We start from the raw sequence: 111627 nt of genomic DNA, 5'->3' as shown, positions 1-111627 counted from the left end.
CCGCTCATGCTCGAATCCAGCCCGACGACGGAAGCATGATGTGGCGCGACGGCACGCGCTGGGGGACGGCGGCCGAGATCGCTGCCGCCCTCAACCCCGACATCATCGAGGTTGAGGAACCCGCGGACAGCACTTGTCACTGAGATCGATCCTGATTGTGGTTGGCGAGAACGATCCACGGGACGTCGCCCTGGCCGACGTCGGCGAGCGTCGCACCGAGGGGACTGCAGCCGGGCCACCTCCGCCGTCAGCGCGGCACGGCAGCAGGTCGAGATGGACCCGTTTCCACACGGTCTTCACGTCGGGCGTGCGGAGGAACTTCCGATTCACGCCACCGGCCACCACGCCTGCCCCGCGGGAGCGTCCTTGACGAACACGATCCCGTCGGTGCCGGCCAGGTGGGCCGGGTCCAGCGGGGCGTAGCCGAACCAGGGGGACACGCGGGCAGCGGGCGTCATGTCGCCGAGGGCGACGGCCAGTCGCCGGGCGTCGACGACGTATCGGTCCTCGGGCAGCGCGTACAGGAGCCCCTCGATGGTGTCGGGCGGTGGGGCGTCCACGCCTCGATGGTGGATCGTGCCGAGGGTCGTGGCCAGGAAGGCGTACTCCTCGCCCAACTGGGCGCTGACGATCGCCCCGGCGCTCCACCACTGCACCGGCAGGCCGCCCATCCGTATGGTGCTCTTGTCCCGCTGGAGATGCCCGTTGTTGGCGTGCGCCAGCGCCGGGCCCCGCTCGGCGATGGCGAGCAGGTTGGCGGCCATCATCGAAGCCCGCACGCCCAGCAGCCGCGCCATGCGGCTCGGTGACGTGTCGGCCATGCAGAAGTGGTACCGCAGCAGCCCGGTGGCGGTACGGCCGTACATGCGTGCCCGGTCCCAGTCGTCCCGCGAGGACGCCGCGATCAGGTGTGGCGTCTGCGTGTCGAGCAGAGCCACCAGGTCGTCGGCGAGCAGCCGCAGCTGGCTGGCCTCGGGCGTCCGCCCCACGGACCGGGACGGGTCCATCATCGCGGCGGGATCGGTCCACCGGTCGTCGGCGCCGAGCAGGCGGTCGAGCGTTTCCGCGGTGCAGGGAAGCAGGTCGGCGTCAACCCAGGCAGTGAGGTAGGCGTGGAGTGCGGTGAGGGCCTGCCGAGGGCTCGCGGCGCCGGTGATCTCCAGCGGGCCGTCGAAACCGGCGAAGCGCACCCGCTCGGACGCGGGCCGTCCGTCGTTGTACGCGCGCATCCAGCTCACCAGCTCGCGGTTGGCCCTGGACGCGCCGAACCCGTGGCTGAAGCCGCGCTCCATGACCTCGTCGAGGGTGCCCGTGCCCGCGGTGACGTAGTCGTCCACGACCAGGCCCATCAGGCAGTCGCTCTCGACCGCGATCGTCTGGTAGCCCTCTCGCTCGACGAGTTGGCGGAAGAGTTCGTTTCGTACGTCGAGCAGCACGTCCTCGCCGTGGGTGGGCTCGCCCAGGGCGAGCAGCCGCGGCAGAGCCGGAAGCAGCCCCACGACGGAGGCAGCGTCCACGACATGAGCGGTGTCTTCGATACCGGTAGCCATGCCCTCAACGGTATCGTTGAACCGACGGTTGAAAGTTATGCGCGATATCGGCAGGACAGTGAGGCAAAACCTTCAAAACGGTGGACAGTTGAGGCCGGTTGACCTGGCGCGCCGGCACGGTCTGTCCACACAGGCGGTCAGGAACTACGAGGCGGCCGGCATCCTTCCGGGCGCCGAACGCACCCCGCACGGCTACCGCACCTACACGCCGCTGCACGCGAACGCCCTGCGCGCGTTCCTCGCCCTCGTGCCCGGGCACGGCCACCAGAAGGCCGCGTCGATCATGCAGGCGATCAACCGCGACGCGACTGAGGAGGCGCTGCGGCTCATCGACGAAAGTCACGCCCAGCTTCTCGACGACCGCCACACCCTCCAGGCCGTCGAAGCCGCGCTTCACGACCTCGGTCCCGTACCGCAGGAACGCGGCGACACGTTCGTCGGCCCTCTGGCGAGAAGGCTCGGCATCCGCCCGGCCACCCTGCGTAAATGGGAACGCGCCGGCCTGGTCCAACCGCGCCGCGACCCGCAGACGGGCTACCGGGTCTACGGCGCGGCCGACGTGCGCGACGCCCTCCTCGTCCACCAGCTCAGACGAGGCGGCTACCTGCTGGAACAGATCGCCCCGCTGATCGTCCAAGTCCGCTCCGCCGGAGGCGTCGCACCCCTTGAATCGATGCTGCGTGACTGGCATGCCCGCCTCTCGGCCCGCAGCCGCGCCATGCTCACCGGTGCCGCCGCACTGGACGCCTACCTCGGCTGCCGATCGGACGCCCAGAGACAGGCCGGTTGACGCCGCGGTCAACCATCCGCGCGCCGACGGTGTCGACGTCGGGGGCGAGGACACCGCCCTGTCTCTGCCCGTTCGTGCGGCAGCACATCGACCAGAGTCGCGGACAGTGCATCGGCAGGTGTCCCGGGTTCGGCCGCCGCTGCGCCCGGGGTTCGATCGGGATCCGTGGGCGCTACCGCAGTTGGTCGCGGCGGCGGGTCAGGTAGGCGGTCTCGGCGGTGTTGCCCGCCAGCTCGATGGCTTTGTCGTAGGCCGCGCGCGACTGCTGACTGCGGCCCAGCCGGCGCAGCAGGTCGGCGCGGGTGGCGTGGTAGGCGTGATATCCGGCCAACCTGTGCTCAAGGCGGTCGACGGCCGCCAGTGCCACCTCCGGGCCGTCGAGCTCGGCGACCGCGATGGCCCGGTTGAGGGCGATGATCGGCGAGGGGTCGAGGCGGACGAGCTGGTCGTAGAGGGCGAGGACCTGTGACCAGTCGGTGTCGCGTACGTCGCGGGCGGAGGTGTGCACGGCGTTGATCGCCGCGAGGATCTGGTAGCGGCCCGGAGCCACCCCGGCGGCCAGGCGCTCGCGCACCAGCCGATGACCCTCGGCGATCAGCGCCTTGTCCCAGGCGCCACGGTCCTGCTCGTCGAGGGCGACCAGTTCGCCGCTGGCCGAGACCCGGGCGGTGCGGCGGGCCTCGATCAGGAGCATCAGCGCCAGCAGCCCGGCCACCTCACCGTCCTCGGGCAGGAGGGCACGGATCAGGCGGGTGAGCCGGATCGCCTCGGCGGTCAGGTCGTGCCGTACGGGGTCGGTGTCGGAGCCGGTCGCCAGGTAGCCCTCGTTGAAGACGAGAAAGAGGACGGCGAGCACGCCGGTGACGCGGGCCGGGAGATCCTCGGCGGACGGCATCCGATAGGGGATGCGCGCCGCCTTGATCTTGGCCTTCGCGCGGGTGATCCGCTGCCCCATGGCACTCTCGGCCACCAGGAAGGCGCGGGCGATCTCGGGCACGGTCAGACCGCCGACCATGCGCAGCGTAAGCGCCAGGCGGGATTCCATCGCCAGCGCCGGGTGACAGCAGGTGAAGATCAGCCTCAGCCGGTCGTCGTCGATGGCGCCGAGAGGCTCGGGTGGGGTGTTGTCGTACACCATCTGAGCCTCCTTGTGTTTGTCGTCGCGCTTGGTCTCGCGCCGGATCCGGTCGATGGCCTTGCGAACGGCGGTGGTGGTCAGCCAGGCGCCGGGGTTGGGCGGCACGCCGTCGGCCGGCCACCGCTCCACGGCGGTCGTGAACGCCTCGGCCGCTGCCTCCTCGGCGATGTCGAGGTCACCGAAGCGCCTGGTCAGAGCGGCGACCACCCGGGCCCACTCGTCGTGGTGGGCCCGGGTGATCGCCTCCTCGACGTCGCTCACCGGAACGGCCGCACCTCGATCTTCCGATCGCAGACCTTCGACGCCTCGGCGGCGAGCTTGAGCGCCACATCCAGATCGGGGGCCTCCCACACCCAGAGGCCGGCGAGGTACTCCTTCGACTCCACGAAAGGCCCGTCGCTGAACACCGCCTGCTCGCCCCGGTTGTCGATGACCGTGGCCGCGTCGGTGTCCGCGAGTCCGCCCGCGAAAACCCAGTAGCCCTCGGCGATCAGTCGTTCGTTGAACGCGCTGATGGCAGGCCGCCTGTCCGTGCTGCCGGGATTGCTCTTGTCATCGATCACGGAAACCAGGTACTGCATGAAGATCATCTCCTGTGGTGTGTCGAGAAAGCGCGGTTCGGTGGTCAGGGACTTCAGGCCGTTGCATACCGCGGGCGCCCGGCCGGGCGGTAGACCTGGATCGTCACGCCCTTCGGGTCGACCCGCGACTCGATCAGGTCGAGCGCAAGATCCGGACCGGTGTCCGGGAACAGTCTCGCGCCCTGGCCGAGGATCACCGGGATCACGATCAGAGTCATCTCGTCGACCAGATCGTTCGCCAGCAGCCACCGGGTCAGGGCGCCACTGCCGTGCACCTGCAGCTCACCCCCGGCCTTGGCCTTCAGCTCACTGACGGCCGCCGCGAGGTCACCGCGGAGAACGGTCGTGTCCTCCCAGCGCGGCGCGGTGAGCGTGGTCGAGGCAACGTACTTGGGGGCCTCGTTCAAGGCCACGCCGATGGGATGTGCGCGCATCTGGTCGATCGAGCCCCAGGAGCCGGCGAACAACTCGTAGGTGCGCCGGCCGAACAGGAACGCCTCGGCGCGCTGGTAGGTCTGCGTGATGAACGTCCTGGTCTCGTCGTCACCCGCCCCCCGGGCCCATCCGCCGCGCTCGAAGCCGTTCCTGCGATCGTCCGACGCGGCGCCGTTTCCCTGCATCACTCCATCGAGGGTGACCTGGGTCATGGTCGTCAGCTTCATGATCGCGATCCCTCTACCTCGGGGCTGCCCCCTTGCGGGCGGCCTCACCCCTGCTACGAACACCACCGCCCCGATCCGACACCGCCACCCGAATTTCTTTGCAGAACCTTCCAGGGCAGCGGTCGTCAGCGATCCGACAGCGCGACAGTTCCGCGGCGACCGCGCTCCACTTCCGCAAGCGCACCCAGTATCAGCGCCGCTCCGGGTGGGCGCGTCCGAGCGCACCCGCCCTGCCCCACCGTCCGGGGATGTCGAGCAGCTCGATCCGGCCCATGCCCGAGGGCACGGCCGGTCGGGCCACCAGGTGCTCGCCGCGTGGCTCCATGCCGAGCATGGTCCGCAGCAGCAACAGGGGAGTGCCGGTCGACCACGCCTGCGGGCTGCACGCCGTGGGATACAGCACGGGATATCTGGTCAACGTCCGCTCGTAGCCGCCGAACGCCTCGGGCAGCCGCCCGTCGAAGTGTTCCGCGGCGTCGATGATCCCCTCGGCGATGCGCCCGGCCTCCTGGTGGAATCCGTAGCGCCGCAGCCCCCAGGCGATGAACGAGTTGTCGAACGGCCACACCGTGCCGACGTGGTAGCCGATCGGGTTGTAGCGCCCCTCGGCGGCGCCGAGCGTCCGCACCCCCCACCCCGAGAACAGTTGCGGGCCGAGCAGGTGCTCGGCGATCTTCGGCGCCCGGGACTCCTCGACGATGCCGCTCCACAGCAGGTGGCCGATGTTCGAGGAGAGGGCGTCGACCTGGCGGCCGTCGCCGTCGAGGGCGAGGGCGTAGTACTCGCCGTCGGCGACCCAGAAGTCACGGTTGAAGCGTTCCTTGAGCTCCGCGGCCTCCCGTTCCAGGCGGTCGGCGTACGCGGGGTCGCCCCAGAACTCGCGGGCCAGCCGCGCGCCGCGGATCTTGGCGTCGTACGCGTAGCCCTGCAGCTCACAGGTCGCCCGGGGCAGGCCGGGCAGCCGCCCGTCCCGGAACGAGATCGAGTCCCAGGAATCCTTCCAGCACTGGTTCTCCAGCCCGGTCCGCTCGTTGCGGCGCTGGTACCAGACGTAGCCGTCGCCCATGATGTCGCCGTACTCGTCGATCCAGTGCAGGGCGGCTCTCCCGGCACGTTCGAGAAACCGGACCAGGGCGGCGTCGCCGGTCCAGCGCTCGTACTCGTCGAGCAGGATGAGGTAGAGAGGAGTCGAGTCGGCGCTACCGTAGTACGGCGAGTGCGGCTGCTCCTCGAATCCGGTCGTCTCCCCGTACCGCATCTCGTGGAGAATCTTCCCGGGCTCCTCCTCGCGGAAGTCGTCCAGGACGGCCCCCTGCCGCAGGCCGAGCATGCGTAGCGTCGTGGCGGCGAGGTCGGGCACGAACGGTAGCGCCTGGATGCTGGTGAGGATGCTGTCCCGGCCGAAGATCGTCATGAACCACGGCAGGCCGGCGGCGGGAATGGCATGTTCGCCGGCACCAAGCGGCGCGAAACGCAGCGCGGAGAGGTCAGCCAGGCTGCGCCGGTAGGTCATCGCCAACGTGGGGGAGTCGCAGGTGAGGCGGGGTGCCTCCGCGAGCCAGCCGTCCAGGTCCTGCCGTATCTGCGCTCGGGCTCGACCGGGTCTGCCCTCCAGGCTCTCCCGAAGGTCGCGCCCGCCCAGGCCCAGCGCCTGCACGTGCAGGTCGGTGATCCACTGACCGTGCGGTTCGAGTCGAACGTGGTATGTCAGCCCCTGCTCGTCGACCCGGGCCGGCTCGGTGGACGAGACCAGGGTCTCCCGGCAGAACGCCTCCCGCCGATAGCCGAGACGTAGGCACCCGCCATCGGTATGGGTGTAGTACGTCCCTCTCTTGTTCCGCACGTCCTTGATCTCGAAGAGGTCGGCGAAGTCGCTGTCGACGTCGATCCGGATCCGCAGCTCGACGGGCTTGGACTCATGGTTGATCACCGTCAGCCGTTCGGTGAAGCTTCCGCCGATGGAGCGGTCGCGAATGGCCGAGACAGCGCTGTCGACGAGCGGAGTGGGGAGGACCGGGACGACGACCATGCGGCTCTCGAAGAATGCGACCTCCTCGACGGTGAGCGCGTTGACCCGTTCGTCGTTGATGGACAGGATCCATTTCGACAGGAATCGGGTGTCGAACGAGAAGAAACCGGTCGGGAAGGTGGGGGACGCGTCGATGTCGCCCGTCTCCTCGCTGACCACGAACGTGTTGCCGTCCAGCAGCCGGACGAGGCCGTCGCTCATGCCGCACGTCTCCGCTCGCGGCCGAACTCCCGAGGGTGACGGGCTCCGGGTGCCGCCGGTATGAGCCGAGAGGTGACGCGGAACAGCCGGACATCACCCTCGGTTCTGATTTCGTTGCGCAACCACGCCGGGTACAACTGTGACTGGCCGGTTATGATCCGGTCGAAGGTGGCACGGCTGGTGTGGATGACACAGTCGGCCTCACCCCCATCCCGAGAGACGCGGACATCGCCCCGTTCGATCACCATGAACCAGCGGTCGACGCCCTTCTCGTGCGTGAGGTCGAACCGGATGGTCGCGGCGATTTCCTCCAGGGAGGTTTCGTGGCCCCGACGGGCGAGCGCTTGGAAGAAGCTCGTGGTGGGATTCGACACGTCCGCCTCCCCTCCCTCCGATGCGTGCCGAGCCAGGATGAGCCGCGTACCCACCCTGCCCGGGAGCGAGGCGCTGCCGCATCACCCGGATCGGGTGAATTTCCCGCGCCGCGCGCGGCCGCAGTCCAGGTTTCATCCGTTCCGGGTGAGGTCGGCCCACCCTGGCGCGAATGACGCTGCGCATGGTCCGGGGATTTCTACGGGGGTGGTGCCATGTCGGAGGCGACCAGGAAGTTCTTCGAGACGCTCGAACGACACGGCCACGAACGCCTGCTGAAGAAGACGAACGGCACCATACGCTTCGACATCGAGCGCGACCACGAAGTCGACCACTGGTTCGTGGAGATCCGCGGCGGCACCGTCAAGGTGTCACAGCAGAACCGCGCCGCCGACACCGCCATCCGCTCCGACGACGCCTTCTTCGACCGGATGGCGCGCGGCGAAGCCAAACCGCTCCCGGCGTGGCTGAGGAACGACATCACGTTCGAAGGGCAGTTCCGGCTCATCCTCCTGCTGGAGCGGCTCTTCGCGCCGCCGCCCGGCGGGCGCCATCCGCGGGCCGTCGTCGGCGACCGGGGGAGGCGGGAATGAGGACCGATCTCGTCAGAATCCTGGACGGCAACATCTTCGTGTTGAGCGACGGCAGTGGCGACATAATGGCGACGCCCGGCGTCCCGGCCGGCTACTTCTCGTTCGACACCCGGTTCCTGTCGCTGTGGCGGCTGACCATCAACGACGAACAGGTGAGCACGCTGGCGATGGACGACCCGTCGTACTTCGAAGTGCGGTTCTTCCTCGTTCCGGGGGCTCCCACGCACTACGTGGACGCCAAGGTCTCGGTGATCCGGGAACGGACGGTGGCCGGCAGCTTCCAGGAGCGGTTGACGGTGCTCAACCATTCCGAGGAGTGGGCCGAGTTCACCGTCCGGGTGGACGCCGGCGCCGACTTCAGTTCGCTGCACATGGTCGAACGAGAACACACGCCGTCCGGCCGGCTCTACCAACGCGTCGAGGACGGACGCCTGCACCTCGGCTATGAGCGGGAGAAGTATCACCGCGAGACCCAGATATCCACGACCGAGCCGGCGCAGGTCGACGAACAGGGGCTGACCTACCACATCCGGATCGAACCCCACGGGCAGTGGGTCACCACGTTGCACGTCCGGGGGCTGGTGCTGCGCCCCGACGGTCACGACATGCGAGAACGCCTCTCTCCCCGTTGCCGGCAACGCGACACGGCAGGGCTCCAGGAGGACCTGCGACAGTGGCTCGACAGGGCTCCGCAGCTCAGCTGCGACTGGAAGCCACTGGAGCGGACGTACCGGCGCGCCCTGGTCGACCTTGCCGCTCTGCGGTTCTCGCCGCTGACGCTGCCGACCGAGCCGCTGCCCGCGGCGGGCCTGCCGTGGGACGCCACCCTCACCGGTCGCGACCCCATTCTCACCAGTTTGCAGGTCCTGCCGTTCATGCCGGATCTGGCCGTCAACACCCTGCGGATGCTCGGCCTCGACCAGGGCAGCGTCCTCGACGACTTCCGGGACGAGGAGCCGGGCAAGATCCTGCGCGAGTTCCGCTACGGCGAGATGGTCGCGTTCGAGGAACGCCCGCAGGGGCCGTACTTCGGTGCCGCCGACAGCACCCCCCTCTACGTCATCCTGCTCGACGAGTACGAGCGGTGGACCGGCGACGCCGCGGTGGTGCGCGAATTCGAGGACGAGGCGCGCGCGGCGCTGCACTGGATCGACGAGTACGGCGACATCATGGGCGACGGCTACGTCTGGTACCAGCGCCGCAACGAGCGGACCGGGCTGGAGAACCAGTGCTGGAAGGAAACCAAGAACTCGATCTCGTTCCGGGACGGGCGGCTGCCCGGCCTGCCCCGGGCGACCTGTGAGCTGCAGGGCTACGCGTACGACGCCAAGATCCGCGGCGCGCGGCTGGCCCGCGAGTTCTGGGACGACCCCGCGTACGCCGACCGCCTGGAACGGGAAGCCGCGGAGCTCAAGGAACGCTTCAACCGTGACTTCTGGGTCGCCGACGGCGAGTACTACGCCCTCGCCCTCGACGGCGACGGCCGCCAGGTCGACGCCCTCTCCTCGAACATCGGCCACCTGCTGTGGAGCGGCATCGTCGAGGAGTCCCGGGCGCCGAAGATCGCCGAGCACCTGCTCGGCTCCCGCCTGTTCTCCGGGTGGGGCGTGCGCACCCTCGCCCAGGGGGAGGGACGTTACAACCCGCTCGGCTACCACGTCGGCACGGTGTGGCCGTTCGACAACTCGTTCATCGCCTGGGGGCTGCGGCGCTACGGATTCCACCAGGAGGCCGGCCGCATCGCCGAGGGAATCATCGACGCGTCCCGGTATTTCCAGTGGCGCCTTCCGGAGGCCTTCGGCGGCTACGACCGCGAGTTGACCCGGCACCCCGTGCAGTATCCGGCGGCGAACAGCCCACAGGCCCTGGCCACCGGGGCGCCCCTGCTGCTGGTGCGCACGCTGCTCGGCCTCGAGCCGTACGGCGATGACCTGGTGGTCGTGCCGGCGCTGCCCGAACGGTTCGGTCGGATCGAACTGCTCGACATTCCCGGGCGGTGGGGCCGCGTCGACGCCATCGGCAGCGTGCGATCCCCGGCGCCGAACGCGGTCGGCAACTGAGCCGGGCGACGTCGCCCACGGGGGCGGTGGGCCGGGAGCGGTCAGGCGCGCGCGCCGCCGAAGCCGAGCAGGACGGCGAGGCCCAGGGCGCTGCGCGGGGCGTACGGCACCCGCCACAGGCCGCCGTGCGCCGCGGCGTACGCCTCGGCCTGCCACGGGTGCGGCAGCGACGGGCCGGCGGTGCGCAGGGCGTGCACCAGCAGCGCGGCCATCAACGTGTTGCTGGTCGCCGGCTCGAACACCTCGATGCCGAAGCGGTGCGCGCCCGCGTACGCGGCGGCCAGCGCGCGGTTGCGCAGCACCGAGCGGGTGCGGGTGGGCGGCGCGACCGTGAACGACACGGTCGACCCGGCGTCGCGGGCCACCGTCGCCCGCCACCGTTGCAGCCGCTTGGCGAGGGCGTAGTTGGGACCCTGTTGGGGGACGAGGCTGTCGTTGACGCCGGGGTCGGCGTCGGGCGGGTAGTTGCGGTGCAGGAGCCTGCCGCCGGAGGCGACCCGCAGCGAGCGGCGGAGGATCCCGCGGGCCGCGTAGCCCCGTTCGGCGTGGCGTACCGCGTCGCCGGGGACGGCGAAGACGTCGGTGGGGGTGGCCAGGAAGGCGAGCGCCACGTCGTCGCGGCGGTCCTGCAGCCGCAGCGTGAGCGCGTCGACAGCCGTGGCGACCCGGACGTTGGTCGCGCCGTCGGCGTAGACGTAGTTGCCGAGCACGAGCCGGCCGTCGACGCCGAGCAGCCAGTCGGCCACCTGCGGGAGGTTGTGCAGCAGGTCGGCGCCGGCGCGCTCGGCCAGCGTCTCGTCGTCGGGGCCGGTGCCGGCGGGCACGGGCAGGTGGAGCCGGCCGCCGTAGCGGCGCGTCGTGTGCAGCAGCCGCCGCCAGATCTCCGGTCGCGGCAGGTCGACGGCGACCACGTCGCCGCCCCAGCGCAGCACGGACGGCAGCGGGCCCATCTCGGCGCCGGCGCCGAGCACCACGATGCGCTGGTCGCGCAGGTCGAGCCAGTCGGGGTTCGCCAGGACGGCGCGTACGGCCTCGGCGCAGGACGGCTCGACGACGCCGGCGGTGACCCAGGCGTCGAGCCGGCGGCGCAGGTCGTCGCCGCGCAGCCGCTGGCCCCGGTACGGCAGGGACAGCTCGCGCTCGACCTCGCCGGTGCCGGCGACGGTCGCGGTGTGCGGCGGCGCGACGTCGGTGGAGGTGGTGAACACGTCGCCGAGGCCGATCTCGGTGCCGTCGGCGCGGACCACGGTCATCCGGCGGTGCAGCGAGGCGAGCCCGTCCCGGGCGATGGTGACCGCGGCGTCGCGGGAGAGCAGCCCGGCCTCGACGAGCCGCCGGAAGTGCCCGAGGTATCCGTGCCGCCAGTTCGTCTCGTGTTCGGCCGAGCGCGCGCCGACGGGGTCGACGGCACGCAGCGCGTCGGCGACGACGGCCCGCCCGAGCGCGGAGGTGCTGCGCCCCGCGTCGGTCTTCGGGAACACCACCCCGGTCGGACCCTCCACGGGCACCACCCTTCCGCACCGGCCCGTCGGGCCGCCCTCGGTCGTCGGGTGCCACTCTGCCGTACCCGGCGGCGCGGCGCAGAGCGGGCCGTTCGGTGTGACGCGGCCCGACGCGGACGGCGGGGCCCCGCGCTCGCGCGACCGTTGACGGGTCGGCGACGTCGGCCCGCCGATCCGCTCCCGAGGTGTGCCGGCCGGTCGCGCGGACGACACAATGCCCCTTTGACATCCTCCCCCGCCTAAAGGCGGGGGATTCCCACCCTCACGGGTTGGGGTTCCTGGTTCACCGCAGACCGCACGAAAGGTTGCCCCTCGTGTCTGACGTCCGCTCCGCAGGCGTTTTGCGTCTCGACCAGCCCGGCCGCGACAGCGATGTTCTTTGCGGCGTTGACGTCCCGGTCATGCCGGGTGCCGCAACCCGGACACGCCCAGTGGCGTGTGCCGAGGGAAAGCTGGGCGAGCAGGTGCCCGCACGCCGAGCAGGTCTTCGACGACGGGTACCAGCGATCCACGACGGCGAGGGTGCGGCCGTCGCGGTGCGCCTTGTAGGTGAGCAGAGCGCGGAACTCGGCCCAGCCGGTACGCGAGATGGCTTTGGCGAGGGACCGGTTGCGGACCATGTTCGCCACCGCCAGATCCTCTATCGCGATGGCGGCGAACCGGCGCGCCAGGGTGGTGGACTGCTGGTGGAGGAAGTCCCGGCGGGCGTCGCGTACCCGCGAATGCGCGCGCGCCACCCTTTGCCTGGCCTTGGCGCGGTTGGCCGAGCCCTTCTGCCGGCGGGCCATCATCCGCTGATACCGCTTGAGTCGGCGTTCCCGACGCTCCATGTGCCTCGGGTGGGGGATGCGTTCGCCGGTGGACAGCACCGCGAAGTCGCTCAGGCCGAGGTCCACGCCCACCACCCCGTCCGTCGGTTGGGGTGCGGCGGGTGTGTCGATGTCGACGGCGAAGGTCACGAACCAGCGGCCGTCCGGGTCACGCGTCACCGTCACCATCGTTGGATCCAACCCGGTCACATCCACGTCGGGCCACGACCACACGAACCGCAGCACACCGGGCGTCTTCCCCAACGACAGGTTGCCGTCACGAAGGCGGAACGCCGACCGGGTGTAGGAGGCGGACTGGCGGCCGTGCCGCGACTTGTAACGCGGATACCGGGCCCGCTTGGCGAAGAACGCCGTCATCGCGGCGTGCTGATGCCGCAAGGTCTGCTGCAACGGCACCGACGACACCTCACCCAGAAACACCAGATCGGGCTGCCTCTTCATCTCCGTCAACGCACGATCCGTCTCCGCGTAGGAAGTGGATCTCCGCTCGGTGTGCCACCGGGCATGACGGGCAGCGAGAGTGCGGTTCCAGACGACACGTACACACCCGAACGTGCGGTTCAGCACCGCCGCCTGCTCCGGCGTCGGGTACGCCCGACACCTGTACGCCGTCCGCACAGAACCAGTCATACCAGAAAGGACAGTCATGGCTGACAACGCATCCGCCATTCCTCCCCGCCCTGAAGGACCGGGCGTCCTGGCGGTGATCCGGTGACGATGCCGTTTCCCTCGCCGACCGTTCCGGCCGCCAACCGCACCGAGGTGTTCCTGCGCTACCTCGACTACTTCCGGGAGAGTGTGCTGGCCAAGGTGTCCGCGCTGCCGGAGGAGGAGCTGCGCCGCAGCCGGCTGGCGTCGGGCTGGACCCCGCTGGAGTTGGTCAAACACCTCCGCTATGTGGAGCTGCGTTGGATCGAGTGGGGGTTCCAGGGTCGCGACGTCGCGCGGCCGTGGGGCGACCGGCGGGGCGACGCGTGGCACGTGGCGCCGGAGGAGAGCCGCGCCGACCTGATGGCCGCGCTGCGCGCGCAGGGCGCACACACCACGGCGGTGGTGACGGGCAGCGATCTGGCGGCGGTCGGCGCGCCGGGCCCGCGGTGGGACGGCGCCGATCCCGCGACGCTGGAACGGGTGCTGTTCCACCTGGTCCAGGAGTACGCCCGCCACCTCGGGCATCTGGACATCGTCGCCGAGCTCGCCGGCGGCCCGACCAGTGAGTGACCCGGCCTCGGGCGGGGCGACTCCCACGGTCGCGGGCCGGCCCGCGTGTGTCGGAGCCGGCCGGTGTCGAGGCAGGCGGGGAGCCGGGCCTGGTCAGGTCAGGGCAGGTCGGTCAGGATCCTGCGCTTCTGCGCGGCGAACTCGTCCTCGGTCAGCGCCCCGGCCAGGTGCAGCTGGTGCAGTTTGGCCAGCCGGTCCAGGGGGTCGGCACCGAGGTCACCCGTGGTGTCCAGCGCGTCGCCCAGCACGAAGCGGCGCCGGTCGGCGGGGTCGTAGCGTACGGCGAAGCGCTGGCCTCGGCGCGGCGCGTCCAGGCGGGAGACGATCAGGGCCGTTTCGCCCGTGAACGAGGCGGAGCCGTCCGACGGACTGATGCGCAGAGTCAGCCGTACCCGTGGGTTGTCGTTGACCGTCATCCCGGTGTCCCGCACGTCGGTGACGGTGCCGACCGCCTCGGCGCCCTCGGCGGCCAGGCGCGCCGCCGTGCCGCGCCGGCGCAGTACGAACGGCAGGACGGCGAGCGGCACCAGGATCATCGTGCCGAAGATGCCGGCGAGCAGGAACGGCATTCCCCGCTCGGTGGCGGGCAGTTCCGCGGCGGCCCAGAGCGCCGCGCCGGTGAGCGCCAGGAAGAGGCCGGGGAGCGCCAGGCCGGCTCCGGCGATCACCGCGATGACGACCCCGATGATCCCACCGAACAGGGCACCCAGGTATCCCGGCGCCTGCGGCGGGCACGGCGGCTGACCGACGTCGCCGCAGGTGCCGATCAGCAGCAGGCCGTGGATGGCCCAGGCGACGGCGACGCAGCCGGCGGCGCCCACGACGTGGGCGATGATCTTCCGGATCGACATGGCCGCATGGTAGACGCCGGCCACGTGCCCCCGGCCGCCTCCCGGGGGATGGGTCAGGTCCGGGTCGGTACGTGCAGGCGGCCGTCGACGATCTCGGCGACCTCGTCGACGCGGTCGAGGTGGCCCAGGTCGTGGGTGACCAGGACGGTGGCGGTGCCGCGCTGCCGGGTGAGTTCGGTGATCAGGTCGACGATCGCCGCGCCGCGCTCGTGGTCCAGCGCGCTGGTGGGCTCGTCGACGAGAAGCACCGCCGGGTCGTTCATCAGGGCGCGGGCGATGTTGACCCGCTGGCGTTGCCCGCCGGAGAGCTGGTGCGGACGGCGGTCGGCCTGACCGGTCAGTCCCACCGCGGCCAGCAGGCGGGCGGCGCGGTCGCGGCCGGCGCGGTGGGAGCCGCCGGAGAGGTGGGCGATCACCGCCAACTGTTCGGCGGCGGTCAGCGAGGCGATGAGGTTGGGCTGCTGGAAGACGATCCCGACCTTCGCGCGTCGCAGGGCGGTCGTCTGCCGCCGGCTGAGGCCGGTGGTGTCGGTGCCGGCGATGACGACCCGGCCCGAGTCGGGGGTGATCAGGGTGGCGGCCACCGCCAGCAGGCTGGACTTGCCGGACCCGGACGGGCCGATGACGGCGGTGGTGGTGCCGGCGGGCACGCTCAGGCTGACGCGGTCGAGCGCGGTCAGCCGGGCGTCCCCGTCGGGGTAGGTCAGCGTGACGTCGGACAGGTCGAGGCTCATCGGGCGCTCCCCAGGGCGGTCAGCGGGTCGACGGAGGTGATGCGGCGTACGGAGAGGGCGGCGCCGGCCGTGCCGAGCGCGATCGTCACGGTGGCCGGCAGCAGGACGGATCCGGCGGTCAGCGCGAACGGCACGGCGCCGGCCGCCGCGGCGCCGATCGCCACGGCCAGCCCGGTGCCGACGGTCGTGCCGGCGAGCAGCAGCGCCAGGGCCTGCCCGAGGGCGTCGCGCAGCAGGTGGCCGGTGGTGGCGCCGAGCGCCTTCAGCACGGCGATGTCGGGGGCGCGCTGGATGGTCCACACGGTGAAGAACGCGCCGATGACCAGGGCGGAGATCACGAACAGCATGCCGCGCATGAGCTGGAGCGAGCCGTTCTCGGCGGTGTGCGAGCCGATCGCGGACAGCGCCGCCGAGCGGGTCACGGTGCGGGTGTCCAGCTCCCGGTCGGCGGCGGCCAGGTCGGCGTCGCGGGCGGTGGTCAGCGCGATGACGGTGGCGGAGTCGTCGGCCGCGCCGGGCGCCAGCCGCTGCCAGTCGGCCAGGTCGGTCCAGATGACCGGGGTGTGGCTGTGGGAGGCGTCGCCGGCCACCGCCGCGACGGTCAGCCGCCGACCGCCGGCGAGCACGTCCTGGCCCGGTCGGACGGCCAGGGCCTCGGCCGCGCCTTCGGACAGCACGGCCTGCCCGGCGGCGACGGCGCCGGGGGCCAGGTGCGAGTCGGACGCGACGCCGAACGCGGACAGCGCGGCGGTGCGGTCGCCGGCGCTGACCCTGGTGGTGGTGATGCCGAGGGGGGCGGCGCTGCGCACCCCTGGGACGTCCCGCCAGCGCAGCCACTGCTGCCGGGTGACGGTCGACTCGGTGAAGGAGAGCTTCTGCCCGTCGGCCGGGGCGGAGAACACCAGGTGGTCGGCGGGCAGGTCGGTGATCGCCGAGGTGCTGTCCCGGCCCAGCCCGGCGGTCAGGCCGGACAGCAGGACGACCAGCAGCGTCATCAGCGTCACGACCGTTCCCATCAGGGCGAACCGGCCCTTGGCGAACCGCAGATCTCTCCACGCGACGAACACGAGCGCAGCAACCTTCCGTTGGTGGGCGGGGCCGCGGCGGCGGCCCGGCACCAACCCTCGCCCGCCGCACGCCGGCCGGCATCGCGCCGCGGATCGGGTCCTCGGCGTCGAAGTGCGCACGTCAGGATCAACCCTTTGGTTGATGGCGGCGGCCGTGCGCGCCCTAGCCTGGAGTCATCGTGAACCCGGAATCCCTCGCCCGACCGCTGCGGGTGCTGCGCGTCTGCCTGCACCTGCTGGTCGGGGGTCTGCTCGTGGTGGTCGCCGCACGCGCCCTGGTGGGGGCGGCGCCGCACCGCGCCGCCGTGCTCGCCGCGTCGGCGTCGCTGGCCGTCGGCTACGCCGTCGGTGCCGCCTTGCCGCCGGTGCGCCGGTCCCGTCGTGCGGCGGCGGCGTGGCTGGCGGCGCTGACCGCCGGGTGGCTGGTGCTGCTCGGTCTGACCCCGGACGGGGTGTGGCTCGCGTTCCCCCTGTTCCTGCTGCACCTGCACCTGCTGCCGGTCCGGTGGGGGATCGTCGCGGTGGTGGTGACGACCGTGGCGGCGGTCGGCGGCGTGGTCGGGCACCAGGGGGGCGTCACGCCGGGCGCGGTGCTCGGTCCGGTCCTCGGCGCCGCCGTGTCCGTCGGCACGGTGCTGGGCTACCAGGCGCTGTACCGCGAGAGCGAACACCGCCGGCGGTTGATCGAGCAGCTGACCGCCACCCGTACCGAGCTGGCCGCCGCCGAGCACGCCGCCGGCGTCCTGGCCGAACGTGAACGCCTGGCCCGCGAGATCCACGACACCCTCGCGCAGGGGCTGTCCAGCATCCAGCTGCTGCTGCGGGCCGCCCAGCGGGCCCTGCCCGAGCGGGTGGACGTCGCCGGCGACCACGTCGAGCAGGCCCGCCGGACGGCGCAGGACAACCTGGTGGAGGCCCGTCGGTTCGTGCGCGCCCTGGCTCCGCCCGGTCTCGACGGCGGCTCGCTGCCGGCGGCGCTGCGGCGGCTGTGCGCCACGACCGCCGCCCGGTCGGGGCTGGCGGTGCACTGTGACCTGGACGGGCCGGCGGTGCGCCTGCCGACCCCGCACGAGGTGGCCCTGCTGCGCATCGCCCAGTCCGCGTTGGCCAACACCGTACGCCACGCCGGGGCCACCCGGGTCGAGGTGGCGCTGCGACACCGGGACGACGGCGTCGTCCTGGCCGTGGCCGACGACGGCCGCGGCTTCGACCCCGGCGCCGTCGCCGGTCGCGGTGACGGCGGGTTCGGGCTGGCGGCGATGCGGGCGCGGGCCGAGGAACTGGGTGGCACGCTGACCGTGGAGTCGACGCCCGGCCGGGGCACCACGCTGACCGTCGCCTTCGCCCATCCCGCCGACGGGGCGGCGGGCGCATGAGCGATCCGATCCGGCTGCTGCTGGCCGACGACCACCCCGTCGTCCGGGCCGGCCTGCGCGCCGTCCTCGCCACCGAGCCCGACCTCGAGGTGGTCGCCGAGGCCGCCACCGCCGAGCAGGCCGTCGCGCTCGCCGAACGGGACCGGGTGGACGTGGTGCTGATGGACCTGCAGTTCGGCGCGGGCATGCACGGCGCCGAGGCCACCGCCGCCATCACCGGCCGCGCGGGCAGCCCGGTCGTGCTGGTGCTGACCACGTACGACACCGACGCCGACATCCTCGCGGCGGTCGAGGCCGGCGCGTCGGGGTACCTGCTCAAGGACGCCCCGCCCGAGGAACTCGCCGCAGCGGTGCGCGCCGCCGCGGCCGGGAGGTCGGCCCTCGCGCCGGCGGTCGCCCACCGGCTGATCGACCGGATGCGCGCCCCGGGCACCGCGCTGAGCCGCCGCGAGACCGAGGTCCTCCAGCTCGTCGCCGACGGGCTGTCCAACCAGCAGATCAGCAGCCGGCTGCACGTCAGCCAGGCCACCGTCAAGACGCACCTGGTGCACGTCTACGGCAAGCTCGGGGTCGACTCCCGCACCGCCGCCGTCGCCGCCGCCCGGGCCCGCGGGTTGATCCGCCGCTGACCGGGCGGCGACGGCGAGAGCTGGAGCCGCCGTGCGACCGGATGGGAACGAACCGTGACCGGTCAGCGCGCGGCGACCGCGAGGCCGTCGCGCGGCACCGACGTGAGTCGTCGTACGCCGGGCACGGCGGCGGTGCCGGCGCAGGCAACGAGGACCAGCGCGCCCGCCGTGAGCAGCGGCACCGAGTCGCCCCAGGCGCGCGCCGCGATCGGCGCGAGGGCGTAGCCCAGCGGCATCGCGCCGAGGGAGACCAGCCAGTCGTACGAGGTGACGCGGGCGAGGACGTGGGGCGGGAACTGCCCCTGCACGACGGTCTCCCACACGGGGTTGAGGTAGCCGAGGGCGGCCAGCGCGACGCCGTAGGCGACGACGACCAGCGGGGCGGGCGCGGCGACGGCGAGCAGGGCCAGCGGCGCGGCGTAGCTGGCGAGGCCGAGATTGGCCACCAGCACCGGGCGGCGGGGGCGGATCCGGGCGGCGAGCAGCGAGCCGGCGAGCATGCCGACCGCACCGGCCTGGAGCATCAGCACCCAGACGCCCTCGCCGCCGAGGCGTCCCACGGCGACCGCCGGGCCGAGGGTGGTCAGGACGGCGGCGGCGCCGTTCCAGACGCCGTGGCCGAGCAGGCTGGTCCAGAACCAGTCGCGGCGGCGGACCTCCTGCCAGCCGTGGGTCAGGTCGGCCAGGACGCTGCGTTTCGGCATGGGGACGTGGCGGACCCGGAGGACCGCGAGCAGCAGCGCGCTGAGCGCGAACGTCGCGGCGTCGAGGACGAACGCCCAGCCGGGGCCGGCGGCCCAGATCAGCGCGCCCGCGAGGGCGGGCCCGGCGAGGCGGCTGGCGTTGGCGGTGACGCCCATCAGCGCGTTGGCCTGTTGCCGTTGCGTGGCGTCGACGGTGCCGGCGACCAGGGGTGAGGCGGTGGGCAGGGCGAACGCGCCGGCGGCGCCGCCGACCGCGGCGGCCACCGCGATCACGCCGAGCGACGCCTGGCCGAGGAGTTGGAGGCCGACGGCGAGTTGCGCGACGCAGCGTACGAGGTCGGCGACGATCGCGACGCGGCGGGCGTCGAGCCGGTCGGCGAGCACGCCGCCGAGGGGCAGCAGGAGCAGGCGGGGCACCATCGCGCAGGCCAGCACGAGGGCGAGGGCGCCGGTGGAGCCGGTCGCGCGGAGCACGGCCAGGGCGAGGGCGGCGGGCACGACGGCGTCGCCGACGGCGGAGACGGTGCGGCCGAGGAAGAGCAGCCGGAACGGGCGTACGCGGAGAGGATGCACCGCGACAAGATACTTCGACATCGAATCTTTCGACAACGAATATTTCGGTGTCGGCATATGGTGGGTTCCATGACCGACCGCGACCGCGTCGACCGCCACGTCGAGCGCTGGCTGCCGATCCTGCCGACCCTCGACCCCGACATCGAAGGCGTGGTGAGCCGGATGCAGTTCCTCACCCGGCATCTGCGCGAGGTCAAGGAGCGGACCCTCGTCGACCTGGACCTGCAGGGCCACGAGTACGACACCCTGCACGCCCTGGCCGGCCGAGGAGGCCGGGCCGCGCCGTCGGAACTCGCGCGTGACCTGGCGATGGCGCCCGCCTCCGTCACCGCCCGCGTCGACGCGCTGGTCCGGCGCGGCTTCGTGCACCGGATCCCGTCCACGACCGACCGGCGGCGCGTCGACGTGGAGCTGACCGAGGCGGGTCGGGCCGCCTGGCGCGGCGCCATGGACGTCCGGGGCGCCGAGGAGGACCGCCTGCTGGCCGCTCTCGCCCCGGACGAGCGACGACTGCTGTCCGACCTGCTGCGCCGGGTCGTGCTGCGCGCCGAGGGGTCGGGCGGCTGACCGCCGGGGCGGAAAAATGCCGTGGCGGCGGGCGTAGTGCGGCTGGCAGGGTGGCCGGCATGACACAGGCTCTGGCGGGGGCGCTCGCCGACGACGTACGACGGCGGGTCTTCGCGGCGATCGTCCTGGGCGACGCGGCCGCCCCGGCGGTGGCCGAGCGCACCGGGCTGCCGGCCCGGCAGGTGGTCACCGCGGTCCGGCGGCTCGTCGACGCGGGCCTGCTGGCCGACGGCGACGGCGAGTTGCGGGTGGACGCCGACCGGCTGCGAGCGGCCGCCCGCACGCCCGCGCCGCCTCGGCCGGCGGGCGAGCCCCCGGCGGAGCGGGTGCTGCGCACGTTCCTGCGCGACGGCGTCCTGGTCGGGCTGCCGGCGCAGCGCGGCCGGCGGCGGGTGCTGCTGGCGCACGTGGCGACGTCCTTCGAGCCGGGGGTGCGCTACCCGGAGCGGGCGGTGGACGACGTGCTGCGGCGGTGGTGTGAGGGCGGCGGTTCCGACCACGTGACGCTGCGGCGGTACCTGGTCGACGAGCAGTTGCTGGCCCGGGAGCAGGGCGTCTACTGGCGCATCGGCGGCTGATCGGCTCGACTCCCCTGGTGGATCGGCGCGCGGAAATCCCGTTGCCCCGCCGGTGATGATCGACGGGTGACGACGACAGACTGGGTGGTCGCCCCGGCGCACCCCGACCACCCCGACGCGACGGCCCTGCTTGAGGACTACTACGAGGAGATGGTTCGCCGCTACCACGGCCGCCCGGTCCGCCCGGGCGAGGTCGCGGCGGCGATGGCCGACGAACCGAGCGGCGACCTCACCGAACCCACCGGGTTCCTCCTCGTCGCCCACCGCGACGGCCGTCCGGCCGCGTGCGCCGGCCTGCGGTTCCGACCCGACTGGGCGGAGCTGACCCGGGTGTACGTGCGCCCCGCGCACCGGGGCCACGGTGGCGGCGCGTTCCTGCTCGCCGCCGTGGAGGAGCGGGCCCGCGCGGCCGGCGTCGCCCGGATCCGGCTGGACACCCGCAGCGACCTCGTCGAGGCCCGCGCCCTGTACGCCCGGCACGGCTACCGGGAGATCCCGGCGTACAACGACGACGTCTACGCCGAGCACTGGTTCGAGAAGGTCCTCCAGTTGACTACGGCCGCGCCGCGCGCTAAATAGAGAGGTGGGAAGTTGAGTCACCAAGGCTCAACTTGAGAACCTTCGGCCAGGAGAACCGAGGAGGCACGACGATGCTGATGCGCACCGACCCGTTCCGCGAGATCGACCGGATCACCGAGCAGTTCTTCGGCACCGCCGCGCGCCCCGCGGTCATGCCGCTGGACGCCTACCGCGACGGGGACTGGTTCTACGCGGCGTTCGACCTGCCCGGCGTCGACCCGGACAGCATCGACTGCACGGTGGAGCGCAACGTGCTGACCGTCCGCGCGGAGCGACGCCGGCCCACCGGCGACAGCGTCGAACTCGTCGCCGCCGAACGCCCGATGGGCACCTTCACCCGGCGGCTGTTCCTCGGCGACACCCTCGACACCGACAAGCTCGAGGCCGGCTACGACAACGGCGTGCTGACCCTGCGGATCCCGGTGGCCGAGCGGGCCAAGCCCCGCCGCGTCACCATCACCGCGACGGCCAACGGCAACGGCCGCAAGCAGATCAAGGCCTGAGCGACCCGGCGGGGGCGGGACCGGCCGGTGCGGCCGTCCCGCCCCCGATCACGTCCCGGGACCGGCCGGGCGGCACGCCGCGCGGGGATACAGCGCGGCCAGGGCGTGCGCGGTGGCGGTGAGCCGCTCGCGCAGCTCGGCCGGCGCGAGCACCTCCACCTGCGCGCCGAGCTTGAGCAGCTCCACGTGGCCGTGCTTCACCGACTCGATCGGTACCGTCGTGTGCACCCAGCCGGCCGGGTCCGGCTCGGAGGCGGCCGCCCGCGCCGCGCGGCTCATCGCCGGCGGCAGGACGTACGCCGCCAGCTCCAGCGCGGCCGTCGTCATCCGCACCCGGGCCTCGTCCCGGTACACGCCGCGCTCGTACCGGTCGGCGTGTTCCTGCCAGCAGCGGGCCAGGTCGAAGCCGTCCGGGCGGTCGAACCGTTCGTCGAGGACGGTCAGGTCCAGCACCGCCGCGACCCGGTAGGTGCGCACCTGCCCGCCCGCGTCGGCCACGAGATACCAGCGGCCGGCCTTGAGCACCACGCCCAGCGGGGCCAGCGTCCGGGTCACCTCCCGCGGGGCCTTCCACCGCTGGTAGCGCACCTCGACGCGCCGGTCCTCCCACACCGCCCGGGCCAGCTCGGCCAGGTGCGGGGTGGGTTCGGGTTCCCGGAACCAGGTGGGGGCGTCGAGGTGGAACCGCTGCCGGATCCGCCCGCCCCGGTCGGCCAGCTCCGCCGGCAGCGCGGCGCGCAGCTTCAGCTCGGCGGCGGCGAGCACCGACCCGAGGCCCAGCTCGGCGGCGGGGCCGGGCATGCCGGCCAGGAACAGCGCCTCCGCCTCGCTGGCGGTGAGCCCGGTGAGCCGGGTGCGGTAACCGTCGACCAGCCGGTAACCGCCGGCCGGGCCGCGATCGGCGTAGACCGGCACCCCGGCCGCGCCGAGCGACTCCACGTCCCGGTAGACGGTGCGCACCGACACCTCCAGGGCCTCGGCAAGCTCCGGGGCGGTCATCCGGCCCCGGGTCTGCAGGAGCAGCAGCAGGGCGACCAGCCGACTCGCGCGCACCGACCGACCGTACCGCCCGTCGGCGGCGGTAAACCGGTCGCGGGGACCGTCGAGTCGTGCCAGAATCGGCGGCGTCCGCAGCCGGACTTCGAGGAGGCGACCGGACGATGTGATCCCGCAGGACGCGGCAGGGCAGCGCCCCGCCGCCGCCGGTACCGGCCGTCCGCCCGCCCGGGGTATCGACGGCCCCGCCCGTCACCCTGCGGAGGATCACCCGTGTTGAAGGTCGTGTCCGTCAGCAAGCACTACGACGCCGAGCCGCTGTTCAGCGACGTCGAACTCGTCCTGAACGCCGGTGACCGGGTCGGTCTCGTCGGCCCGAACGGGGTGGGCAAGTCGACCCTGCTGCGGGTGCTCACCGGGGAGGAGCCGCCGTCCGGCGGGCACGTCGCCCTGGCGCCCGGCACCCGGGTCGGCTACTTCGCCCAACAGGTCCCCGACCCGGCCGCCACCGTGGGACGGTTCCTCGCCGCCGGGCTCGGCGAGCTGCACCCCCTGGCGCAGCGGCTGCGCGAGCTGGAACGACGGATGGCCGACGGCGACACCGCCGTGCTGGCCGAGTACGGCGACGCACAGGAGCGGTGGGCGGCGCTGGACGGCTGGCGGGCGCAGGCCCGGCTGACCGAGGTCCGCCAACGCCTCGACGTCGACCACCTGCACGACGACACCCCGCTGCACCGGGTCAGCGGCGGCGAGCAGGCCCGGCTCACCCTCGCCCGGGTGCTGCTGCACGCCCCCGACCTGCTGGTGCTGGACGAGCCCACCAACCACCTCGACGCCGACGGCATCGCCTGGCTCGGCGACTGGCTGGCGGCCTTCCCCGGCGCGGTGCTGGTGGTCAGCCACGACCGGGCGTTCCTGGACCGCACGGTGACCCGGATCGTCGAACTGGACGGCATCCACGACGAACCGCAGAACTACACCGGCGGCTACACCGACTACCGGGCGGAAAAGATCCGCCGCTGGCAGCGGCTGCTGCTGGACTACGAGGCCCAGCAGAAGGACCACCGGCGTTGGCTGGCCGACATCGCCCGCACCAAGGAGCAGGCCCGCGGGGTGGAGGAGACGGTGCGCAGCGGCCTCGGCGCCGACCAGCAGCGCCGCTACGCAAAGAAGGTGGCGAAGAAGGCCAAGGCCCGGGAGCGGCGGCTGCGCCGGCAGATGGACTCGATCCGCTGGCTCGCCGAGCCGCGTACCCGGCCGCCGCTGACGCTGGCGTTTCCGCAGGAGGCCGCCGGCGAGCGGGAGGTGCTGCGGGCGCGGGGCCTGACGCTGCGGGCCGGCGGCAGGGTGCTGCTCGACGGCGTCGACCTGACCGTCCACGCCGGCGACCGGATCCTGCTCACCGGCGCGAACGGCGCCGGCAAGACCACCCTGCTGCGGGCCCTCGCGGCGGAGCACGACCCCGCCGGGGGCGAGGTCACCGCCGCCGAGCAGGTCGCCGTGCTGCCGCAGACCCACGACGCGCTGCGCACCGACGTCACCGTCCGCGACTTCTTCCGCTCCCGCGTGCCGGTGTACGTCGACGACGCCGAGCGGCTGCTCGACGCGCACCTGTTCGGGCCGGACCAGTGGGACGCGCCGCTGCGGGTGCTCTCCGCCGGCGAGCTGCGCCGGCTGCTGCTCGCGGTGCTGGTGAACAGCCCGGCCCGGGTGCTGCTGCTCGACGAGCCGACGAACTTCCTCGACTTCGACGCCCTCGACGTCGTGGAGGAGGCGCTGCGGCAGTTCCGGGGCACCCTGGTGATGGCCAGCCACGACGCCTGGTTCGCCGAGGCGGTCGGTTTCCGCAGGCGTTGGCGGATGGTCGAGCGGCGGGTCGTCGAGGAGCCGGCGGTGGCGCCGATCGCGTAGGGCGCGCCTCCTCCCGTTTGCCAGCCGATGCTGAGAACCTTTTTCACATGCTGTCCCCGAACGCCCCGGCACGGTCCCACCAGTCGCCCCCGCCGGCCCTGCCTGGCGGGTCCACCGACTTCACCGAGGCGTGGCTGCGCAACCGGCGGCTGTCCGAGCACACCCGTGACGCGTACCGGCGGGACGTGGCCGGGTGGCTCGCCTGGTGCGCCGCCCGCGAGCTGGACCCGCTGCACGCGAACTTCCTGCACGTCAACGAGTACGCCCGGGCGCTGGAGGCGACGCTGGGCGCGCGCAGCGGCAAGCCGCTCACCCCGGCCACGGTCGCCCGCCGGCTCTCGGCCCTGTCGAGCTGGTACGACTTCCTGGTCAAGCTGCGGGCCGTGGACGCCAACCCGGTCGCCGGCGCCGACCGGCCCCGCATCGACCGGGATCACTCGGCCACGGTCGGGCTCAGCCCGGAGGAGGTGGACGCGTTGCTCGCCGCCGCCGAGGCCGACACCGGGCCGACCGCCGCCCGCAACCGGGCCGCGATCGCGCTGCTGGCCGACCTCGGGCTGCGCGTCGGGGAGCTGGTCTCGCTCGACCTGACCGACCTCGGCGCCGAGCGGGGCCACCGCAGCGTCCGGTTCGTCGGCAAGGGTGGCAAGTCCCGCCGCCGCGCCCTGACCCCCGGCACCGCGTACGCGGTCGACGCGTACCTGGCCCAGCGGGCCGCCGCCCAGGGCGTGGCGGTGCCCGAGCTGACCGGCCCGCTGCTGGTCACCGCCACCGGGGCCCGGCTGGACCGGCACGCCGTGTTCCGGCTGGTGCGCCGGCTGGCCCGGGCGGCGGGCATCCCGGCCTGGGCGAAGCTGTCGCCGCACTCGCTGCGGCACGCGTTCGCCACCACCGCCCGGGCCGAGGGCGTCCCGCTGGAGGATGTGCAGGACGCCATGGGTCACGCCGACCCGCGCACCACCCGCCGCTACGACCGGGACCGGCACAACCTCGACCGCGACCCGGCATACGCGATCTGGGCGGCCCGGGCCCGCCGCCGCGGCTGACCCTGCGGGGCGCCCCTGGGGGCCACGCGGCGGCGGCGTTTCTCCGCCGCGCCGGCCCTCAGGGATTCCTGCGGCGGCCGCCCCGCCGGCGGCCGGGTCAGCCCTGTGGGCGGGGGCAGATGCAGAACGGCTGCCCGGCCGGGTCGGTCAGCACCACCCACCGGTCGCCGCCGGGCTGGAAGTCCGGCTTCGTGGCGCCGGCGGCGACGAACTCCTTCTCGGCCTGCGCGAGGTCGTCGACGTACAGGTCGAGGTGGTAGCGCTTGCCGGCGTCCTCGTCCGGCCAGGACGGCGGCCGGTACCCCTCGACCAGGCCGAAGCCCACGGCCACGCCCCCGGCGGTGACCATCGCGTACTCCGGCTGGCTGTGGGTGATCTCCCCACCGAGGACGCGCTGCCAGAACGCGGCGTGGGCGGCGGGGTCGGGGCTGTCGAGGTTGACCATGGCGAGGTCGGCGGTGACTGTCATGCCCGGCAGTCTGCCGCGCGTACCTGACACCCACTGTCAGGTATACGGTCTCGACGGGGCCGACTTTTCCTGCGGGCGGACCCGCCGGTTCTCTACGGTCGACAGGTGGGCGCTGAGCAGCCGTGGAGCCGGCCGGCCCGGCGGCGCCGCCCGATGCGCACCGGGCTGGTGTTCGCGGGCGCGGCCGTGCTGCTGTGCTGCGTGGGGGTGGCCGGGCTGGGCGCCTGGAACGTGCAGGTGGTCACGCAGGCCAGCGGCCCGGTGCGGGAGACCGCCGACGGGTTCCTACGCTCGGTCGCCGCCGGCGACACCGACGGCGCGTACGACCGGCTCTGCGCCGACGCGCGCACCCGGTGGAGCCCGATCGGGTTCACCAGTTGGCTGCGCACGCCGCCGGTCGTCAACGGCTACGAGATCCTCGACGTGTCGGTGGCGACGCGCGGCGGCCGCCCGCAGGGCACGGTGACGGTGCGGCTGACCCGGGACAGCGGGCTGACCGAGGAGCGAAAACTGTCGGTGGTGCGGGAGGACGGCGACTGGCGGGTGTGCGGCGACCCGTACTGACGCCTCAGCGGCGCGGGCCGAGTTCCCCGGCCCGGTAGTGCCGCCGGCAGAGCACCTGGTAACGCACCTCGGCGCTGTCCACCGTGTCCCCGATCACGACCTGTTCGCCCTCGCGGACGACCCGCCCGCCGACCACCCGGGCGTTGAGCAGCCCTTCCCGGCCGCACCAGCAGAGCACCTCGACCTGGATGCGGGCGACCTCGTCGGCGAGTTCGAACAGCCGCTGCGCGGCCGGGAACAGGCAGGACCGGAAGTCGGTGGCCAGCCCGAACGCGTACACGTCGACGTCGTAGCTGTCGACCAGCTCGGCCATCTGCTCGATGTGCTCCAGGTTGTAGAAGGACGCCTCGTCGCAGATGAGGTAGTCGACGCGGACCCCCTCGGCCCACGTGTCGCGCACGAGCGCACGCAGGTCGAGGTCGTCGGTGACCTCGACGGCCTCGTGGGCCAGCCCGATGCGGGTGGTGACCTGTGGGCCCAACGAGCGGTCGATACGGGTGGTGACCAGGCCGCGGCGGCCCTGCCGGGCGTGGTTGTGGTTCATCTGCAGGGCCATCGTGGACTTGCCGCAGTCCATCGGCCCCCAGAAGAACTTCAACGCCGCGGCGTGCAGCGGACGGCCGTCCACGCCCCGCGCCGCGGCGCACCCGGTGGGGGAGTCGTCGGGGCCCAGCGGCGGGCGCGCCAGACAGGTCGGGGCGGCGGCGTGGTCGGTCACGGTCGGGCAGCCTAGCCGATAGACGCCCCCCGATCCGGCCGGCGCGGTCGGCGCTGTCTCAGAGCACCCGGGGCGGGGTGTTGCCGGCGGCGACGATCGCCCGGCGGATCGGCACGGCCAGCAGCAGCAGGAACCCGACGACGAAGAAGATCAGCAGGGAGACCAGGCCCACCCGGTACGAGGAGGTCAGCTGGAACACCAGGCCGAAGGCCAACGGGCCGAGCCAGCTGGTGCCCTTGTCGCTGATCTCGTAGAAGCCGTAGTACTCGCCCTCCTTGCCGGCGGGGATGAGCTGGCTGAACAGCGACCGGCTCAGCGCCTGGCTGCCGCCGAGCACCAGGCCGATGGCCGCGCCGAGGACCATGAACGGCAGCGGCGCCTCGGCGGGCAGCCGGAACGCGGCGAGGATCACCCCGGTCCACAGCACCAGGCTGATCAGGACGGTCTTCCAGGCGCCGATGCGCTTGGCGAGGGCGCCGAGCAGCAGCGCGCCGCCGAAGGCGAGGAACTGCACCAGCAGGATGGTCACGATCAGGGTGCTCTGCCCGAGCTTCAGCTCCTCGGTGCCGTACTGGCTGGCCAGGGCGATGACGGTCTGGATGCCGTCGTTGTAGACCAGGAACGCGAGCAGGAAGAACAGCGTCAGCGGGTACGCCTTGATCTCCCGCAGGGTGCGGCCGAGCTGCCGGAACCCGTCGGTGAGCGGGTTGCCGCCGCGCAGCGCGGCGGCGGTGGGGTGCTCCCGCAGCCAGCGCAGCGGCACCAGGGTGAACACCGCCCACCACAGCCCGGCGGACACGATCGACCAGCGGGCCAGGTCGAGGGTGCGCTGGTGGTTGCCCTCCTCGCCGAGCATGCTGACCGCGACCAGGTTGAGCGCCAGCAGCAGGCCGCCGCCGAGGTAGCCCAGCGCCCAGCCGCGGCTGGAGATGCCGTCGCGGTCGTCAGGGCCGCCGAGCTGCGGCAGGAACGAGTTGTAGACCACGACACCGGCGCCGAAGGCGATGTTGGCGACGAGGAACAGCAGCCCGCCGAGCAGGTACCGGTCGCCGGTGACGAAGAGCATGCCGACGGTGGCGCCGGCGCCGGTGAAGGCCGCCGCGGCGAGCAGCCGCTTCTTGTGCGCCGACCGGTCGGCGACGGCGCCGATGACGGGCAGCACGAACACGGTGAGGAACACCGACAGCGACACCAGGTACGGGAAGTACGAGCCGGCGGCGACCTTGATGCCCAGCGGGTACACGTACCCGGAGCAGGTGTCGGCGCCGAGTTCGCAGCCGGCGGCCAGTTCGGTGACGGTGGTCAGGAACGGGCCGAGGAACACGGTGATCACCGTGGTGGAGAAGGCGGACATCGCCCAGTCGTAGAAGTACCAGCCGGTGCGTTCGCGGCGGGTGCTCCCAAAGGCGGGGGCGGCACCGGCCGTGGGGGTGGTGGTCTCGGCCATCGGGGTCCTTCGACGCTCAGGCGGCCCAGTGGCCGCGGCTGCGGTAGACGTCGCGCAGCACGCCGACGTGATCGGTCATGATGCCATCCACTCCAAGATCAAGTAACTCGTGCATCTCGGCAGGTTCGTCGATCGTCCAGACGTGCACCTGCAAACCGAGTCGGTGGGCGTAGCGCAGGAACCGGCGGTCCACCACGCGCACCCGCCCGTACCGCACCGGCACCTGGGCGGCGACGACCGTCGGCGGCGGCCGCAGCGCCCGGCCGGTCAGCGACGCCATCCGCAGCCGGGCCACCCCGCGCATGCCGAGGCTGGTGGCGACCCTGCCCTCGGTGCGGGCCCGCAGCCGGGCCAGCCGGGCGTCGCTGAACGAGGCGAGCAGCACCCGGTCGTCGGCGTTGGCGCGCGCGACGGTGGCCACGGTCGGGTCGACACCGCCGTCAGCCTTGACGTCGATGTTGAACCGCACCTCGGGCCAGGCGTCGAGGACCTCGTCGAGGCGGGGCACCACGGCGGCGCCGCCGACGCGTACCGAGGCCAGGTCCGCCCAGCGCAGGTCGGCGATGCGCCCCGACTCGCCGGTGACCCGCGTCAGGGTGGCGTCGTGGAAGACCACCGCCACGCCGTCGGCGGTGCCGTGCACGTCGGTCTCCACGTACCGGTAGCCGAGCCCGATCGCGCGGGCGAACGCCGCGGCGGTGTTCTCGTCGCCCTCGGCCGCGCCGCCGCGGTGGGCGAAGGCCAGCGGCGCGGGGGCGTCGAGGTAGGGGTGACGCGTCAGCACGCGACGCAGTATGCCGGTCCCGGGTTGCCGCGTGGCGACCAGCCCGTGACCGTCGATGGTCGCCGCGGACCGTTCCTGGATGGCCGCTGCCGACCCGCGGCCGCCCCAGCCACTGCGTCACGGGATGTGACACCCACTGTCTCCTCCGCCGTAGCGGGGAGTCAGGCCCACCGAGGACGGTGCGGACGGGCCGCCGTCAGGCCCTGAGGTAGGTGAGGACAGCGAGCACCCGTCGGTGCTTGGCGTCGTCAGGCGGCAGGCCGAGCTTGGCGAAGACATTGCCGATGTGCTTTTCCACGGTGCTGGCGGAGACCACCAACTGCTCGGCGATGGCCGTGTTGGAATGGCCCTCGGCCATCAGCGCCAGGAGCTGCCGTTCCCGCGTGGTCAGCGACCCCAGGGCGTTGTCCCGGCGCTGCCCGGCCAGCAACTGCGCAACGATTTGCGGGTCGAGCACCGTCGCGCCCCGGGCGACCCGATCCAGGGCGTCCAGAAACTCCTCGACCCTGGCGACCCGGTTCTTCAGCAGGTACCCGACCGCACCGGAGCCGTCCGCGAGCAGATCGCCGGCGTAGGACGCCTCCACGTACTGGCTGAGCACCAGCATGGGGGCGCCGGGCAGCTGCGAGCGGACCGTGATCGCCGCGCGCAAGCCCTCGTCCGTGTAGGTCGGCGGCATCCGCACATCGACAATCGACACGTCCGGGCGGTGTCTGAGCACTGCCTCGACGAGGGCCGGGCCATCACCGACCGCGGCCACCACCTGGTGACCGTCCTCGGCGAGCAGGCGGACCAGGCCCTCGCGTAGCAGTACCGCGTCGTCGGCCAGGACGATACGCAGCGGACCGCGGGCCGCGCGCTCCGGTGGTGGTTCGGGTGGGTTCAGCAGCACGGCAGCTCCGCGGTGATCGTCGTCGGGCCGCCGCGGGGACTGGCGACCCGTAGCCGGCCGCCGGCCGCGTGCAGCCGGTCTTCCAGCCCCCGCAGCCCGTGTCCCTTGTCCAGCGCGGCACCGCCCACTCCGTCGTCCGTCACCCAGACCCGCAGCATCCCCTCACTGTGGCGCAGTCCGACCACACACCGGCTGGCGTGGCTGTGCTTGGCCACGTTGGTCAGGGCCTCGGCGACCATGAAGTACGCGGCCGTCTCGACGGCAGCGTCCAGCCGGCGGTTCAGGGGGTCGGCATCAAGCTCGACGGGCACGGTCGAGCGCGCGGCCAGGGCGGTGAGCGCCGCGCGCAGGCCGCGGTCGACGAGGATCGGCGGGGCGATGCCACGCGACAGGGCCCGTAGTTCGTCCAGCGCCTCCTCGGTCTGGATGATCGCGTCGGCGAGCGCCGCGCGGACGGCCTCCGGCCTGCTGTCGAAGTGGTGCTGGGCGCGGCCCAGTTCCATCGCCAGGCGGACCAGCCGCTGCTGGGGCCCGTCGTGGATGTCGCGTTCGAGCCGGCGAAGCGCGATCGCCTCGGCCGTCACCGCGTCGATGGTCCGCGCGCGAACGGTGTCCCGGTCCTGCTCCGGTCCGCTGATCCTGCCCCGCGACGCGGACGTGTCTCCGCTGAGTCTGCGCCGCAACGCGGACGCGCCAGACAGCAGCGTCTGCCCCAGCCCGGCCTGGGCGGCGACGCACGCCCGGGTCCCCAGCGGCAGGGTGAACAGCAGCAGCAGGCCGACCGCGGTCCCGAAGGCGAGCCGCTCGGCCGGCGACGTCAGCCCCAGACTCAAGGCGATGTGGGACTGGGCGCTGCCCACGGTCAGGGTCATGGGCCGCATCGGCCCGGCGGACGAGTATTGGCCGCGCAGGGCGGACGTGCCGGCACCGAGGCCGACGAACCACCACAGCACCGTCACCACCGAGGTGACCACAGCGACAGGGAGCGCCACCACCGCGTGCGCCACGCCGAGCCACATCCCCGGGCGGGACGCGACGACTGTCTCCTTCGGTCCCCGCCGCTTGCCCACCCTCTTCACCTCGGCGGCTCGGGCACGCACCTTGGCGATCCGCCACCGTTCCACGTCGGCGAACCACCGCACCGGCGCCAGAGCGCCGTCCACGACCGGCGATCCGCCCGGCAACAGCAGACCGACCGCTCCGAGACACAGACCGGCGAGCACCAGCAGCAGGCCGGCCGCGGCGGTCACCGGCGCGGTGAGCAGGTACAGCGACTCCACGATCGTGCGACGCCCCGTGCGGAAGACGAACCTGACGCCCCACCGCCAGCGGAACCAGATCCACCCGCGGCTCACCACCGCTCGGCCCTGGGTCGACCACGGCGACGAATTCCACGCCCGGCCCGCTGGACCGTGTTCATGCCCCATCGTTCCCTGTCCTGGCACAGCGGTTCTGACATCGTGGTTCTGGCGTGGCGGTGCAGACATCACGGCAGGTGGGCACCCAGGTCCCGGCCGGGAGCGCGTCCATCGTATACGCGCACGGTAAGCCGAAGGTCAGCCTGGGCGACAGCATCTGCGCGACCGGCCCGACCGCGGTCAGCGAGTTCCTCGTCGCGCTGGGCGGTACGTGCCGACGCACGCGCTGGCGGATCGCCACCGTGCGCGCGGCCGCCGGAACGGAAGCGCGCGGGTCGACGGTGGAAGCCGAAGGAGAGACCCCCGCCCGCCCCAAGGCCAGCCGCCCTGCCCTTGAAGGTGGGGCAGGCCCCACCTTCAAGTGTCCGGCGTACCCCGGTGACCGGGCGACCGCCGGTGCGAAATGGTGATCGGGAACGGCAACCGCATCACAACCCACCAGCGCGCACGAACAATCGAGCCGAAGGAAGTTCCTTGCTCAGTCCCGCAGTCCCGTCGCGATCCGCAGGTGTCTCCGGTCGCGCACTCGCTATGCTCGTCGCCCTCGCCGTGGCCCTCGTCGCCGCCTTCGTCGTCGCCCCGCCCACGCTGGCGGCGAGCAGGTCGGGTGGCGGCTTCGTCTACAAGCGCGACCTCACCGAAGCCCTCCGTGAGGCATTCGTCAGCTATTGGAATTCCGGCGACCGGGCTTTCTCCCCGGCCTTGGCGGGGGTTGTCGACTACTGGTTCCGCTACCACGTGGCCAAGGCCGTGATCGCTGCGATCTTGCTGATCGTGCTCGTGGCGCTCGGCGTCCTTGTCTGGAAGGCGTTCCTGAGGGCTGGCGGTCTCGGGGCGGGAGGGAGGGCCGCGCTCGCGTCGGCCGGCGTTCTCGTCACGATGCTCGCGCTGTTCTCGTTGGCGGCGGTGATGGCCAACGTCCAGGGTGCGGCAGCGCCCTTCGCCTCGCTGTTGCCGATGCTGGCGGTCGACAAGACCGACGGAGAGCTCGCCGATACGCTCGACCAGGTCAGGCAGCGACTGGCTGGCTCCAGGGGTGCGGGTGACCACACTCCGCCCGCCCTCGACGTGATGGTCAGCGACTTCTCTCGATACCACGTGGCGATGGCCGTGGTTTCCGCGATCGTGGCGGTCGTCCTCATCGGCGTGAGCGTGGTGTCGTGGAGGAGGTTTGCGAGAACGGGGTCGTCCGACCGGCGAACGAGGCGCCTGTTGGGGGCGTTCGGTGTTCTCTCGGCGTTGTCGTCGCTGGTCGTGATCGTGGTCGTGGTGGCGAACACGACCACCGCGGCGGACCCGGCGCCGGCGCTCCTGGCCTTCTTCGAGGGCGGGTGGTGAACGGTTCGTCCGGCGGCGGCCGGGACGAGGCTCGGGCTCAGGCGGTGGGGCGGCGGCGGTGGGAGCGGCTGGTGTCGAGCGGGCGGCCGGGGTCGACGTGGCGGGGCCGGTCGGGTTCGTCGGGCCGCAGCGGGACGAGGCCGTCGGTGATGGCGTCGATGATCTGGTCGGTGGCGCGCCGGGCCGCGGCGGGCGTGCCGGGGGCGATGTCGCCCAGGTCCACCGGGTCGCCGAAGTGCACCCGGACCACGGGGCGCCGCCACATCGCCCGGGCGACGCCGCGCAGCAGCCCCTTCGGGGCGCGGTAGGGCAGCACCTCGTGCGATCCCCACTGGGCGATCGGGATCACCGGCGCGGCGCAGGCCAGGGCGAGGCGGGCGGTGCCGGTCTTGCCGCGTTCGGGCCACATGCCGGGGTCCAGGCCGATGCGGCCCTCCGGGTAGACCAGGATCACCGAACCCTCGGCGACGGCCGCGGCGGCGGCGTCGAGGGCCTGGTGTACGGCGCTGGTGCCCCGGTCGACGCGGATGTGCCCGGCGCGACGCATCGCGGCGCCGATGACGGGGGTGCGGAACAGCCCGGCGGTGGCCATGATCCGGGGGGCGACGCCCCGGGCGCGGCAGGCGGCGGCGAGGACGACCGGGTCGAACGGGCTGATGTGGTTGGCGGCCAGGATCAGCGGGCCTCGGCGCAGTGCCTCGGGCACGTCCCCGCTGACCTCCAGCCGGGCCACGAGCGCGACGACGGTGCGGGCGAGCAGCTGTGCGGCGCGCCAGATCAGCGGGGGCTGCCACGTCGGGCGGGCGGTGTCCATCAGCCGGCAATGGTCGCACGCGCGGACGGGCGGCCGGGCGGGGGGCGTCGGTTCGGCGCCGGCGGCGTGGTGATCGCCGGGCCGTTCGGCAGAGGTGATCAGGGTCATTGGTCCCGGAGCGGTTAGGGACCCCCGCCCCTGCCCATTCGTCTACGACGGGAAGTAGTATTTACTACGTCTCGTAGTATGCACAGCTGGGGGTTTCTGGTGGACGCGTTGGACGTCGCCCGCTGGCAGTTCGGTGTCACCACCGTCTACCACTTTCTCTTCGTGCCGCTGACCATCGGCCTGTCCGTGCTGGTGGCGATCCTGCAGACGATGTGGCACCGCACCGGCGACGAGAAGTACCTGAAGCTCACGAAGTTCTACGGCAAGCTCTTCCTGATCAACTTCGCCATGGGCGTGGTCACGGGCATCGTGCAGGAGTTCCAGTTCGGCATGAACTGGAGCGACTACTCCCGCTTCGTCGGCGACATCTTCGGCGCGCCGCTCGCCATCGAGGCGCTGGTCGCGTTCTTCCTGGAGTCGACCTTCATCGGCCTGTGGATCTTCGGCTGGGACCGGCTGCCCAAGCGGCTGCACCTGGCCGCCATCTGGGCCGCCGCGATCGGCAGCAACCTGAGCGCGTACTTCATCCTCGCGGCGAACTCGTTCATGCAGAACCCGGTCGGCTACCGGATCAACCCCGACACCGGCCGCGCCGAACTGACCGACTTCGTGGCGGTGCTGACCAACAAGGTCGCCCTGATCACCTTCCCGCACACCATCGCCGGCGCGTTCCTGGTGGCCGGCTCGCTGCTGGTCGCCGTCGCCATGTGGCACCTGGTGCGCAACCGCGACTCCGCCGACACCCCGGCCTACCGGTTCGCCGCGAAGTTCGGCTCCTGGGTCACCCTGGTCTCGGCCGCCGCCGTCGCCATCACCGGCGACATCCAGGGCAAGATCATGACCGAGGTCCAGCCGATGAAGATGGCCGCCGCCGAGGGCCTCTACACCACCGAGTCGCCGGCGTCGTTCAGCGTCCTGACCGTCGGCAGCCTCGACGGCAGCCGCGAGCTGTTCGCCCTGAAGATCCCGCACCTGCTGTCGTACCTGAGCACCGGCGACCCGAACGGCACCGTGCACGGCATCAACGACCTCCAGGCCCAGTACGCCGCCCAGTACGGCGCCGGCAGCTACACCCCGATCATCCCGGTCACCTACTGGAGCTTCCGCTTCATGATCGCGTTCGGGATGGCCGCCGCCGCGATCGCCCTGCTGGTGCTCTGGAGCCAGCGCAAGGGCCGCACGCCCACCAGCAAGTGGCTGCTGCGCGCCGGCCTGGTCATGCCGCTGCTGCCCCTCGCGGCGAACTCCTTCGGCTGGATCTTCACCGAGATGGGCCGGCAGCCGTGGATCGTGTTCGGCGAGATGCTCACCCGCGACGGCGTGTCCCGCAGCGTGTCGCTGACCGAGGTGCTCACCTCGTTCACCGCCTTCACCCTCATCTACGCCACCCTCGCCGTGGTCGAGGTCAAGCTGCTGCTGCGCTACGCCAGGGCCGGCGTGCCCGACCTGACCCCGGATCCCGAGATCGACGACAGCCACGACGACGCCGAGCGCCCGCTCGCCTTCGCCTACTGATCACCGGAGCCCACCGTGGAACTCACCACCATCTGGTTTCTGCTCGTCGCGGTTCTGTTCACCGGGTACTTCATCCTGGAGGGCTTCGACTTCGGCGTCGGCATGCTGCTGCCCGTGCTCGGCCGCAACGACCGGGAACGCCGCGTCCTGATCAACACCATCGGCCCGGTCTGGGACGGCAACGAGGTGTGGCTGATCACCGCCGGCGGCGCGATGTTCGCCGCCTTCCCCGAGTGGTACGCCACCCTGTTCTCCGGCTTCTACCTGCCGCTGCTGCTGATCCTGCTGGCCCTGATCGCCCGCGGCGTCGCCTTCGAGTACCGCCACAAGCGCCCCGAGGCGTCCTGGAAGCGCCGCTGGGACACGGCGATCTTCGTCGGCTCGCTGGTGCCGGCGGTGCTGTGGGGCGTGGCGTTCGCCAACATCCTGCGCGGCGTGCCGCTGGACGCCGACCACGAGTACGTCGGCGGCCTGCTCGACCTGCTCCACCCGTACGCCCTGCTCGGCGGCGCGACCACCGCGGCGCTGTTCCTCACCCACGGCGCGGTGTTCATCGCGCTCAAGACCGTGGGCGAGGTCCGCGAACGCGCCGGCGCGCTCGCGGTGCGCCTGGGCGTGGCCACCGCCGTGCTCGCGGTGGCGTTCCTGACCTGGACCCTGACCATCCGCTCCAGCGCGGCCGCCGTCGTGCTCGCCGTCGGCGCGGCCCTCGCCCTGCTCGGCGGTCTCGCCGCCGCCCGGGTACGCCGGGAGGGCTGGGCGTTCACCGGCACCGCCGTGGCGATCGGCCTGGCCGTGGCGACGCTGTTCGCGGCGCTGTTCCCGAACGTGCTGCCGTCCACCCTGGACGCCGCCGGGACGCTGACCGCCACCAACGCCGCGTCCACCCCCTACACCCTGAAGATCATGACCTGGGTGGCGGTGGTGTTCACCCCGATCGTGCTCGCCTACCAGGGGTGGACGTACTGGGTGTTCCGCAAGCGCATCGGGGTGGCCCACATCCCGCAGCACTGACCGCCGCTGACCGCCGCCGGCCCGCCCCGACCACCGGGGCGGGCCGGCGCGGCTAGGGTGAGGCGGTGACCGCCGCACCCTGGACCGACCTGCTCGGCACCGAGACGCCGGTCGTCGGCGCCCCGCTGGCCGGCGGCGCCACCACCCCCGCCCTCGTGCGGGCCGTCACCGTAGCCGGCGGGTTCGGGTTCCTCGCCGCCGGCTACAAGACCCCCGACGCGGTCGCCGCCGAGCTGGCCGACCTCGACGCCACCGGCACGCCGTGCGGGGTGAACCTGTTCGTGCCCGGCCCCCGCGACATCGACGAGGCCACCTTCCGCCGGTACGCGCGGGAGATCGCCGCCGAGGGCGCACCGTACGGCCTCGACCTGGCCGGCGCGCCGCTGGTGCACGACGACGACCACTGGGCCGACAAGGTCGACCTGCTGGTGCGGCATCCGGTGCCGGTCGTCAGCTTCACGTTCGGGCTGCCGGACGCCGCGGCCGTGACCGCGCTGCGCCGCGCCGGCAGCCGCCTGCTGGTGACCGTGACGTCGGTGGCCGAGGCGCTCGCCGCCCGCGACCTCGGCGTCGACGGGCTGGTCGCGCAGGGCACCGAGGCCGGCGGGCACAGCGGCACCCACACCCCGCACCGGCCGGCCCCGCCGACCTCCACGGCGCCCCTGGCGGGGGAGGTGGCCGCCGCCACCGGCCTGCCCGTGGTGGCCGCCGGGGGCGTCGCCGGCCCCGATGACGTCCGCGACCTGGTGGCCGCCGGCGCCACCGCCGTGGCCGTCGGGACGGTGCTGCTGCGCACCGACGAGAGCGGGGCCAGCCGTACCCACCGCGATGCCCTGGCCGACCCGGCCCGCACCAGCACCGTGCTCACCCGCGCCTTCACCGGCCGGCCGGCGCGCGGGCTGCGCAACGCCTTCGTCGACCGGTACGAGCCCGTCGCGCCGCTCGGCTATCCGGAACTGCACCACCTGACCCGGGGCATGCGCGCGGCGGCGGCCGCGGCCGGGCACGCGGACCGGGTGCACCTGTGGGCCGGCACCGGCTACCGGCACGCCACCACCGGCCCGGCGGCCGCCGTGGTCGAACGGCTGACCGCGACGCTCTGACCGCGCGACCGGCGAAACGTCGGCGGGGCGGACGGCGCCACCGCCACCCGCCCCGCCGACGCCCACCGCTCAGCGCGCCTCGCGCAACTCCGCCAACCGCGCCTCGATCTCGGCCAGCTCCGCGCGCAGCTTCTCCGCCTGCTGTTCCGCCTCGGCACGCTCCGCCGCCATGATCTGCTCCACCGCCTCGTGCACCCCCGGCACGTCGACCAGCGCCACCATCTTCAGCGCCTCCGCCGGCTTGACCACGTACGGCTTCGCCAGGGACTTGCTGCCCTGCTGCGCCGCGACCGTCCACTCGCCGTCGGCGTACGCCAGCGTGACCGTCAGCCCCGCCGGGCCCTTCGGCTTCACCGCCTTCACAGGCCGCCGCGCCGGCTTCGCCTCCACCGTCTCCACCTTCGGCTCCTCCCGCTGCGCCGGCACCCGCGGCCGGTCCAACACGAACTCCGGCTCTGCCGCCGCCGGCTCCACCTCGGGCTCCGGCTGTGGCTCCGCCACCTTGCGACCCGCGCCCCGCGGCGCCACCGCCACGTCGGCGGGGGAGAAGGGCAACTCGTCACGACCGAACCGGACCACCACGAACTCGTCGGAGGTCGCCGGGTCGGTCAGCTCCACCACCTGCCCCACCTGCCCGGCGATCTGACCCGCCGACGCGGTGAACACCACCTTCGGTTTCCGCCCCGCCGCCAACGCCTCCCGGAAGGCGCGCACGTCCTCGTCGGACAACCCCTGGCCAGCGGCACCCATCAGCAACCCTCTTCCCTCGTACACCTGTTCAGACGCCTGCCTTGATACCAGCCGGCCCCGACACGCCCGAGATCAACCCCCCAGCGCCCGCAACGCCGCGTCGGCGTGCGCGTTCATGTTCAGCTCACTGTGGACCACCTCGATCACCCGCCGATCCGCGCCGATCACGAACGTCATCCGCCGCGTGCTCAACGCGCCCAACGGCAGCCGCCGCCGCACCCCGAACCGGTCCGCCACCACACCGTCCGGGTCGGACAGCAGCGGATAGTCCAACCCGTGCAACCGCGAGAACTCCGCCTGCCTCGCCACCGCATCCCGACTGATGCCCACCCGCTGCGCGCCCACCGCCGCGAACTCCGCCGCCAGGTCCCGGAAGTGGCAGCTCTCCGCCGTGCACCCCCGCGTCAGCGCCGCCGGGTAGAAGAACAGCACCACCGGACCGTTGGCCAGGAACTCCGACAGCCGCCGCGGCGTGCCCGTCTCGTCGAGCAGCGCGAAGTCCTCCACCACGTCCCCGACACCCACACCCGCCACCGCGCACCTCCACCGTCGTCATCCGGGTCGCGCCGAGCGTATGCGGCACCCGGGCCGCCCGCGCCAACCTCCACCTCCCCGCACCACATGTGACGTTCCCCTCCCGCACCGCACGCGCCGCTCACGGTACGGTCGGCCCAGCAGCCACGGCAGGGGAGAGGCGCATTGAATCCCGTCACCGTCATCACCGGGGGCAGCCGCGGCATCGGCGCGGCCACCGCCCGCCGACTGGCCCACGCCGGCCACCACGTCGCGTTCAGCTACCGCCGCGACCGCGCCGCCGCCGACACGGTGCTCGCCGACATCGACGCCAGCGGCGTACGCGGCCTCGCCGTGCCCGCCGACACCCGCGACCCCGACCAGGTCGCCGCCCTGTTCGACGCCGCCGCCGACCTCGGCCCGATCACCGGCCTGGTCAACAACGCCGGCGTCACCAGCCCCATCGGCGCCTTCGTCGACCTCGACCCGGCCGACCTGCGCCACGTCGTCGACGTCAACCTCGTCGGCTACGTCCTCTGCGCCCAGCAGGCCGCCCGCCGGATGGGCGCCGGCGCCGCCATCGTCAACGTCTCCTCCGTCGCCGCCAGCCTCGGCAGCCCCGGCGAATACGTCCACTACGCCGCCGTCAAGGCCGCCACCGACACCCTCACCATCGGCCTCGCCAAGGAACTCGCCCCCCGCGGCATCCGCGTCAACGCCGTGGCCCCGGGCATCATCCGCACCGACATCCACGCCCTGTCCGGCCAACCCGACCGACCCGACCGCGCCGCCGACCGCATCCCGCTCGGCCGCCCCGGCGAACCCGACGAGGTCGCCGGCGCCATCGCCTGGCTGCTCGGCCCCGACGCCACCTACACCACCGGCGCCGTCCTGCGCGTCGCCGGCGGCCTCTGACCCGCGCCACCATCGACGCCGTACGCCCCGACCCCGCCGACGCCGACCACGGCCGCACCCCCGACGCGGTCGTCGAGATCGGCACCGGCACCGCCGTGCTGCGCCCCCTCGTCCCACGGCTCGTGAACGGGCGCCTCCGGGCAGGGGATCGGCCACCCGACCGGTAGGAAAGTTTCACTCATTGCCCCGCCGACACAGATCATTTACCATCGACGCTCATCACTAGATTGAATGCCCCGGCAACCACGGGCCCGGACAGGGGAGACCCCGATGAGCGACGACCTGGAAACACGCCGCCTGCTCGACGCGCCCGCCCGGCGCCGCACCCTCCTCACCGCCCTGGGCACCGGCGTCGGCATCGGCGTCGTCGGCATGCCGAGCCCCGCCATGGCAGCGGCCGCCGGCTGGAGCAACCCCACCCTCGGCACCCTGACCTCCGGCTACAAGACCCCCAGCCGCCCCACCCACACCGGCTGGGACGTCGCCAACAACCAGGGCACCCCCGTCTACGCCACCGCCGACGGCACCGTCCGCGACATCAAGACCAACTCGTACCCGGGCGACACCACCAGCGGGCCCCTGCCCGGACGCACCGGCAACAGCGTCCACCTCAACCACGCCGACAGCTACTTCTCCTACTACGGCCACCTCCACCGCGTCCTGGTCAGCGCAGGCCAGCGGGTCAGCTGCGGACAACTGATCGGCCTCATGGGCAACACCGGCAACTCCTCCGGCCCACACCTGCACTTCGAGATCCACCGCCCTCGACTGACCTCCGTCGACCCCCGGGTCTTCCTCGCCAACCGCGGCATCACCCTCGGCGCGACAGCCCCCGTCGGCAGCACCGGCTACCCGAGCGTCAGCCAGGGCGCCTCCGGATGGGTGCCCCGCACCATCCAGTACCTCCTGCGGGCCCGCGGCATCTCCGTCGTCGTCGACGGCGTCTTCGGACCCGCCTGCGCCTCCGCCGTCAGGTCGTTCCAGACCAGCCGTGGCCTCTACGCCGACGGCATCGTCGGCCCGATCACCTGGACCGCCCTCATCCTGCCCCTGCGGGAAGGCAACTCCGGCGACCTCGTCCGCGGCCTCCAGACCGCCCTCAACGCCCGCGGCGCCAGCCTCCTCGTCGACGGTTCCTTCGGCTCGGTCACCGCCAACGCCGTACGCGCCTTCCAGAGCCGTAACGCCCTCGTCGCCGACGGCATCGTCGGCCCCGTCACGTGGAGCGTCCTCGTCTGACCCCGGACGCGACGGTCACAGGCCACCGCCGGCAGGGGAGCGGCAGCCCCGGTCGGCCCATGCCCCCACTCGTGGCACCAGCCGTCGCCCCCCGTCACCCCCGCCCGCCTGACCCGACATGCGCACGCCGATGGTCGAGCACGCGCCGGGTGACCGAGGACGCGAGCGGCGCAGACCGGACACGGAGTGCGACGAAGCGCTGGGCAACTCCGGTACGACGTGGCACGATCACGCACGTGACCAGCAGGACCACCACGGCACAGCACCTGCGCGACCTCGCGCGGCTGCGCCGCGTCCGCGACCGGATCGACCGGGAGTACGCGCAGCCGCTGGACGTCGAGGCGCTCGCCCGCGGCGCGAACATGTCCGCCGGGCACCTCAGCCGCCAGTTCCGGGCCGCCTACGGCGAGTCGCCGTACGCCTATCTCATGACGCGGCGCATCGAACGCGCCATGGCGCTGCTGCGTCGCGGCGACCTCAGCGTCACCGAGGTCTGCTTCGCGGTCGGCTGCTCCTCCCTGGGCACCTTCAGCACCCGCTTCACCGAGTTGGTCGGTGTGCCACCCAGCACCTACCGGGCCCGGGCAGCTCGCGCGACCGCGGAGATGCCGCCGTGCATCGCCAAACAGGTGACCAGACCGATCAGGAATCGAGAAGCACGGGTCGCGCGGCCGCAACTAGCCTGACCGCCATGGACATCACCATTCACTACGCCTTCCTCCCGCACACCGACGCGGACGCCGCCCTGGCCTTCTACCGCGACACCCTCGGCTTCGAGGTCCGCAACGACGTCGGATACGACGGGATGCGCTGGATCACGGTCGGTCCCGCCAACCAGCCCGGCACGTCCATCGTCCTGCACCCGCCGGCCGCCGACCCCGGCATCACCGACGACGAACGCCGCACCATCCTCGAACTGATCGCCAAGGGCAGCTACACCAGCATCACCCTGGCCACCAAGGACCTCGACGACGTCTTCGACCGGCTGCAGGCCAGCGGCGCCGACGTCGTCCAGGAGCCGACCGAGCAACCGTACGGCGTCCGCGACTGCGCCTTCCGCGATCCCACGGGCAACCTGATCCGCATCAACGAGGTGCGCTGACCCGCCCGATGACCCCGACCATGACCGCCGCCCCCCGCTCCCGCGCTCAGCGCCGTCACGACACCGAACATCGGCTCACCCACGACGTCGACGTCTGGGTGGCCAGTGCCTCGACCGACGGTGCCCCGTACCTGGTGCCGCTGTCCTTCGACTGGGACGGCGAAGCACTGCTGATGGCCACGCCGACCGACAGCCCCACCGGCAGAAACCTCGCCACCACCCGGGCCGTCCGGCTCGCGCTCGGCCACACCCGCGACGTGACCATGATCGAGGGGGAGGTCGAAGTCGTCGAGATCGACGCGCTGCCGCAGCAGCGGGGTGACCGGTTCGCCGCGCGCACCGGTTTCGACCCACGCACGCTGGCCACCCCGTACCGCTGGTTCCGCGTCCTCCCGCGCCGCATCCAGGCCTGGCGCGAGGTGAACGAGATGCCCGGCCGCGAGCTGATGCGCGACGGCCGCTGGTTGGCCTGACGCCGCGTGGCCGAGGCCACCGGAGCACCCCGGCCCGAACCGGCCTGGATACCGTGGCTCTCGCGCCGAGCGCGACCCCGGCCGGTGTCAGCCGGACGGACGTCGGGCTCCCGGCCGACACCACCGATCAGGTAGACAGGGACCGTTGCCGCGACCCCGCCGACGACGAAGGACCAGACATACTGCTCGGAGCTGACCAGATCGAGCCAGGCCACGCCGACGGAGACTCCGAAGGCAGCCCCGCCCCCACAGATGGAGAGACGATGAGCAGGGCCACGAGGACGGACACGCAAACGCCCGCGCCGCAGCTTGCCGACAGCCACGACCTGATCCGCGTGCACGGCGCGCGCGTGAACAACCTCAAGGACGTCAGCGTCGAGATCCCGAAACGCCGGCTCACGGTGTTCACCGGCGTCTCCGGCTCGGGCAAGAGCTCCCTGGTGTTCGACACGATCGCCGCGGAGTCGCAGCGGCTGATCAACGAGACCTACAGCGCCTTCGTGCAGGGCTTCATGCCGACACTGGCACGGCCCGAGGTCGACCGGCTCCAGGGGCTGACGACCGCGATCATCGTCGACCAGGAACGCATGGGATCCAACCCACGCTCCACCGTCGGCACCGCCACCGACGCCAACGCGATGCTGCGCATCCTGTTCAGCCGGCTCGCGCAGCCGCACATCGGCCCGCCCAACGCGTACTCCTTCAACGTCCCCTCGGTGAAGGCCAGCGGCGCGATCACCGTCGAGCGTGGCGCCGGCAAGACGAAGACCGAGAAGGCGACCTTCACCCGTCTCGGCGGCATGTGCCCGCGCTGCGAGGGCATGGGCTCGGTCAACGACATCGACGTGACCCAGCTGTACGACGACAGCAAGTCCCTCAACGAGGGCGCCATCACCGTTCCCGGCTACAGCATGGACGGCTGGTACGGCCGCATCTTCCGCGAGGGCGGCATGTTCGACCCCGACAAGCCGATCCACAAGTACACGAAGAAGGAGCTGCACGACCTTCTCCACAAGGAACCCACCAAGATCAAGGTTGAGGGGATCAACCTGACGTACGCGGGGCTGATCCCGCAGATCCAGAAAGCGTTCCTGGCCAAGGACGTCGACTCGCTGCAGCCACACATCCGCGCCTTCGTGGAGCGGGCGGTGACCTTCACGACCTGCCCCGAATGCGACGGCACCCGGCTCAGCAAGGAGGCCCAGTCGTCGAAGATCAAGGGGAAGAACATCGCCGACCTCTGCGCGATGCAGATCAGCGACCTGGCCGAATGGATCCGGGACCTCGACGAGCCGTCGGTCGCCCCACTGCTCACCGGGCTGCAACACCTCCTCGACTCGTTCACCGAGATCGGCCTGGGATACCTCTCGCTCGACCGGCCGGCCGGCACCCTGTCCGGGGGAGAGGCCCAACGCACCAAGATGATCCGGCACCTCGGCTCGTCGCTCACCGACGTCACCTACGTCTTCGACGAGCCCACCATCGGTCTGCACCCCCACGACATCCAGCGGATGAACGAGCTGCTGCTGCAGTTGCGCGACAAGGGCAACACCGTGCTGGTCGTGGAGCACAAGCCGGAAGTGATCGCGATCGCCGACCACGTCGTCGACCTGGGCCCCCGCGCCGGCACCGAGGGCGGCGAGCTGGTGTTCGAGGGCACCGTCGAGGGGCTGCGGGCCAGCGACACGCTCACCGGGCGCCACCTGGACGACCGGACCACCCTCAAGAAGTCGGTGCGTTCCTCCTCCGGCGCCCTGGAGATCCGCGGTGCGTCGACGCACAACCTCCAGGACGTGGACGTCGACATCCCGCTCGGGGTGCTCTGCGTACTCACGGGCGTCGCCGGCTCCGGCAAGAGCTCGCTGATCCACGGCTCAGCCGCCGGCCGCGACGGGGTGGTCGTGATCGACCAGGGCGCGATCCGCGGCTCCCGACGGAGCAACCCGGCGACGTACACCGGACTGCTCGAACCGATCCGCAAGGCGTTCGCGAAGGCCAACGGCGTGAAGCCCGCGCTGTTCAGCTCCAACTCCGAGGGCGCCTGCCCCACCTGCAACGGCGCCGGCGTCATCTACACCGACCTGGGCGTCATGGCCACCGTCGAGTCCACCTGCGAGGACTGCGAGGGCAAGCGGTTCCAGGCGTCGGTGCTGGAGTACACGCTGGGCGGCCGGAACATCGCCGAGGTCCTCGCGATGTCGGTGACCGAGGCCGAGGAGTTCTTCTCCGACGGCGCGGCGCGCACCCCGGCCGCGCACAAGATCCTCGACCGGCTCGCGGACGTCGGGCTCGGCTACCTCAGCCTCGGCCAGCCGCTCACCACGCTGTCCGGCGGCGAGCGGCAGCGGCTCAAGCTGGCCGCGCAGATGGCGGAGAAGGGGGACATCTACGTCCTCGACGAGCCGACCACCGGTCTGCACCTCGCCGACGTGGAGCATCTGCTCGGCCTGCTGGACCGGCTCGTCGACTCCGGCAAGTCGGTCATCGTCATCGAGCACCACCAGGCGGTCATGGCACACGCCGACTGGATCATCGATCTCGGTCCCGGCGCCGGCCACGACGGCGGCCGGATCGTCTTCGAGGGCACACCCGCCGACCTCGTCGCCGCCCGCGCCACGCTCACCGGCGAGCACCTCGCGGCCTACGTCGGCAGCTGACCCCGAGGGCCCTCGCGGAACGCCTGGGACGAGGTCACCCGAGCGGGTGACCTCGTCCCAGGCTCGATTCGATAATGCACATTATGTCAAGTTGCCTGGTGTCGGCCCCTCCCCGTCGCCTCCCGGCACAGGGCAACCTCACGGACGCGCGGCAGGGCGCCGGCCGAGGAAGGCGACGAGACGCTCGCCCGCGGTCGCGCCGGACGCGACCGGCACGGACGGGCCGAACCGCGGCTCGCGGGTCTGCTCGCCGATCAGCGCCACCGACAACGCGAGCAGCTCGCTGGCCAGCCCGGCGGGGATCTCGCGGCCCGTGCCGCAGGCGGTGACGACGTCCCACCCGTGTGCCGCGAACTCGATCGCGCCGCCACGCGCGGCGCCGCCCGCCCACGCGGCCTGCGCGGAGTGCGGGTCGCCCCGCACCGCCGTACGCACGACGTCGCGCAGGCGCTGGATGCGTTCCCGCGCGACGGCCACCGGATCGGCCTCGCCCGCTCTGGGTGACGCCGGCAGGATCAGCTCCCCCGTGGCGGCGAAGTCGGTGAGGGCGTCGGCGGAGTCGGCGAGATGCAGCACCAACGTCCGCAGATCCCAGCCGGCGCACGGGGTCGGCCGGTCGAGGTCGGCGTCGCCGACGGCCGACAGGGCGCCGAGCGCGTAGTCGACGGACCGCTGGAACAGCGCGACACTGTCGGCGAGCGAGGTCGGGGGTGATGCGGTCACGAGGTCTCCTTCGGCAGCGGGTGGCGGAGGTGGCGTGGCGCAGGGGTGGCCTCAGTCGTCCGTCGACATTTCCCAGGGGGCCGAGGAAAGGGCCTCCCCGGTTTCGAGCAGCGACTTGAGATTCGCGAGGATGGCGGGCCATCCCTGCGAGATCCCGGTGTGCATCTCCTGGTCGGCGAGATTCTCGTGGGTCACGGTGAGACGGACGAAGTCATCGTGCCGCTCGACGAGGAACGTGACGACCGACGGGCCTCCGGGCGGCTCGTCGCCGGGCGCCGCGAAGGTGATCACCAGGCGTGTCGGCGGCTCCGCCTCGACGACCCGACCGACGACGTCGACCTCACCTGAGCCGTCGGTGCGACGGTGCTCCCAGGTGGACCCCGGCTGCCAGTCGGAGACGTTGGCGTGCCCCCAGTAGGAGGCCGTCAGGTCCGCGTCCGTCAGGGCCCGCCACACCTGTTCGGCGCTGGCGCGGATGTACGTGACGTAGACGTAGGTCGGCGGGGCCGTCGCCGCGTCGGTCATGGCGTGCTCCTCTGCCTGGTTCCTGATGGCGCTGATGGCTTGCAGGCGGGGCTTCGCTCACCCCACCGGTTATGCAGGTGTACGCCTGCATAATCCATCCCCTTCCGCCGGCTGGTGCGGCGTGGCAACCGAGCTCCGGGCGGGGCGTAGCCCTGGCAGACGGTGCAGGGACGGCGGCGACCGGTGTCATCCCGGCGCCGACGGGAGGTCGGCGAGCCGTCGCAGGTGCGCCTCCACCAGGGCGACCCGCGCCGCCAACGGGGCTGGCGGGACGGCGACGATCTCGTGGCCGTGATCCCGGTAGACCTGCTCGTGGACGCGGCCGAACACCAGTGACTCGGCGTAGTCGATCCGGCGGGCGGCGGTGCGGGTCACGAAGCCGAGCGGCTCGACGAGGAACACCGGACGCTGGTAGGCGCCCTCCCGCAGCACCCGTTCCACCTCGGCGGCGAGCGTCGGCCCGACGGGGCGGCCCAGGTATCGCGCGAGGGCCAGGGTGCACAGCGGGGATCTGTCGTGGACCTGCACCGGCCCCTGCGACCCGGCCGCCTCCCGCCGTTCGCGTTGCAGGCGCGCCACCGCGTCGACGAAGCCGGCCGCGCGCCACGGTTCGGCGTCGCCGCGCGCCTGCCCCGCGGCGATGACGTCGGTGGCCGCCTCGGCGACGACGCTCCACCCCCGACGTCGCAGCGCGTCGGCGAGTGTCGTCTTCCCCGCCCCAGGTGCGCCGGTGAGCGCGTACCGTTGCACGTTCTCCCCTCTCCCGCCGTTGCCAGCGAACACGAAATTCATGCATAATAGTGCTTATGCATGACAAACCGGACGAATCGGTGTTGCGATTGATCGAGGAGTTCCTGACCGCCCGCGCCACCCGCAAGCCCTCCCCCCACACCCTCGGGGCGTACCGGCGGGACCTGCGCACCGTCGCCGCGCTGGCGGCCGAGCAGACCACCCCTCCCCTCCCCCTCGCCGAGTTGCCGCTGGCCGCCCTCACTCCCCGGGCCATGCGGGCGGCCTTCGCCCGCTTCGCCGCTCCCCGGGCGGCCGCCTCGGTGCACCGGGCCTGGTCGACCTGGAACAGCTTCTTCTCCTTCCTGGTCGCCGACGGGGTGGTCGCCGGCAACCCGATGCCGGCGGTCGGGCGGCCCCGTGCGCCACTCCCCCAGCCCAAGCCCCTGCGCGGGGCGGACACCCCCGAGCAGCTGCTGGCCTCGGTGGCGCGGCAGGAGGGCCGGCAGCGCGACCCGTGGCCGGAGCGGGACCTGGCGGTGCTGGCGTTGGCGCTGTGCGCGGGGCTGCGGCTGTCGGAACTGCTGGCGTTGCGGGTCGGTTCGCTGGCGGGTCGCCCGGGTGAGCGGCGCGTCGACGTCGCCGGCAAGGGTGGGCGTCCGCGCGTGGTGCCGGTCGAGCCGGAACTGGACCGGGTGCTGGTGGGCTACCTGGACAGTCGCGCCCGCCGGTTCGGGTCGCGGACGGTGCGGCCGGACGCGCCGCTGCTGGTGGACCGCCGGGGTGAGCCGCTGCGCCGGGGTGGCCTGCAGTATCTGGTGGAGTCGTGCTACCGGCGGGCCGGCATCACCGACCGGGTGCCGCGCGGGGCGCGGTTGCACGCGTTGCGGCACACGTTCGCGACGCGGTTGGCGGAGGACGGGGCGAGCGCGGCGGAGATCATGCGGCTGCTGGGGCACGCGTCGCTGGCGTCGTCGCAGACCTACATCGAGGTGACGGCCGGGCAGCAGCGCGAGGCGGTGCGGTCCAACCGTACCAACCGGGCGTTGGCGGCGTTGGCCCCGGCCGAGCGGGGGGCGTGGTCGTGAGGGCGGGTGCGGCGCGCGCGGTGGCGGCGGCGTGGGTGCGGGCGTACGCGGCGCGGGAGCCGGGTGTGGAGGGTGCGGTGCTCAGCGGGTCGGTGCTGGGAATGGCGGCCGACGAGGTGGTGCCGCCGTGGTCGGACGTGGACGTGCTGGTGGTGCGGTCGGAGCCGGCGGAGAAGTTGGGGAAGTTCCGCTGGGGTGGGGTGCTGCTGGAGGTCACGTTCGTGACGTGGGAGGACCTGGGGTCGCCGGAGGACGTGTTGGGCTCGTTCGTGTTCGCGGGGTGTTTCCGGGGTGACGGGGTGCTGCTGGATCCGACGGGGCGGCTGGCGTGGTTGCGGGCGCGGGTGTCGGCGGGGTTCGCCGACGCGGCGTGGGTGCGGCGGCGGTGTGCGGGGGTGCGGGCGCGGATCGAGGCGGGGTTGCGGGGCGTGGACGGCTCGGGGGCGTTGCACGAGCAGGTGACGGGGTGGTTGTTCCCGACGTCGTTGACGGCGGTGTTGCCGCTGGTGGCGGGGTTGGTGGAGCCGACGGTGCGGCGGCGGTACGTGGTGGCGCGGGAGGTGCTGGCGGCGTACGGCCTGGTGGACCGGTATGCGGCGGTGCTGGACCTGTTGGACGGTGGTGGGGTGTCGGCGGGTCGGGTGTCGGAGCATCTGGCGGGGTTGGCGCGCACGTTCGACGTGGCGGCGCAGGTGGCGCGGACGCCGTTCTTCTTCAGTGCGGACATCACGCCGGCGGCGCGGCCGGTGGCGGTGGACGGCAGTGCGGCGCTGGTGGCGGCGGGGAGGCACCGGGAGGCGATGTTCTGGATCGTGGCGACGTACGCGCGGTGTCATGCGGTGCTGGCGGTGGACGCGCCGGAGCGTGGGGTGGAGTTGGCGCCGTCGTTCGAGGCGGCGGTGGCGGATCTGGGGGTGTCGTCGGCGGCGGATCGTCGGCGGCGGGCGGACGAGGTGTTGGCGTTCCTGCCGGGGTGGTGGTCGACGGTGGAGCGGATCGTGGGGCGGTGAGCGCTTCGGCCCGGCCGTTGACGGCGTGGGCGATGGCGCGGCGGGGTCGGCGGATGGCGGGGGTCGGTCTCGTGGCGGCGGCGGGGTTGGTGGCCGCCGGTAGGCGTGTCCCGTGCCGGCGACGCCCCGCCGCGCGAGGGGCGTCGCCGGCACGGGGGTGGGGTCAGGCGTGGCCGGTGGCGCGGCGGGCGGCGTCGAGGGCGTTGCGGAAGAGCATGGCGACGGTGGTGGGGCCTACTCCCCCGACGCGGGGGGTGATGGCGCCGGCGACGTCGGCGCAGGTCTCGTCGACGTCGGGCAGCAGGCGGCGGCCTTCGTAGCGGACGCCGCCGCCGATGACGGTGGCGCCGGGGCGGACGTGTTCGGGCTGGATGATGCCGGGGACGCCGGCGGCGGCGATGAGGATGTCGGCGCGGCGGGTGTGGGTGGCCCAGTCGGGCACGCCGGTGTGGACGACGGTGACGGCGGCGTTGGCGGTGGGGCGTTTCTGGGTGAGCAGCAGGGCGAGGGGGCGGCCGAGGGTGGCGCCGCGGCCGAGGATGACGACGTCGCGGCCGGCGACGGGGATGTCGTGGAAGGCGAGCAGGGCTTCGATGCCGGCGGGGGTGCAGGGCAGCGGGCCGGGTAGGCCGAGGGCGAGTCGTCCCATGTTGAGCGGGTGCATGCCGTCGACGTCGAGGTCGGGGTCCATGGTCTGCAGGGCCCGGTCGTAGTCGAGGTGGGCGGGGATGGGGTGCTGGATGAGCAGGCCGTGGACGTCGGGTGCGGTGTTGAAGTCGGCGATGACGCGGTGCAGGTCGGCCTGGGTGGCGGTGGCGGGCAGGTGGACGTGGGGTGAGTCGAAGCCGAGTTCGGCGGCTTGGCGCTGTTTGATGCGGATGTAGCCGGCGCTGGCGTCGTCGTCGCCGACGAGGATGGTGGCGAGGCTGGGGGTGGTGCCGGCGGCGCGCAGGGCGGTGACGCCGGCGGCGACGTCGGTGAGGATGCGCTCGGCGACGGGGGCGCCGGGCAGGAGTCGGGCGGTGGGCATGCTGCTCCTTCAGGCGGAGGCCCAGGCGGTCGACCTCTGCTCGTGGAGCTCCCCGATGGTTGTTGCCATCCCCTGGCCGCCAGTCGCGTCGGGTTCAGCTTGCCACAGGTGCTTAGCCGAGGTCGACCAGGAGGGGGCGGTGGTCGGAGATGGCGGACAGGGGGGTGTGTACGGCGGTGACGGGTGGGAGTCGGTCGATGTCGTGGCGGTCGGCGAGGATGTGGTCGAGTTGCACGCGGGGTTGCCCGGCGGGGTAGGTGGGGCGGCGGCCGAGGGGGCGCCAGCCGGTGAGGAGTCGGGCGGGGCCGGCGGGGAGGTTGAGGTCGCCGAGGAGGATGCGGGGCGCGGGCAGGGTGCGGAGGGCGCGGACGGTCTGGCGGAGTTGGTGGGCGTTCCAGCCGGGGACGAAGGACAGGTGGGTGGCGGCGACGGTGACGGTGCCGTGGGGGGTGTCGAGGACGGCGGCGAGGACGACGCGGGGTTCGTCGTGCAGGAGGGTGAGTCCGCCGCCGGGTCCGGGGACGTAGACGGGTGAGCGTACGGGGGCGGGGCGCAGGCGGGTGACCTGCCAGCTGCGGACGCGGTGGCGGGTGACGAGGCCGACGCCGTAGCAGGGTTCGCCGTGTCCGTCGTCGTCGTGGCGCAGGGGGCGGAACTGTTCGCCGGGGGTGCCGACGACGGCGGCGGCGAAGCGGTGTTCGTCGGCGCCGAGGGCGCGGGCGGCGATGGCGGTGAGGTCGAGTTTGCCGCTGCGGCTCTGGTCGCGGTCGACTTCCTGGAGGGCGAGGACGTCGGCGTCGAGGGCGGTGACGGCGGCGGTGAGCCGGTCGGGGTCGACGAGGCCGTCGGTGAGGGACCGGCCGTGCAGCAGGTTGAAGGTGGCCAGGCGCACGTTTGCACCCTACGTGGCCGTGGGAGGGTTGCCGGGTGTTGAAGGTTCTCCTGTGTTCGATGGTGCTGTTCGTGGCGTTGGGCGCGGTGGGTGTGTGGTTGCGTCGGCGGCGGGGTCGGTGAGGCGGTGCGGGTCGGTGGGGGTTTGTGCTGGTGAGGCTGGCCACAGGTGGTCTCGTGGGGCGGCCGGTGGTGGGAAGAATGGCGGCCCGTGGAGCCTCTGTCGCTGACTACTCTGCTCGCTGCGGCCGCCATGGCCGGTTGGGTCGATGCCGTGGTGGGCGGTGGTGGGTTGTTGCTGTTGCCGGCGTTGATGGTGGCGGCGCCGGGGATGCCGGTGGCGTCGGCGTTGGGGACGAACAAGCTGGCGGCGATCGCGGGTACGGCGACGGCGGCGGTGACGTACGCGCGGCGTACGAAGATCGACTGGGCGGTGGCGGGGCCGTCGGCGGGGTTGGCGGTGTGTTGCGCCGGGTTGGGTGCGGCGTTGGCGGGGGCGGTGCCGGCGTCGGCGTACCGGCCGGTGGTGTTGGTGGTGCTGGTGTCGGTGGCGGTGTTCGTGGTGCTGCGTCCCCGGTTGGGGGTGGTGGCGCAGCCGGAGCGGCGTACGCGGCGGCGGGTGGCCGTGGTGGTGGCGGTGGCGGGTGTGGGGATCGCCCTGTACGACGGGTTGATCGGGCCGGGCACAGGGACGTTCCTGGTGTTGGCGTTCACCGCGTTGGTGGGCGCGGACTTCGTGCACGGTTCGGCGATGGCGAAGATCGTGAATGCGGGGACGAACCTGGGGGCGTTGGTGGTGTTCGCGGCGTCCGGGCACGTGTGGTGGTTGCTGGGGGCGGCGATGGCGGTGTGCAACATCGCCGGGGCCGCGCTCGGGGCGCGGATGGCGTTGCGGCGTGGCTCCGGCTTTGTGCGGATCGTGCTGTTGGTGGTGGTGTTGGCGCTGGTGGGCAAGCTCGGCTATGACCAGTGGGTGGCGTTGACCTGACGGCTTGCCGGCGTCGAGGCCGGCCTCGGTGTGTGATGGCTGTCCCGGGTGTGAGGCCGGCCGTCGGTGCCGCGGCCTGACGGCTTTCGCGGCGGCGACGGCCGGCCTCGGTGTCGGTCGGTTTGTTCGGTGCCGACGGGTGTCAGGCGTGCCGGACGATGTCGGTGTAGTCGAGGCGGGGCAGGCGCGGGAACCAGGCGTTCTCGCCGGGCCGGCCGATGTTGACCACGAGCAGGCTCTTCCAGGTGGAGTCGGTGAAGAACTCCCGGTCGACGCCGGCGGCGTCGAAGCCCCCCATGGGGCCGGCGGCGAGGCCGGCGGCGCGGACGGCGAGGAGGAAGTAGCCGATCTGCAGGGTGGCGTTGAAGCGGGCCATCTGCTCGCGGGCCTCAAGGTTGCCGGCGAGGTCGTCGCGCAGCTGCGGCAGGATCGGGAACACCTGCGGCAGGAACTCGTGGAAGTCGGTGTCGGCGGCGAGCACGGCGACCATGGGCGCGGTGCGGGTCTTGTCCTGGTTGCCCCCGTTCATGTGGGCGACCAGTCGGGTGCGGGCGTCGCCGGGGCCGACGAAGAGGATGCGCAGGGGCTGGGCGTTGACCGCGGTGGGCGGGAACTTGGCGAGTTCGACGATCGCCCGGAGCTGCTCCTCGGTGACCGGCTCGTCGGTGAAGGTGTTGGCGGTCCGGGCGTCGGTGAACAGCAGCGCCTGGGCCTCGGGGTCCAGGGTGATCAGGGGCGAGAACACATCGGTCATCGGGGTATCTCCATGCGACGGGACTGGATGGCTACGGTGACAGTAGCAGCTAGCTTTTTAGTAGTTCCATGTTCCGTCGGTCACCGCCGTATCCTGGGGCCATGACGGTCGAACGGGAGGTCGACGGCGCGCGCCGGGCGTGCCAGGGGGGCATCACCCGGGCCTTCGCGTTCCTCGGCAAGCGGTGGAACGGCATGCTCCTGGGCACCCTCGCCGACGGTCCGGCCGGGTTCGCCGAGCTGGCCCGCGCCCTGCCCGGGATCAGCGAGTCCGTCCTGTCCGACCGGCTGGGCGAGCTGGTCCGGGTCGGGCTGGTCAGCCGGACGGTGCGGCAGGGCCCGCCGCTGGGGGTGAGCTACGAGCTGACCGAGCGGGGCGCCGCGCTGGTGCCGGCCCTCGACGCGCTGGCCCGCTGGGCGGACGAGAACCTCCCGGCCACGCCACCCACGGGCTGCTGACCCGCGCCACCGCGCCGGCCCGGCCCACGCGGCTCGCGCGCGCCGGCGGTGGGCCCGCCGGCCACATGTGTGATCATCAGCGGATGCCGGTACGCGCCGAACACGACCGGGCCGTCCTCGCCGAGCTGCTGGGGCGCGACCCGGTGCTGCACGCCTACCAGTTGGGCGACCTGGACGACTTCTTCTGGCCGTACACCTCCTGGTTCCGCCGGGGCGAGGAGGTGGCGTTGCTGTACCACGGGGCCGACCCGCCCGCCCTGCTGGCGTTCGCGCCACCGCCGCGGGTCGCGCACATGGCGGCGCTGTTGCGGGAACTGGCGCCGGTGCTGCCGGCCCGGCTGTGGGCGCACCTGTCCCCCGGCCTGGAGGCGGCGCTGGCCGGGGCGTACCGGGTGGAGCCGTCCGGTCCGCATTACAAGATGGCGCTGACCGACCCGGCCCGGCTGGCCGCGACCCCGCCCGCCGGGGTGGTGCTGGGCGCCGCGGACCTGCCGGCGCTGCACCGGCTGTACGCGGACGCCTACCCCGGCAACTGGTTCGACCCGCGGATGCTGGACACCGGCCAGTACGTGGGCATCCGCGAGGGCGCCGAGGTGCTGGCCGTCGCCGGGGTGCACGTGTTCTCACCGGCGTACCGGGTGGCGGCGTTGGGCAACGTGACCACCCATCCCCGGGCCCGCGGGCGCGGGCTGGCCGCGGCGGCGGTGGCCGCGCTGTGCGGGCGGCTGCTGACCAGCGTCACGCACGTCACGCTGAACGTGAAGGCGGACAACGGGCCGGCCGTGCGGCTCTACGAGCGGCTGGGCTTCACCCGGGTCGCCGACTACGGGGAGTACGCGTTGACCGCCTGCGGGCGGTGACGGCGCTGAACCGGTGGCCGGGACCGTCGAGCCGTGCGTCCGGCGACCACGGGCCGCGCGGTCGGGCGTTCGCACCGGGTGGCGCGTGCGGCGCGACCGTCCGGCGGCCGGGCCCGGACGACCGGCCGAGGGCCGACGTGAGAACCCTTTCACCTGCATGTGCGGCCGTCGATCGGGGTCGGGAACCCGACGCTGAGCGGTGCTGGTGTCGGACCGGCGGGGGCCCGTCCCGGCCCTAGCGTCTCCCGGCAGAGGTCGCGTGCGACGCGCGGCGGAGCTGAAGGAGCAACGCATGGCAGCAGCAGCAGTGCCCTGGCGGCGAACACGGACGGTGAGCCTGCTCGCCGGCGTGACGGCGGTGGTGACCGCGCTGGCGACGCCCGCGGCGGCGGCGCCCGGGGTGAACCCGGTCCTCGTGGACCGCGACGCCGACCCCGGCACCTCGATCGGCGTCAGCAAGGTGGTGTCCACTCCGCCGATCCCGCCGAAGCCCGACGTGGTGCTGCTGGTCGACACGACCGGCAGCATGGGCGGGGCGATCGCCAACGTACGGACCAACCTGCAGCAGGTCATCACCGACGTGCGCGCGGCGCAGCCGTCGGCGCAGTTCGCGGTGGCCTCCTACCGGGACACCGGGGACGGCGTGGAGCTGTTCCGGGTGCGCCAGGACCTGACCGACGACGCGACGGCCCTGCAGAACGCGGTGAACGGGCTGGCCGCCGGCGGCGGCGGGGACACCCCGGAGGCGTGGGTGAACGCGCTGGTCGAGGTGTCCGAGGGGGCGATCGGCTACCGGTCGGGCAGCAGCCGGATCGTGGTGCTGGTGGGTGACGCGCCGAGCCACGACCCGAGCAACGGGCGCACCCTGGCCCAGGCGACGGCGGCGTTGCAGGCCGACGAGGCGCGGCTGCTGGCGGTCAACGTCAGCGGCGGCGGTGGCGGCCTGGACGCGACCGGGCAGGCCACGGCGGCGGTGTCGGCCACCGGCGGGCAACTGGTGGGCAGCTCCCCCGACACGGTCACCGCCGCGATCCTGGCGGGCCTGCGGGACCTGGACGTCACGGTCACCCCGACCGTGACGTCGTGCGACGCGGGCCTGTCGGTGGGCTTCGACGCGGCGTCGCGGACGCAGCAGTCGGGCACCGACGTGCCGTTCGCCGAGACGATCACGGTGGCGGCGGACGCCGCGCAGGGCGCCGAGCTGACCTGCACGGTGGACTTCCTGCTCAACGGCCTATCCGGCGGGCCGGCGTTCACGCAGCAGATCCGCGTGCGGGTCAACGACGTCACCCCGCCGACCGTGGTCGTCGACGACCGGACGGTGGAGGCGACCAGCCCGGCCGGCGCGGTCATCGACTACCCGGCGACGGCGACCGACAACGTCGACGGTCCGCTGACCCCGACGTGCGTGCCGCCGCCCGGCTCCACGTTCCCGCTGGGCGCGACGACGGTGACGTGCACGGCCACCGACGCGGCCGGCAACACCGGCAGCGACACCGCCGTGATGCGGGTGGTGGACACCACGCCGCCGGCGACGGCGTGCGTGCCGACGAACAACCCCAGCGGGGACAACATCCCCGGCTCGTACAACCCGGACGGGTTCTACGAGCTGACGTCGACGGACGTGGTGGACACGGCGGTGGAGGTGTTCATCGGTGACGCGGCGGACCCGAGCGTGCGGTTCGGGCCGTTCCCGGCCGGCACGAAGATCAAGCTGGTGCAGGCGCCGGGTGCGCAGTCGCGGGTGAAGGACGGCACCGGCGACATCGACTACAAGGTGACCCTGCGCGGCGACGCGCTGATCGTCGGCGTGGACGACGCGGGCAACGCCTCGTCGCCGGCGGTGTGCCTGGTGGCTCCCCCGCCGAAGTGACGGCCGCAGCGCGCGGGGGTGAGCCCCGCGGGTGACGTCCCGGCCGCCGGGCCCCGTCGGGGTCCGGCGGCCGTTCGCGTACGCGCCGAGGCCGGCCGGTCGCGGCGCCCGCGCCGGTTCACGGGCGGCGGGTCGCCGTGCCCCTGCGCCGGTTTGCGGGTGGCGGGGCGCGGCGGTTCAGCCGTGGCGGCTGGGCGAGTCGAAGCGGCCGGCGCGCATCTCGCGCAGCGCCCGGCGGCGGGTGTCCCCGCGCAGCGTGTCGACGTACAGGCGGCCGGCGAGGTGGTCGGTCTCGTGCTGCAGGGCCCGGGCGAGGAACCCGCTGCCGGAGATCGTCAGCTGCTCGCCGTGCTGGTCGAAGCCGTGGGCGGTGGCGTGCATCGCCCGGGGGGTCGGGAAGTAGAGACCGGGGATCGACAGGCAGCCCTCGTCGTCGTCCTGCAGTTCCTCCGACAGCTCCAGCGTCGGGTTGACCAGGTGGCCGCGGTGGCCGTCGGCGTCGTAGACGAACACCTGCGCGTTGACGCCGATCTGGGGCGCGGCGACGCCGGCGCGGCCGGGGGCGCCGAGCAGGGTGTCCATCAGGTCGGTGACCAGGGCGCGTAGTTCGGCGTCGAAGCTGGTCACCGGCTCGCTCGGGGTGCGCAGCACGGGGTCGCCGATGATCCTGATGGGCCGCATCGTCATGCCGGCAAGGTTATCCGTCGTCGCCGGAGGTGGCGGCGCCCGGGCGGGCCGCCACGAGCACCTCGACGCCGTCGAGGATGCGGGCCAGGCCGAACTCGAAGGCGCGGGCGGGGTCGCCGGCGGCCTGGTACTCCTGGCCGGCGGCGGTGCCGACGCGCGCCGCGAGGGGGTAGCGGCGCGGGTCGAGGGCCTTCTCCAGGTAGGGGGCGTGGGCCTGCCACCACTGTTGCTCGGTCATGCCGGTGTGCGCGGCGGCCTGGGCGGCCTCCACGGCGCTGCGCACGGCCCCGTGGACGTACCCGGAGACGAGGGTGATGACGGCGTCCATCTCCAGGTCGGTCAGGCCGATGCCGTCGACGGCGCGCAGCTCGTACTCGTAGCGGGCGATGACGTTGGGGCCGAGCGGGGGGCGGGTGGTGGCGACCTGGAGCAGCCAGGGGTGGCGCAGGTAGAGCGCCCAGGTCTCGCGGGCGATGTGTGCCAGGCGGCCGCGCCAGCCGCCGGGCACGTCGTCGGGGCGGGCGGTCTCGCCGTAGACGGTGTCGAGCATGACGTCGAGCAGTTCGCCCTTGCCGGGGACGTACGTGTAGAGGGACATGGTGCCGACGCCGAGGCGTTCGGCGACGCGGCGCATGGACAGGGCGGCCAGCCCGTCGGCGTCGGCGACCTCGATGGCGGCGCGGACGATCCGGTCCACCGACAGGTCGGGGCGGCCCTTGCGGCTGGCGCGCTCGCGGGTGCGCCAGAGCAGGGCGAGGCTGCGCGCCGGGTCGCCGGTGCCGCTGTACTCGGTCGTCATGCCGGAACTCTACCGTGCGCCGTACCGTATGGTGTACGGTACGGCGTACGACGACGAGGGGCGGGGGCGCGGATGCACCGGGACGGACCGGCCATCGAGGCCGAGGGACTACGCAAGCGCTACGGCGCCACCGAGGCCCTCGCCGGCCTCGACCTGACGGTGCCCGCCGGCACGGTCTGCGGGCTGCTCGGGCGCAACGGCGCGGGCAAGACCACCGCGGTGCGGGTGCTGAGCACCCTGCTGCGGCCCGACGCCGGCACGGCCCGGGTGGCCGGCGCCGACGTGCGGCGCCACCCCGACCGGGTCCGCGCCCGCATCGGGCTGGTCGGTCAGCACGCCGCCGTCGACGAGGTGCTCAGCGGCCGGCAGAACCTGCTGCTCTTCGGCCGGCTGCACCACCTCGGCGGCGCGCGGGCCCGTGCCCGGGCCACCGAGCTGCTCGCCCGCTTCGACCTGACCGACGCCGCCGACCGGCCCGCCGGCACGTACTCCGGCGGGATGCGCCGCCGCCTCGACCTCGCGGCCAGCCTGCTCCTCGACCCGCCGGTGCTCTTCCTCGACGAGCCCACCACCGGCCTCGACCCGCGCGCCCGGGCCCAGGTGTGGGACGCGGTGCGGGGCCTCGTCGCCGGCGGCACCACCGTGCTGCTGACCACCCAGTACCTCGAGGAGGCCGACCAGCTCGCCGACAGCGTCCGGGTCGTCGACGCCGGCCGGGTGATCGCCGACGGCACCCCGGACGAGCTGAAGGCCGCGCTCGGCGGCGACCGGATCGACGTGGTGCTGGCCCGCGCCGACGAGCTGGACCGGGCGGCGCGGGCCGTCGGCGCCGCCGTCGCGGCGAGGCCCGACGTCGACCCGGCGGCCCTGCGGGTCAGCGTGCCCGTCACCGGGCGCGTCGCCGCGCTGGCCGCCGTGCTGCGTGCGCTCGAGGACGCCGGCCTGACCGCCGCCGACATCGCCGTGCGCCGCCCCACCCTCGACGAGGTGTTCCTGAAGCTGACCGGCGACGACTCCCCCACCGCCCGCCCCGAGGAGAAGGTGACCGCGTGAACGCGACCGTCCACCCGCTGCCGCACCGCCTGCGCTGGGCCGTCGCCGACGGCGTCACGCTCACCGGCCGCGCGCTGGCGCACTGGGTCCGGCAACCCGCCCAGGCGATCGTCGGGCTGCTATTCCCCGTGCTGATGGTGCTGATGTTCGGCTACCTCTTCGGCGGCGCGATGAGCGTGCCCGGCGGCGGCGACTACCGCGAGTTCCTGCTGCCCGGCATGTTCGCCATGACGATGGCCTTCGGCATCGAGTCGACGTACGCGGCCGTGGCCACCGACACCGCCCGCGGCGTCACCGACCGGTTCCGTTCCCTGCCGATGGCGCCCTCCGCGGTGCTCACCGGTCGGGCCGCCGCCGACCTGCTGCACTCCGCCGCCGGCCTGGCCGTCATGCTGGCCTGCGGCGTCGCCGTCGGCTGGCAGTGGCGCGCCGGCGCGCCGGCGGCCCTGGCCGCCGTCGGGCTGCTCCTGCTGCTGCGCTTCGCGCTGATCTGGGTCGGCATCTACCTGGCGCTGGTGCTGCGCAAGCCCGAGTCGGTGGTGGTGCTGCAGATCCTGGTCTGGCCGGTCGGGTTCACCTCCAACGCGTTCGTCGCCCCCGACACCATGCCCGGCCCGCTCGCGGCGATCGCGCAGTGGAACCCGCTGTCCGCGACCGTCGCGGCCTGCCGGGAACTGTTCGGCAACCCCGGCTGGGGCGGCGAGTCGTTCGCCGCGCAGCACGCCGTCGGCCTCGCCGTCGCCTGGCCGCTGCTGCTGGTCGCCGTGTTCCTGCCCCTCGCGGTGGCCCGCTACCGCAGGCTCAGCCGGTGACCGGCGCCGCCACCACGGCGGTGCCGCTCACCCCCACCGAACGCGACCAGGCCGGCGACGACCTGCGCCGTGCCGAGGACCTGACCGCCGACCCGCACCCGGAAGGACGCCCGTGACGATCGGCTCCCACGCCGTCACGTTCACCCCCGCCGACCCGCCCCGCGCCGGGACGCTGCTCGTCTGGTCGCCCGACGGCCGTCCACCGCCCGACGGGCTCGGCGAACCCACCCGGGTGACCCTGGCGACGCCCCCGCACGGCCACCCCACCCCGGTGTCCGCGCGGCGGGCGTCGCTGGCGGCCGGCGTACCGCTGCTGCTCGCCGCGCCGGCCACGGACCCGGCGGCCGCGTTCTGGGCCGCCGCCACCCGGGAGGCCCTGCACCTGGCCGCCCGCGGCCTGCTGCTGCCCGCGGTCACCGCCGCCGGGCACGACACCTGGCGCGTCGGGCCGCTCACCGCCGACGACGAGGCCCGGCAGGCGCGGCTCGCCGCCGCGATGCCCGCCACCGCGCGCGCGACGCCGGTGCCCGGGCGCACCCCCACCTGGCTGCCCGACCCGGCGCGGCTGCTGCGCGACTTCCTCGACGCCGTCGCCGACACCCTGCCCCGCGCCGACGGCGCCTCCGGGGCGTGGGCCGCGCCGACGCCCACCCCCGTCGGGCGGCTGCGCGACTGGGCCGCCCGGGTCGCCGCCCACGCCGACGCGGCCGTACGGCTGTCGCTGCGCCTGGAACACCTCGACACCCCCGACGAACCGTGGCGGCTCGTGGCGCAGGTGCACCGTGCCGCCACGCCGGGGCTGCTCACCGACGCCGCCGCGCTGTGGCACGCCACGGTCCCCGGGTTCCCGCCCGGGTCCCGCGACGCCGCGCTGCTGGCCCTGCGACACGCCGCGCGGGTGTGGCCGCCCCTGGCCGGGCTGCTGGAGGCGGCCGTGCCGGACGCGTTGGCGCTGACCGACGCCCACGTCGTCGACCTGGCCGGCGGCGCGGCCGCCCGCCTCGCCGCCGACGGGATCGACGTGCACTGGCCGGCGGGGCTCGACCGCGACCTCACCGCCTCGGCCGTGCTGCGCTCCCCGACCCGCCGCGCCGGCGGGCCCGGGCTGCTCGCCGAGCCCGGCGACCTGTCGCTGCACTGGCGGCTGAGCCTGCACGGCGCGCCGCTCACCCCGGCCGAGCTGGCCCGGCTCGCCGACGCGCACCGGCCGGTGGTGCGGCTGCGCGAGCGGTGGGTGCTGGTGCCCCCGGAGCTGGCCCGCCGCGCCCGCGACCCGCACGCCGCGACGCTGGCCGCGATGCCCGCGCTGCGCGCCGCGCTGACCGGCGCCACGCACGTCGACGGCGAACGCGTCGACGTGACCACCGAGGGCTGGCTGGCCGACGCCGCGCGGCGCCTCGCCGACGGCGGGACCGCTGATCCGGTGCCCGCACCGGCCGGGCTGACCGCGACCCTGCGCGACTACCAGCGGCACGGGCTGCGCTGGCTGGCCCGGCTGACCGCGCTCGGCCTCGGCGGCTGCCTCGCCGACGACATGGGGCTGGGCAAGACCGTCACCCTCATCGCCCTGCACCTGCACCGGCAGGGCGACCCCGCCACCGCCGGCCCGACCCTGGTGCTGTGTCCCGCGTCGCTGCTCGGCAACTGGGAGCGGGAGATCCGGCGCTTCGCCCCCGACACCCCCGTACGCCGCTTCCACGGCCCCGACCGCCACCTCGACGACCTCGAGGGCGGGTTCGTCCTCACCACCTGGGCAACCCTGCGCCGCGACGCGACCCGGCTGGCCGCCCGGCGGTGGCCGCTGCTCGTCGCCGACGAGGCACAGCACGTGAAGAACCCGCACTCGGAGACCGCGACGGCGCTGCGCGCGATCCCCGCCGCCGCCCGGGTCGCCCTGACCGGCACGCCCGTGGAGAACGACCTGACCGACCTGTGGGCGATCCTGGACTGGACGACCCCCGGGCTGCTCGGCACCCTGAGCGAGTTCCGCGCCCGCTGGGTCAGGCCGGTGCAGACCGACCGCGACCCCGACGCCGGGCGGGACCTGGCCCGGCTCGTCGGGCCGTTCCTGCTGCGCCGCCGCAAGAGCGACCCCGGCGTCGCCCCGGAGCTGCCCGGCAAGACCGAGACCGACCTGCCCGTCGCGCTCACCGCCGAACAGGCAGCCCTCTACCAGGCGTGCGTCACCGAACTGCTCGACCTGATCGCCGGCACCGACGGCTTCGCCCGGCACGGGCTGGTGGTCAAGCTGCTCACCGCGCTGAAGCAGATCTGCAACCACCCCGCCCAGTACCTGCGCCAGACCGCGCCACCGCTGGCCGGCCGCTCCGGCAAACTCGACCTGCTCGACGAGCTGCTCGACACGATCCTGCCCGCCGGCTCCGCGGTGCTCGTGTTCACCCAGTACGTGGCGATGGCCCGGCTGCTGCACCGGCACCTGACCGACCGGGGCGTCGGCGCGCTGCTGCTGCACGGCGGGCTGCCCGTCGCCACCCGCGACGACCTGGTCCGCCGCTTCGACGCCGGCGAGGCCCCGGTGTTCCTGCTGTCGCTGCGCGCCGCCGGCACCGGGCTGAACCTCACCCGCGCCGACCACGTCGTGCACTACGACCGCTGGTGGAACCCGGCTGTGGAGGACCAGGCCACCGACCGGGCGTACCGGATCGGGCAGACCCGGCCCGTGCAGGTGCACCGGCTCATCGCCGAGGGCACCGTCGAGGACCGCATCGCCGCGCTGCTCGCCGGCAAGCGGGAACTCGCCGAGGCCGTCCTCGACGCCGGACCGGCCGCCCTGGCCGCGCTCAGCGACACCGAACTGGCCGAACTCGTCACCCTCGGAGGCGACCGATGACCCCGCGCGGCTTCACCGCGTTCCCGCCCGGCCGGGCCCGCCGGCCCCGCACCTGGTGGGGCTCGGCGTGGAACCGGGCGTGGGAGGCCGACGCCCTCGACGCCGCGCCGCTGCGCGCGGGACGCCGGCTGGCCGCCGCCGGGCACGTCGGCCCGATCACCGTCAGCCCCGGCCGGCTCGCCGCCGTCGTGCACGACGGCGACACCGAGCAGGCGTACGCCACGCGGGTGCGCATCACGCCGCTGGACGCCGACGACTGGGTCCTGTTGGCCGGCGAGGTGGCCGCCCGGGCCGGGCACCAGGCGGCGCTGCTGGCGGGGCAGCTGCCGCGCGACCTGGCGGACCTGGCCGGGGTGCGGCTGCTGCCCGGGCTGGGCGAGATCACCCCGGAGTGCGACTGCCCGGAGTGGGACCACCCGTGCCGGCACGCCGCCGCGCTGTGCCACCAGGTGTCCTGGCTGCTGGACGCCGACCCGGCGCTGCTGCTGCTGATCCGGGGCCGCGACGCCCGGCAACTGCTCGCCGCGACGCCGTCCCCCGGCTCCACCGTGCCGCGGCCGGAGGCGACGCCGCCCTCCGGGTCGCCCGGTCAGGCCCGTGTCGCGCCGGAGCCACCCGCCGGGCGTTCCGACGCGGCGGGGACGGCGGCCGTCGAGGCGTACGCCCGCCCGGCGCCGCCCCCGCCGCCGCCCCCGGGGTCGGTGGCGGCGCCGACGCTGCCGTTGCTGCCGCCCGGCCCGGACGTCGACGTCGACGCGTTGCGCCGACTCGTGGCGGTGGCCGCCGAGCGGGCGGCGGACATGCTGCGGCAGCGCTGACCGCCGGTTTCGGCCCGGGCGCCGTCGGCGGCGCGGAGGCTGCCGGCGTGCCCTCGTGGAACGGAGCCGGCGTGCGGCGCCGGTCAGCCCGGCGGCGGCAGCCCGGCGTCGGCGATGCGCTGGCGCATCGGCCGCCGGCGCACCGCGGCGAGCACCTCGTGCAGCAGGTCGGCCAGCGGCACCGGCAGCTCGGTGTCCAGTTCGCGCATCGCGGCGGTCGTCGCCGCCCACTCCGCCTCGATCACCGGCAGCAGCTCGCGGGCCCGGTCGGTCAGGTGCACGATGCGCTGCCGGGCGTCCGCCCCGGGGGTCAGCTCGACCAGGCCGGCGCGGGCCATCTGGGCGATGGTCTGGCTGGCCGCCGAGTGGGTGACCCCCACCCGGCGGGCCAGGTCGCGGATGGGCAGCGGCCCGTCGGCCACCAGCACCCGCAGCGGCGGCGAGAACCGGGGCCGGTAGTCGGCCAGGCCCCGCTCGGCGTACACCGCGGCGACGTCGCCGTCGAGCACGTCGAGGACGTGCCGCAGCAGCGTGCCCACGGCCTCCCGGTCCGGTGCGTCAGTCACCCCGCTAATGTAACAGCGCTGTTGTATCTGGACGAGGGAGGACGGACGATGACGCAGCGGTACCCCCTGACGGAGCCGTACGCGCACGGGATGCTCGACGTCGGCGACGACCAGCTCGTGTACTGGGAGACCTGCGGCAACCCCGACGGCAAGCCCGCGGTGGTGCTGCACGGCGGGCCCGGCTCCGGCTGCGGGCCCAACTGGCGGACCTTCTTCGACCCGGCCCGCTACCGGGTGACCCTGTTCGACCAGCGCGGCTGCGGACGCAGCCTCCCGCACGCCGCCGACCCCGCCGTGGACCTTTCCACCAACACCACCGGCCACCTGATCGCCGACGTCGAACGACTGCGCGAACACCTCGGGGTGGACCGCTGGCTGGTGCTCGGCGCGTCCTGGGGGTCCTGCCTCGGGCTGGCGTACGCCCAGCGGCACCCGGAGCGGGTCAGCGAGCTGGTGCTGTTCAGCGTCACCGCCGGCACCCGGCGGGAGATCGACTGGATCACCCGGGACATGGGGCGGGTCTTCCCCGCCGAGTGGGCCCGGTTCCGTGACGGCGTGCCGCCGGCCGACCGCGACGGCGACCTGGCCGACGCGTACGCCCGGCTGCTGGCCGACCCGGACCCGGTGGTGCGCGACCGGGCCGCCCGGGACTGGTGCGCCTGGGAGGACAGCCACGTCGCCACCGTCCCCGGTCACCGGCCCGACCCCCGCTACGCCGACCCGGTGTTCCGGATGGCGATGGTCCGGCTGGTCACCCACTACTGGCGGCACGCCTGCTTCCTGCCCGACGATCAGGTGCTGCGCGAGGTGGGGCGCCTGGCCGGCATCCCCGGGGTGCTGCTGCACGGCCGACTCGACATCAGCAGCCCGCCCGACATCCCGTGGCTGCTGGCGCAGTCCTGGCCCGACGCCCGCTTCGAGCTGCTGGAACGCGCCGGGCACGGCAGCAGGCACGGCATGGCCGAGCGGGTCGTGGCGGCGCTGGACGGCTTCGCCGACCGCCGCTGACGCCCCCGCGCCCCCGCTCGCCACTTCCGACTCGGCGATCCGGTGGGATGCCGGCGCGGCGAACCGCGCCAGCTGCGCGACCCACACCGCGACGAGTCGGACGGCGAGCACGGTTGAGCGCAGACCCCGTACGGTCGAAGGCGATCCGGCGGGAGTCCTGACTCCGGCCGGACCGCCTTCTTCCTGGGCCTGAGGGTCGCGCCCAGGTGCAGTCGGGTGGCGGCGCGCCCGCCCAGCCAAACGTCACCCGGCCGTATGCGCGAGGATGGCGGCGGCCAGTTCCTCGTGCACCTCCGGCGGCAGCGTGTGGCCCATGCCCGCCACGATCATCAGCCGCGCCCCCGGGATCTGCTCGGCGATGACCGCGCCGTGGCCCGGCTTGACCGGCTCGTGGCTGCCCTGGATGACCAGCGTGGGCGCCTTCACCTGGTGCAGCACGCCCACCGGCTCGAAGTCCGGCTTGGCCGCTGCGGCCAGCCGGTGGTTGGCCGCAGCTGACAGGTCGCGGCCCCGCTCGTGGATCCGTTCCTGCAGCCGACGCGCCGCGTCCTCGTCGAACGGCAGCCCGGTTCCGTGCAGCACGCGCTGCTCGGCGATCATGCCGTCGATCCGGGCGCGCCGGTCCGCCGGCGGCGGGGCGGCCATCAGCGCGCGGTAGAAGGCCACGAACTCCGGCGCCGGCTCGGACAGGCTCCCCTCGGGCTGCGGTTGCCCCATCAGAGCCCGCATGAGCACCTGACCTTCGCCGCCGCCGAGGGGTGAGGAGCCGATGACGGTCAGCGAGCGCACCCGCTCCGGCCGCTCCACCGCGACGAACTGGCCGAGCAGCCCGCCCGCCGAGTGGCCGACCAGGTGCGCGCTCTCCAGGCCGTGGGCGTCCAGCACGCGGTACACGTCGTTCTTGATGTCGTCCCACGTGTACGGCTCCGCCGCGAAGTCGACCGTGTCCGACATGCCGGTGTCACGGTGGTCGTACCGGATCACCCGGCGGCCGCCGGCGACAAGGCGGCCGACGAACTCGTCCGGCCACAGGATGCCCTGTGACATCGACCCCATGATCAGCAGGATCGGCGCATCCGTCACGGCGCCGAACTCTTCACTCCAGATGTTCACGTCATGCATGTCTCACAGCATGTCCGCCCCCGTTACTGGTGCCTTCTGTAGAACTACTAGTCGCGCCAGCTCCGTACGGGAGCCGATGCCCAACTTCGGATAGATCTTGTACAGGTGGTACTCGACCGTGCGCGGGCTCAGGAAGAGCTGGGCAGCGATCTGCTTGCTCGACAACCCGTCGGCGACCAGGCCCGCGATGCGCAGCTCCTGCGGCGTCAGGGCGTCGAGCGCCGCCGAGCGTGGGGCCTGCCCGCTCTCGCCCGCCGCTCGCAGCTCACCTTGTGCGCGCCTCGCCCACGGCCGCGCGCCCGCCCGCTCGAACGTCTCCCACGCCATCCGCAGATGCGCCCGCGCCTCGCCCGGCCGCTGCGCGCGGCGCAGGCGCTCACCGAGCAGCAGAGCCGTCCTGGCCGCCTCGAACGGGTTGGTGTGCAGCCGCAGCGCCTCGCCGAAGGCGTCCTCGGACGACTCGGCCAGGCCCCGGCAGCGGGCCAGCAGAGCGTGCGACTCGGGTGTCGTGGCGTGCGCCGACGACCGCTTGTACGCCTCCAGCGCTGCCCGCGCACCCGCGTCGTCCCCCGCGCCCACGGCGGCCTCCACGCGATCCGGCGCCGTCCGCCACACCACGGCGGGATGCCCGACGCCCGGTCCGGCCGCGGCGAGGGCCGTGAAACGGTCGTGCGCCGTCGCGTGGCGTCCCAGGCACAGGTCGAGTAGCGCCAGCGCGTACGCGGCGACCCCCGCCCGCAGACCCACCCGATGCGGTACGGCGATGGCCAGCGCCTCGCGGGCCTGCCGTTCGCAGGTCTCCTCCTCGCCCCGCAGCGCCGCCAGGACGGCCAGGTTCGCCAGGTGCGCGGCCACGGTGTTCTCATAGCCGGCCTCGCGGGCCAGTTCCAGGCCCTCCTCGGAAACGGCCTGGCTGCTCGCCAGCCGCCCCGCCATGCGCTCGGCCGTCGCCACGAACTCCAGCACGACCGGCAGCTGCCCGGTCATCCCCGACACCCTGGCCACCCGCCCGGCCCGGTCGGTCATCTCGGTCGCCAGGTCCGACTCGCCCAGTTGGCTGGCCGCGGCCGCCGCCCACAGGTACTCCGCCGCCTCCCCCCGCTCGCCGACCCGCGCCAGCGCCCGCCGCAACAGGCCCGGCCCGGCAGCGTCGCCGTCCAGCGTCAGGCCGATCCCGGCCACCGTGTCCCGCAGGAACCCCTCGGGATGCGCTGCCGCCCTCCGCCCGAACTCGATGATGGCCGTCGTGTCGCCGACGTACGAGGCGGCCTCCGCGGCATCGGCCAGCATGTCCAGGCTGTCGCCCGCAGCCAGGATCCGCACGGCCTCGGCGGCGTTGCCGGCGTTCAGCTCGAACCGGCCGCGGAGCTGGGCGATCTCCGCGGCGAGACCGGCATCCGCGCCGGCCAGGTCGCGGGCCTCGGCCAGCAGCGACTCCGCCTGCCCCGGACGGCCACCGAGCCAGGCCGCGACGGCGGCGTCCTTCAGTCGTGCGGCACGGGCGCGTGGCTCGGGGGTCAGCTCGGCGGCGCGGGCCAGGGCGGTGGCGGCGGTGCCGTACCCGCCGCGATCGCGCGCCCGCTGCGCGGCGGCCACCAGCTCGGCGGCGACCCGCTCGTCCTGGCCCAAGGCGGCGCCGGCCAGGTGCCAGGCGCGACGGTCCCCCTCGGTGAGATCCGCCAGGACGGCATGTACCCGGCGGATCTCCGCGGGGGTGGCCGCCTCGTACACCGCCGACCGGATGAGCGGGTGGCGGAACTGTACGCGCGTGCCCGAGAGCTCGGCCAGCCCGGACTCCTCCAGCTCGGCCAGCGCTGTCCGCCCCGTCCAGGCCCCCGTGTCGTCGTCCCCGCGCCGTGCCGTTCGCCCGGCGGACAACCGGTCGGTAGCGCGCAGCACCAGGTCGAGACCGGCCTCCACGGCGACGACCAGAGCGAACAGCTGGCGGAGGCGGACAACGCAGCCACCCGATCGCCGAACAGCCGGACACCACCGGGGAGCGGGTCAGGCAGCGGTTCGCGTCCGGCGAGCTGCGCGGGCGTCAGGTGGGCGGCGATCTCACCCAGGACGAGCGGGTTCGCGCCGGTCAGCGTGACGAGTTTCCGCGCCACACCCGGCGACACACCCCAGCGGGACTCCAGCATCTCGGCCGCTGCGTCCCCGGGCAGGCCACGCACGTCCACCGTCACGGGCACACCCTTGACCGGAGCGTCCCCACGCACGGCGAACAACATCGCGATCTTTCTGTCCCCAGCCGCCTGGCGGCGAACAGCAGTGCGTCGGCCGATGCCCGGTCGACCCACTGGAAGTCGTCGACCACGCAGATCAGCCCGTCCGGCGCGGCAGCTTCGGACAGCAGCGAGAGCACGCCCGCGCCCAGCAGGTACCGATCGCCAGCAGTGCCGGCGGCGAGGCCCAGCGCCGCGCGCACCGCGTCGCGCTGCGGTGCGGGCAGCGCCTCGAGCGAGCCGGTCACCGGCCACAGCACCTGGTGCAGCGCCGCGAACGCGAGGTCGGACTCGGCCTTGACGCCGGTGGCCCGCAGCACGCGCATCGCGCCGCCTCGCCCGGCCGCCGCGTCGAGCAGGGCCGTCTTGCCCACGCCGGCCTCGCCCCGCAACACCACCGCACCGCCGTAGCCGTCGTACGCCCGCGCGATCACCCCGTCGAGTACGCCGGTTTCCGCGGATCTGCCGTAGAGCACGATCGCCCACTGTAGGAGACCTGCCCGCCGCCCCGTCCGCACGGGGCGCGGCGCTCACCGCGCACAACATCCCCGGGACAAGGTCTTCAGCGAGGAGATCGACACCCGTGTACGGGTGCGCCACCGCGTCAGCGGCTACCAGCCAGCCCTGCTGGCCGGGGCGCGTAATCCAACTGTCTTGTATTCGTGTTCATGGCTCGTCCGGCAATCACGGTGAGTCACGCCGAGCATGGCGCCGGCGGCGAGATCTGCACCCACGATCATCGCCTGATAACGCGGCGGGCGATCTGGATGCCGTACTGACCGTGAGGGTGTCCAAACGACTGGCGCACCATGTCTGCGGCAGATGAGTGCGTTCACACTCACCGAACTCGGTCAGACTCTAGGAGGGAATCGTCGTCGCTCGGGCAGCCCAGGCATCGACGATGCGGTCCAGGGTGCGCCTGCCCCACCGGCTCATCGTCGGGTTGGAGTCGAGGTAGTACCAGACCAGCCCCATCGCCTGCTGGAACGCCCAAGCCATCCCGCGTCGCCACTGGACGTCGCCGCATCCGAGCTCGCGGCGGAGGATGCCGCGCTGGTGCTCGTCGAGGAGGTGCCAGGCCGCCACGAGGTCGAGCGCCGGGTCCGCCGGGCCGAAGCCGCCGCCGTCCAGGACGCCGACGAGACGGCCGTCTTCGACGAGGACGTTGGGCGGGATGAGGTCGCGGTGGCACATCGCGTCCTCGTCGACCTCGGGCAGCGTCCGAAGCTCCGCCCAGATCCGCCGCAGGAGGGGTACGTCGAGCAGGTCCTCGCTCTGCCGGAAGCATGTCTCGAGCCATTCGTCGTGGTCCGGGAGGTGCCCGCCGCGACCGACGCCGTCGAAGCGTCGCCCACGGGTGTCGGCGGCGCGCATCCCGGCGATGAGCTCGGCCAGGTCATGGGCGAACGCGTTCGACCCTGCGGAGTCCTCGACCGTCGCGTCGTGGCCGGACAGCCAGGTCTGCACGCTCCACGGCAGCGGATAGCCCGCGCCCGGCTCCCCGAGCGCCACCGGCTCCGGGGTGGGCACGGTGGCGGCGTCGGCCAGTTCACGCGCGGCCTCGGCCTCGGCCGCCAGCGACGCGCGGGCCTGCGCCGGGTCGTGACCGACCAGCGGGAAGCGGGCGGCCAGGTCGTCGCCGATCCGGAAGATCGCGTTCACGGTCCCAGGCGTGCGCAGCTCGGTGACCGGCAGTCCGCGCCACTGAGGGAACTGCACCTCGACCAGCTGGCGGACGGTCTGCGCGTCGACGTGGAGCTGGTCGGCGTGCATCGTCATGCCGCCATTCTCCTGTCGGCGACCGCGGGCGTCCTCCGACTTTCGCGCGGCAGGCTCGGCACCGTCGCCCGACCAGCCGCCAGTGCCCGGTCGAGACGACGTCCACCTTGTCGCCGCGGACCCGGATCGCGGAGTCGTCGTCGAGCAGGTAGAGCGGGAAGTCCACGCTCGCCGCAAGCCGGTCCGCCCATGCCTCGTCGCGGTTTGGGAAGGACGGGGAGTCGAGGTGAGGCTTGACGTACCAGTCGAACAGCACGTCCGCACATCGGCATGGTCGGGTGTTCGCTGCTGTGGTCGCTCGTGACGCGCCGCGACGCCCGGTCGGCGGCATGAGCGTGCGTCCAATCACGGCACTGTGGCAGGCATAGCGATGCAGGATCGAACGTAAACGCGATGCGGTCCAGGTATGACCACCGATGATCGGTAGGTGGAAGAGGTACGCGAGGCCGACGGTCTGCGTGGCCGTTTCGAGGGCAAGTTGCGCGACCTGCGCGGGCGGCGCCTGACGTCGGTCGACTACTGGGACGTTCACAGCTTCGGCCCGGAACCCGCGCCATGGGACTACGGCGACTGGCATCACGCCGTCATGGGCGTTCAGCTCGGCACCGACCTCGGCTCCGTGACCGTGACCTGGACCAACACGTTCTATCCCTATGGTGTCGAGGTCTTCCACGAGCCGATCGGACATCACCTCGTCCTCGGCGAATCCGGCCCGGAGCGGGTCGGCCCGGGCGTCGACGGCCAGAGTCCCTGGGCTCCACTTCTCGGATCGAGGGTTCGCGGCACGGCCTGCCGCTGGGAGCAGTTCCACATCGGGCCGAGCCGGCGGGCGGACGGCAGCATCGCCGCGCCGGCGCATTCGGTCGACGTGCCCGTCGCGTTGCGCTTGGACTTCGCCACAGGTTCGATCTGGTTCGTCGCTGCCATCCCGCAGCTGCCCGACCCGCAGGGCGTCTTCATCCTCGGCGACGAAATCATGGTGGTCTTCTCCGGCGAGAAGATGCGCGACATGGGCTTCGACGACCCCGCGTTCCTTGGTACATCCCAGTGACCAGCCCGACCAGTTCGGCCCCAACCGTGGCCGTAGGTGCACCTGATCAAGAGGTTCGGTAGGGTGCCGCCGCGCACGACCGGCGGCATGAGCGGACGTTGACCGCTGCTTGATCGGGTGGGCAAGCCGGCTGTCAGCAGACCGTGTGGCGCTACCGGCCTGCCGCTGGCTGCCATTCGTGCGTGACAGCGGCCAATACGATGGAGGAGTGACCGAGTCGAACCTGCGTCCTGCCAAGAAGCCGTGGTTGCCGCCCCGTTGGTTCATTCGGCTGTTCTGGTCGGCTCATCGGGGCGTGTTCCGGCGTTCCGGCGGCCGGGTCGGACTGTCGCGTCCACGCGGCAACCGGTACGGAATGCTGCGCCTGACCACCGTCGGGCGTCGTACCGGCCAGCAGCGCAGCGTCATCCTCGGGTACTTCGAGGACGGCGCGAATCTGGTCTCGCTGGCCATGAACGGGTGGGGGGGAACCCGAGCCGGCCTGGTGGCTCAATCTGCAGGCGCACCCGGACGCGACCGTTGACCTAGTCGACGGGCCGCGGCCGGTGCGTGGTCATGCGGCGACGGGCGACGAACGGTCGCGGCTATGGGCCCGCTGGCGTGAGATCGACAAGAACCTGGATGGATATGCTGCGCGGCGGTCATCCGAAACTGCGGTGGTGGTCCTGGTGCCCCGGCCCGGCACGTCTGAGGCGTCGCGGGGCACCTGATCGACTGGCTTTGCTGGATGGGCTGATCAATCACGTGTTCATGGACTGCGAATGTCGAGCCGAGGTCGACCGTAACGCCAGGTAGCGAGCTGATTGCGGCATGAGCGGATGTCTGCGGTGGTGATCGCGCCGAGGCACGTCGGGGACAGACCTCGCTCCGTCCTCAGCCCCCGTCTCGCAAGCGGTGCGTACGTCCCCGCTGGTCTAGGGTCCCTGGGGTGGTCATGAGCGCGCAGGACGTTGTGGGTGTGATCGAGTCGGACCCGGGAGCAATGGCAGTCCTTCGGGCTACGGCCGACCTTGGATTACCGGACTGGTGGATTGGTGCCGGCTTCGTACGTAACCGCGTCTGGGACGCGATCAGCAACCTACCGGTCTCGCCGGAGCGCGACGTGGATGTCGCCTACTTCGACCCGGAGAAGCTGGACCCACGTGAGGACGCACGCGCCGAAGCCCAAGCCAGGGTGGCCCTGCCTGGTGTGCCGTGGGAGATTCGTAATCAGGCACGGATGCATCTGCGCAATGGCGATGAGCCCTACACGTCCACCCTGGACGCGATATTTCGCTGGCCCGAAACGGCAACGTGCGTCGCGGTGACTCTACGGGGTGACTCTGTTCGCCTGGTGTCCTGCCATGGGCTGTCTGACCTTGTGGGAATGGTTGTCCGCCCCTCTCCAGCCTTCGACAACGCAGCGGGCCGCGCGAAGGTACGGCGCCGCGTGGAGGCCAAGGGATGGCTCGACCGATGGGCCGGACTGCGGCTGGAGATCTAGCGCTCACGCCAAGTGAAGAAGGGGTAGGCCCGACAGGACGTCCTCTTCTCGGCACGAGCGGTCGGTTGACTTGTCGGTCTCGCAGGTGCGGCCCCTGACGCCCGCTCGGCGGCAGATTCGTGCGTTCGTCATACCGGAAATCGCGAGGCGCGGGCGTCAGTTCAGGGAAGGGCGCGGTGACCTCGGCTGTCAGGACGTCGGGCAGGTTTGGTCCGCGAAGATGGTGAGGTAGATGCCGGCTGGGCTGGACACCGACCACTGCGGCGACGGCGAGCGGTCGGCGCTGCTGGGCCGCACGTCGACCCGCTGCGTCGGGTGGGAACGCACGATCAGGCGGCTGGGCACGTCCCGCACGCTGCGGCACCAGCTGAGGAAGCCCTCACCGTCGACGGACGGCCCCTGGTCGGGGATCTCCGCGTAGCGCCAGCCCGCGGCATCGGCCGCCGGGTCGTAGGTGCGTCGCAGCTCCGCGTTGCCCCAGTCCCGATCCGGTCGCCAGGACAGGGAGATCGAGGTGCTCGAGACGTCCTCCTTGTTGAGCCGCCGGCATCCCCGGCTGCGGGCCACGTCGCCCACCCGCTGCGCGCCATCCGGCGTCACCGCCAGGACCGGGTCGTCGGCGTACGCGTCGAGCAGCCCCTCCACGTCGGCCGGGAGGCTGCAACCCGGCACCGGCGAGCCGGCCTGGTCGTCCATCACGGCGCACCCACCAAGGGCGAGCGCTAGGAGTACGACGAACAAGGCGGTGGAGCGTCGTCTCATGGCCGCACGATAGTGGTCCCGGTCGCGTCCGGCTGCCCCGTCGTCGCCAGGATTTCGGCTGTACGTCCGGCCCTCAAGTGCTCTCGACCCCACCCGTGACGAGCGCTTCGCGGCGCGTCCGCGCGGGTTGCCTTCCTGTCGATTACGGTTCTGCTTCGTACGGGGCGAAAGAAGGACCAATGTTCGACGAGACTGCGCCGATTCCATCCGGACTACACCACGAACGATTCGTTGCGACGCCACTGACCACCGACACGGCTGCCTTGGATTACGCGTCGTACATGGCAAGCCCGGACATCATTCGCGCACACAGCGACGGCCGGTGGCCCGTCGAGGGGTTCACCCTCGAGGATGACCTGAAACTGGTCGCGAAGCACCAGGCTGATCACGAAAACCGCCGCGCGTTCACGTTTGTCCTCCTCGCCCCGTCTCTGCGCGATGCACTGGGCTGCTTGTACGTGAATCCACTCCGTGAGTACCTTCAACGCGCTGGGGCCGATCGCCGATTCCTCGACGCCGTACCGTCGGCTTCCGCGGTGGTCACTTTCTGGCTGCGCCAAGACCAGCAGGACACCGGTCTGGCAGACGTTGTGGTTGAGGCCGTGAACGACTGGTTGCTCACCGAGTGGCCCTTGGCGACGCACGTGTTTCGCGTCCTGCCCGATGAGCGGTCGTCGTGCACGGCCCTCGACCGACTGAACCTTCGGAAGACCCGCCTCTCCCTGCCGGGCGACACACGGCCCTACGTCTGGTACCAGCCTTCGGTGTAGGCGCCTCGGCGGCAGCATCCGGACATCGACAAATCAGTATGCCGCCGGCGGCACCTGGAACCGATACGCCAACCGCCATGACGCCGGCTAACGCAACAGCCCACGCTCATCGACGTGACGTATCGGGCTCCCTGTGAAGACGTCCGGGCGTGGCGGTGGGCATTCCGGAGAGTGAGAGTCCGCTCCGCTTGTCTCACGTACTGTGGCTTCGCATGACCGACTCCGAGAGCGGGATCACCGCAGCGCTGGTACACGATCTTCTAATGACCAGCATCCGGACCTTGCAGGGCTGGCCATCCGCGAGGTAGCGGGCGGCTGGGACAACCACATGTGGCGCCTTGGGGATCAGCTGGTCGTGCGCATGCCGCGCACGGAACGTACCCCGGATCTCCAGCGCAAGGAGCGCCGGTGGCTGCCCGTCCTGGCCCTGCGCCTTCCGCTCCCAATTCCGATCCTGTGCGGATCGGCGAACCGACCGCGCGCTTCCCGAGACCCTGGAGCATTATGACGTGGGTTCCCGGTGAGCCACTCGACTACACCTCGATCAGCCGCGACGACCACGCGGCCGACACTCTGGCGGGCTTCCTCAGGGCGCTCCATGTCGAGGCGCCCGCCGAGGCGCCGACCAGTTCGGACCGCGGCGCTCACCCCAAGAAGTGCACGGACGGCTTCGAAAAGTTCTTGCAAGCCATTGCCCCCGGTGGCATTGCCGCCGACATCAGGGCCGTCTGGGACGTCTGGGACGATGCCGTTGCCGCCCCCGAGTGGGAGGGCCCGCCGGTATGGCTGCACGGTGACCTCCACCCTGCGAATGTCGTCGTCTCGGACGGGACGCTCTCGGGCGTGATCGATTTTGGTGACATGTTCGCCGGCGATCCGGCGTGGGACCTCGCGGCCGCGTGGCTGCTCCTTCCTGCGGGCGCAGCCTCACGGTTCTTCGAGGTGTACGCGCACACCCAGCCGCTGCAACAACCGGCCTACCACCCGCCGCTGACGCCTCGGTGACCTCGTCAGGCACAACCCCAGCCACGGCAGGGTCCGTTCCGATCCTCCGCGAGGGCCGGGTGGACTCGCTCCTGTCTGGTGCACGCAGCGCCCGACGCCGGGTCAGCGGCCGGCGAGCGCGGCGCGCACGGGCCCGGTCTTGGCGGCGGCCTCGGCGACCTCGGCGTCGGGGTCGCTGCCCCAGGTGATGCCCCCACCCGCCCAGACGTGCACGCGGTCGGCGTCGACGGCGGCGGTGCGGATGGTCAACCCCAGGTCGATCCGCCCCGGGGCGACCCAGCCGAGGGCGCCCATGCTCGCGCCGCGCCCCACCGGTTCGAGGGCGGCGACGCGGTCCAGCGCGGCGAGCTTCGGCGCGCCGGTGACCGAGCCGCCCGGGCAGACCGCGCGCAGCAGGTCGGCCAGGCCGAGCCCGTCGGCGACCGCCGCCGAGACTGTCGACTCGGCCTGCCACAGGTCGCACCAGCGGCGTACGGCGAACAACTCGTCGACGCGCACGCTGCCGGTGCGAGCGACCCGCGCCAGGTCGTTGCGTTCCAGATCGACGATCATCACGTGCTCGGCGCGTTCCTTGGTCGAGGCGAGCAGCTCGGCGCGGCCGGCGGCGGTGGCGGGCCGGGTGCCCTTGATCGGTCGGGTGATCAGCCGCCCGCCGGTCAGCTCGACCAGGGTCTCCGGGCTCGCGCAGCCGATCGCCCAGCCCGCCCCGGCCAGGGTGCCGCCGTAGCGGGCGCCGGGCAGCGCGGCGAGCCGGCCCAGGGCGGGCAGGGGGTCCCCGGCGTACCGGGCGGCGGCGTGCCCGACGAGGTTGACCTGATAGACGTCGCCGCGGCCGATGGCGGCGCGGACCGCGATGACGGCGTCGGCGTGCCGCCGGGGGGTCCAGCTTTCCGCCCAGTCGCCCAGCCACCAGCGCGCGGCGGGCGCCGCGGCGGCCGGCGGGGCGGCCGGGCCGTGGCCGTAGACGACCACGGCGACCTCCGGCAGCGCGGGGGCGGGGTTGGCGGCGCCGGGCGGCCCGCCGGCGAGGACCGCGCCGGCGGCGGCGGAGACGTAGAGGGCGGCCCCGCAGACGCCGGCCGGGTCGTGGCCGGGGGCGGGGCGGGCCAGGTCGTGCAGCGGCAGGCCGTGCGCGGCCAGGAACTCCTGCGCCAGCGCGGCCGGGTCGCCGCCGTCGGCGGGCCGCCACTGCCAGCGGGCCCGCTCGACGAGCGTACGGCGGCAGGCGGCCGGCGCCGCCGGCACATCGCCTCCCGCCCGGAAAAGCGTGTCCACGCCGTCCGGCCTAATCTCCCTCATCCGTTCAGTGGATTTCCCGAAAACGACGCGCATACCTGCTCGATGCCGGCCACTTTCGCTTGGTACTGTGCGTCACTGGTCATGTGAACCATGACACAGTGCCCCCACAGTCCGGAGATCCCGATGTGCCAGCACCAACCCACCTGTCCCTCCGCCGACGCGACCGACCGGGAAGCCGCCCGCGTCCTCGCCTGCTTCCCTGAGCAGGGCTGGAGCCTGCTCTGCAACGGTGTCATCGTCTTCGAGGACACCGGCGAACTGCTCCCCGACGGCCGGACCATCGCCCCGCACCGCGGCCCGGCCCGACACGCCCTCGTCGCCTGACCCGCCACGCTCCGTCACGAAGTCTTGTGGCGTCGACCCAGGCTAGTCCCCCGGTCGGGACCGCCGCCGCCCAGGTCGACGCAACCGCCGGGGCGGCACCACGACCGCCCCGGCGCGCCGCGACCTCAGCTCTCGAACGCCTCCGGTGACGGGCAGGAACACACCAGGTTCCGGTCGCCGTACGCGCCGTCGATCCGCCGCACCGGCGGCCAGTACTTCCCGGCCCGGTCCACCCCGGCCGGGTACGCCCCCACCGACCGCGGGTACGCGTGCGGCCACTCGTCCCCGGACACCATCGCCGCCGTGTGCGGCGCGTTGGCGAGGGGGTTGTCGCCCGCCGGCCATTCCCCGGCGCCCACCTTGTCGATCTCCGCCCGGATGGCGATCATCGCGTCGCAGAACCGGTCCAGCTCGGCCAGGTCCTCGCTCTCCGTCGGCTCCACCATCAGCGTCCCCGCCACCGGGAACGACATCGTCGGCGCGTGGAAGCCGTAGTCGATCAGCCGCTTCGCCACGTCGTCCACGCTCACCCCGGTCGCCTTCGTCAGCGGCCGCAGGTCCAGGATGCACTCGTGCGCCACCAGGCCCTTGTTGCCGGCGTACAGCACCGGGAAGTGCCCGCGCAGCCGCGCCGCCACGTAGTTCGCCGCCAGCACCGCCACCCCGGTCGCCCGGGCCAGCCCCGCCGCGCCCATCATCCGCAGGTACGCCCACGGGATCGGCAGGATCCCCGCCGACCCGTACCGCGCCGCCGAGATGGCCGGCCGGCCGTCGTCGTGCGCGCCCAGCGGGTCGCCGGGCAGGAACGGCGCCAGGTGCGCCCGCACCGCCACCGGACCCACCCCGGGACCACCGCCGCCGTGCGGGATGCAGAACGTCTTGTGCAGGTTCAGGTGCGACACGTCCGCCCCGAACCGGCCCGGCTTGGCGAACCCGACCAGCGCGTTGAGGTTCGCCCCGTCCACGTACACCTGACCGCCGGCGTCGTGGACCTTCGCGCACAGCGACGCGATGCCCGTCTCGTACACCCCGTGCGTCGACGGGTACGTCACCATGATCGCGGCGAGGGCGTCGCGGTGCTTGTCGATCTTCGCGTCCAGGTCGACCAGGTCGACGTTGCCGCCGTCGTCGCAGCCCACCACGACGACCCGCATCCCGGCCATCACGGCGCTGGCCGCGTTCGTGCCGTGCGCCGACGACGGGATCAGGCACACGTCCCGGTGGCCCTCCCCCCGGCTGCGGTGCCAGGCCCGGATGGCCAGCAGGCCCGCCAGCTCACCCTGCGAGCCGGCGTTGGGCTGCACGCTGACCGCGTCGTAGCCGGTCACCTCCGCCAGCCACGCCTCCAGCTGGGCGATCATCTCCCGGTAGCCGGCGGTCTGCGCCTGCGGCGCGAACGGGTGGATGTGCGCGAACTCCGGCCAGCTCACCGGCTCCATCTCGGTGGTCGCGTTGAGCTTCATCGTGCACGACCCGAGCGGGATCATCCCCCGGTCCAGGGCGTAGTCGAAGTCCGACAGCCGCCGCAGGTAGCGCAGCATCGCCGTCTCGGAGTGGTGGCTGCGGAACACCGGGTGGGTCAGGAAGTCCGACGTGCGGGCCAGCGCCTCGGGCAGCCGCGAGTCGGTCTCCCCGTGGGCACGCGGCACCCCGAACGCGTCGCACACCGCGTCCAGGTGCGCGTGGGTGGTGGTCTCGTCGCAGGAGATCCCCACCCGGTCCGCGTCCACCAGCCGCAGGTTGACCCCCCGCTCGGCGGCCGCCGCGACGACCTGGGCGGCCCGGCCGGGCACGGTCGCGGTGACCGTGTCGAAGAACGCGACGTCGGTGACGCTCACCCCGCCGGTGCGCAGCGCGCCCGCCAACCGCGCCGCCATCCCGTGCGTACGCGCCGCGATCGCGCGCAGCCCGTCCGGGCCGTGGTACACGGCGTACATGCCGGCCATCACGGCGAGCAGCACCTGCGCGGTGCAGATGTTGCTGGTCGCCCTCTCCCGCCGGATGTGCTGCTCACGGGTCTGCAACGCCAGCCGGTACGCCGGGTTGCCGTCGGCGTCGCGGGACACCCCCACGAGGCGGCCGGGCAGCATCCGCTCCAGCCCCGCCCGCACGGCCAGGTAGCCGGCGTGCGGCCCACCGAAGCCCATCGGCACCCCGAACCGCTGGGTGGTGCCGGCGGCGATGTCGGCGCCGATCTCCCCCGGCGGGCGCAGCAGCGTCAGGGCCAGCAGGTCCGCCGCCACGGTGACCAGCGCGCCGGCGGCGTGCGCGGCCTCGACCAGGCCCGCGTGGTCGCGTACCGCCCCGGACGCCCCCGGGTACTGCAGGTGCAGACCGAAGAACTCCGCCGGCAGCTCGTCGCGCTCGACGTCGAGCACCCGCACGTCGATGCCGAGCGGCTCGGCCCGGCCGGTGATCACCGCGATGGTCTGCGGCAGGGTGTCGGCGTCGACGACGTACACCGGGCTCTTGCTCTTCGACGCGCGGCGGGCGAGGGTCATCGCCTCCGCCGCCGCGGTGCCCTCGTCGAGCATCGAGGCGTTCGCGGTGGCCAGCCCGGTCAGGTCCGTGACCATCGTCTGGAAGTTCAGCAGCGCCTCCAGCCGGCCCTGGCTGATCTCCGGCTGATACGGGGTGTACGCCGTATACCAGGCCGGGTTCTCCAGCACGTTGCGGCGGATCACCGCCGGGGTGTGCGTGCCGTGGTAGCCCAGGCCGATCATGGACACGGCCACGGTGTTGCGGGCGGCCAGAGCCCGCAGCTCCGCCAGGGCGTCGTGCTCCGTGGCCGGCTCCGGCAGGTCGAGGGTGCCGTGCCAGCGGATCACCTCGGGGATCGCGGCGTCCATCAGCTCGTCGATCGAGCCGTAGCCGACGGCCTCCAGCATCCGGCGCTCGTCGGCCGGATCCGGGCCGATGTGGCGGGCGGCGAACTGCTCTGCGGTCATGGGCGGCGCTCCCGTGGGGCGAGGTCGACAGGTCGGCCTCCCCCTCTGTCGCGCCCGCGCAGCGCTCCACAGTGCCTGCCCACGAGGTCCTTTTGCCTGAGAGGTTCCGGGGAGGATTTGCCCCTTCGGCGCCGCCCTTGGTGCTTCTGGGCGGTCTCTCCCACGTGGGTGGTACCGGCATGGTCAACGCTACCAGCGCCCACTTCCCCGACGGATGTCGTACCCCCGGGGCGCGATCACGGTGAGCTGTGGAGGTGTGACAGCTGTCCGCCGCCCCCAGCGTGTCCTACCGCCGGGCTTGAAGACGGACAGGATCGTCGCGGCCCAGAGCAGGGCGAGGAACAGCGCCATGGCGCCGACCAGCAGGATCCCGGTCTGGCCGGGCTCGGCGGCGGGGTCCCTGGTGCGCGCCGTCAGGTCGTCGATCCACGGGCCCTCGAACGTGGCGAGGACCGGAAGGCTGAGCGCGATGATCAGCTTGGCCAGGACCCGGCGGTGCGTGATCAGCCCCCAGGGCGTGCCGAGGGACACCACCGCGCCGGTGATGAGCGCCAGGAAGACGCTCGGGATCGCCAGGGCGACGTTGAACGTGTCCATGAGCACGTAGGCGCCATGCCGTACCTCGTGCCGGTCTGTGGTCACCCCCACGACGGACAGAACGAGCATCCCGAGGCAGACGCCCAGCCAACCCACGCCGATGCCGATGTGCAGCGTCAGCCACACCTTGCGAGACGTCCGCCCCAGCCGCGGGAAGCGCGGTCGCAGCCCGACCGTGATCATCGTCGACAGCAGCATGCCCAGCCACGGCACCTGGTGGGCGAGCAGGAACAGGAACTGCGCGGGGATGAAGAGCAGGTGGAAGACGATCAGGAGCCGCCGGACGCGCGCGGCGGTCGCCGCGCGGCGCAACGCGAACCAGCTCCCGAAGGAGAGCACCGCGGCAACCGCGTACCCGACCGTCCCGGCGGTCTGGAACAGGGGGTGGTGGGCGTCCTGCCGCAGCGCGACCAAGGCCCCCGCGACGAGCGCGAAGATCCCGAAGGTGACCTGCAGGTTCGTGGGGCTGACCCACCGGCCGAGCCGTTCGTGGATGAGCATGCGGCCAGCGTCGCCAACGGTGCCGTGCCGCCGCGTCGGCCGATCCGGGAAAGCCGGTCGATGGATCGGCGGTGTTTCGCCGGCGTGGCGTACAACTTTCTGCTGACGCGCACACCGGCGCCGGCGCCTAGCCTGTGAGCACGATGAATGCGTCCGACCCGCACCCGGAGACGCCCCGGTACCGCCGCCGCCCCCTGACCGATACGGCAGTGGCGCTCCTCGTCGCGGTGTTCACGGCGACCGGCGGGTTCGGCACCAACGACTTCTTCGGCCCGACGCTCGTCGGACTCGACGACCGCATCCCGCCGCCGTGGCTCGGCATCCCGCTCGCCGTGGGAGTGGGGCTACTGACCCGGTGGCGGTGCAGGCTGCCGGTGATCCTGCTGGCGGGATCACTGCTGGCGAACGCTCTCGTGTCGGCCCACGCGGCCGTCGTGGTCGCGCTGTACACCGTGGGTGTGCGCATCACGGCGTGGCCCAGGGCCGCCGCCGCCACGCTGGCGTCCACGGTCCTGGTGGGCGTGCCGATCTGGCGGTACGCCGGCGCCGACGGCGCGATTCCGATCAGCATGGCGGTGTGTGTCGCGCCGGTGCTCCTGGGCATGTATGTCGGCACCCGGCGCGAGCTGGTGCAACGCATCCGGGAGCGGGCGGAACGCATCGAACGTGAGCAGCAGCAGCGCATCGCCCGGGCCCGAAGCGACGAACGGGCCCACATCGCCCGTGACATGCACGACGTGGTCACCCACCGGGTCTCGTTGATGGTGCTGCAGGCCACGGCCCTCGAGGTCACCAACGGCGAGGACGCGGCCACCATCGGACAACAGATCGGGGCGACCGGGCGCGAGGCGCTCGCCGAACTCCGCGCCCTGGTGGCGGTCCTGCGCAACGACGACGACACCCCGCTCACCCCACAGCCGGGGCTGGCCGACCTGGACGCCCTGATCGAGGAGTCCCGGCGCATCGGCACCCCCGTGACTGTCGACGTGGCGAACCCGACCGGGCAGCGACCCCCGCTGCTCGTGGAACACACGGCCTACCGGTTCGTCCAGGAGGCGCTCACCAACGTGCACAAACACGCGCCGGGAGCACCGACCCGCGTCCGCATCCAGCAGACTGCGCACCTGCTGCGAGTGTCGGTCCGCAACGGCCGCGGGTGGCCGGTCACGGATGCGTCGCTGCCGGTCGGCGGCCACGGGTTGCTCGGGCTCGCCGAACGGGTGCGGCTCGTCGGCGGCGAGTTCACCGCGGGCCCCACCTCCGACGGCGGTTTCGAGGTGACCGCCGAGGTGCCGACCTGCCGAAGCGAGCGGCGATGACGACCGCCACCGCTGCGATCAGGACCCTGATCGTCGACGACGAGTGGATGGTGCGGTCGATGCTGCGCACCATCCTGGAGGCGGCACCCGACATCACGGTGACGGGCGAGGCGTCCGACGGCGTCGAGGCCGTCGACGTCGCACAGACGCTGCGGCCCGACGTCGTACTCATGGACATCCGGATGCCACGAGGCGACGGGCTGACCGCGACCGGGCGAATGGCACGGCTCGACCCGCCGCCGCACGTCGTGGTGCTCACCACGTTCGACCTCGACGAGTACGTGCATGCCGCGCTCCGCAACGGCGCCGTCGGGTTCCTGCTGAAGGACGCGTCGGCCGGCGACATGCTCGCCGCGGTGCGCAGTGCGGCGCGCGGTGACGCGATGATCTCCCCGCGCGTCACCCGCAGGCTGCTGCGGACGTTCGCCGGGCCGGCACCGCAGCGGCGCAGCGAGGCCGAGCGGCGGCTCACCGCGCTCACAGACAAGGAACGAGAGGTGTTGGTCGCCGTCGGCGGCGGTCTGTCGAACATCGAGATCGCCGCCACGCTCTACATGAGCGAGGCGACGGCGAAGACCCACGTCAGCCGGATCCTCGCGAAGCTGGGCCTCACCAACCGGGTGCAGGCGGCGATCCTCGCCCACCGAGCCGGCCTGCTCGACTGATCCTGGTGTCGCCCCCACACGACGCGTTCCCGCACCCGTCCCTCGCCGGGCACCGCGTCACCGCAGCGCCCTTCGCCGCCACCGGGGCACGCGCCGACTACCGCACGGCGGTCAGCCCGGTCGACACCACGCCCGCGCCGCCGTCACCGGCCGCCGGCACGCCCACCGTCCGGTCGGCCAGCGCCGGCAGCAACCGGCCCAGCGGCGCGTCGAGAGTCAACGCCGCGTACCCGTCGCCCCGCGTCGGCCCCTGGTTGACGATCACCACCGGGATGCCCAGCTTCGCCGCGCGCAGCACGAACCGGCGACCCGACATCACCGTCAACGACGACCCCAGCACCAGCAGCAGCCGCGCCCCCTGCACCATGTCGAAGCAGCGGGCCACCCGCGGCGCCGGCACCGTCTCACCGAAGAACACCACGTCGGGCTTGAGCACGCCGGTGCCGCAGAACGTACAGTCGACCGTCCGGAACCGCGCCACCTCGTCGTCGGCGAGATCCACGTCACCGTCCGGGTTGACCGCCGCGACCCGCGCGTCGAACCCCGGGTTCGCCTCCCGCAGCCGCCGGTCCAACTCCTCCCGGGACGTCTGGTTGCCGCACCCCAGGCACACCACCTCGTCGAGGCGACCGTGCAGCTCCACCACCCGCGGGCTGCCCGCCGCCGTGTGCAACCCGTCGACGTTCTGCGTGATCACCCCGTCGACCAGGCCGCCGCGCTGCAACCGGGCCACCGCCCGATGCCCGTCGTTCGGGGCCGCCCGCGCGATCACCCGCCACCCCAGGTGGCTGCGCGCCCAGTAACGCCGCCGCGCCTGCGCGTCCCGGGTGAACACCTGATAGGTCATCGGGGTGTGCCGGCGGGCCGCCCCGCTGGGCCCCCGGTAGTCCGGGATGCCCGACTCGGTCGACAGGCCCGCCCCGCTCAACACCACCACACCACCGCCCGCCACCAGGCCGGCCAGCGCGTCGATCGTCTCCGTCACCCGTCCATGCTGCCTCAGCGACCCGCGACCCGCCGAACACCCGCGACCCCGCCACCGAGTGCCGCGGCGGCGACTAGGTTGGCCGGTATGCGCGTCGTCATCGCCGGAGGCCACGGCAAGATCGCCCGACTGACCCACCGGGAACTCGCCGGACGCGGCGACACCGCCGTCGGCCTGATCCGCAACCCCGACCACGCCGCCGCGCTGACCGCCGCCGGCGCCCACCCCGTCGTCGCCGACCTCGAACACGTCGGCGTCGACGACCTCGCCGGCCACCTCGACGGCGCCGACGCGGTGGTCTTCGCCGCCGGCGCCGGCCCCGGCAGCGGCGCCGCCCGAAAGGACACCGTCGACCGGGCCGCCGCCGTGCTGCTCGCCGACGCCGCCGAACGCGCCGGCGTCCGCCGCTACGTGCAGGTCTCCTCCGTCGGCGTGGAAGGCGAGCCGCCCGCCGGCACCGACGAGGTGTTCACGGCGTACCTGCGGGCGAAGAAGGCCGCCGAGGACGACCTGACCCGCCGCGACCTCGACTGGACCGTGCTGCGACCCGGCCGGCTCACCGACGACCCACCCACCGGGCGGATCACCCTCGCCCGGCACGTGCCCCCGGGCGCGGTCACCCGCGCCGACGTCGCCCGCGTGCTGCTCGCCCTGCTCTACGAGCCCCGCACGACCGGGCTGATCCTCGAACTGGTCGGTGGGGAAACCCCGATCGCCGACGCCGTCGCCTCCGTCGCCGCCGGCTGACCGGCCGCCGCCGCCGCGGCGGCGGCCCCCGCTAGCCGCCCAGCACCGTCCGCAGCCGCGCGCTGGCCGCCCCGGCCGCGTGGGCGTCGGCCCGCAACTGCTCCGACTGCGCCGACAGGTGCTCCTGCCACTGGCTCAGCTGCTGCTGCGCCGTCGTCACCGCCGCCACCAGCGCCGCGTGCCGGCCCTCCAGCTCCCGCACCTGCCGCCGCAGGTCCTCACCCCGAGGCTCCCCCTGAGGGGACAGGGACCCCGCCCGGCGGTGCGCCTCGGCGAGGATCTCGTCGGCCTGCCGCCGGGCGTCGGCAATGATCTCCGCGCCCTCCGTGCTGGCCTCGCTGATCGTCCGGTTCGCCTCGTCCTGCGCCCGCACCGCCAACTCGACCACCACCGGGTCCGGGCCCTGCGGGGCGGTGCTGGGCAGCGCGCCGTGACGCAGCATCTCCACCTGCCGCACCAGCCCGTCGTTCTCCCGCCGCAGCCGATCCACCTCACCGTCGAGCAACGCCATCCGCCCGTCGAACGACCGGGCCAGGCCGGCGACCTCGTCGGCGGACAGCCACTGGCTGCCCCGGAAACGGCGCGCCTCCAGCGCACCCAACGCCCTGGTCAGCTCGCCGGCCGCCGCGGTGGAGACCCGGTCGTCATGATCGATGCTCATCGGACACCTGTCCAACTGAAGTCCTGCGGCGCGGCCGCGGCCGCGTTCGCGAGAGGTGGATAAAGAGACTGGTCGTAACTCTCGACCAGGATCCGCTGCGGCGGCACACCGGACACCGTCAGGGCGGTGATCGTCTCCCGAGTCATCTCCGGGCTGCCGCACACCAGCACCTCGGTGTCCCGCCACGGACCCAACCGCACCGCGGTCTGACCGGCCGTGCCCACCTCGCCCTGCCACTGCCAGCCGGTCTCCACCGTCGGCACGTACCGCAACCACCCGCCACCCACACCGGAACGCCACGACCCCGCCGCCGGCGTCGCCGCCAACTCCCGCAACGCCTGGTCGTCGTACAGGTCGTCGGGAGTCTTACCACCCACCACCAGCGTCGTCTCACGCCCCGGCCCCTGCTGCAACGCCTCCACCACCGCCCGCAACGGCGCCAACCCGGTGCCGCCCGCCACCAGCAGCAACGGCAACTGCGGCGACCGGTCGTACGACGACAACGCCGCCCCCACCGGCAACCCCAACAGCAACTGGTCGCCCTCGCGCAGCTTGCGCACCAGATGCGTGGAGAACCGGCCCGCGGCCCGCACGTGGAACTCGATCGTCCCGTCGGCACGCGGCGCGTTCGCCGGCGACAGATACCGCCACATACGCAACTGCGGCACCTGAACCGGCAGCGACTGCCCCGGCAGGTAGTCGCACAGGTAGTTCGGGCGGACCGTGAACACGCACACGTCGGCCCGACGCCGCTGCACCCACTGCACCTCCGCCTCCCAGTACGGCGGCGTCGACCGCTCCGCCTCCGCCGCACCGGTGAGCATCAACCGCGCCACCATCTCGTACGCCGCCGCCCACTCCGCGCGCAGCGCCGGCGTCCACCGTGGCCCGAGGAACCGTTCCAGCGTCGCCAGCAACGCCTGCCCGACCCAGATGTAGTGCCACTCCGCCAACAGCACCGGCCGACCCTGCTGGTCCTCGCCCCGGAACCGGCGGTGGTCGGCCCCCAGCCGCTGCGCGAACGCCGCCAACTCCCGCTCGTCGTCGACGTGGGTGATGATGTGCCCCAACGCCGCGAGCAGCTTGTCCTGCTGGTACTGCATGTTCGTCGGGAACATCGTGCGGACCTCGGGCGCGATCACGAACAACGTGGCGTAGAAGTACTTCGCCGCCTCCGGACCGGCCACGCAGAACTGCGCCCAACTCTGGCGTAACGCCGCGACGTCCATGCCTCAGCCCTCCTGCCGGCGCGCGGCGACATGACGCTCCCGCAGGGTCAACCCCACCAGGCCCGACGCCTCGTACGCGCGGTCGCCCTGCCACAGGTTCGGGTTCGGCACCCCGGTGTCGTAGTAGCGGTGGTGCACCGCGTGCAACGCCGCCCACCCCACGCTGCCGTTGAGCCACGACCAGTCCCCGTACACCGGCCGACCCGCCCGCTCCTCCTGCGCGCAGAACTTCATGAACAGCTCCGACTCGGTGTGCGGATCCGACACCCGCACACCCGCCAGCCGGAACGAGTGCAGCACCGCCTGGTTGATCACCAGCACGGCGTGCTCCCGCCACAACGTGTCCTCCCGGGAGGTGTCCAACCCCAGCCGCCGCGCCACCGGCAGCAACTGGTCGTACCGGTGCCCGTCGCCCATGTTCCGGGTGCCGATCTCGTCACTGAGGTAGTGACCGTTGAACGGGGCGCAGCTGTAGTCCACCCCACCGACCCGCAGGCGCATGTTGCTGATCACCGGCAGCGCATGCCAGCGCAGCCTCAACTCCTCGAACCACGGATACTGCGGATGCGTCAGGGCCACCTCGCGCACGACGTCCCGGGACACCTCCACCACCGTCGGATCCTCGTGCGCCGTCTCGATCACCCACGGCAGCAGGTCGAACCGGCCCGGCACCACCGGCGGACGCCACCCCAGACGCCGCGCCGCGTCCGTCATCGCCACCTGCGCCGGATCACCCCGCACCGACCCGTCGTCCAACCGATGACCGCAGTACCGGATCAACTGGTCGTTCCAGATCCGCGCCCGCGGCCCCACCCCCGGCCGGTCCGGCGCGAACACCGTCATCACCGACTGGATCCGCCCACCGTTGTCAGCCACCGAAAGGTGCTGCGCCAACTCCTGCGCGATCCCCGCCACCGTCGTCACGTCACGCCGGTCCCGGACCCTCAACCCGGCCCACCGGACCCGCCCCACGCAGCGCACCGACTGCCGCCACGCCACCTTCGCCCCGTACACCAACTCCTCGGAGGTGTGCTGGTACGTGCCGGTCAGCGCGATCTCCTGCCGCACCTGAGCGATTCGCGCGGCCACGCCCGGCAGCCGCCGCTCCGCGTAATAGAGGCGCAGAAACTCGACGGCCTCCGCCGCCACGTCCTCCACCGGCGGCGCCTGCGGCCGGGGAGCGTGCGGCACCGGGCAGCCCGACCCGTCGCCGTCCACGACACGCCCACCGGCATCCACCAACACCCCGGCGGCATGATAGTCAGTCTGCACGTTATTCAAATCCGATCGTCGGGCAGGCGCGGTCGTCGCCTTCTGCGTCGTCCCCTGGCACGGTTCACCGACCCGCCACCGCGCATGTCACGGACAGTGACATGCGCGCGGCAAGCCGCGCGCCGCACATAGGATTCCCGGCCAGGCAAAGACTGTCAACAGCCCGACTCACGCCGAAAACGTCCACAATCGACGTTTGCCCGCAAGCGCGCCACTCTGGACACCACCGAACGAGCACCCCGCCACCCGACCAGGGGCGGCACCCCCCACGCCCCTGACGCCGCGCTCAGCCCGCCCGACGTCGGGCCCGGCGCGCCGCCAACTCGTCACCCACCGGATCCCCCGCCGGCGCCGACGGCGGCACCGACGTCGCAGGCTCCGCCGGCAGATGCGACAGCGACCCCTGGATCTCCTTGAACGCCCCACCGATCGCGATGCCGAACACCCCCTGGCCGCCCTGCAACAGGTCGACCACCTCCTCCGGCGACCGGCACTCGTACACCGTCGTGCCGTCGGAGATCAACGTGATGCCCGCCAGATCCGCCACCCCACGGGACCGCAGCGCCTCGATCGCCTTCCGGATGTTCTGCAACGACACCCCGGCGTCCAGCAGCCGCTTCACCACCTTCAGGACCACCAGGTCCCGGAACGAATACAACCGCTGCGTGCCCGAACCCGACGCGTCCCGCACACTCGGCACCACCAGCCCGGTACGCGCCCAGTAATCCAACTGGCGGTAGCTGATCCCCACCGCGTGGCAGGCCGTCACACCTCGATAGCCAACGCTGTCGTCACCCTCAGTCGCCGACCCCGGCGACGCCACACCCGGCTCGTCCAGCTCCGTACCCGGATCGGGATCTCGCGGCTCGTGCATCCGGACAACCTCCCCGCCAGTGCGGTGACACGTCGTTTCCGGGACGTGCACCCCTCGACACGGCAACCCTATAGCCGCCTTCAGGGATTGCCCCGGAGGAACCGGCGCGACACGCCGCGCCACGACAACGAAGATCACCCACCACGCCGCAACGTCACCGAACGTGACGCCCCGAAAAGACGCGGGGACTCGGCGGACGTACCGTCCCCCTACGCCACGTGGGCCGAGACACTCAGCCGGCGAAGTCCTCCGGACGCACCTGCTCCAGGAACTCGCGGAACTTCTCCACCTCGTCCTCCTGCTCGTCGGGAATCACGATCCCCGCCTCGCTGAGGACCTCCTCGGCACAACGAATCGGCGCACCGACCCGCAACGCCAACGCGATGGAATCACTCGGCCGGGCCGACACCCGCACCCCGTCACCGATCAACAGATCGGCGTAGAAGACGTTCTCCTTCAACTCGGTGATCTCCACCGCCCGCAACGGCGCCTTCAACGCCGCCAACACGTCCCGCAGAAGATCGTGGGTCAGCGGCCGGGCCGGCTTGACCCCCTGCTGCTCATAAGCGATCGCCGTCGCCTCGACCGCGCCGATCCAGATCGGCAGATAACGGTCCCCCTCGACCTCCCTGAGCAGGACGATCGGCTGGTTGCTGGGCAGCTCCACCCGAACTCCGACCACGCTCAGCTCGCGCACCGCCGCCTCCGTGTCGTTGTCACCTACGCCGCACCGCGCCCTTCCCTGCACGGTACACGGACCGCGACACGGCCGTCCCATGCGCTACCCGCACCACGCCCGCGCCAGAAAGGGGTTACCCCGGCAAGCCTACGACACGCTTCCCGGGGCAGATCTTTCCCCACAGCCCCCGCCGGATCACCGACCCAACGTCGACCGCAACCCCACCCGCACCAGCGCCGCGTGCAACTGCTGCGACAACGCCACCAACTCCCGCGCCGTCTCCGCCGCCCGCGCCCGCGCCGCCGGATCACTCTGCCGCGCCAACGGCGCCACCAACTGCGCGAACAAACCGACCTCCCGATCCGCCGCCGTCCGGTAACCCCGCAGATGCCGCGGCTCCAACCCGTACGCCGCCAGACCCGCCACCGCCCGCGCGATGATCAACGCATCGTCGTCGTACCAACCCGGCGGATCCGACACCACCACACCGAGCCGCTCCAACTCACCCAGCGTCGACTCGTCGATCCCACTGCGCGCCACCAGATCCGCCCGGCCGAGCCGCACCTGCGGCGACCCGGCCGGCTCCTCCGGCACCCGCCCCGGCACCTCGCCACCCGGGCCCACCGCCACCAACGTCGGCCGCTGCCGACCCGGCGACTCCCCGGACGCGTCCCACTGCGCCAACTGATCACGGATCACCCGCAGAGGCAGATACTGGTCCCGCTGCGCGGTCAACACGAACCGCAACCGCGCCACATCGTCCCAGCTGTACTTCCGGTAACCCGCCGCCGTCCGCTGCGGCTCCACCAGGCCCTCGGCCTCGAGAAACCGCAGCTTCGAAATCGTCACGTCCGGAAAATCCACCCGCAGCTGACCCAGCACCTCGCCGATGCTCATCAACGGACGGGCGCGGGCCGCCTCGGGCGGCATGGAGGCCGCAGGCTCGTTCACCCCCGGCCGGCCTCCTCCTCCGGGCGCGGACCGGCGATGAACACCACCCGGAACTTACCGATCTGCACCTCGTCACCGTTGCTCAACGTGGCCGCCTCGACCCGCTCCCGGTTCACGTACGTGCCGTTCAGGCTGCCCACGTCCCGCACCGTGAACGTCCCACCATCACGGTGGAACTCGGCGTGCCGCCGCGACACCGTCACGTCGTCCAGGAAAATGTCACTGTCCGGATGCCGGCCACTCGTCGTCACATCGTGATCCAACAGGAACCGGGCACCCGCGTTCGGACCCCGGCGAACCACCAGCAGCGCCATTCCCGGCGGCAACGAACCGGACATCCGGCTCGGCACCACATCGGTGTCCGGCCCCTCCAGCACTTCGTCGAGCGAACCGAGATTGAGCGTCGAAGTGACGTCGAGCGGGGGGAACTCGTCGTCTGGGCGCGTCATTGGACCACCTCACGGATCTGTTCGGTCGGCGTCGGGTAATGGCGGGTCTGGCCGCCGGGCACTCGAACACCCGGCGGCTGGCTCCCCGTGCCCGGAAAGGCAATTCCGCGACGCTCAACTATTGGGTTCTCGGTCGACTGGGCGAGCCTAGCCAGCGCCGAAATGCAGGGCAACCGGACGCGCGGACACAGCCACCACGCCGGAGGGGACGCACTCAGCTCTCGGTGAGCTCACGATACGCGTCCGCGGACAGCAGCCCCTCGACCGCCGCCGGATCGTCCGGGGTGATCTCCACCAACCAACCCGCACCGTACGGGTCGGTGTTGATCACCTCAGGAGTGTCGCCGAGCGCCTCGTTGCGCGCCGCCACCGTACCGCTGAGCGGGGCGTAGATCTCCGACACACTCTTCGTCGACTCGATCTCACCCAACGACTCACCGGCCGCCACCACCGCACCCACGTCCGGCAGCTGGACATACACGATGTCACCCAGGGCGTCCTGCGCGAAGTGGGTGATGCCGACCCGCACCGGGCCGCCACCGTCACCCGCCACCCACTCGTGTTCGGCGGTATACCGCAGATCCTCAGGAATCACCAGACGCGTCCTTCACCATCGCGCACCGGACACCACCGGTGCGAGCCGCGCCGGTCAGGAGACCGGACGGGCGTGTTCCAGCTTGATCGGCGCGTGCAGCGCCGAAACCTCGGCAACCTCACGATCCTCAACGATCAACTTACCGCCGTCGCCCGTCACCGACGCCACCACCCCGCCGGGAATGTTCAACGCCGTACGCATCGTCGCCGGATCACCGATCACCGTGATCGTGAACGGACCCGTCAACCGACGCCCGTCCACCACCAACGACCCGTTCTCCCCATCCAGGAAGTACGTCGACGCGATGATCCGCACCGACGCCCGATCACCGCCCGAAATCTGCATCGCCTCCGCGCCGGCGCCCCGCAACTCCTGCACCGCGTCCAGCACCCGCGACGCCGAGATCGGCTTCTCACCGGCCTCGAACCGCACCGCCAGCCCCGGACCCGTCGCCGGCAACGTCCCCGCCAGGATGCCCAACTCGTCGGCCCGCCGCGTCGCCTCCTCCAACGCCGCCTGCCGCCCCTGCTCACCCGAACGCAACTGCCGCTGGCTCTCCTCCAGCGTCGCGATGTCCTGCCGCAGCCGGACCTCCCGCGAATTCAGGTCGTACAGGATCCGGACCAGGTCCTCCTGCCGCGTCGCCGCGACCGTCGGATCCGTCGACGTCGTCTTCAACTGCACCACCAGCGTGAACCCCAACAACGCCAGCAGCACCGCGATCATCACCCCGGCCGAACTCACCCGCCGCCGCGGCGACCCACCGCCCGCCGACGACGAATCCGGATCCTCCGACGACGGCGCGGCCTGCGGCGACGACCCGCCCGACCCCTCACCGGCAGCCCGACCCAGATCCACCGTCGCGCCCTCGTCGAACCGATCCGGCTCCGCCACCGGCGGCTCCGACCGCTCCGGCGCCAACGGGCTCAACTCATCCGGATCCGGCGCGTCCGGCCGCGGATCCGGCTCCCCCGCCGGACCCGACGGCCGCCCCGGCCCCGCAGGCTGCGGCCAACCCGTGCCCGTCTCCGTGTGCTCCTCGCTGCCCATCGCCACAACCTACGCCCGGAACAGGTGCCGACGGATCGCCGCCACGTTCCCGAAGATCCGCACCCCGAGCACGACCACCACACCCGTGGACAACTGACCACCCACCCCGAGCTGGTCACCCAGATACACGATCAGACCCGCCACCAGCACGTTCGAGATGAACGACACCACGAACTGCTTGTCGTCGAAGATCCGGTCGAGCTTCGCCCGCACCCCACCGAACACCGCGTCCAACGCCGCCACCACCGCGATCGGCAGATACGGCTGCAACCCCGCGGGAACCGTGGGGTCGAGCCAGACCCCGAGAACCACACCGGCGAACAACGCCAGCACCGCGATCATCGACCACCTCCGGAGGGGCTGGGAGACGTCCTCGAACCGGACGGCTGAGAACCGGCGGAACGATCCGCCCCCGACGGCGACGGACTCGCGCTCGCCGGAGGCTCCGCGTAGCGTAGCCGCGGCTCCGGAGCGGCCGGCAGGGTGAGGTCCTCCGCCTCCCGCACCGCGAACGACAACCCGGTGTCCTCCGCCACCTTCCGCATCGTCAACGCGCTGCGACTGTCCTCGTACCGGTCCCGCATCGACCTCGGCCCGATCGCCGACACCTCGTACGGCCCCGTCACCGGCCGGAAGTCCACCAGGATCGCCTGCCCCGCCGACCGGATCGTCGACATCGCCGTCAACCGCTGCCCGTTGATCGAGATCGCCTCCGCGCCGGCGGCCCACAGGTCGTTGGCGACCCCCTGCAGATCGCTGTAGATCACCCGGGACGGACCGACGTCCGCGCCGGTCACCGCGTCCGGATTCTGCGGCGCGTCCGCCAGCCGCACCACCACACCGTCACCGCGCACCCGCCCCAGGCCCGTGCCCGCCTCCAGGGTGCGCAGCCGCGCCGCCTGCGAGCCGCTCAGCGCCGCGGCCCGCTGCCGCGCCACCTCCGCCCGCAACTGGTCCGCCCGCTCCGACAACCCGTCGGTCTCGCTCTCCCGCTGCTTGATCTGCGCCACCAGACCAGACCGCGCCTGGCTGCGCCCCGGCTCGGCCTCCAGCGTCTGCCGGTACGCCACCGCGAACAGGAACCCCAGCGCCACCGCCACGACCAGGCTCACCGACCGCGCCGACCAGTGCCGCCACCCCGACGGCGGGGCCTGCCGCTCCCGGCGCCGGGCCGCCGCGTCGGCGTACCCCGGATCCAACGGGTTGCGGAACAGCTCGGTGAGGAAGTCCGGGGCGTACACCCGGTCGGACCGTCCCCGGCCCTCGCCCGGCGTCGTCGTCATGCCGACACTCCCTCGGCGCGCACGGCCCTGACCAGTCGGCTCGCCTGCACCACGTACATCACGCCGGCCACCCAGTAGAGCACCAGGCCCCACCAGGCCAGCCCCCAGCCGATCGGCCCGGCCACCGCCGCGGCGCCGGGAACCGCCACGGCAAGCAGCAGGACCGGGAAGGCGGCCAGCAACAGGAACGTCGCGGTCTTGCCGACGTAGTGCACCGGCGGCGGGCCGTACCCGTAGCGCCGCAGCACCGCCAGCGAACCCAACAGGAGCAGTTCCCGGGCCAGCAGCGCCACGGTGAACTGCCAGGGCACCACTCCCCGGGCGGTGAACCCGACCAGGGTGGCGAGGATGTAGAGCCGGTCGGCGGCCGGGTCGAGCAGCTCCCCCAGCCGGCTGACCTGGCGCATCCGGCGCGCCACCCACCCGTCCACCCAGTCCGTGGTGCCGCCGACGGCCAGCACCACGATCGCGGCCACGTCGGCGTGTGCGACGAGCAGGAGATAGAGGAAGAGCGGGACCCCCAGCAGCCGCACGAAGCTGATCAGGTTCGGCAGCGTCAGCACGCGGTTGCCCGCTGCCGGTGCGCTCGTGCCGGCGCTGGCCTCCGCGTGCTCCGAGCGAGCCGGCCGACGCGACACCGAACCTCCTTCGCCACACGCTCCGACCGCCCGGCCGAGGACGGGCACCGCGGAGGTCCGTGCGCGCTGTCGGGCCGGCTGACGCCGGCACCCCCTGCGATCCCGGTACGGGACCGCCGCCTGACTCGGCCCGCGATCGTGGTGATCGCGGGCCGGCTGACTGCGCTGCCACTATATCGGGCCCCTCGCCGCCTCCCCGGGCTCAGGCGTCCCGTTCGGTCGGTGCCGTCCGGGTGTCGACGGACCCGTCACCACCCCTAAGGCATCCTAGGATACTGGAGGAGACGGGCGGCAGTGCGGCGAGCGGGGACACACCAGGAAAGAAGGTCGTCAGGCCGTGCGGACCGAGGAGTCCGACTGCTCCGCCGTCGCGGCGGTGGCGGCCTGCTCGAACGCCCGCAGGGCCAGCAGCAGGTCGTGCTGCGCCCGACCCGGCATCCGGTCCAGCACCGCCTGCACCGCCCGCTGCCGACGCTCCTTCAACTCGCGCAGCAGCGTCTCGGCGGCGGCGGTCGGCACCAGCCGCACCTCCCGCCGATCCCGGGGATCGGCCACCCGACGCAGCAGGCCGGTGGCCTCCAGCCGGTCGCAGAGCCGGCTCGCCGAGGACGGCACGACGTCCAGCAGCTCGGCCAGGCCGTTGACGTTGGTCTCCGGCCGGCTGCTGATCAGCGACAGCACCCGCAACTGCGTCGGCGAGACGGCCATCTGGTGCCGCGACGCGGCGGAGTCGAGCACACCGACGAGCGCCTCGGCGGCGGCGTCGATCGCCGCGGCGAGATTCGGAGGTCGCTCCACGAGGTGTCCCCTGCGATCGTCCCGCTCGTGCCCGGCCGTTCCGGCGACGACCCTCACCCGTCGCCCCGGCCGCCCGTGCCACGCCAGTCCAGGCAGACCACGACCGCGTCGTCGCGGAGATCCGCGTCCGCATGCCAGGCGTGCAGTTCGCGCATCACCGTACCAACCGCCTCGGCCGGCGGTTGCAGCCGCGTGGCGCGCATCGCCCGCGCCATCGCCCGCTCGCCGTACGCTCCGCGGTCGCCGGGATCGGCGGCCCACACCCCGTCGCTGACCACGAAGATGCGGTCCCCGGGCGCCAGGTCGAACTCCTGGACGTCGTAGCGGGCCTCGGCGAACATGCCCAGCGGAAGCTGCTGCTCCAGCGTGATCGGCGTGACGGCGCCGCCGCGCATCCGCAGCAGGCGCGGGGAGCCCGCGTCCACCGCTTTGACCCGACCGGTCGCGGTATCCAGTTCCAGCAGCAGCGTGGCCACGTACCGGCGCCCGCGGTGCTGGTAGAAGACCGTGTCGGAGGCCAGCTCGGCCTGCTCGACGAGGCTGCCCCCGGAGCGCCGGGCGTTGCGCAGCGCGTTCACGGTCACCGCCGTGAGCAGCGCCGCCGCCAGGCCGATGCCGGCGCCGTTCAACACCGTCGCCGTGAGCCGGTCACCGTCCACCGACCAGTCGAAGTGGTCCCCGCCGACGGTGTACGCCGGTTCGAGCTGGCCGGCCAGCTCGAACGCGCCGTGGCTGACACTGCGTCCCGGCAACAGCTCCCACTGCATCTCGGCGGCCATGCTGAGCCGCTCCCGCCGACGCACCCGGCGGTACCGGTCGGTCTCCCGGTCCGCCGCCCGCAGCACGACGGCCAGCTCGCCGGCGATGTCCGCCACGCGGTCGACGGTGTCCGAGCCGAGCGGGGCCGGCAGCTCGACCAGGAGCACGCCGAGGCGCTCCCCCCACACCGACAGCGGCAGGTAGAGCCGGCACCGACCCTCGTCGTCGGCGTCCGTCACCGGCTGCTGGCTGCTGAAGCAGCGCTGCGCCATGCTGCGGCAGGCGAGGAAGCCCCCGTCGGGCAACTCCGGGTCGAGCACCGGCCACAGTCCGCTGATCCGGTAGTCGGCGATGAACACGTCCGTCCGGGACGCGCCGAAGCCGGCCCGGATGGCCCGGTCCGCCGCCTCCACCACCCGGTCGGGCGGCGCCGCACGCAACGCACGCGAGACCTGGCCCGGTGCCTCCACCATCGATCATCCTCCGGAAACACTTGCTGTAGGGCAAGCATCATACGGAGGTGCCGCCGGCAGCCCGTTGGCCGGGCGGTCGACGCCGGCGAGGACGCGGACCCGAGCCGGGCGGGCTGCCCGACGGCACGCTGCCGCCCCGCGCGGCCTCGCGGCGGCACGGACAGCGGACGGGCCGGTCAGCCGGCCGAGCGGACGGCGACCGCGCCGTGGAAGGCGTCGGGGACCTGCGCCGGCGGCCCGGCAGGACGCCACCGGGTGATCGGCACGATGCCGTCGGCGGTGGGCGTCCAGCGGCCGAGCAGCGGCGCGAACGCGGCCGGCGGGCGCATCCGGAACGCCGGGCCCATCATCGCCAGGGCCTGCGGGTAGCCGGCCAGCTCCTCGGTGTCGAAGTCGACCGCCAGCAGGCTGCCCGGCGCCGTCGCCTCGTAGAGCTCGTCGAGGGTGCGGGCCAGCGTCTCGTCGTCGAGGAACGCGGCCAGGCCGAGGAACACCACCCCGACCGGCCTCCTCCCCCACCCCGGCACGAACCGGTGCAGCTGGGCGCGGTCCACGGTGCCGATGTCCGTGGCGTCGCCGTAGCCGTAGCCGGCCCGGTCGCTGCCGGCCAGCAGGCGCTGGCCGAGGCGGATGGTGACCGGGTCGACGTCGGTGTAGAGCACGGTGGCGTCCGGGGCGACCTCGTGCACGTTGCCCATGGTGGGCACCCCCGCCCCGAAGACCAGGAAGCTGTCGACCCCCTCCGCGGCCATCGCCCGGACCGCCCGGCCCAGGAAGGCGCGCAGCTCCCGGAAGACCGGCGCGCACGGCCCGTACGCCTGCTCGAAGGCGTGGGCCGCCGCCACGTCGACCGGGAAGTGGTGCTCCCCGCCGAGCCAGAAATCGATCATTCGCGCGGTGCTCGGCTGGTCCGGCTCCACCATCGACGACACTCCCTCCCCGGCGGTCGTCGACAGCGTACCGACCGGTCGTCCTGGGCGGTATCGCCCCGCCGACCGGGCGCCGGCCGCGATACTGGCCGGGAACCGGCGGGAGGTGGGCGGTGAACTCGGCAAACAGCGCGGCGGTGGTCGTCGGCGTGGACGGCTCGGAGGCGGCGCTGCGCGCCGTACGGCTCGCGGCCGTCGAGGCGGCCCGCCGCAACCGGCCACTGCGGATCGTGCACGGGTTCATCTGGCCGCTGCTGCACGTGCCGGTGGACGCGCCCGCCGCCGGACCGCCCGGCGCCGGCCTGCGCCACCAGGCGGAGCAGCTCGTCGCCGCCGCGACCACCGAGGCCGAGGCGACGGTGCCCGGGCTGCGGATCTCCGGCGAGATCATCGACGGGGAGGCCGCCGCGGTGCTGCTCGGCGAGTCGCCGGCCGCCGCGATGATCGTGCTGGGCGACCGGGGGCTCGGCGGGTTCTCCGGCCTCGTGGTCGGCTCCGTCGCGGTGCAGGTCGCCTCGTACGCCGACTGCCCCGTGCTCGTCGCCCGGGGCACCGACCGTCCGGACGGGCCCATCGTGGTCGGGGTCGACGGCTCCGAGACGTCCCGGCTCGCCGTGGAGTTCGCCGTCGAGGAGGCGTCGGTCCGCGACGCCCCGCTGGTCGCGCTGCACGCCTACCGGCACCCGACGTCCACCGGGCCGGGCGACATGCAGCCACTGGTGTACGACGACACCGAGCTGCGCTCCGAGGAGGAACGCGTGGTGGCCGAGTCGCTGGCCGGGCTGACCGAGCGGTGGCCGGACGTGCCGGTCAGCCGGGAGACCGTGCGGGGCCGCCCCACCACCGTGCTCGCCGAGGCGTCCCGGCGGGCCCAACTGCTCGTGGTGGGCCGGCAGGGCCGTGGCGAACTGACCGGGCTGCTGCTCGGCTCGGTGAGCCAGTCCGTGCTGCACCACGCCGACTGCCCGGTCGCCATCCTCCACGCCCCCCGCTGAGCCGCCGGCGGGGTTGGCCCCGACGCAGGCGGGTAGACGACCGCGGTACGCCAACGGCGAGGACGACCGGAGGAGGCAGTGATGCCAGGACCACGGCCGGGCAGCAACGCGTACGACAAGCAGCGGGCACGCATCCGTGACGTGATCGACGATTCGGGACGACGGGTGTCGGACCGCAAGGCGAACGACGTGGCCAACCGGATCCTGCAGTCCGACCGCGGACAGCGGGGCGTCGTCCGGGGCGAACGGGTCTACGGCCCCAAGGGTGAACGCGAACCGGGCGACCCGAAGTGAGGGCGACACACCTAGCCGACGGGGCGATTGCCGGCGCGGTCGGCAGCGCCGCTCTGAACATGGTCAGCTACCTGGACATGGTGCTGCGGGCGCGGTCGGCGAGCAGCACCCCGGAGAGCACGGCCGGGCGGCTGGCCGACCTGGCGCACGTGGACCTGGGGCCCGAGGACCGGGCGGTGAACCGCCGCTCGGGCCTCGGGCCCCTGCTCGGTTACGGGATGGGCATCGCGGCGGGTGTCGCCTACGCCGTGCTCGCCCGGGGTCGCCGGATGCCGCTGCCGCTGGCGACCGGGGTGCTCGGCGGCGGCGTGATGACGATGTCCGACGGGTCGATGACGCTACTGGGCATCACCGACCCACGCCGGTGGGGCCGCACGGACTGGGTGTCCGACATCGTGCCGCACCTCGCGTACGGCATGGCGGCCGCAGCCACCTGGAACCGGCTGCGGCCGCCCGGGTCGGGCCGGGGTCGTTAGCCCCGGGCGCTCTCGTCGTCAGCGACGGGCTCCATCGCCGGGCCGTACGGGGAGACCTGCCCCCGGGGCACCGGCCGGCCCTGGTCACCGCCGGACGAGCCGCGGTTGCGCGGGTGGCCCGTCGGGGACGGCACCTTGCTGTACTGGCTGGTGGCGCCCTTGTCGTTGCGGCGCAGTTCCTCCTGCTGCGGGTTAACCACGGGTCTCTCCTTCCGGGGTTCGACCGTGTCCCACCACGGTTACCCGGCGCCGCGGGCGCCATGCCGGCCCGGGCGGCCGGTCGCAGGGCTGACCCGACCCCCAGCGGGTACACCCCGAGGATGGGCGACGAGCGGAAGGTGGCGCGGGTTCTGCTGGACCGACGGGGCGGCACGTACGCCGAGGAGGCGGGCATCCGGCTCGCCGACCGGCCCGCCCCGCTCTACCAGTTGCTGGTGCTCGCCACGCTGCTGAGCACCCGGATCCGGGCGTGCGTCGCGGTGGCGGCCGCCCGGGAGCTGTTCGCCGCGGGCTACCGCACCCCGCAGGCGATGGAGGCGGCGAGTTGGCAGGACCGCGTCGACGCGCTGGGCCGGGGCCACTACCGCCGCTACGACGAGCGGACCTCGACGATGCTCGGCACCGGCGCCCGGCTCTGCCTGGACCGGTGGCGGGGCGACCTGCGCCGGCTGCACCGCGAGGCCGACGGCGAGCCGGCCGCGCTGCGTCGACTGCTGACCGAGTTCCCCGGCATCGGCCCGACCGGCGCCGACATCTTCCTCCGCGAAGCACAGGTGGTCTGGCCGGAACTGCGCCCGTACGCCGACCGACGCACCCTGTCCGGCGCGCAGCGGCTCGGCCTGCCCCGCTCGCCGGACCGGCTCGCCGGGCTGGTCAAGCCGGCCGACTTCGGCAGGTTCGCCTCGGCGCTGGTGCGGGTGGCGCTCGGCGAGGAGTCCGCCGGCGAGGTCACCCGCGCCGCCGGGCGGTGAGGCCGGCTCACTTGGCCGGCTTGTCGCCCGGTTTCGTCAGGTTCCACACCAGCAGCGCCGCCAGCAGCGCGAGCACCACGAGCCCGCCGGACACGCCGCGGCCGTCCTCCTCGCTGCGGCCGGTGGTGCCGAAGTAGATCACCGCGAGCCCGGCCAGCACGGTGACGAACGTCCGCATCCCTCGGTCCTTCACGTATCGGACGGTACGGTCGCCGCAGGCCCGGCGGGGCCGGTCCGTCCGGGTTCACCCGACCGGGGCGGCCCTCGGTCAGGGCCCGGTGGCGAAGCCCCGCAGCCGGACCCGGCGGATCGTCCGCCCGGACACCTCCATCACCTCGACGGTCAACCCCGGCAGCTGCACCGTCTCCCCGGGCCCGGTCGGCAGGTGCCCCAGCTCGGCCAGCACCAGCCCGGCCACCGTCGTGTACTCCCGCGACGGCCGGAAGTGCAGCCGCACCCCCACGTCGGTCAGGTCGTGCAGCGGGAAGTCGCCGGGCAGCAGCAGCGAGCCGTCCGGTTCCCGGGTCACCCCGGTCACGTCCCGGTCGGTCTCGTCGTACAGCTCCCCCACCACCTCCGCCAGCAGGTCCTCCAGGGTGACCAGGCCGTCGACCCCGCCGTGCTCGTCGACGACCAGGGCGAGCTGCTGGTGGCACAGCCGCAGCCGGCGCAGCGCGTCGGACACCGGCAGGGTGCCGGGCAGCAGCAGCGGCGGGCGGGCCCGGTCGCCGACCGCCGCCGCGTCCGCCGCGACGAGGTCCCGGATGTGCACCACGCCGCGCACGTCGTCCAGGCCCCCGGGTCCGACGACGGGGGCGCGGGACCGGCCGGCCGCGGCGAGCCGGCGCAGCCCCTCGTCGGCGGGCAGGGTAGCCGGGAGCACCGTCACGTCCAGCCGGGGGACGAGGATCTCCCGCAGCGTCCGGCCGGCGATGTCGAACGCTCCGGTGAGGATCTCCCGCTGCTGCGCGGACAGGCCCCGCTGGCTGACCACGATCTCCCGCAACTCGTCCTCGGTCATCTCCGTACGGCCGGCCCGCGGGTCCCCGCCGGCGAGCCGCACCACCACGTCGGTGGCCTGGCTCAGCAGCCAGACCGCCGGGCGGGACACCCGGGCCAGCACGTCCAGCGGGCCGGCGCTGAGCAGCCCCCACCGCTCCGCGCGCTGCATCGCCAGCCGCTTCGGGGCCAACTCGCCGACGACCAGGGTGACGAAGGTGAGCAGCACGGTGACCAGGACGACGGCGGCGCCCCGCGCGGCCCCGCCGAGGAAGCCCAGCGGCCCCACCAGCGGCTCGGCCAGGGAGACCGCGGCAGCGGCGGAGGCGAGGAACCCGGCGAGGGTGATGCCGAGCTGGATGGTGGCCAGGTAGCGGTTGGGGTCGCGGACCAGCCGGGCCAGCCGCTCCCCCGAGCGGCTGCGCCGTCCCAGCTGCCGCACCTGCCCCTCGCGCAGCGTCACGAGCGCCATCTCGCTGCCCGACAGGGCCGCGTTGACGAGCACCAGCACGGCCACCAGCGCGAGCTGCCCGAGCTGTGCCCCCATGTCAGTCGACCTCCAGGTCGTCGAGGGAGATCTTGTGCGTCATCAGCCACCGCGCCAGCGCCGACATCCCGAACAGCCACAGCGGCGCCGACTCGGTGGTGCCGTTCGTCGCGAAGATCGCGAAGCGCAGGTCCGGGGCCCGGTACGCCTCGATCCGCCATTTGTGCTGCTTGTCCCGCCAGACCGCGGAAGGGTCCATGGCGCCACGCTAGGCGACCGTCGCCCCCGCCGGGGCGGCTTCAGGACCGGGCCGCGACCACGACCCGGGCGTCGTCGGGCAGCCGCCGGGTGGCGCCCCGGCGGTCCAGCAGCTCCAGCAGCGGCACGGCGACGCGGCGGGTGGTGTCCAACGCCTGCCGGGCGGCGCTGAGCGTGAACGGCTGCGGCAGCCCGGCCAACACCCGCACGGCCTCGTCGACCGCGCCGGGCAGCAGCACCACGTTCTCGGCGAGCCGCAGCAGCGCCCCGGCCCGTACCGCCGCACCGATCTCCCGGGGCCCCAGACCCAGGTCGGCCAGGTGCTCGGCCTCGGGGGCGCGGAACGGGCGGTCGGCATACTCGGCGCGGACCCGGGCGACGGCGCGGGCCACCGGCTCCGGCAGCGCGTCGGCGGCGGCCGCGGTGACCCGGCCGGCGTGCAGCCGCAGCGGCGGCCGGACCAGGGCCTCGACCAGCGCCCGGTCGGGCAGGTCGAGGCGTTGCCGCAGCAGCTCCACCGGCGCGCCCGGTTCGAGGGGGTGCTCCCGGGCGTGCCGGGCCACCTCCCCGGTCAGCCGGGCGCCGAGCTGCCGCCAGTGCTCCGGGTCGGCCAGCCAGTCGCCCGCGACGGGCCGCCCCGTGGCCTCGACGCCGGTGCGGACCAGGTCGGCGGCGCGGACCAGCCCCCGGCGGCGCAGCTCGCCGGCCAGGTCGGGCCGGCCGTCCACGGTCGCCAGCACGGCCGCGCGGGCGGCCGCCGCGCCCCGGCGGGTCAGCGGCGGCGGCGCGACGTCCAGCACGGTCACCCCGCCGGCCACGTGGTGCCGGCCCGGGTCGCGCAGCAGCGCCCGGTCGCCGACCAGCAGCGGCAGCGGCCTGGCCAGCCGCAGCCGGACGGTGTCCGCGCCCAGCGGCCGCACCCGGGCGGGCACCGCCGCCGCGCCGACGTGCAGGGTCAGGGTGGCGGGCAGCTCCGCGGCGGGGTCGCCGGCCAGCCGGACGTCCAGCAGGTCGGTGCGGTGGAACCGGCCCGGGGCGAGCAGAGCGTCGCCGCGGCCGACCCGGCCCCGGGGCGTGCCGCGCAGGTTCACCGCCACCCGGGCGACCGCGGCGACCTCCGACCGGGCCTCGCCGAGGCGGTGCAGGCCGCGCACCCGCACCGGCTCGCCGGTGGCGGCGAGTTCCAGCTCGTCGCCGACCCGTAGCCGGCCGGCGCCGAGGGTGCCGGTGACCACCGTGCCGGCGCCGCGCACGGTGAAGGCGCGGTCCACCCACAGCCGCACCGGGGCGTCCACCGCCGGGGCGGGCAGCCGGGCGGCGAGCCGGTCCAGGGCTGCGCGCAGCTCCGGCAGACCCGCGCCGGTCACCGCGCTGACCGCGACCGTGTCGACCGCGCCGAGGGAGGTGGCCGCCAGCTCGGCCCGGGCCCGGGCCGCCGCCGGCCCCGGATCCGCCAGGTCCGCGCGGGTCACCACCAGCAGGCCGTACGACACCCCGAGCGCGTGCAGCGCGGCCAGGTGCTCGGCCGACTGCGGCATCCAGCCCTCGTCGGCGGCGACCACGACCAGCGCGGCGGGCACCGGGCCGACACCGGCGAGCATGTTCGGCACGAAGCGCTCGTGCCCCGGCACGTCGACGAACGCGACCGTCCCGCCGGCGGGCAGCGTGGTCCAGGCGAAGCCGAGGTCGATGGTCATGCCCCGGCGGCGCTCCTCCGCCCACCGGTCGGGTTCCATCCCCGTCAGCACCCGGACCAGGGTCGACTTGCCGTGGTCGACGTGCCCGGCGGTGGCCACCACGAACACGCTCAGCCGTCCCCCGACACCCGCAGCACGGCGGCGTGGACGCCTGCGTCGGCGTCGGTGGGCACGCAGCGCAGGTCCAGCAGCAGCCGCCCGCGGACGACCCGGCCGAGCACGGGCGGGTCACCGACGCGCAGCGGCTCCGCGTACCGCTCGGGCAGGCTCAGCGCCCACGAGTCCAGCTCGACGCCGGGGGCCCCGCCGCCGCCGACGACCGCGCCGGCGGGCACCACCTCCGCCTTGCACCCGTCGGCGGCGAGGGCGTCGCGCAGCCGCTCGGTGCGTTCCCGCAGCGCGCCGGGGTCGGCGTGCACCGCGGCCCGGGTGGGCGTGACCGGGTCGGCGAGGGTGGCCGCGAGCGCGGCGAGGGTCAGCTTGTCCACCCGCAACGCCCGGGCGAGGGGGTGCCGGCGCAGCCGTTCGACCAGGTCGGCGGCGCCGAGCAGCAGGCCCGCCTGCGGCCCGCCGAGCAGCTTGTCGCCGCTGGCGGTGACCAGGGCCGCCCCGGCCCGCAGGGTGCCGGCCGCGTCGGGCTCGTCGGGCAGCAGCGGGTCGGGGGTGAGCAGCCCCGAGCCGATGTCGGCGACCACCGGCACGCCGAGGGAGGCCAGCCGCCGCACCGGCACCGCCGAGGTGAAGCCGGTGACCTGGAAGTTCGACGGGTGCACCTTCAGCACGAAGCCGGTACGCGGGCCGAGGGCGGCGGCGTAGTCGTCGAGGGTGGTGCGGTTGGTGGTGCCCACCTCGCGCAGCCGCGCGCCGGTGCTCTCCAGCAGTTCGGGCAGGCGGAACCCGTCGCCGATCTCCACCAGTTCGCCGCGGCTGACCACGATCTCGGCGTCGGCGGCGAGCGCGGTGGCGGCGAGCACCAGCGCGGCGGCGCCGTTGTTGACCACGTGCACCGCGCCGGCGGCGGGCACCGCGGCGGCGAGGGCGTCGAGGGCGTCGCGGCCGCGCCGGGCCCGCCGGCCGGTGCGCAGGTCCAGTTCGACGTCGGTGTGCCCGGCGGCGGCGGTGACCGCCGCGACGGCGGCGGGCGACAGCGCGGCCCGGCCCAGGTTGGTGTGCAGCACCACCCCGGTGGCGTTGAGCACGGCCCGGGGCGCGGGCGCCGGCAGGGCGGCCAGCGCGGCGTCGCGTACGGCCTCGGGGGTGATCTCGCCGCGGCGGGCCCGGTCCTGCGCCCGCCGGACGGCGGCCTTGACGCGGTCCCGCCCGAGGGTCTGCGCCGCGACGGCCAGCCGGGGGTCGGCGAGCAGCGAGTCGGTGCGCGGCATCCGCCGGCGCGGATCGGCCGCGACGTCCCCCATGTCCCCCTCTTCCGGCAGCTTGGCGGAGACGGACGGGAATCGAACCCGCCTGACCCGGGTCCCGGGCCACACCGGTTTTGAAGACCGGGAGGGGCACCAGCCGCCTGAACGCCTCCACGCAGCAGTGAACCACAGGCCGGGCGGGTGGGTGCGGTGGGGCGTCAGCCCTCGGCGGCGCGCCGCCGGTCGAGGCGTTCCCGCTGCGGCACCACCGTGTACTTCGGATCCTTCGCGGAGGCGACGCCGCCGTAGAAGATGCCGAACCGGGTGGCCACCGACGCGGCCAGCAGGGCCGTCCCGGACAGGGCGGAGACCGCCCGGCTGCGCCGGCCAAGCAGCGCGCCGGCCACCCCGGCCACGGTCAGGGCCCGCGCGGCGCGCAGCAGCCGGCCCGGCCGCCCGGTGCGGTAGGGCTCGCTGAGCAGCCCGAGCCGGGTCTCCACCCGGTGCGAGGCGAACAGTTCCAGGGCGGCGCCGGCCACCGCCATCCGGCGGGCGGGCCCGGCCTGCGCGGTCGGCGCGGCGATCAGTCCCACGCCCGCGCCGCTGGCCAGGGCGCTGCCCGCGAAGACGGTCGGCAGCTCCGGGTACGCCTCGTGCCAGGACGGCACGGCCGTGTCCGCCAGCAGCACGCCGGTGTACGTGGCCAACGCCGGCGCGGTCGCCGCGGCGGCCAGCCCGGCGGCGTGCCCCACCGGCGGCAGCAGCCGGCGGGCGAGCCCGAGCGGCCCCCGCTCGGGCAGCCATGCGGCGCCCTCGGCGACCGCCGCGATCCCGGCGGCCGGGCCGTACGCGGTGAGGATCCAGGTGCCCACGGACATCGGCGAGGTCGGCTTGGCCACCCGCAGCATGTGGTGGAACCGGGCCGGCCGCCCCAGGTCCTTGACCAGGAACACGGCGCTGGCGGTGACCGCGGCCAGCGAGGTGACGCGGCCGGCGCGGCGCAGCGCGGGCCGCCCGGTGAGCTGCCCGCCCGCCGCCAGCAACGACGAGCCGGCCGCGAGCCCGCCGGTGAACAGGTACGCCGCGATGTCCCACTTCCAGACGGGCGCCTTGAGGATCGGCCGGCCGTAGTACGACGTGAACTCGGCCTCGGGGACGGTCAACTCCTCGCCGCCGCGTCGGCCGCCGCCCCGCCGCCGGGTCCGCCCGGGCGGGCCGGCCGGCGTCGGCGCGAGCCCGGCCGCCGCGCCGGACCCGCCGGGTGCCGTCCCCGACGAGTTGGCAGCGATCTCGCCGGTGCCGGCAGGGGTGCCGGCGTCGAGGCGATCGCGGAAGCGACGGAACAGGTCGCCCACCGGGCGGTCCGGACTCAAGAGGAACCTCCGACGAACGCGGCGACGGCCGCCGCCGCCATGGCCAGGGCCGCCAGGCCGGCCCGCTTCCACATCCTCGGCAGGTCGCGGGTGGTGACCACCGGGTCCGGGGGCAGGCCGTACACCTCGGGCTCGTCGAGCAGCAGGAAGAACGCGCCGTCGCCGCCGACCCCGTCGCCGGGGTCGTGCCCGTAGAGCCGTGCCTCGGTCACGCCGCGCTCGTGCAGGGTCGCCACCCGGGCCGCGGCCCGCTCCCGCAACTCGTCGAGGGGACCGTACTGGATGGACTCCGTCGGGCACGCCTGGGCGCAGGCGGGGGTCCTGCCGGCGCCGATCCGGTCGTAGCACAGCGTGCACTTCCACGCCCGGCCGTCGCCCTTGCGCTGGTCGATGACGCCGTAGGGGCAGGCGGAGATGCAGTAGCCGCAGCCGTTGCAGATGTCCTCCTGTACGACCACCGTGCCGAACTCGGTGCGGAACAGCGCGCCGGTGGGGCAGACGTCCAGGCAGGCCGCGTGCGTGCAGTGCTTGCAGACGTCGGACATCATCAGCCAGCGGAAGTCGCTGCGCCCCTGCGCGCCGCCGGCCCGCCCCGGCGGCTGCGCCCCGGGCATGCCCAGGAACTCCGGCCCGGCGCTCCGACCGGCCGTCGCGGCGCCGGCGGACGCGGTCCCGGCGCCTGACGGCACGGTGCTGGCGGTCCCGGTGCCGGCGGGCGCGCCGGCGGCCATCCGCGCCGCCGCGTCCGGCGCGCCCGGCGGCACGCCGGGATCGGTGCCGGTCGGGTTGCCGGTGCCGGCGGCCACGGCCGCCGACGAGGCGCTGACCGACCCGCCCGTCGGGTTGCCGGCGAAGGGCGGGGTGCGGTGCCCGGCCGGGCGGGGCTGCTCGACGAACGCCACGTGCCGCCACGAGTTCGCGGTCAGCGCGCCGGTGTTGTCGTACGACATGCCGAGCAGGTCCAGCCCCGAACCGGGGACGTCGTTCCATTCCTTGCAGGCCACCTCGCACGCCTTGCAGCCGATGCAGACGCTGGTGTCGGTGAAGAAGCCCATCCGGGGCGGGGCGTCGACCCAGCCCGCGTCCGGGGCGGGATCGAGCGGCCCGGCGAGGCTGTTCGGGTCAGGAAGCATCACGGTCCTCCCCAGCGCCGTCGGCGAGGGCCGGCGCCCCGAGCGCCCCCGGGGTGAGCGTCGGGGCCGGCTGGCCGGGGACGATACCCGCCCGCCGCTGGTAGTCCGCCACCAGGTCCCGCAGGGCCGGCCCGGTCGGCCGCCGCCCCGGACGCACGTCGCAGGTGCCGACCTTGCTCTCCTGGATCAGCACGTTCGGGTCCAGGGTGATCCCGAACAGGTCGTTGGCCGAGTCGCCCGTCACCAGGCCCTCGAACCCGAAGTGGTACGGCAGCCACACCTGGTGGATCACCCGGCCGTCCACGCGCAGCGGCGTGAGCCGGTCGGTGACCAGCACCCTCGCCTCGATCACCGCCCGCCCGCTGACCAGGTGCGCCCAACCCAGATGCGCCAGGCCCCGCTCGGCCGCCACCTCCGGGGACACCTCCACGAACATCTCCGGTTGCAGCTCCGCCAGCGGCCGTACGGTGCGGCTCATCCCGCCCGCCGTGTGGTGCTCGGTGAGCCGGCTGACCGTGAACACGTACGGGAACACCTCGGCGTGCTCCTGCGGCGGGCTCGGGTTCACCGAGTTCACCGGGTGCGCGTACACCTTGCGGGTGGGGTTGGCCTGCTGCCGGTAGAGCGGGTTGCGCATCGGCGACTCGGCCGGCTCGTAGTGCGTCGGCAGCGGCCCGTCGAGCACCCCGCTGGGCGCGTACAGCCAGCCCTTCCCGTCGCCCTGCATCACGAACGGGTCGTCGCCGGCGATCCCCTCCGGTCCGGCCGCACCCTCCGGCGGCCGGTACGTCGGCGGCTTCGTCCGCTCGAAGTCCGGCACGTCGTAGCCGGTCCACTCCCCCGCCTCGGGGTCCCACCAGACGTAGCGCTTGCGCTCGCTCCACGGCCGGCCCTGCGGGTCGGCGGAGGCGCGGTTGTAGAGGGTGCGCCGGTTGGCCGGCCAGGCCCAGCCCCACTCGGCGGCCACCCAGTCCTGCTCGTGCCGGGGCTTGCGCCGGGCGGCCTGGTTGACGCCGTCGGCGTACACCCCGGAGTAGATCCAGCAGCCGACGGCGGTGGAGCCGTCGTCGCGGGCCTCGGCGAACGTGGACAGCGGGCGGCCGGTCGCCACCTCGTACCCGTTGATCTCGCGCAGCACCGCCTCGGCGCTCGGCTCGGCGTGCGGGCCGTGCGTGGGATAGTCCCAGGCCAGGTCGAGCAGCGCCCGGTCGCGCGGCAGGTCGGAGCCGGCCAGCTTCTCCCGCAGCCGACGCCCGAGGTGGTAGAAGAACCACAGCTCGGAGCGGGCGTCGCCCGGCGGGTCGACGGCCTTCTCCCGCCACTGCAGCAGCCGCTGGGTCTGGGTGAAGGTGCCCTCCTTCTCCACGTGCGAGGCGGCCGGCAGGAAGAACACCTCCGTCCGGCACTCGCTCGGCACGATCTCGCCCGTGGCGACCTCGGGACCGTTGCGCCAGAACGTGGCGCTTTCGATCATGAACAGGTCGCGGACCACCAACCAGTCCAGGTTCGCCATGCCCAGCCGCTGGGCCCGGCCGTGCGCCGAACCGACCGCCGGGTTCTGCCCGAGCAGGAAGTACCCCTTCACCTTCCCGTCGATCATGTTCAGCACCTGCTGGTACGTCCCGTGGTCGCCGGTCATCCGCGGCAGGTAGCCGTAGCAGAAGTCGTTCTCCGGCCTGGCCGCGTCCCCCCAGTACGCCTTCAGCAGGCTCGCCGCGTAGGCGCGGGCGTTGCCCCAGAAGCCCTTCTGGCCGGGATGGCGGATGCTGTCCACCCACTCGTCGAAGGTGGGGTGGTCGGCGTGGTGCGGCATCGGCAGGTAGCCGGGAAGCAGGTTGAACAGGGTCGGGATGTCGGTGGAGCCCTGGATGCTGGCGTGGCCGCGCAGGGCCAGGATCCCCCCGCCGGGGCGGCCCATGTTGCCCAGCAGCAGCTGGATGATCGCCCCGGTACGGATGTACTGCACGCCGACGCTGTGCTGCGTCCACCCCACCGAGTAGATCAGGACCCCGGTGCGCTCCCGGCCGGAGTTCTCCGTCCAGGCGCGGGCCAGTTCCAGGAACTTCTCCTGCGGGATGCCGCAGACCCGCTCGACCATCTCCGGGGTGTAGCGGGCGAAGTGCCGCCTGAGGATCTGGTAGACGCAGCGCGGGTGCTGCAACGTCTCGTCCCGCTCCACCCGGCCGCCCACCTGCGCGCCGTGCGACTCGTGGCGCAGCCCGGCCGCGGTGTCCCGCTCCTTCGCGGTGTGCCCGCTGCCCGAGTCGGTCTCGTGGCCGGCGTACTGCCAGGAGTCCTGGACGTAGCTGCCGGCCTCCGGGTCGAAGCCGGAGAAGAACCCGTCACCGTCCTCGGTGTCGACGAAGCGTTCGCTGACGATCGTCGCGGCGTTCGTGTAGGCCAGCACGTACTCCCGGAAGTCCAGCTCGTTCTCCAGGATGTACCGCACCACGCCGCCGAGCAGCGCGATGTCGGAGCCCGCGCGGATCGGCAGGTAGGTGTCAGCCAGGGCGCTGGTGCGGGTGAACCGCGGATCGACGTGGAACACCTTGGCGCCGCGCCGCTTGGCCTCCATCACCCACTGGAAGCCCACCGGGTGGGCCTCGGCCATGTTCGAGCCCTGGATGACGATGACGTCAGCGTTGGCGACGTCCTGCTGGAAATCCGTCGCGCCACCGCGACCGAAGCTGGCCCCCAGACCGGGGACGGTGGCGGAGTGTCAAATGCGCGCCTGGTTCTCGATCTGGAGCGCCCCCATCGCCGTGAACAGCTTCTTGATGAGGTAGTTCTCCTCGTTGTCCAGCGTCGCCCCGCCCAGGCTGGAGATCCCCAGCGTGCGGTTGAGCGGCCGGCCCTGGGGGTCGACGTCCTCCCACGTCTCGGCGCGGGCGGCGAGGATCCGGTCGGCGATCATGTCGACCGCGACGTCGAGATCCAGATCCTCCCACTCGGTGCCGTAGGGGCGCCGGTAGCGGACCTTCGTCTGCCGCAGCGGGCTGGTGACCAGGCTCTTGCTGGCCGAGCCCTTCGGGCAGAGACGGCCCCGGGAGATCGGGCTGTCCGGGTCGCCCTCGATCTGGGTGACCCGCTCGTCCTTGACGTACACCCGCTGCCCGCAGCCGACCGCGCAGTAGGGGCAGACCGAGCGGGCCATCCGGTCGGCGGTCTCGGTGCGCGCGGTCAGCCCGGCCGAGCGCGCCGACTGCGCGGCGGCGCCCCGCCCCAGCGGGTCGGTGCCGGTGAGCTGCCGGTAGACCGGCCAGCCCTCGATGAAGGTCCGCAGACCCATCCCGCGACACCCCTTTCCCGGCCCGAACACCGTCGACCCCTCGCACACTAGGCCAGCCCGCACCGCGCCGCGACCCGAGCCTCCGATCACCACCCGACGGTCACCGCCCGCGCTCGCGGCGTCGCCATTCGCGTACGCGGACAGCGCCGCCCCCGAGCCCGGTCGGCTCGGGGGCGGCGCGATGTCGTCGGTGGATACGCCGCTGGCCGGCGCCCGTGTCGGGTGCCGGCCAGCGATCCCCCTTGTGGTGGAAAGTCTGTCGCTCTGTTCGTCAGCTGTTCCAGTGCTCGGCGACCAGGTCGGCGGCCTGCCGCTCCCACTGGGCGTAGTGGTCGGGGTACGCCGACACCTGCACGGTCTGCGCCGCCTTGGTCAGCGGCATGTCCTGCCACCCGTCGACCTGCTTGAGGCCCTTCAGGAACGCCATGGTCGAGTACTCGGGGTCGGTGATCTGCTCGACCGTGCCCCAACCGCTCGACGGGCGCTGCTGGAACAGGCCCTGCGAGTCGTGGTCGTTGCGCTCACCCAGATGACCCAGGTTCTCCAGCTTCGACTCCTGCAACGCCGTCGCGATCGCCACCACGGCGGCCCGCTCGTCCATCCCGGCCTTCTTCGTCGCCGCGATGATCGCCTTCGTGTTCGCGACCTGCTCATCCGACAGGTCGATACGCGACTGCGCACCCTGCACACCATGCGGCACCAGCTTCGCCTTATCCACCGCCGGCTTGTCGGCCTGCACGGCGACGGCGGTGATCGGGGTGCCCGCCTCGACCGGGGCAGTGGTGGTGTGGTTCAGCGGACCGGCGGCCAGACCACCGGCAACAGCCAGACCAGCAATACCCAGAACGCTCTTACGCATGATCGTATTCATCGAATGCTCCATTCGGGGGTTGGCACCACACGCCGAGGGGGGTCAGCGAAGGGCGCAAGCACCGTCCGGCGCTCAACAAACCAGGGGGAAAGATCCGGCGCGTCACACCGGGAAGATCAGAACCAGCCGTCTAGCGGGGCGGGGGATGCCCTCACCGGCCGGGACCATGTGTAACGACCGGCGGCCCGTCATCATTCCGGGC

General features: G+C 73.3%; 114 protein-coding genes, 1 tRNA gene, 2 pseudogenes and 2 riboswitches (1 of these 119 only partly in view). Of the genes and pseudogenes, 50 read left to right on the top strand and 67 right to left on the bottom strand.

Annotation, left to right across the window (positions count from 1 at the left end; all coding sequences use genetic code 11):
- On the top strand, window positions 1-39 hold the 3' portion of the coding sequence (locus ACFY23_RS22485; RefSeq protein WP_350685127.1) for an endonuclease domain-containing protein. It extends 459 nt beyond the left edge of the window; the window shows 39 of its 498 coding nt (coding positions 460-498); the start codon falls outside the window, past its left edge; it ends in the stop codon at window positions 37-39.
- A 287-nt stretch (window positions 40-326) separates the two neighbouring features.
- Here the strand turns inward: ACFY23_RS22485 and ACFY23_RS22480 are convergent, their stop codons facing one another.
- Window positions 327-1550: an erythromycin esterase family protein gene (locus ACFY23_RS22480; protein ID WP_350685128.1), complete on the bottom strand. Its 1224-nt coding sequence runs from the start codon at window positions 1548-1550 to the stop codon at window positions 327-329.
- Between the two features lie 37 nt (window positions 1551-1587).
- On the opposite strand from ACFY23_RS22480, the gene ACFY23_RS22475 reads away from it, so the two are divergent.
- Window positions 1588-2340: a TioE family transcriptional regulator gene (locus tag ACFY23_RS22475; RefSeq protein ID WP_350685129.1), complete on the top strand. Its 753-nt coding sequence runs from the start codon at window positions 1588-1590 to the stop codon at window positions 2338-2340.
- 172 nt (window positions 2341-2512) lie between these two features.
- On the opposite strand, the gene ACFY23_RS22470 is transcribed toward ACFY23_RS22475, so the two are convergent.
- The 5 genes from ACFY23_RS22470 to ACFY23_RS22450 form a co-directional block, all read right to left on the bottom strand.
- Window positions 2513-3739, bottom strand: a complete 1227-nt coding sequence (locus tag ACFY23_RS22470) for a DUF6596 domain-containing protein (RefSeq protein WP_350685130.1) — start codon at window positions 3737-3739, stop codon at window positions 2513-2515.
- On the bottom strand, window positions 3736-4059 hold the full coding sequence (locus ACFY23_RS22465) for a YciI family protein (RefSeq protein WP_350685132.1): 324 nt from the start codon (window positions 4057-4059) through the stop codon (window positions 3736-3738). The genes ACFY23_RS22470 and ACFY23_RS22465 overlap by 4 nt, the downstream gene beginning before the upstream one ends.
- A gap of 53 nt (window positions 4060-4112) precedes the next feature.
- Window positions 4113-4721, bottom strand: a complete 609-nt coding sequence (locus ACFY23_RS22460; protein ID WP_350685131.1) for a dihydrofolate reductase family protein — start codon at window positions 4719-4721, stop codon at window positions 4113-4115.
- Between the two features lie 190 nt (window positions 4722-4911).
- Window positions 4912-6951, bottom strand: a complete 2040-nt coding sequence (locus ACFY23_RS22455; protein WP_387037593.1) for a glycogen debranching N-terminal domain-containing protein — start codon at window positions 6949-6951, stop codon at window positions 4912-4914.
- Window positions 6948-7325 (bottom strand): SCP2 sterol-binding domain-containing protein, encoded by a 378-nt coding sequence (locus tag ACFY23_RS22450; RefSeq protein ID WP_350687275.1) that lies wholly within the window; start codon window positions 7323-7325, stop codon window positions 6948-6950. The genes ACFY23_RS22455 and ACFY23_RS22450 overlap by 4 nt, the downstream gene beginning before the upstream one ends.
- 213 nt (window positions 7326-7538) lie before the next feature.
- Between ACFY23_RS22450 and ACFY23_RS22445 the strand changes: the two genes are divergently transcribed.
- A complete protein-coding gene (locus tag ACFY23_RS22445) occupies window positions 7539-7916 on the top strand; it encodes an SCP2 sterol-binding domain-containing protein (protein ID WP_350687277.1) in 378 nt (125 codons plus the stop codon).
- On the top strand, window positions 7913-9976 hold the full coding sequence (locus tag ACFY23_RS22440; RefSeq protein ID WP_387037589.1) for a glycogen debranching N-terminal domain-containing protein: 2064 nt from the start codon (window positions 7913-7915) through the stop codon (window positions 9974-9976). The genes ACFY23_RS22445 and ACFY23_RS22440 overlap by 4 nt, the downstream gene beginning before the upstream one ends.
- Window positions 9977-10017: 41 nt before the next feature.
- Here the strand turns inward: ACFY23_RS22440 and ACFY23_RS22435 are convergent, their stop codons facing one another.
- Both ACFY23_RS22435 and ACFY23_RS22430 read right to left on the bottom strand, forming a co-directional pair.
- Complete coding sequence (locus ACFY23_RS22435) at window positions 10018-11478, bottom strand: hypothetical protein (RefSeq protein ID WP_350687439.1); 1461 nt, start codon at window positions 11476-11478, stop codon at window positions 10018-10020.
- A 239-nt stretch (window positions 11479-11717) separates the two neighbouring features.
- Complete coding sequence (locus tag ACFY23_RS22430; RefSeq protein ID WP_350819539.1) at window positions 11718-12977, bottom strand: transposase; 1260 nt, start codon at window positions 12975-12977, stop codon at window positions 11718-11720.
- Window positions 12978-13025: 48 nt separating this feature from the next.
- Between ACFY23_RS22430 and ACFY23_RS22425 the strand changes: the two genes are divergently transcribed.
- Window positions 13026-13529, top strand: a complete 504-nt coding sequence (locus ACFY23_RS22425) for a DinB family protein (RefSeq protein ID WP_350684201.1) — start codon at window positions 13026-13028, stop codon at window positions 13527-13529.
- Between the two features lie 98 nt (window positions 13530-13627).
- Here ACFY23_RS22425 and ACFY23_RS22420 read toward each other — a convergent pair whose 3' ends face one another.
- The 3 genes from ACFY23_RS22420 to ACFY23_RS22410 are packed head-to-tail and all read right to left on the bottom strand — an operon-like array spanning window position 13628 to window position 16181.
- A complete protein-coding gene (locus ACFY23_RS22420; RefSeq protein WP_350684199.1) occupies window positions 13628-14380 on the bottom strand; it encodes an SHOCT domain-containing protein in 753 nt (250 codons plus the stop codon).
- Window positions 14381-14433: 53 nt separating this feature from the next.
- A complete protein-coding gene (locus ACFY23_RS22415) occupies window positions 14434-15114 on the bottom strand; it encodes an ABC transporter ATP-binding protein (RefSeq protein WP_350684198.1) in 681 nt (226 codons plus the stop codon).
- Window positions 15111-16181 carry an ABC transporter permease gene (locus ACFY23_RS22410; RefSeq protein ID WP_350684197.1) on the bottom strand — a complete coding sequence of 357 codons (1071 nt, stop codon included), beginning with the start codon at window positions 16179-16181 and terminating at the stop codon, window positions 15111-15113. Before ACFY23_RS22410 ends, ACFY23_RS22415 begins: the two co-directional genes overlap by 4 nt.
- A 179-nt stretch (window positions 16182-16360) precedes the next feature.
- Between ACFY23_RS22410 and ACFY23_RS22405 the strand changes: the two genes are divergently transcribed.
- Both ACFY23_RS22405 and ACFY23_RS22400 read left to right on the top strand, forming a co-directional pair.
- The gene (locus ACFY23_RS22405) at window positions 16361-17557 is read left to right on the top strand and encodes a sensor histidine kinase (RefSeq protein ID WP_350684196.1); all 1197 of its coding nucleotides are present in this window, start codon (window positions 16361-16363) and stop codon (window positions 17555-17557) included.
- Window positions 17554-18186 carry a response regulator transcription factor gene (locus ACFY23_RS22400; protein WP_350684195.1) on the top strand — a complete coding sequence of 211 codons (633 nt, stop codon included), beginning with the start codon at window positions 17554-17556 and terminating at the stop codon, window positions 18184-18186. The genes ACFY23_RS22405 and ACFY23_RS22400 overlap by 4 nt, the downstream gene beginning before the upstream one ends.
- 62 nt (window positions 18187-18248) lie before the next feature.
- Here ACFY23_RS22400 and ACFY23_RS22395 read toward each other — a convergent pair whose 3' ends face one another.
- Complete coding sequence (locus tag ACFY23_RS22395; protein WP_350684194.1) at window positions 18249-19463, bottom strand: MFS transporter; 1215 nt, start codon at window positions 19461-19463, stop codon at window positions 18249-18251.
- 69 nt (window positions 19464-19532) lie between these two features.
- Between ACFY23_RS22395 and ACFY23_RS22390 the strand changes: the two genes are divergently transcribed.
- The 4 genes from ACFY23_RS22390 (at window position 19533) to ACFY23_RS22375 (ending at window position 21690) form a co-directional block, all read left to right on the top strand.
- Complete coding sequence (locus tag ACFY23_RS22390; RefSeq protein ID WP_350684193.1) at window positions 19533-20030, top strand: MarR family transcriptional regulator; 498 nt, start codon at window positions 19533-19535, stop codon at window positions 20028-20030.
- 59 nt (window positions 20031-20089) lie between these two features.
- Window positions 20090-20608, top strand: a complete 519-nt coding sequence (locus ACFY23_RS22385; RefSeq protein ID WP_350819541.1) for a DUF2087 domain-containing protein — start codon at window positions 20090-20092, stop codon at window positions 20606-20608.
- A gap of 66 nt (window positions 20609-20674) precedes the next feature.
- Window positions 20675-21187 carry a GNAT family N-acetyltransferase gene (locus ACFY23_RS22380; protein WP_350684945.1) on the top strand — a complete coding sequence of 171 codons (513 nt, stop codon included), beginning with the start codon at window positions 20675-20677 and terminating at the stop codon, window positions 21185-21187.
- A 71-nt stretch (window positions 21188-21258) separates the two neighbouring features.
- Window positions 21259-21690: an Hsp20/alpha crystallin family protein gene (locus ACFY23_RS22375; RefSeq protein ID WP_350684946.1), complete on the top strand. Its 432-nt coding sequence runs from the start codon at window positions 21259-21261 to the stop codon at window positions 21688-21690.
- Window positions 21691-21738: 48 nt separating this feature from the next.
- Here the strand turns inward: ACFY23_RS22375 and ACFY23_RS22370 are convergent, their stop codons facing one another.
- Window positions 21739-22743, bottom strand: a complete 1005-nt coding sequence (locus tag ACFY23_RS22370) for a WYL domain-containing protein (protein WP_350684947.1) — start codon at window positions 22741-22743, stop codon at window positions 21739-21741.
- A gap of 216 nt (window positions 22744-22959) precedes the next feature.
- Between ACFY23_RS22370 and abc-f the strand changes: the two genes are divergently transcribed.
- The gene (gene abc-f / locus ACFY23_RS22365) at window positions 22960-24597 is read left to right on the top strand and encodes a ribosomal protection-like ABC-F family protein (RefSeq protein WP_350684948.1); all 1638 of its coding nucleotides are present in this window, start codon (window positions 22960-22962) and stop codon (window positions 24595-24597) included.
- 47 nt (window positions 24598-24644) lie between these two features.
- Window positions 24645-25643, top strand: coding sequence for a tyrosine-type recombinase/integrase (locus tag ACFY23_RS22360; RefSeq protein WP_350684949.1), 999 nt, complete (start codon window positions 24645-24647; stop codon window positions 25641-25643).
- A gap of 97 nt (window positions 25644-25740) precedes the next feature.
- Here the strand turns inward: ACFY23_RS22360 and ACFY23_RS22355 are convergent, their stop codons facing one another.
- On the bottom strand, window positions 25741-26112 hold the full coding sequence (locus ACFY23_RS22355; RefSeq protein WP_350684950.1) for a VOC family protein: 372 nt from the start codon (window positions 26110-26112) through the stop codon (window positions 25741-25743).
- A 105-nt stretch (window positions 26113-26217) separates the two neighbouring features.
- On the opposite strand from ACFY23_RS22355, the gene ACFY23_RS22350 reads away from it, so the two are divergent.
- The gene (locus tag ACFY23_RS22350) at window positions 26218-26676 is read left to right on the top strand and encodes a hypothetical protein (RefSeq protein ID WP_350684951.1); all 459 of its coding nucleotides are present in this window, start codon (window positions 26218-26220) and stop codon (window positions 26674-26676) included.
- A 4-nt stretch (window positions 26677-26680) separates the two neighbouring features.
- Here the strand turns inward: ACFY23_RS22350 and ACFY23_RS22345 are convergent, their stop codons facing one another.
- The 5 genes from ACFY23_RS22345 to ACFY23_RS22325 form a co-directional block, all read right to left on the bottom strand.
- Window positions 26681-27394: a thymidine kinase gene (locus ACFY23_RS22345; RefSeq protein WP_387037578.1), complete on the bottom strand. Its 714-nt coding sequence runs from the start codon at window positions 27392-27394 to the stop codon at window positions 26681-26683.
- Window positions 27395-27452: 58 nt separating this feature from the next.
- A complete protein-coding gene (locus tag ACFY23_RS22340; protein ID WP_350684952.1) occupies window positions 27453-28841 on the bottom strand; it encodes an MFS transporter in 1389 nt (462 codons plus the stop codon).
- A 16-nt stretch (window positions 28842-28857) separates the two neighbouring features.
- Window positions 28858-29625, bottom strand: a complete 768-nt coding sequence (locus tag ACFY23_RS22335) for a glycerophosphodiester phosphodiesterase (protein WP_350684953.1) — start codon at window positions 29623-29625, stop codon at window positions 28858-28860.
- A 196-nt stretch (window positions 29626-29821) separates the two neighbouring features.
- Window positions 29822-30466 (bottom strand): response regulator transcription factor, encoded by a 645-nt coding sequence (locus ACFY23_RS22330; protein ID WP_350684960.1) that lies wholly within the window; start codon window positions 30464-30466, stop codon window positions 29822-29824.
- Between the two features lie 41 nt (window positions 30467-30507).
- Window positions 30508-31872 carry a sensor domain-containing protein gene (locus ACFY23_RS22325; protein ID WP_350684954.1) on the bottom strand — a complete coding sequence of 455 codons (1365 nt, stop codon included), beginning with the start codon at window positions 31870-31872 and terminating at the stop codon, window positions 30508-30510.
- 116 nt (window positions 31873-31988) lie between these two features.
- Here ACFY23_RS22325 and ACFY23_RS22320 point away from each other — a divergent pair, with 116 nt between their 5' ends.
- Together ACFY23_RS22320 and ACFY23_RS22315 are read left to right on the top strand one after the other, a co-directional pair.
- Window positions 31989-32345, top strand: a complete 357-nt coding sequence (locus ACFY23_RS22320) for a hypothetical protein (RefSeq protein ID WP_350684955.1) — start codon at window positions 31989-31991, stop codon at window positions 32343-32345.
- A 121-nt stretch (window positions 32346-32466) separates the two neighbouring features.
- Entirely contained in the window at window positions 32467-33273 is an 807-nt protein-coding gene (locus ACFY23_RS22315) for a hypothetical protein (protein WP_350684956.1), read from the top strand.
- Between the two features lie 37 nt (window positions 33274-33310).
- Here the strand turns inward: ACFY23_RS22315 and ACFY23_RS22310 are convergent, their stop codons facing one another.
- Window positions 33311-34087 carry a lysophospholipid acyltransferase family protein gene (locus ACFY23_RS22310; protein ID WP_350684957.1) on the bottom strand — a complete coding sequence of 259 codons (777 nt, stop codon included), beginning with the start codon at window positions 34085-34087 and terminating at the stop codon, window positions 33311-33313.
- 207 nt (window positions 34088-34294) lie between these two features.
- On the opposite strand from ACFY23_RS22310, the gene ACFY23_RS22305 reads away from it, so the two are divergent.
- The 3 genes from ACFY23_RS22305 to ACFY23_RS22295 all read left to right on the top strand — a co-directional run bounded on the left by ACFY23_RS22305 (window position 34295) and on the right by ACFY23_RS22295 (window position 37827).
- Entirely contained in the window at window positions 34295-35710 is a 1416-nt protein-coding gene (locus ACFY23_RS22305; RefSeq protein WP_350684961.1) for a cytochrome ubiquinol oxidase subunit I, read from the top strand.
- A 15-nt stretch (window positions 35711-35725) separates the two neighbouring features.
- A complete protein-coding gene (gene cydB, locus ACFY23_RS22300) occupies window positions 35726-36724 on the top strand; it encodes a cytochrome d ubiquinol oxidase subunit II (RefSeq protein WP_350684958.1) in 999 nt (332 codons plus the stop codon).
- A 65-nt stretch (window positions 36725-36789) separates the two neighbouring features.
- Entirely contained in the window at window positions 36790-37827 is a 1038-nt protein-coding gene (locus ACFY23_RS22295; protein ID WP_350819543.1) for a nitronate monooxygenase, read from the top strand.
- Window positions 37828-37896: 69 nt separating this feature from the next.
- On the opposite strand, the gene ACFY23_RS22290 is transcribed toward ACFY23_RS22295, so the two are convergent.
- Both ACFY23_RS22290 and ACFY23_RS22285 read right to left on the bottom strand, forming a co-directional pair.
- Window positions 37897-38577 carry a hypothetical protein gene (locus ACFY23_RS22290; RefSeq protein ID WP_350684654.1) on the bottom strand — a complete coding sequence of 227 codons (681 nt, stop codon included), beginning with the start codon at window positions 38575-38577 and terminating at the stop codon, window positions 37897-37899.
- Window positions 38578-38649: 72 nt separating this feature from the next.
- Window positions 38650-39111, bottom strand: coding sequence for a peroxiredoxin (locus tag ACFY23_RS22285; protein WP_350684655.1), 462 nt, complete (start codon window positions 39109-39111; stop codon window positions 38650-38652).
- 165 nt (window positions 39112-39276) lie between these two features.
- Between ACFY23_RS22285 and ACFY23_RS22280 the strand changes: the two genes are divergently transcribed.
- The 6 genes from ACFY23_RS22280 to ACFY23_RS22255 all read left to right on the top strand — a co-directional run bounded on the left by ACFY23_RS22280 (window position 39277) and on the right by ACFY23_RS22255 (window position 45476).
- Window positions 39277-40005: an SDR family oxidoreductase gene (locus ACFY23_RS22280; RefSeq protein WP_350684656.1), complete on the top strand. Its 729-nt coding sequence runs from the start codon at window positions 39277-39279 to the stop codon at window positions 40003-40005.
- A 270-nt stretch (window positions 40006-40275) separates the two neighbouring features.
- Window positions 40276-41244 (top strand): peptidoglycan-binding protein, encoded by a 969-nt coding sequence (locus ACFY23_RS22275; RefSeq protein ID WP_350684657.1) that lies wholly within the window; start codon window positions 40276-40278, stop codon window positions 41242-41244.
- A 236-nt stretch (window positions 41245-41480) separates the two neighbouring features.
- Window positions 41481-41930: a helix-turn-helix transcriptional regulator gene (locus ACFY23_RS22270; protein WP_350684658.1), complete on the top strand. Its 450-nt coding sequence runs from the start codon at window positions 41481-41483 to the stop codon at window positions 41928-41930.
- A 5-nt stretch (window positions 41931-41935) separates the two neighbouring features.
- Window positions 41936-42346, top strand: coding sequence for a VOC family protein (locus tag ACFY23_RS22265; protein ID WP_350684659.1), 411 nt, complete (start codon window positions 41936-41938; stop codon window positions 42344-42346).
- Window positions 42347-42354: 8 nt separating this feature from the next.
- Window positions 42355-42819, top strand: a complete 465-nt coding sequence (locus ACFY23_RS22260) for a pyridoxamine 5'-phosphate oxidase family protein (RefSeq protein WP_350684660.1) — start codon at window positions 42355-42357, stop codon at window positions 42817-42819.
- A gap of 263 nt (window positions 42820-43082) precedes the next feature.
- On the top strand, window positions 43083-45476 hold the full coding sequence (locus tag ACFY23_RS22255) for an excinuclease ABC subunit UvrA (RefSeq protein WP_350684661.1): 2394 nt from the start codon (window positions 43083-43085) through the stop codon (window positions 45474-45476).
- Between the two features lie 138 nt (window positions 45477-45614).
- Here ACFY23_RS22255 and ACFY23_RS22250 read toward each other — a convergent pair whose 3' ends face one another.
- The 3 genes from ACFY23_RS22250 to ACFY23_RS22240 all read right to left on the bottom strand — a co-directional run bounded on the left by ACFY23_RS22250 (window position 45615) and on the right by ACFY23_RS22240 (window position 47516).
- On the bottom strand, window positions 45615-46199 hold the full coding sequence (locus ACFY23_RS22250) for a TIGR03086 family metal-binding protein (protein ID WP_350684662.1): 585 nt from the start codon (window positions 46197-46199) through the stop codon (window positions 45615-45617).
- 51 nt (window positions 46200-46250) lie between these two features.
- A complete protein-coding gene (locus ACFY23_RS22245; RefSeq protein WP_350684663.1) occupies window positions 46251-46724 on the bottom strand; it encodes an SRPBCC family protein in 474 nt (157 codons plus the stop codon).
- Window positions 46725-46910: 186 nt separating this feature from the next.
- A complete protein-coding gene (locus tag ACFY23_RS22240; RefSeq protein WP_350684664.1) occupies window positions 46911-47516 on the bottom strand; it encodes an AAA family ATPase in 606 nt (201 codons plus the stop codon).
- Window positions 47517-47530: 14 nt separating this feature from the next.
- Between ACFY23_RS22240 and ACFY23_RS22235 the strand changes: the two genes are divergently transcribed.
- Together ACFY23_RS22235 and ACFY23_RS22230 are read left to right on the top strand one after the other, a co-directional pair.
- Entirely contained in the window at window positions 47531-48541 is a 1011-nt protein-coding gene (locus ACFY23_RS22235; RefSeq protein ID WP_350684665.1) for a tyrosine-type recombinase/integrase, read from the top strand.
- Window positions 48538-49551, top strand: a complete 1014-nt coding sequence (locus tag ACFY23_RS22230) for a hypothetical protein (protein ID WP_350684666.1) — start codon at window positions 48538-48540, stop codon at window positions 49549-49551. The genes ACFY23_RS22235 and ACFY23_RS22230 overlap by 4 nt, the downstream gene beginning before the upstream one ends.
- Window positions 49552-49714: 163 nt before the next feature.
- Here the strand turns inward: ACFY23_RS22230 and ACFY23_RS22225 are convergent, their stop codons facing one another.
- Complete coding sequence (locus ACFY23_RS22225) at window positions 49715-50581, bottom strand: tetrahydrofolate dehydrogenase/cyclohydrolase catalytic domain-containing protein (RefSeq protein ID WP_350684667.1); 867 nt, start codon at window positions 50579-50581, stop codon at window positions 49715-49717.
- A gap of 12 nt (window positions 50582-50593) precedes the next feature.
- Window positions 50594-50678: riboswitch (ZMP/ZTP riboswitch) on the bottom strand.
- A 15-nt stretch (window positions 50679-50693) separates the two neighbouring features.
- Window positions 50694-51473 (bottom strand): endonuclease/exonuclease/phosphatase family protein, encoded by a 780-nt coding sequence (locus tag ACFY23_RS22220; RefSeq protein ID WP_350684668.1) that lies wholly within the window; start codon window positions 51471-51473, stop codon window positions 50694-50696.
- Window positions 51474-51683: 210 nt separating this feature from the next.
- Here ACFY23_RS22220 and ACFY23_RS22215 point away from each other — a divergent pair, with 210 nt between their 5' ends.
- Window positions 51684-52460, top strand: a complete 777-nt coding sequence (locus tag ACFY23_RS22215; protein WP_350684669.1) for a TSUP family transporter — start codon at window positions 51684-51686, stop codon at window positions 52458-52460.
- A gap of 142 nt (window positions 52461-52602) precedes the next feature.
- On the opposite strand, the gene ACFY23_RS22210 is transcribed toward ACFY23_RS22215, so the two are convergent.
- Complete coding sequence (locus ACFY23_RS22210) at window positions 52603-53214, bottom strand: malonic semialdehyde reductase (protein WP_350684670.1); 612 nt, start codon at window positions 53212-53214, stop codon at window positions 52603-52605.
- 101 nt (window positions 53215-53315) lie between these two features.
- On the opposite strand from ACFY23_RS22210, the gene ACFY23_RS22205 reads away from it, so the two are divergent.
- The 3 genes from ACFY23_RS22205 (at window position 53316) to ACFY23_RS22195 (ending at window position 56405) form a co-directional block, all read left to right on the top strand.
- Window positions 53316-53672, top strand: a complete 357-nt coding sequence (locus tag ACFY23_RS22205) for a helix-turn-helix domain-containing protein (RefSeq protein WP_350684671.1) — start codon at window positions 53316-53318, stop codon at window positions 53670-53672.
- 83 nt (window positions 53673-53755) lie between these two features.
- On the top strand, window positions 53756-54532 hold the full coding sequence (locus tag ACFY23_RS22200; RefSeq protein WP_350684672.1) for a GNAT family N-acetyltransferase: 777 nt from the start codon (window positions 53756-53758) through the stop codon (window positions 54530-54532).
- A gap of 292 nt (window positions 54533-54824) precedes the next feature.
- The gene (locus ACFY23_RS22195) at window positions 54825-56405 is read left to right on the top strand and encodes a VWA domain-containing protein (RefSeq protein ID WP_350684673.1); all 1581 of its coding nucleotides are present in this window, start codon (window positions 54825-54827) and stop codon (window positions 56403-56405) included.
- Between the two features lie 177 nt (window positions 56406-56582).
- On the opposite strand, the gene def is transcribed toward ACFY23_RS22195, so the two are convergent.
- On the bottom strand, window positions 56583-57092 hold the full coding sequence (gene def, locus ACFY23_RS22190; protein WP_350687511.1) for a peptide deformylase: 510 nt from the start codon (window positions 57090-57092) through the stop codon (window positions 56583-56585).
- A gap of 10 nt (window positions 57093-57102) precedes the next feature.
- A complete protein-coding gene (locus tag ACFY23_RS22185) occupies window positions 57103-57891 on the bottom strand; it encodes a TetR/AcrR family transcriptional regulator (protein ID WP_350687513.1) in 789 nt (262 codons plus the stop codon).
- A 72-nt stretch (window positions 57892-57963) separates the two neighbouring features.
- On the opposite strand from ACFY23_RS22185, the gene ACFY23_RS22180 reads away from it, so the two are divergent.
- The 4 genes from ACFY23_RS22180 to ACFY23_RS22165 all read left to right on the top strand — a co-directional run bounded on the left by ACFY23_RS22180 (window position 57964) and on the right by ACFY23_RS22165 (window position 63425).
- Window positions 57964-58944 carry an ATP-binding cassette domain-containing protein gene (locus ACFY23_RS22180; protein WP_350819545.1) on the top strand — a complete coding sequence of 327 codons (981 nt, stop codon included), beginning with the start codon at window positions 57964-57966 and terminating at the stop codon, window positions 58942-58944.
- Window positions 58941-59756, top strand: a complete 816-nt coding sequence (locus ACFY23_RS22175) for an ABC transporter permease (protein ID WP_350687387.1) — start codon at window positions 58941-58943, stop codon at window positions 59754-59756. The genes ACFY23_RS22180 and ACFY23_RS22175 overlap by 4 nt, the downstream gene beginning before the upstream one ends.
- A gap of 112 nt (window positions 59757-59868) precedes the next feature.
- Window positions 59869-62607, top strand: a complete 2739-nt coding sequence (locus ACFY23_RS22170) for a DEAD/DEAH box helicase (RefSeq protein ID WP_350819547.1) — start codon at window positions 59869-59871, stop codon at window positions 62605-62607.
- Complete coding sequence (locus ACFY23_RS22165) at window positions 62604-63425, top strand: SWIM zinc finger family protein (RefSeq protein ID WP_350686076.1); 822 nt, start codon at window positions 62604-62606, stop codon at window positions 63423-63425. Before ACFY23_RS22170 ends, ACFY23_RS22165 begins: the two co-directional genes overlap by 4 nt.
- A gap of 83 nt (window positions 63426-63508) precedes the next feature.
- Here the strand turns inward: ACFY23_RS22165 and ACFY23_RS22160 are convergent, their stop codons facing one another.
- Window positions 63509-63991, bottom strand: a complete 483-nt coding sequence (locus ACFY23_RS22160) for a MarR family transcriptional regulator (RefSeq protein ID WP_350686074.1) — start codon at window positions 63989-63991, stop codon at window positions 63509-63511.
- A 48-nt stretch (window positions 63992-64039) separates the two neighbouring features.
- Here ACFY23_RS22160 and pip point away from each other — a divergent pair, with 48 nt between their 5' ends.
- Window positions 64040-64999 carry a prolyl aminopeptidase gene (pip, locus tag ACFY23_RS22155; protein WP_350686072.1) on the top strand — a complete coding sequence of 320 codons (960 nt, stop codon included), beginning with the start codon at window positions 64040-64042 and terminating at the stop codon, window positions 64997-64999.
- Between the two features lie 243 nt (window positions 65000-65242).
- Here the strand turns inward: pip and ACFY23_RS22150 are convergent, their stop codons facing one another.
- The 5 genes and pseudogenes from ACFY23_RS22150 to ACFY23_RS22130 form a co-directional block, all read right to left on the bottom strand.
- Complete coding sequence (locus ACFY23_RS22150; RefSeq protein WP_350686070.1) at window positions 65243-66121, bottom strand: alpha/beta fold hydrolase; 879 nt, start codon at window positions 66119-66121, stop codon at window positions 65243-65245.
- A gap of 3 nt (window positions 66122-66124) precedes the next feature.
- The gene (locus tag ACFY23_RS22145; RefSeq protein ID WP_350686068.1) at window positions 66125-68041 is read right to left on the bottom strand and encodes a helix-turn-helix transcriptional regulator; all 1917 of its coding nucleotides are present in this window, start codon (window positions 68039-68041) and stop codon (window positions 66125-66127) included.
- A 265-nt stretch (window positions 68042-68306) separates the two neighbouring features.
- Window positions 68307-68825: an ATP-binding protein gene (locus ACFY23_RS22140; protein ID WP_350686066.1), complete on the bottom strand. Its 519-nt coding sequence runs from the start codon at window positions 68823-68825 to the stop codon at window positions 68307-68309.
- A gap of 382 nt (window positions 68826-69207) precedes the next feature.
- Window positions 69208-70128 (bottom strand): phosphotransferase, encoded by a 921-nt coding sequence (locus ACFY23_RS22135; protein WP_350686065.1) that lies wholly within the window; start codon window positions 70126-70128, stop codon window positions 69208-69210.
- Window positions 70129-70237: 109 nt separating this feature from the next.
- Window positions 70238-70459 (bottom strand): annotated as a pseudogene (locus tag ACFY23_RS22130) (Type 1 glutamine amidotransferase-like domain-containing protein); the annotation flags it as partial.
- 96 nt (window positions 70460-70555) lie between these two features.
- Between ACFY23_RS22130 and ACFY23_RS22125 the strand changes: the two are divergent.
- The 4 genes from ACFY23_RS22125 (at window position 70556) to ACFY23_RS22110 (ending at window position 72662) form a co-directional block, all read left to right on the top strand.
- Complete coding sequence (locus ACFY23_RS22125) at window positions 70556-71179, top strand: hypothetical protein (RefSeq protein ID WP_350819549.1); 624 nt, start codon at window positions 70556-70558, stop codon at window positions 71177-71179.
- A 208-nt stretch (window positions 71180-71387) separates the two neighbouring features.
- Window positions 71388-71702, top strand: coding sequence for a nitroreductase/quinone reductase family protein (locus tag ACFY23_RS22120; RefSeq protein WP_350686062.1), 315 nt, complete (start codon window positions 71388-71390; stop codon window positions 71700-71702).
- Window positions 71674-71889 (top strand): nitroreductase/quinone reductase family protein, encoded by a 216-nt coding sequence (locus ACFY23_RS22115; protein ID WP_350686078.1) that lies wholly within the window; start codon window positions 71674-71676, stop codon window positions 71887-71889. The genes ACFY23_RS22120 and ACFY23_RS22115 overlap by 29 nt, the downstream gene beginning before the upstream one ends.
- A 224-nt stretch (window positions 71890-72113) precedes the next feature.
- Window positions 72114-72662, top strand: a complete 549-nt coding sequence (locus ACFY23_RS22110) for a nucleotidyltransferase family protein (protein WP_350686060.1) — start codon at window positions 72114-72116, stop codon at window positions 72660-72662.
- A gap of 189 nt (window positions 72663-72851) precedes the next feature.
- Here the strand turns inward: ACFY23_RS22110 and ACFY23_RS22105 are convergent, their stop codons facing one another.
- The gene (locus ACFY23_RS22105; RefSeq protein WP_350819551.1) at window positions 72852-73424 is read right to left on the bottom strand and encodes a hypothetical protein; all 573 of its coding nucleotides are present in this window, start codon (window positions 73422-73424) and stop codon (window positions 72852-72854) included.
- Between the two features lie 179 nt (window positions 73425-73603).
- Between ACFY23_RS22105 and ACFY23_RS22100 the strand changes: the two genes are divergently transcribed.
- Together ACFY23_RS22100 and ACFY23_RS22095 are read left to right on the top strand one after the other, a co-directional pair.
- Window positions 73604-74194, top strand: a complete 591-nt coding sequence (locus ACFY23_RS22100; protein WP_350819552.1) for a hypothetical protein — start codon at window positions 73604-73606, stop codon at window positions 74192-74194.
- 328 nt (window positions 74195-74522) lie between these two features.
- Window positions 74523-75199 (top strand): annotated as a pseudogene (locus tag ACFY23_RS22095) (phosphotransferase).
- A gap of 102 nt (window positions 75200-75301) precedes the next feature.
- On the opposite strand, the gene ACFY23_RS22090 reads toward ACFY23_RS22095, so the two are convergent.
- Entirely contained in the window at window positions 75302-76498 is a 1197-nt protein-coding gene (locus tag ACFY23_RS22090; protein ID WP_350819554.1) for a chorismate-binding protein, read from the bottom strand.
- A 123-nt stretch (window positions 76499-76621) separates the two neighbouring features.
- On the opposite strand from ACFY23_RS22090, the gene ACFY23_RS22085 reads away from it, so the two are divergent.
- Window positions 76622-76822 (top strand): DUF5999 family protein, encoded by a 201-nt coding sequence (locus ACFY23_RS22085; RefSeq protein WP_013286363.1) that lies wholly within the window; start codon window positions 76622-76624, stop codon window positions 76820-76822.
- A 125-nt stretch (window positions 76823-76947) separates the two neighbouring features.
- Here ACFY23_RS22085 and gcvP read toward each other — a convergent pair whose 3' ends face one another.
- Both gcvP and ACFY23_RS22075 read right to left on the bottom strand, forming a co-directional pair.
- Window positions 76948-79770, bottom strand: coding sequence for an aminomethyl-transferring glycine dehydrogenase (gene gcvP / locus ACFY23_RS22080; protein ID WP_350684006.1), 2823 nt, complete (start codon window positions 79768-79770; stop codon window positions 76948-76950).
- 74 nt (window positions 79771-79844) lie between these two features.
- Window positions 79845-79943, bottom strand: a riboswitch (glycine riboswitch).
- A gap of 16 nt (window positions 79944-79959) precedes the next feature.
- The gene (locus ACFY23_RS22075) at window positions 79960-80868 is read right to left on the bottom strand and encodes a hypothetical protein (protein WP_350684005.1); all 909 of its coding nucleotides are present in this window, start codon (window positions 80866-80868) and stop codon (window positions 79960-79962) included.
- 143 nt (window positions 80869-81011) lie between these two features.
- On the opposite strand from ACFY23_RS22075, the gene ACFY23_RS22070 reads away from it, so the two are divergent.
- Together ACFY23_RS22070 and ACFY23_RS22065 are read left to right on the top strand one after the other, a co-directional pair.
- Window positions 81012-82187 carry a histidine kinase gene (locus ACFY23_RS22070; RefSeq protein ID WP_350684004.1) on the top strand — a complete coding sequence of 392 codons (1176 nt, stop codon included), beginning with the start codon at window positions 81012-81014 and terminating at the stop codon, window positions 82185-82187.
- Window positions 82184-82852 carry a response regulator transcription factor gene (locus ACFY23_RS22065; RefSeq protein ID WP_350684003.1) on the top strand — a complete coding sequence of 223 codons (669 nt, stop codon included), beginning with the start codon at window positions 82184-82186 and terminating at the stop codon, window positions 82850-82852. The genes ACFY23_RS22070 and ACFY23_RS22065 overlap by 4 nt, the downstream gene beginning before the upstream one ends.
- Window positions 82853-82949: 97 nt before the next feature.
- Here ACFY23_RS22065 and ACFY23_RS22060 read toward each other — a convergent pair whose 3' ends face one another.
- Window positions 82950-83837 carry an NAD-dependent protein deacetylase gene (locus ACFY23_RS22060; protein ID WP_350684002.1) on the bottom strand — a complete coding sequence of 296 codons (888 nt, stop codon included), beginning with the start codon at window positions 83835-83837 and terminating at the stop codon, window positions 82950-82952.
- 87 nt (window positions 83838-83924) lie between these two features.
- Between ACFY23_RS22060 and ACFY23_RS22055 the strand changes: the two genes are divergently transcribed.
- A complete protein-coding gene (locus tag ACFY23_RS22055) occupies window positions 83925-84584 on the top strand; it encodes an NAD(P)H-binding protein (protein ID WP_350684001.1) in 660 nt (219 codons plus the stop codon).
- Between the two features lie 31 nt (window positions 84585-84615).
- On the opposite strand, the gene ACFY23_RS22050 is transcribed toward ACFY23_RS22055, so the two are convergent.
- From ACFY23_RS22050 to ACFY23_RS21980, 15 genes are all read right to left on the bottom strand, one after another.
- Entirely contained in the window at window positions 84616-85245 is a 630-nt protein-coding gene (locus ACFY23_RS22050; protein WP_350684000.1) for a hypothetical protein, read from the bottom strand.
- Complete coding sequence (locus tag ACFY23_RS22045) at window positions 85242-86474, bottom strand: globin domain-containing protein (protein WP_350683999.1); 1233 nt, start codon at window positions 86472-86474, stop codon at window positions 85242-85244. The genes ACFY23_RS22050 and ACFY23_RS22045 overlap by 4 nt, the downstream gene beginning before the upstream one ends.
- A gap of 3 nt (window positions 86475-86477) precedes the next feature.
- Window positions 86478-87665, bottom strand: a complete 1188-nt coding sequence (locus ACFY23_RS22040) for a nitric oxide synthase oxygenase (RefSeq protein WP_350684009.1) — start codon at window positions 87663-87665, stop codon at window positions 86478-86480.
- A gap of 367 nt (window positions 87666-88032) precedes the next feature.
- A complete protein-coding gene (locus ACFY23_RS22035; protein ID WP_350683998.1) occupies window positions 88033-88620 on the bottom strand; it encodes a MerR family transcriptional regulator in 588 nt (195 codons plus the stop codon).
- A 232-nt stretch (window positions 88621-88852) separates the two neighbouring features.
- A complete protein-coding gene (locus tag ACFY23_RS22030; RefSeq protein ID WP_089014393.1) occupies window positions 88853-89317 on the bottom strand; it encodes a bifunctional nuclease family protein in 465 nt (154 codons plus the stop codon).
- 177 nt (window positions 89318-89494) lie between these two features.
- A complete protein-coding gene (locus ACFY23_RS22025; protein WP_350684008.1) occupies window positions 89495-90196 on the bottom strand; it encodes a MerR family transcriptional regulator in 702 nt (233 codons plus the stop codon).
- 50 nt (window positions 90197-90246) lie between these two features.
- Window positions 90247-90699 carry an FHA domain-containing protein gene (locus ACFY23_RS22020; protein WP_007071101.1) on the bottom strand — a complete coding sequence of 151 codons (453 nt, stop codon included), beginning with the start codon at window positions 90697-90699 and terminating at the stop codon, window positions 90247-90249.
- A 214-nt stretch (window positions 90700-90913) separates the two neighbouring features.
- Window positions 90914-91294 (bottom strand): glycine cleavage system protein GcvH, encoded by a 381-nt coding sequence (gene gcvH, locus ACFY23_RS22015; protein WP_350683997.1) that lies wholly within the window; start codon window positions 91292-91294, stop codon window positions 90914-90916.
- Window positions 91295-91348: 54 nt separating this feature from the next.
- Window positions 91349-92344 (bottom strand): DUF881 domain-containing protein, encoded by a 996-nt coding sequence (locus tag ACFY23_RS22010; RefSeq protein ID WP_350683995.1) that lies wholly within the window; start codon window positions 92342-92344, stop codon window positions 91349-91351.
- Between the two features lie 9 nt (window positions 92345-92353).
- Complete coding sequence (locus tag ACFY23_RS22005; protein WP_350683993.1) at window positions 92354-92686, bottom strand: small basic family protein; 333 nt, start codon at window positions 92684-92686, stop codon at window positions 92354-92356.
- Window positions 92683-93627, bottom strand: a complete 945-nt coding sequence (locus ACFY23_RS22000; RefSeq protein ID WP_350683991.1) for a DUF881 domain-containing protein — start codon at window positions 93625-93627, stop codon at window positions 92683-92685. The genes ACFY23_RS22005 and ACFY23_RS22000 overlap by 4 nt, the downstream gene beginning before the upstream one ends.
- Window positions 93624-94265, bottom strand: coding sequence for a CDP-alcohol phosphatidyltransferase family protein (locus ACFY23_RS21995; RefSeq protein WP_387037546.1), 642 nt, complete (start codon window positions 94263-94265; stop codon window positions 93624-93626). Before ACFY23_RS21995 ends, ACFY23_RS22000 begins: the two co-directional genes overlap by 4 nt.
- Window positions 94266-94595: 330 nt before the next feature.
- Window positions 94596-95063: a MarR family transcriptional regulator gene (locus tag ACFY23_RS21990; protein ID WP_350683990.1), complete on the bottom strand. Its 468-nt coding sequence runs from the start codon at window positions 95061-95063 to the stop codon at window positions 94596-94598.
- Between the two features lie 53 nt (window positions 95064-95116).
- Window positions 95117-96295: a PP2C family protein-serine/threonine phosphatase gene (locus tag ACFY23_RS21985; protein ID WP_350683988.1), complete on the bottom strand. Its 1179-nt coding sequence runs from the start codon at window positions 96293-96295 to the stop codon at window positions 95117-95119.
- Window positions 96296-96471: 176 nt separating this feature from the next.
- Window positions 96472-97218: an SAM-dependent methyltransferase gene (locus tag ACFY23_RS21980; protein WP_350683986.1), complete on the bottom strand. Its 747-nt coding sequence runs from the start codon at window positions 97216-97218 to the stop codon at window positions 96472-96474.
- A gap of 119 nt (window positions 97219-97337) precedes the next feature.
- On the opposite strand from ACFY23_RS21980, the gene ACFY23_RS21975 reads away from it, so the two are divergent.
- From ACFY23_RS21975 to ACFY23_RS21965, 3 genes are all read left to right on the top strand, one after another.
- Entirely contained in the window at window positions 97338-98219 is an 882-nt protein-coding gene (locus ACFY23_RS21975) for a universal stress protein (RefSeq protein ID WP_350683984.1), read from the top strand.
- 81 nt (window positions 98220-98300) lie between these two features.
- Window positions 98301-98513 (top strand): phosphatidylethanolamine-binding protein, encoded by a 213-nt coding sequence (locus ACFY23_RS21970; protein ID WP_350683982.1) that lies wholly within the window; start codon window positions 98301-98303, stop codon window positions 98511-98513.
- Window positions 98510-98989 carry a hypothetical protein gene (locus ACFY23_RS21965; protein WP_350683980.1) on the top strand — a complete coding sequence of 160 codons (480 nt, stop codon included), beginning with the start codon at window positions 98510-98512 and terminating at the stop codon, window positions 98987-98989. The genes ACFY23_RS21970 and ACFY23_RS21965 overlap by 4 nt, the downstream gene beginning before the upstream one ends.
- Here the strand turns inward: ACFY23_RS21965 and ACFY23_RS21960 are convergent.
- Window positions 98986-99189 (bottom strand): hypothetical protein, encoded by a 204-nt coding sequence (locus ACFY23_RS21960; protein ID WP_350683978.1) that lies wholly within the window; start codon window positions 99187-99189, stop codon window positions 98986-98988. The two genes, ACFY23_RS21965 and ACFY23_RS21960, sit on opposite strands and share 4 nt — an antisense overlap.
- A gap of 120 nt (window positions 99190-99309) precedes the next feature.
- Here ACFY23_RS21960 and ACFY23_RS21955 point away from each other — a divergent pair, with 120 nt between their 5' ends.
- Window positions 99310-99960, top strand: coding sequence for a hypothetical protein (locus tag ACFY23_RS21955; RefSeq protein WP_350683976.1), 651 nt, complete (start codon window positions 99310-99312; stop codon window positions 99958-99960).
- A 7-nt stretch (window positions 99961-99967) separates the two neighbouring features.
- Here ACFY23_RS21955 and ACFY23_RS21950 read toward each other — a convergent pair whose 3' ends face one another.
- The 10 genes from ACFY23_RS21950 to ACFY23_RS21905 all read right to left on the bottom strand — a co-directional run bounded on the left by ACFY23_RS21950 (window position 99968) and on the right by ACFY23_RS21905 (window position 111425).
- Entirely contained in the window at window positions 99968-100153 is a 186-nt protein-coding gene (locus ACFY23_RS21950) for a hypothetical protein (protein WP_350684010.1), read from the bottom strand.
- A 75-nt stretch (window positions 100154-100228) separates the two neighbouring features.
- Entirely contained in the window at window positions 100229-101506 is a 1278-nt protein-coding gene (locus tag ACFY23_RS21945; RefSeq protein ID WP_350819556.1) for a hemolysin family protein, read from the bottom strand.
- Window position 101507: 1 nt separating this feature from the next.
- Entirely contained in the window at window positions 101508-101705 is a 198-nt protein-coding gene (locus ACFY23_RS21940) for a hypothetical protein (RefSeq protein WP_350687479.1), read from the bottom strand.
- Between the two features lie 40 nt (window positions 101706-101745).
- Complete coding sequence (gene selB, locus ACFY23_RS21935) at window positions 101746-103509, bottom strand: selenocysteine-specific translation elongation factor (protein WP_350819558.1); 1764 nt, start codon at window positions 103507-103509, stop codon at window positions 101746-101748.
- 2 nt (window positions 103510-103511) lie between these two features.
- A complete protein-coding gene (gene selA / locus ACFY23_RS21930) occupies window positions 103512-104816 on the bottom strand; it encodes an L-seryl-tRNA(Sec) selenium transferase (protein ID WP_350819560.1) in 1305 nt (434 codons plus the stop codon).
- Window positions 104817-104836: 20 nt separating this feature from the next.
- Window positions 104837-104932 (bottom strand) — tRNA-Sec (locus ACFY23_RS21925).
- 45 nt (window positions 104933-104977) lie between these two features.
- A complete protein-coding gene (gene nrfD, locus ACFY23_RS21920; RefSeq protein ID WP_350819562.1) occupies window positions 104978-106132 on the bottom strand; it encodes an NrfD/PsrC family molybdoenzyme membrane anchor subunit in 1155 nt (384 codons plus the stop codon).
- Window positions 106129-107265, bottom strand: a complete 1137-nt coding sequence (locus ACFY23_RS21915; RefSeq protein ID WP_350819564.1) for a 4Fe-4S dicluster domain-containing protein — start codon at window positions 107263-107265, stop codon at window positions 106129-106131. The genes nrfD and ACFY23_RS21915 overlap by 4 nt, the downstream gene beginning before the upstream one ends.
- The gene (fdh, locus tag ACFY23_RS21910; protein WP_350687145.1) at window positions 107255-110554 is read right to left on the bottom strand and encodes a formate dehydrogenase; all 3300 of its coding nucleotides are present in this window, start codon (window positions 110552-110554) and stop codon (window positions 107255-107257) included. The genes ACFY23_RS21915 and fdh overlap by 11 nt, the downstream gene beginning before the upstream one ends.
- 271 nt (window positions 110555-110825) lie before the next feature.
- Window positions 110826-111425 carry a hypothetical protein gene (locus tag ACFY23_RS21905; RefSeq protein WP_387051268.1) on the bottom strand — a complete coding sequence of 200 codons (600 nt, stop codon included), beginning with the start codon at window positions 111423-111425 and terminating at the stop codon, window positions 110826-110828.
- Window positions 111426-111627: the final 202 nt, after the last annotated feature.

Origin of the sequence: Micromonospora sp. NPDC000121 (assembly GCF_042899165.1) — a bacterium.
Classification (GTDB): Bacteria; Actinomycetota; Actinomycetes; order Mycobacteriales; family Micromonosporaceae; genus Micromonospora.
Note: the sequence above shows the minus strand (reverse complement) of the source record. Positions and strands in the feature narration are given on the sequence as shown.

Coding starts and splice junctions, on each gene's coding strand:
- ACFY23_RS22480 (WP_350685128.1), bottom strand. CDS start 1,550: ATGGCTACCGGTATCGAAGACACCGCTCATGTCGTGGACGCTGCCTCC.
- ACFY23_RS22475 (WP_350685129.1), top strand. CDS start 1,588: ATGCGCGATATCGGCAGGACAGTGAGGCAAAACCTTCAAAACGGTGGA.
- ACFY23_RS22465 (WP_350685132.1), bottom strand. CDS start 4,059: ATGCAGTACCTGGTTTCCGTGATCGATGACAAGAGCAATCCCGGCAGC.
- ACFY23_RS22460 (WP_350685131.1), bottom strand. CDS start 4,721: ATGAAGCTGACGACCATGACCCAGGTCACCCTCGATGGAGTGATGCAG.
- ACFY23_RS22455 (WP_387037593.1), bottom strand. CDS start 6,951: ATGAGCGACGGCCTCGTCCGGCTGCTGGACGGCAACACGTTCGTGGTC.
- ACFY23_RS22445 (WP_350687277.1), top strand. CDS start 7,539: ATGTCGGAGGCGACCAGGAAGTTCTTCGAGACGCTCGAACGACACGGC.
- ACFY23_RS22440 (WP_387037589.1), top strand. CDS start 7,913: ATGAGGACCGATCTCGTCAGAATCCTGGACGGCAACATCTTCGTGTTG.
- ACFY23_RS22430 (WP_350819539.1), bottom strand. CDS start 12,977: ATGGCGGATGCGTTGTCAGCCATGACTGTCCTTTCTGGTATGACTGGT.
- ACFY23_RS22425 (WP_350684201.1), top strand. CDS start 13,026: ATGCCGTTTCCCTCGCCGACCGTTCCGGCCGCCAACCGCACCGAGGTG.
- ACFY23_RS22420 (WP_350684199.1), bottom strand. CDS start 14,380: ATGTCGATCCGGAAGATCATCGCCCACGTCGTGGGCGCCGCCGGCTGC.
- ACFY23_RS22415 (WP_350684198.1), bottom strand. CDS start 15,114: ATGAGCCTCGACCTGTCCGACGTCACGCTGACCTACCCCGACGGGGAC.
- ACFY23_RS22400 (WP_350684195.1), top strand. CDS start 17,554: ATGAGCGATCCGATCCGGCTGCTGCTGGCCGACGACCACCCCGTCGTC.
- ACFY23_RS22390 (WP_350684193.1), top strand. CDS start 19,533: ATGACCGACCGCGACCGCGTCGACCGCCACGTCGAGCGCTGGCTGCCG.
- ACFY23_RS22385 (WP_350819541.1), top strand. CDS start 20,090: ATGACACAGGCTCTGGCGGGGGCGCTCGCCGACGACGTACGACGGCGG.
- ACFY23_RS22375 (WP_350684946.1), top strand. CDS start 21,259: ATGCTGATGCGCACCGACCCGTTCCGCGAGATCGACCGGATCACCGAG.
- ACFY23_RS22360 (WP_350684949.1), top strand. CDS start 24,645: ATGCTGTCCCCGAACGCCCCGGCACGGTCCCACCAGTCGCCCCCGCCG.
- ACFY23_RS22355 (WP_350684950.1), bottom strand. CDS start 26,112: ATGACAGTCACCGCCGACCTCGCCATGGTCAACCTCGACAGCCCCGAC.
- ACFY23_RS22340 (WP_350684952.1), bottom strand. CDS start 28,841: ATGGCCGAGACCACCACCCCCACGGCCGGTGCCGCCCCCGCCTTTGGG.
- ACFY23_RS22315 (WP_350684956.1), top strand. CDS start 32,467: ATGCTCGTCGCCCTCGCCGTGGCCCTCGTCGCCGCCTTCGTCGTCGCC.
- ACFY23_RS22310 (WP_350684957.1), bottom strand. CDS start 34,087: ATGGACACCGCCCGCCCGACGTGGCAGCCCCCGCTGATCTGGCGCGCC.
- ACFY23_RS22290 (WP_350684654.1), bottom strand. CDS start 38,577: ATGGGTGCCGCTGGCCAGGGGTTGTCCGACGAGGACGTGCGCGCCTTC.
- ACFY23_RS22275 (WP_350684657.1), top strand. CDS start 40,276: ATGAGCGACGACCTGGAAACACGCCGCCTGCTCGACGCGCCCGCCCGG.
- ACFY23_RS22265 (WP_350684659.1), top strand. CDS start 41,936: ATGGACATCACCATTCACTACGCCTTCCTCCCGCACACCGACGCGGAC.
- ACFY23_RS22260 (WP_350684660.1), top strand. CDS start 42,355: ATGACCCCGACCATGACCGCCGCCCCCCGCTCCCGCGCTCAGCGCCGT.
- ACFY23_RS22255 (WP_350684661.1), top strand. CDS start 43,083: ATGAGCAGGGCCACGAGGACGGACACGCAAACGCCCGCGCCGCAGCTT.
- ACFY23_RS22245 (WP_350684663.1), bottom strand. CDS start 46,724: ATGACCGACGCGGCGACGGCCCCGCCGACCTACGTCTACGTCACGTAC.
- ACFY23_RS22240 (WP_350684664.1), bottom strand. CDS start 47,516: ATGAATTTCGTGTTCGCTGGCAACGGCGGGAGAGGGGAGAACGTGCAA.
- ACFY23_RS22235 (WP_350684665.1), top strand. CDS start 47,531: ATGCATGACAAACCGGACGAATCGGTGTTGCGATTGATCGAGGAGTTC.
- ACFY23_RS22225 (WP_350684667.1), bottom strand. CDS start 50,581: ATGCCCACCGCCCGACTCCTGCCCGGCGCCCCCGTCGCCGAGCGCATC.
- ACFY23_RS22210 (WP_350684670.1), bottom strand. CDS start 53,214: ATGACCGATGTGTTCTCGCCCCTGATCACCCTGGACCCCGAGGCCCAG.
- ACFY23_RS22205 (WP_350684671.1), top strand. CDS start 53,316: ATGACGGTCGAACGGGAGGTCGACGGCGCGCGCCGGGCGTGCCAGGGG.
- ACFY23_RS22200 (WP_350684672.1), top strand. CDS start 53,756: ATGCCGGTACGCGCCGAACACGACCGGGCCGTCCTCGCCGAGCTGCTG.
- ACFY23_RS22195 (WP_350684673.1), top strand. CDS start 54,825: ATGGCAGCAGCAGCAGTGCCCTGGCGGCGAACACGGACGGTGAGCCTG.
- def (WP_350687511.1), bottom strand. CDS start 57,092: ATGACGATGCGGCCCATCAGGATCATCGGCGACCCCGTGCTGCGCACC.
- ACFY23_RS22185 (WP_350687513.1), bottom strand. CDS start 57,891: ATGACGACCGAGTACAGCGGCACCGGCGACCCGGCGCGCAGCCTCGCC.
- ACFY23_RS22180 (WP_350819545.1), top strand. CDS start 57,964: ATGCACCGGGACGGACCGGCCATCGAGGCCGAGGGACTACGCAAGCGC.
- ACFY23_RS22165 (WP_350686076.1), top strand. CDS start 62,604: ATGACCCCGCGCGGCTTCACCGCGTTCCCGCCCGGCCGGGCCCGCCGG.
- pip (WP_350686072.1), top strand. CDS start 64,040: ATGACGCAGCGGTACCCCCTGACGGAGCCGTACGCGCACGGGATGCTC.
- ACFY23_RS22150 (WP_350686070.1), bottom strand. CDS start 66,121: ATGCATGACGTGAACATCTGGAGTGAAGAGTTCGGCGCCGTGACGGAT.
- ACFY23_RS22135 (WP_350686065.1), bottom strand. CDS start 70,128: ATGACGATGCACGCCGACCAGCTCCACGTCGACGCGCAGACCGTCCGC.
- ACFY23_RS22110 (WP_350686060.1), top strand. CDS start 72,114: ATGAGCGCGCAGGACGTTGTGGGTGTGATCGAGTCGGACCCGGGAGCA.
- ACFY23_RS22105 (WP_350819551.1), bottom strand. CDS start 73,424: ATGAGACGACGCTCCACCGCCTTGTTCGTCGTACTCCTAGCGCTCGCC.
- ACFY23_RS22100 (WP_350819552.1), top strand. CDS start 73,604: ATGTTCGACGAGACTGCGCCGATTCCATCCGGACTACACCACGAACGA.
- ACFY23_RS22090 (WP_350819554.1), bottom strand. CDS start 76,498: ATGAGGGAGATTAGGCCGGACGGCGTGGACACGCTTTTCCGGGCGGGA.
- ACFY23_RS22085 (WP_013286363.1), top strand. CDS start 76,622: ATGTGCCAGCACCAACCCACCTGTCCCTCCGCCGACGCGACCGACCGG.
- gcvP (WP_350684006.1), bottom strand. CDS start 79,770: ATGACCGCAGAGCAGTTCGCCGCCCGCCACATCGGCCCGGATCCGGCC.
- ACFY23_RS22075 (WP_350684005.1), bottom strand. CDS start 80,868: ATGCTCATCCACGAACGGCTCGGCCGGTGGGTCAGCCCCACGAACCTG.
- ACFY23_RS22070 (WP_350684004.1), top strand. CDS start 81,012: ATGAATGCGTCCGACCCGCACCCGGAGACGCCCCGGTACCGCCGCCGC.
- ACFY23_RS22065 (WP_350684003.1), top strand. CDS start 82,184: ATGACGACCGCCACCGCTGCGATCAGGACCCTGATCGTCGACGACGAG.
- ACFY23_RS22055 (WP_350684001.1), top strand. CDS start 83,925: ATGCGCGTCGTCATCGCCGGAGGCCACGGCAAGATCGCCCGACTGACC.
- ACFY23_RS22050 (WP_350684000.1), bottom strand. CDS start 85,245: ATGAGCATCGATCATGACGACCGGGTCTCCACCGCGGCGGCCGGCGAG.
- ACFY23_RS22045 (WP_350683999.1), bottom strand. CDS start 86,474: ATGGACGTCGCGGCGTTACGCCAGAGTTGGGCGCAGTTCTGCGTGGCC.
- ACFY23_RS22035 (WP_350683998.1), bottom strand. CDS start 88,620: ATGCACGAGCCGCGAGATCCCGATCCGGGTACGGAGCTGGACGAGCCG.
- ACFY23_RS22025 (WP_350684008.1), bottom strand. CDS start 90,196: ATGAGCATCGGCGAGGTGCTGGGTCAGCTGCGGGTGGATTTTCCGGAC.
- ACFY23_RS22020 (WP_007071101.1), bottom strand. CDS start 90,699: ATGACGCGCCCAGACGACGAGTTCCCCCCGCTCGACGTCACTTCGACG.
- ACFY23_RS22010 (WP_350683995.1), bottom strand. CDS start 92,344: ATGGGCAGCGAGGAGCACACGGAGACGGGCACGGGTTGGCCGCAGCCT.
- ACFY23_RS22005 (WP_350683993.1), bottom strand. CDS start 92,686: ATGATCGCGGTGCTGGCGTTGTTCGCCGGTGTGGTTCTCGGGGTCTGG.
- ACFY23_RS22000 (WP_350683991.1), bottom strand. CDS start 93,627: ATGACGACGACGCCGGGCGAGGGCCGGGGACGGTCCGACCGGGTGTAC.
- ACFY23_RS21985 (WP_350683988.1), bottom strand. CDS start 96,295: ATGGTGGAGGCACCGGGCCAGGTCTCGCGTGCGTTGCGTGCGGCGCCG.
- ACFY23_RS21980 (WP_350683986.1), bottom strand. CDS start 97,218: ATGGTGGAGCCGGACCAGCCGAGCACCGCGCGAATGATCGATTTCTGG.
- ACFY23_RS21970 (WP_350683982.1), top strand. CDS start 98,301: ATGCCAGGACCACGGCCGGGCAGCAACGCGTACGACAAGCAGCGGGCA.
- ACFY23_RS21955 (WP_350683976.1), top strand. CDS start 99,310: ATGGGCGACGAGCGGAAGGTGGCGCGGGTTCTGCTGGACCGACGGGGC.
- ACFY23_RS21945 (WP_350819556.1), bottom strand. CDS start 101,506: ATGGGGGCACAGCTCGGGCAGCTCGCGCTGGTGGCCGTGCTGGTGCTC.
- ACFY23_RS21940 (WP_350687479.1), bottom strand. CDS start 101,705: ATGGACCCTTCCGCGGTCTGGCGGGACAAGCAGCACAAATGGCGGATC.
- selA (WP_350819560.1), bottom strand. CDS start 104,816: ATGGGGGACGTCGCGGCCGATCCGCGCCGGCGGATGCCGCGCACCGAC.
- ACFY23_RS21915 (WP_350819564.1), bottom strand. CDS start 107,265: ATGCTTCCTGACCCGAACAGCCTCGCCGGGCCGCTCGATCCCGCCCCG.
- ACFY23_RS21905 (WP_387051268.1), bottom strand. CDS start 111,425: ATGAATACGATCATGCGTAAGAGCGTTCTGGGTATTGCTGGTCTGGCT.